Source organism: Pseudomonas sp. CFII64 (assembly GCF_000416235.1).
In the GTDB taxonomy this organism is placed as follows: Bacteria; Pseudomonadota; Gammaproteobacteria; order Pseudomonadales; family Pseudomonadaceae; genus Aquipseudomonas.
The window spans coordinates 56,724-172,066 of record NZ_ATLO01000003.1; the positions used below are offsets into that span (position 1 = coordinate 56,724).

The window sequence follows — 115,343 nt, forward strand, 5'->3', positions numbered from 1 at the left end:
AAATAGGCTTGATCACCCGCAGCAACCAGAGCCTGAGTCCGGCCGCGCAACGCTTCGTGGAATTGGTGGGAAATATTTTGTGATAGAAGGTTTATTGAGTCGCCTTCGCCACACTCAATAGGCTGCGAGCCCGATTACTGGATACGAGGAAACCTGGATGTCCGCGATTTACCCTTCCCGCACCAGGCTGCTGTTTGTGGCATGCAGTCTGATGTTTGGCGGCATGGCCATGGCGACTGCCGCCCCGGCAAACATCGACGTCGCCGTGACCGATGCGGCCAAGGCCGTGATGCAGCAATACAACATCCCCGGCCTCGCCATTGCGCTCACCGTTGATGGCCAACAGCACTTTTACAACTTTGGTGTTGCCGCCAAAGACACCCAGGCCAAGGTCAGCAGTGACACATTGTTCGAACTCGGCTCAATCAGCAAGACGTTCACCGCGACCCTGGCGACCCTCGCTCAGGTCAACGGCCGGCTGTCACTGAACGATCATCCCGGCCAGTATCTGCCGCAGCTCAAAGGCAGCGCGTTCGACAAAGTGACGTTGATGAATCTGGCCACCCACACCGCAGGCGGCTTTCCGTTGCAAGTGCCGGATGCCGTGCAGAACACCGAACAGCTGATAGCGTATTTGCAAGCCTGGCAACCGCAGTACCCGGCAGGCAGCAAACGGACTTACGCCAACCCGAGCATCGGCATGCTCGGCATGATCACCGCCAAAGCCGTCAACAAGCCATTTGCAGAGGCCATGGAGCAGGATCTATTGCCCAAACTGGGGCTCAGCAATACCTGGCTGACGGTGCCCGCAAGCAAAATGCCGCTGTACGCCCAGGGTTATGACAAACAGGACCTGCCGGTTCGACTGCAAGGCGGCGTGCTGGGCACTGAGGCGTATGGCATGAAGTCCAGCGCCACAGACATGCTGCATTTTGTCGAGGCAAATATGGCGACGGCGAAGGTCGATGAGCCGATCAGACAAGCCCTGGCGCAGACCCATGCGGGGTATTTCAAAGTGGGTGCAATGACCCAGGCGCTGATCTGGGAGCATTACGTTTACCCGGCGTCACTGGAGACATTGCTGGAAGGTAACTCCAACAAGATGGCGTATGAAACCCAGCCGGTCACGGCGATCAATCCGCCAATCGCGCCCTTGCAAAACGCCTGGATCAACAAGACCGGCTCAACCAACGGCTTCGGGGGTTATGTGGCGTTTGTGCCTGAGAAGAAGATCGGCATCGTAATTCTGGCCAACAAGAATTATCCCAATGCAGCGCGGGTGAAGTTGGCGTATGGGATTTTGAGCGTTTTATAAACCTCGTGGCAGATCCGGAACCCGCGGGACCGGCTTTAGCCGGGAAGAGGCCGGATCATTCGCTGCATTTGGTCGTCAGAAACACCGCCTTCCCGGATAAATCCGGTCCCAAATGTTCCGGTGTTGCTATGCGACAACGCGGCATCCGGACGACGCGCAATCTCCTACAGGCAACGAGCCTGAACCCTTCCTGAACGAGAATGCGAAACCTGTCTCATTCAAAAAAACAACTATACGCATTCAATAATGAGTATCATTATGTTACGCATTGTTTCAGAGATCAGTGATTTCCTGATCCGCTGAAACGAATCAGCCTACAGCAAAAAACCTTGGTGAAACATGCTCGTTCCTTTTTTGATCATGCTGCGCGAAGGGATTGAAGCCGCGCTTATCGTTGGCATCATCGCCAGTTATCTGAGACAGACCGGTCGCGGGGAGTGGATGCCCGCTGTGTGGATTGGTGTTTTCCTTGCCGCTGCCCTGGCGTTGTTCGTCGGCGGTGGCCTGGAAATGGTCAGCGCCGAATTCCCGCAAAAACAGCAGGAACTGTTCGAAGGCGTCGTCGGCCTGGTCGCCGTGGGCATCCTCAGTTCCATGGTGTTCTGGATGCGCAAGGTCGCGCGCTCGATCAAGCATTCATTGCACATGTCCCTGGATGCCGCCCTCGCCGGTTCGAAGAACCAGACCTACGCGTTGATCGCCATGGTGTTTTTCGCCGTGGCCCGTGAAGGTCTGGAAACCGTGTTCTTCCTGCTCGCCGTCTTTCAGCAGAGCGAAGGCCCCGGCGCGCCATTGGGTGCCCTGCTCGGCCTGATCATTGCGATTGCCGTGGGTTTCGCCATTTACAGCGGCAGCATGCGCCTGAACCTCAGCCTGTTTTTCCGCTGGACCGGTCTGTTCATTCTGGTGGTTGCCGCCGGGATTCTCGCCAATTCGGTACAGGCACTGCATGAAGCCGGGATCTGGAATCACCTGCAAACCGTGGTCTTCGATTTCAGCGCCACGCTGCCGATGGACGGCCCGACCGGCTCGGTGCTGGCAGGCATGTTCGGTTATCAGGATGCGCCAACCATCAGCACCCTCAGCGTGTATGTGATTTACCTGGTCGTCGCGCTGGTGCTGTTCTTCATGCCCAGCGCCCCGGTGGTGAGTCTGCCCACCCGGCCCGCGCATCCGCACCCCTCTTCAGCTACGAACGAATAAGGGCACACATGTCGAATCGTCCCACAGGGCTTTCAGAGAAAGCCAAGCCTCCCCGCGCCTTGCGATTGGCCCTCGCCGGTTCGGTGGTCGTCATGATCGCGGCCGGCGGGTTGTTCTATTACGCCTCGCAGAACGCCATGAAAAAACGCGCCGCCAGTACCAACGCGGAAACCGTGGTCACCATTCATGCTCACGCTTGCGAGCCCAATGACCTCACCGTTGCTGCAGGCAAGAACGCCTTCCGCATCGTCAATCGTTCCGAGCGGGCCGTCGAGTGGGAAATCCTTGATGGCGTGCTGGTGGTCGAGGAACGGGAAAACATTGCGCCGGGCCTGAGCCAGGTGATCAACGCCAACCTGCTGCCCGGCGATTACGCGATCACGTGTGGCCTGCTGAGCAATCCGCGCGGCACGCTGCACGTCACGCCGACGGCTGAATCCGATGCCAACGCCAAGGCTCGCCCATCGATGGTGGCGTTCATTGGTCCGCTGTCTGAATACCGCGTGTACCTGAGCATGCAGGGCTCGGCGCTGATCAAGGCCGTAACCGCGTTGCAACACGCCATTGAAGCCGGTGACCTGAGCGCCGCACAAGCCGCTTACGCCCCGGCCCGCGCCGCTTATCAGCGGATTGCCCCGGCCGCGCAGCGCTTGTCCGAGCTGGACAACGCCATCAATGCCCGCGCCGATTACTACGAAAAACGCGAGCAAGACCCAGGTTTCAGCGGCTTCCACCGGATTGAATACGCGCTGTTCGACAAGAAAACCGTCGACGGCCTGGCGCCGATTGCGCAGCGCCTGCACACCGACGTCACCACCCTCAAACAGCAGCTGCTGGCGCAGAACATGGCGCCCGAGCAGCTGGCGAGCATCATCACCCGCAACATGCGCAGCCTGGCCGAGATCCGCAGCAACGGCGAAGAAGAGCGTTACAGCCATCTGGACCTCAACGGCTTCGCCGCCAACCTGGAAGGCACGCGCAAGGTGGTCGATCTGGTTCGTCCGCTGCTGGCCAAGAACTCCGGCGAACTGCTGCAAAAAATCGATGGTGCAGCGGCGGCACTGGACACCGAACTCAATGGCCTGAAAACCGACAGCGGCTATCGCCCGTACGATCAGGTCAACGCCGACCAGCGCAAGCTGATCGCCGACAAGGCCAAGGCATTGGCGGATGCGCTGGATGGGATTGATCCAGCACTTGGCCTGTCCGGCCTTTGATTGATGCCATTGCGGTGATTTACGAGATGCCATGGTCGCTGCAGGACCAGCTTTAGCCGGGAGAACGTCGGTAAAACTGATACGAATGCGGGATATGGAACACCGCTCTCCCGGCTAAAGCCGGTCCTACAGTCCTGGTTTCGCCTTCAGATAGCGAGCAAAGAAAACAGCCATGAACGATTCAGACAACAGCAACGCCCCCCAATCGGCCCAACGTCGCCGCGTCCTGCTGGGCCTCGGCGCGGCGGGTGCGGCGCTGGCAGGCAGCAGCCTGAGCGGCAACGTGCTGGCCGCCGCCCCGGCGCAAGTGACTGAAGCGCCGAAAAGCGAAAAGACCGAAGACCGCAACCTGTTTTTCGGCGTGCATCAGACCGGCATCGTCAACCCGCGCCCGGCCTCCGGCATGCTGGTGGCGTTTGACGTGCTGGCCGCCGACCGGGAAGACCTGGAGCGTCTGTTCCGCACGCTGAACGAGCGCATCGCCTTCCTGATGACCGGCGGCCCGGTGCCTGAGGTTGATCCGAAATTCCCGCCTGTGGATTCCGGCATCCTCGGCCCGGTCGTCACGCCGGACAACCTGACCATCACCGTTTCGGTGGGCGAGTCGCTGTTCGACGAGCGTTTCGGCCTGGAAGCCGTCAAGCCCAAGCGCCTGAGCCGCATGGTCGGTTTTCCCAATGACGCCCTTGAAGCCGACAGCTGCCATGGCGACCTGAGCATCCAGTTCTGCGCCAACAGCGCTGACAGCAACATTCACGCCCTGCGCGACATCGTGAAAAATCTGCCGGACCTGCTGCTGGTGCGCTGGAAACAGGAAGGCACGGTGCCGCCGCAAGCGCCGAAAAAGCCCGAGCAGCCGCCGGAAAGCGCGCGTAATTTCCTCGGTTTCCGCGACGGTTCCGCCAACCCGGATTCCAACGACCAGAAAGCCATGAACGAGCTGGTCTGGGTTCAGACCGGCAGCGACGAGCCGAGCTGGGCTGCCAATGGCAGCTATCAGGCGGTGCGCATCATTCGCAATTTTGTCGAACGCTGGGACCGCACGCCGCTGCAGGAACAGGAAGCGATTTTCGGCCGGGTCAAGACTACGGGCGCGCCCATGGACGGCAAGGTTGAAACCGATGTGCCGAACTACGTTGCCGACCCGCACGGCAAGAAGACCAAACTCGATTCGCATATTCGCCTGGCCAATCCACGTACCGCCCAAACCCAGCGCAACCTGATTCTGCGTCGGCCGTTCAACTACTCCAACGGCGTCAACAAGAACGGTCAGCTCGACATGGGCCTGCTGTTCATCTGTTACCAGTCCGATCTGGAAAAAGGCTTTATCACCGTGCAGACCCGTCTGAACGGCGAGCCGTTGGAGGAATACCTCAAGCCGGTTGGCGGTGGGTATTTCTTCACCCTGCCCGGCGTTGTCGACACTCAGGATTTCATTGGTCGCTCGCTGCTTCAGGCGTCGGCCACTGCCACTAAAACTGCATGACTTTCAACTCAGACAGCCCTACCACCTCAACAGGAAGAGTCCTATGAAAAAGTTACCTTTTGCTTTGCTGCTCACCGTTGGTTTGTTTCAGACCCCATTGTCGGCTTTCGCCGCGACTGCGCCGCTTGACCTGGTAGGGCCGGTGTCGGACTACAAGATCTACGTCACCGAGCAGATCGGCGAGCTGGTCAGCCACACCCAGAAATTCACTGACGCGGTGAAGAAAGGCGACCTGGCGACGGCCAAGAAGCTGTACGCGCCGACTCGTGTGTTCTACGAAGAAATCGAGCCGATGGCTGAGCTGTTCAGCGACCTGGACGCTTCTATCGACTCACGCGTCGATGACCACGAAAAAGGCGTGAACGCTGAAGACTTCACCGGTTTCCATCGCCTGGAATACGCGCTGTTTTCGCAGAACACCACCAAGGATCAAGGGCCGATTGCTGACAAGCTGATGGCTGATGTGAACGACCTGGAAACCCGCGTTTCCGGCCTGACTTTCCCGCCAGAGAAAGTGGTCGGCGGTGCCGCTGCGCTGCTTGAAGAAGTCGCCGCGACGAAGATTTCCGGTGAAGAAGACCGTTACAGCCACACCGATCTGTATGACTTCCAGGGCAACATCGACGGCGCGAAGAAAATCGTCGACCTGTTCCGCCCACAGATCGAGAAGTCCGACAAAGTCTTCGCGGCCAAGGTCGACAAGAACTTCGCCACCGTGGACAAGATCCTGGCCAAGTACAAGACCAAGGATGGCGGTTTCGAGACTTACGACAAAGTGAAGGAAAACGACCGCAAGGCGCTGGTTGGCCCGGTCAATACACTGGCTGAAGACTTGTCCACTTTGCGTGGCAAGCTGGGTTTGAACTGAGTCAAAGGTTGGACCGGCCCTCCGGGTCGTAGGACCGGCTTCAGCCGGGAGAACGGTCGTGAAGACCATAGAAATGTGTCGAGGTTAACGGTCCTCTCCCGGCTAAAGCCGGTCCTTCGGGACAATCAAGATCCCCGCCTGCAACGCGCTTGTCGTAGGACCGGCTTCAGCCGGGAGAACGGTCGTGAAGACCATAGAAATGTGTCGAGGTTAACGGTCCTCTCCCGGCTAAAGCCGGTCCCACAATCAAAACCTCCGCCTTACACCCCGCTAAACCAGTTATACCCCTGATCCTCCCAATACCCGCCCGGGTTCTCGTTGGTCACGATCAGCTCGACGATGTGCTTGGGGTTCTTGAAGCCCAGTTTGGTCGGCACGCGTACGCGCAATGGATAGCCATAATCCGGCGGCAACGCCACCTCACCGAAATCCAGCGCCAGCAAGGTTTGCGGGTGCAACGCCGTGGGCATGTCCAGGCTTGAGTAGTAGCGGTCTGCGCATTTGAAACCGACGAATTTAGCCGTGGTGTCGGCACCGATGTGTTCAAGGAAGGTGCGCAACGGCACGCCGCCCCATTGGCCAATGGCGCTCCAACCTTCGATACAGATCAAACGAGTGATGTCAGTGCGCTGCGGCAGTTTGCGCAGGCTGTCCAGATTCCATGACTGCTTGTCGCGAACCAGCCCGGACACTTCCAGCTTGTAATCGGAAATATCCAGATCCGGCACGTTGTATTCGGGATAAAACGCGTTGAACGGGAACGGTTGGGTCAACTGCGCCTTGCTGTAGGTCGGCGCGAGTTTCTGGCCGCTGAACAACCAGGCCTGCACCCGGTCATTCCAGCGCGACATGGCCCACAGCACTTTGTCGACCTGATCGCCATCTTGCAGGTTGCAGCCGGTGAGCATCGACATGGCGCCTACAGTCAGCCCGGCGCGCAAAAACGAGCGGCGCTGAATATTGATCAACTGGGTCTGCTGCGCGGGTTCCAGGCGGATGCGTTGAGTCGGGCGTGGCTTGGGGTCACTCATGACCGGTCTCCCCGTTTGCAAGAGGTCGTTTGCCGCCGGTAATCATCGGCAGCAGGGTGCGCGGCACAATCAGCACCAGCGCCAGGTGGACGATGACAAACGCGCCGATGGCCGCCATCGCACCGAAATGCACATAACGTGCGAAGTCGAAGCCGCCAAAAAGGCTGGCCAGTTCCTGAAACTGCACGGGCTTCCAGATCGCCAGTCCGGTCAGTACCACCAGCACGCCCATCAGCAGCACCAGCCAATACATCAGGCGCTGCACCGCGTTATAGCGGCCGTGCTCATGAGCCAGACGCAAACGCAGGGCGTCGACCACGTCGCGCTTCACTGCGCTGGCATGCACCGGCAGCAGGTCGCGTTTGAAGTGACGGCTGAACACGCCGTACAGCACATACGCCAGGCCGTTGATCACCAGCAGCCACATCACCGCAAAATGCCAGGCAATGGAACCGCCGAGCCAACCGCCCAGGGTGAGTTGTTTGGGGAAGGTGAAGCCGAACAGCGGCGACGCGTTGTAAATCGCCCAGCCGCTCATGAACATGCCGACCATGCCCAAGGCATTGATCCAGTGGGTCAGGCGCACGGGCCAGGGATGGATGCTGCGGGTTTTCATTATTTATCTCCCGGGCGTGTTGACGCTGAACCCGTAGGACCGGCTTTAGCCGGGAGGACGCCAATACATTCGCTGCATCTGTTTCTTCAAAGACACAGCCCTCCCGGCTGAAGCCGGTCCTGCGGGATTTAACAAAAGCCGTCTTACATCGGCGGAGTAAAACCATCCTTGCCGACCGCTACGCCACGGGCGGATTTGCCGTCATCAGCGGGGAACAGGACGATCTTCGCACCGGCTTTCAATTCGCTGCGCTGACCCGGTTCAACATAGGCGATGGGTACGTTTTCAGGTACCACCAATTGTTTCTCGCCGCCTTTATACAACACGGTCAGGGTGCGACCGTTGGCTTTGGACAATTTGCCCACCGTGCCGTTGGTCATGGTGCCGGTGCTGCCGTCGGCGTTTTCCCAGCCATAGTGACCTTCGCCGCTGCCTTTGAGGCTGGCTTCGAATACCGTGACTTCCAGCGCTTTCAACGAACCGTCAGCCTGGGGAATCGCGGCGGAACCGACGAAGCTGTCGGCCTTGATCGAGTCCAGATCGGCTTTGGACACCAGGCGGATTCCGGTTTTGTCAGTGAGGGTGATGGTCTGGTGCTGACCGGCGCGCGTGGTGTAGCTCAGGGTGTCGGCCTGGACGCTGTCGACAGTGCCGCGCATGGGTTTGACCACCGGCATGTCGGCGGCCTGGGTCATGACAGCGGCGCTGAGCAACAGCAGGCCGAACGTAGTGGACAGAGCAGTCTTCATGAGTGATTCCTTGGCAGGGTTTAAGTGGTGATGATCATCACCCCGCAACCGGCACTGAACCATGACCGGCGAATGACATTTTTGTCATTCGCCGCAGCGCCTGAATCAATGACAAAAATGTAACCGACAGCCCGCCAGGTCTTGGTTAGACTTGCCTTCCCACCCGGCGTGCAGCGCCTGAACCGGCGGAACCACCATGCACATCCTGCTCATCGAAGACGACACCAAGACCGGCGAGTACCTGAAAAAGGGCCTCGGCGAATCCGGCTATAAAGTCGACTGGACCCAGCACGGCACCGACGGCCTGCACCTGGCCCTGGAAAATCGCTACGACCTGATCGTGCTCGACGTGATGCTGCCAGGCATCGACGGCTGGCAGATTATCGAGGTGTTGCGCGCCAAACAGGACGTACCGGTGCTGTTCCTCACCGCCCGCGACCAGTTGCAGGACCGGATTCGCGGCCTGGAGCTGGGTGCCGACGACTATCTGGTGAAACCGTTTTCCTTCACCGAACTGCTGCTGCGCATCCGCACGATTCTGCGCCGGGGCGTGGTGCGCGAGGCCGATCATTTTCATCTGGCCGATCTGGAACTGGACCTGCTGCGCCGCCGCGTCACCCGCCAGCAACAGGTGATTGTCCTGACCAATAAAGAGTTCGCCTTGCTGCACCTGCTGCTGCGCCGCGAAGGCGATGTGTTGTCCAGGGCGCAGATCGCTTCGGAAGTGTGGGACATGAATTTCGACAGCGACACCAACGTCGTCGACGTGGCGATCAAACGCTTGCGCAGCAAAGTCGACCTGCCCTTCCCGGTCAAGCTCATCCACACCGTGCGCGGCATCGGCTATGTCTGTGAGGTGCGGCCATGCGGTCCCGACGCCAACCATCCCTGATCCTGCGCTCCAGCCTGGCCTTCGCGCTGGTGGCGATGTTTACCGTCAGCGGCGCGGGCTGGTATCTGTACGCGTCCATGAAACAGTCGGTGATGCAGCGCACCGACCACGCCGTGCTGGCGCGCCTTGATCACTTTCGCAAACTGCTGCGCTACGACCTGACTCTGGAAAACCTCAAGGGCAGCCCGCAGTTGTTCGAAAACATGCTCGACAGCGAAGAAGACATTTTTCTGATTGGCGAGCCGGGCAAGGCGCCGGTGATCTCGGTCAATCCGCAACGGGCGCCATTGCCGGAGTTGCCCGTCGTGCCGCAGGACGTGGCATTGCGCGACACGGATCTGCGCAGCGGCACGAGCCTGCAAGGCGTGCCCCTGCGGGCGGCGTCGAGCACGGCAATGTCCGGCGGAGTTGAGGTCCGTCTGACCGCAGCGCATTTGATGGTCAAGGAAATGGCCATGCTGGAGAGCTTTCGTCAGCGTATTTATGCCGCCACGACCCTGGCGTTCCTGATCACCGCGCTGCTCGGCTATGTGCTGTTGCGTCGCGGCCTGCGTCCGCTGCGGCGGATGACCGCCCACGCTGCGGACATTACCCCGGCGCGCCTGCACAGGCGCCTCGACAGTCAGGACACGCCGGTGGAATTGCAGCCGCTGGTGGATGCGTTCAACGCCATGCTGGAACGGCTGGATGACGGTTATCAACGTCTGACGCAGTTTTCCGCTGACCTGGCCCACGAAATCCGCACACCGGTGGGCTCCTTGATGGGCCATTGCCAGGTTGCGCTGCGCCAGACGCGCAGCGTCGATGAATACCAGGCGCTGCTGGCTTCCAATCTTGAGGAGCTGGAGCGCATTTCGCGACTGATCGAAAGCATCCTGTTTCTCGCCCGCGCCGATGAAGCCCAGGCCGTACTCAAACGTCAGCCGTTGGCCCTGCAAGACGAGCTGCAGCGGATTGCCGGGTATTTCGAAGGTCTTGCCGAAGAGCGGCAGATGAGTATTCAGACCTCAGGCGATGGCACCTTGCAGGCTGATCCGATCCTGTTGCGTCGGGCGTTGAGCAATCTGGTGGCCAATGCGATCCGCTATGCCGACCAAGGCAGCGAGATTCTGGTGCGGGTCAAGCAGCACGCAGGGCACTGCTTGATCGAAGTCGACAATCAGGGACCGCCCCTGGCCGAGGCGGCGCTGGCCAAGCTGTTCGACCGCTTCTACCGGGGCGACGCCTCCCGCCATCAAAGCTCGGACTCCAACGGCCTGGGCCTGGCGATTGTCGCGGCGATCATGCATTTGCACGGCGGCCGGGTCGCCGTGGCCCAGCCAGTGGCGGGGAGGATTAGTTTTACCCTGGTTTTTCCGGTAGGACCGGACTTGTCCGGGAAGACGTCGGCGCAAACACCCGATTGGTATCAGGCGAAATGATGTCGACCAATCCGATGCCATCGGGGACAAGTCCCCTCCTACCCAAAACACGCCCCAATCACGCCTTTTTATCGTGATTGATCGTCAGCTTGTAGAACGTCGCCGCGCCGCCTTCGGTGGCGTAGCCGGTGTTGTCCTGGGTATAAACCCCGGCCTTGAAATACAGCAGCTTGGTGCTCCAGGCCGCATCAAGTTTGGCGCTCCAGACAAAATCCGAAGCATTGACCGTCAGGTTGCCGGCCGGAGTCAGGTGGATGCTGTAGCTGAAGCGCTGATTAAGCGGGACGCCTTGGGCAATGGTGATGACCTCGATTTCCGCATCGGGGCTGCGACGGAATTTGGCGACGATGTTGCCGGTCTGGAGTTTTTCCTTGTACTGATATTCAACCTTGAGCAACGGCTCCGTGCTCTGGAAGCAATGGATCTGCCCGATCACGATCTTGCCCGTGGAAGGCACCTGATTGACCATCAGTGCGGCCCTGAGAAAATTGTCCGCTTGCGAGTACGTCCAGTTATTTACGCTGCCATCCGCCTTGGTCTCGCGCAATTCGGTTCTGGGATAAACCGCGTTCTCAGTGCGTGAGCCTGTAACTGGCGCCCAGAAAAACAGGGTGTTGCCCGAACGGAAATAGCCATCCTGATAACCGCCCAGCAGCTTGGGCGTATCAATCGTGACGGCAGGTGTGCCGACCGGTACAGACAGGTTCCACATGGCGAGATCGATCATTGCATACTCACGAGGTGCGCTGGCGCACCGACAAAGTGTCTATATCGGGCTTTTGCTGCCCATTGGCTTCGTCTCGGAGTATCGGCTGGATTGGCGCTTTAAATAGCGCGCACGACAGAGCATTGGCGTCAATAAAACAGCGCTCATTGGCAAAGGCTATTATTTGGCCAGTATTTGAGTCGGAACGTGTACAGCTTCATTTGCATGGCAGTTGTTAGCCAACGAGGCCTCTAGGCCGGGGCCATGCGTCATTTTTTTGCTGCGGTAGCGTCGCGGATACATTTTCTGAGGGGGATTTATTGCGGAGATTACGACGAACGGTCGTATTTTTCAGCTTGAGAGGGGCACTTTTTCAAATTGTCACGGTCAGCCTGCGCACCGATGAGGCGCAGGCTGAAGGTTCAAGCGCTTTTCGCCGGGTTCAGTCAGTGAGGACCGGCGCTTCCAGACGCACGAAAACGGTGTATTTGCTGGCTTCCATGGCCTCGAAAGCAATCAGCTTCTGGATCAATTGCTCGCTGAGCACTTTGCCGGCGTTGAGCAACAACATGCCGTTGTCGGCACTCAGGTTGCGCGCCAGCGCCATCCCGGCCTCCAGCTCGCGGGTGGTGAAGCCCTTGACCAGCGGGTCGCCCAGGGTCACGTCGCTCTGGTAGATCGCGCACACCTTGACGAAATCCTCCAGCAAGCCCGGATCGTACAGACGCCCGCTGTATTTGCGGATGAATGTCAGGGCTTCGTCGCTGTTCATCTGCCGTTCAAGGATCAAGCCATGCTGCAGCTCAATGAAATCCACAGCGAGCTTGAGCAGGCGCGAACCGAACGGAATGGCCTCGCCCTTGAGGTGGTCGGGGAAACCGGTGCCGTCCCAGCGCTCCTGGTGGTGAAGAATGAGCCGCGCCGCATCCTGCATCGGCTCCAGGGTCATCAGCACCGATTCGCTCTTCTTCGGATAGCTGCGATAGCGGTCGCGCTCGGTGTGATTGAGCAAGTCCGCCGGCGCACTCATCATGCTGTCGGTCCAGCTCAACTTGCCGATATTGTGCAAGGCCGCCGCCATGCTCAGGTCGCGCTGGCTGGCCTCATCCATAGGATGGACCTGGGCGTAGGTGCGGACCAGATCGATAATCTGCCGATTGGTCTGCTTGTCGTGCGGCAGGCGCTGGTTGAGCAATACCGAGAATACCTCGGTGCTGGTCGCGTAGCTGCGCTTGAGTTCGTCGTAAGCCAGATCGAGCATGTCGGCAGTCTGTTGCAGCTCGGAGGTGCGCGCCGCAACGCGGTTTTCCAGAGTGATATTCATCGACTGCAGGGCTTCGTTCTGCACCTTGGTGAGCTTTTCAAGGCGCACCCGCTCGCGTTCCGAATGCTGATGCGCAAACAACTGGCGCAAGGTCAGCAGCATTTCTTCATCGTTCCAGGGCTTGCTGATGTAGCTGTGAATACGGCCTTCGTTGATGGCCTTGGCAATCATGTCCACGTCGGCGAAGCCGGTAAGCAGGATACGCATGGTCGAGGGATAACGTTTGTTGATCTCGGCCAGCAACGTCGCGCCATCCATGTTCGGCATGCGCGCATCGCTCATGACCAGATCGATACGCTGCTGCGCCATGATTTCCAGCGCCTTGGCCCCGCTATCGGCAAGGAACAGGTTGTAGCCGTGAGAGCGCAGTAAGCGACGCAGGCTGCTGAGGATCAGTTCCTCGTCGTCTACCAGCAACACATTGGGCTTGAATTCAACCTCGGAAACAGATTGTTCGTCCATGTCGACACCTTGATTAGCATTTATATGTGCGCGTTATGTTCCATCGCTACTGGAGATAATGCGTTAGTCCATGAGCTTGGGGAAGGGCATTTATATTCGCCTGGCTGGCTCACTAAAATCCTGCCGCAGCCGACATACAGTTATCGGTCCGGCGCCCTGCCCTGTCTGCGTCGCTTCCCGGAAGCTCCATTCCATTGGCAAAGGACGCTCCAGATGTATTCATACGGATTGATGGGTTTTTTTGCCCTGGCCCTGGGCGTCTCGAGCGCCAGTGTCGCACAACCCTTGAATGAGCCGCTCCAGCCGCTGCCTGATGTCGTGGCGCAAGACCCGCAGCAGGTCGAACTGGGCCGCCAGCTGTTCAATGAGGTCCGCCTTTCAGCCAATGGCACGCTTTCCTGCGCCAGTTGCCATCGCCTGGACCATGGCGGCGCCGACGACAAGCCGCTGTCGATCGGTTTTCTAGGCGGCACATTGCCGATCAACACGCCGACGGTGTTCAACGCGGCACTGAATTTCAAGCAGTTCTGGAACGGCCGCGCCGATTCCCTGACGGCACAGATCCATGAAGTGGTGCAAAGCCCACTGGAAATGGGCAGTTCCTGGGAACACGTCAGTGCCCAGCTGGCCGGCGACAGTCTCTACCGCAAAGCTTTTGCCGCTGCCTACACCGACGGCGTCACCGTCGCCAACATCCAGCAAGCGCTGCAAAGTTACGAGCGCACCCTGATAACCCCCAACTCGCGCTTCGATCGTTACCTCAAAGGCGACACGGACATCCTTACGCTGCAGGAGAAATACGGCTATCAGCGCTTCAAGCAGTACGGCTGCATTGCCTGCCATCAAGGGATCAACATCGGTGGCAACATGTTTCAGAAATTCGGCGTCATGGGCGATTACTTCAAGGTCAGGGGCAAAGTCACCAACGCTGACCAGGGACGCTTTCTCGTGACCGGCAAGGAGGCAGACCGCAACGTATTCAAGGTGCCCAGCCTGCGTAACATCGCGCTCACCGCGCCTTATTTCCACGACGGGTCCGCCGCTACCCTGGAAGAGGCCGTCGACGTGATGTTCACCTACCAATTGGGCCGCGTGCCGACCGACCAGGATAAATCGCTGATCGTGCAGTTTCTGAAAACCCTGACCGGTGAGCTGGCAGGCAAACCCCTATGAAAATGTCCCGACGCTCGAAAACCACACTGTTGGGCGCAATAACCCTGAGCATCGCCTCGGTTCTGGTGTTCTTGTATTTCAACTCCATCTCCCATGAGAGCTCCACCTACTTCGAATCCCGGGACGTGATACGCCAGCTCAAACAGCTGGATGCCCACTGGGAAACCGAAATCCTCAAATCCCGGATGGGCGTCACCCAGGACTATGACCTGCTGGTTGCGCCGCTGACGGAAATGAAGCGCCTGGGGTCCAGTTTTGAAACGATGCTGCACCTTGAAACCGGCCAACAAACCGACGAATGGACAACCCGTCGCGACGCTTACCTGGAGGCGCTGGAACTCAAGACGGAGCTGGTGGAGCAGTTCAAGTCCCACGATGCAGTGCTGCGTAACTCCCTGGCATTTTTGCCCTCGGCAGCCGACGACATCCAGTTTCAGCTGGCACAGGTCGAAGATCCGGTCCTGCTGCAGAACACCGCAACCAACATTTATGACCTGCTCTTGAGCGGTCTGGAGTTCGCTCAGTCGGCAACGTCTGACAAGTCCGCAGAAATCGAAGTGGGGATCAATCGGGTGCGTGCGGCGAATGATTTGCTGCCGGCGCCGCTCAGCGCCTCGATCAGCATCCTGCTCAATCACATCAACCTGATCCAGCGGGAGCAGCCTTTCGTCAATGATCTGCTGGGGCGCATCGCCGCAGTGCCCGTGGCGGACCGCCTGGATGCCATTAACCAGATGCTCAATGTTCACCAGCAACAAGCGGTGGAAAAAGAGCAGCAGTACCACCTGTATCTGGTCATCCTTTCGGCGGTGATGGCGCTGTTGCTGGTGTATCTGGTGCAGCGTCTGGTGCGCAGTTACAAGGTGATCAACGACGTCAACAAAGCCTTGCAGGAAGCCAATGCGAGCCTGGAGCGACGGGTCGAGGAGCGCACGTGCGAGCTCAGGAATGCGCAGACCGAACTGATGGACACTGCGCGTCAGGCCGGGATGGCGGAGATCGCCACCAATGTTTTGCATAACGTTGGCAACGTGCTCAACAGCGTGAACATTTCCGCAGAACTGGTGACACGCCGGGTGCGCGACAGCAAGGCCCGCGGCCTGGCCAAGGCCGTGGCGATGATGAACGAGCATGCGACAGACCTGGGCAATTTCATGACCCTGGACGACAAAGGCAAACTGCTGCCCGGTTACCTGAATCAATTGGTGATCACCCTGGACATGGAACAACAAAGCATCGCCGAGGAACTGGAACGGCTGACCAAAAGCGTGGACCACATCAAGGAAATCGTGGCCAAACAACAGTCCTATGCCGGAGCCGCCGACCTCATCGAAACCCTGAGCATCACCTCCTTGCTGGAGGACGCCCTGCACATGAACTCCGGCGCCTTGACCCGGCACAGTGTCGCCGTGGTCCGCGAGTACGGCAGCGTGCCGGAAATACTGGGCGATAAACACCGGATCCTGCTGATCATGATCAACCTGATCAGCAACGCCAAATACGCCATGTCCCAGACCGACAATGCCGCGCGCAAGATAACCCTGGCGGTGAACATTGTCGGGGGCACGACGTTGCGCATCTGCGTCAAGGACGAAGGCGAAGGTATTTCGCCGGAAAACCTGCCGCGTCTGTTTGTTCACGGCTTCACCACCCGCAAGGAGGGCCATGGTTTCGGCCTGCACAGCTGTGCGCTGGCTGCAATCGAGATGAACGGGCAATTGACGGCCCAGAGTGACGGTCCCGGCAAAGGCGCCTCATTCACCCTGGATCTTCCATTCAATCCTGCCGCAGGTGCGCAATGAACAGTCTCAGTAACCGACGCATCCTTCTGATCGACGACACCCCGTCCATTCACGAAGATTTCCGCAAAATCCTCACGCCTTCCGAGGTTTCCAATGAGGAACTGGACCTGATCGAGGCGGCGTTGTTCGGCAGCGAGGTTCCGGTGGTCAGCAAGCCGTTCTCACTGGACTCCGCTTACGGCGGCGAGGAAGGACTGGCCAAGGTCAACGAGGTGCTGGCGCAAAATCTGCCCTACGCCCTGGCGTTCGTGGACATGCGTATGCCTCAAGGCTGGGACGGCGCCAAGACCATCGAACATCTGTGGGCGGCGGACCCACGCCTGCAAATCGTCGTGTGTACCGCTTACACGGATTATTCCTGGGACGAACTGCTGGACCGGTTGCAAGGTCACGACCGCCTGCTGATTCTGAAAAAACCTTTCGACAACATCGAAGTCCAGCAACTGGCCAACACCCTGACCAACAAATGGGAAATGGCCCAACGCGCTTCGGTACAGATGGATTCGCTGGAAAACCTGGTCGAACGCCGCACCGCTGAGCTGACCCAGACCAGCGAGGCGCTGCGGCGGGAAATCGACGAGCGAAAACTGCTGGAAAGCCAGCTGGTGCAATCGGAGAAGCTCGCCTCGCTGGGGCAACTGGCGGCCGGTGTCGCCCATGAGATCAACAATCCCATCGGTTTCATTTCCTCCAACCTCGGCACGCTGGAAGGCTACTTCAGCAAACTCCAGGAAATGCTCGATGCTTATCGCGTGGCGGAAAAAGCCATGCCGCCGGGACCGACCGAACAGCAGTTGTCGGCCCTTCGTGAACAGGTGGAACTGGATTACCTGCTGGAAGACATTCCCGTGTTGATCGCCGAGTCCAAGGAGGGCATCAGCCGCGCCGGAAAAATCGTCAAGGACCTTAAAGCGTTCTCACGAGTGGATTCCAGTGAACAATGGCAATGGGCGAACGTGCATGACGGCATCGATTCGACCCTGAACATCGCCGCCAACGAATTGAAATACAAGGCTGATGTCATCAAGGAATACGGCGACCTTCCGGAGATCGAGTGCCTGCCCTCGCAAATCAATCAGGTGATCATGAACCTGGTGGTCAACGCCGCCCAGGCGATGGGCGCGCAACGCGGCAAGATCACGATCCGCAGCGGCGTGGAGGACGACCAGGTGTGGCTGGAAGTGGCCGACAACGGTTCGGGCATTGCACCGGAATCGCTGCAGCGTATTTTCGACCCGTTCTATACGACCAAACCCGTCGGCCAGGGCACCGGTCTCGGCCTGTCGCTGTCGTACGGCATCGTCAACAAACACGGCGGACACATCACCGTGCAGAGCGAAGTGGGCGTGGGGACCGCGTTCAAGATCATGTTGCCGATTCATCAGACCGCAACCGCTTGAAGTGAGCGCCCGCAGACCTGTCAGCTATGTCCCCGGTCTATACATTTCGCAAAGGGGGGAAACCATTATGCGCTGACGTCCGGCCCGACTTCGTCGGGTTCCTTCGCTCCGGTGCCGTGGTGTGGGTACGCGCCGACGCGCCATCCCTGGCGCAACGGCGCTCGACCGGCATCCATGCCGGTCGCCCCACACCACGACACCTGCGCTCAGCCTCCCGACGCGCGTTTGGCGGTGTCTGCCAGATCGCGGCACGAAAAAGCCAGAATCAAAAGCCAGAGCCGATTTTCCAGATTGAGTGGAGCCTCGTTGGAGCGAGGCTTGCCCGCGAATCGGCCACTCAGCCTCCCGACGCGCGTTTGGCGGTGTCTGCCAGATCGCGGCACGAAAAAGCCAGAATCAAAAGCCAGAGCCGATTTTCCAGATTGAGTGGAGCCTCGTTGGAGCGAGGCTTGCCCGCGAATCGGATTGTCGGGCTCCACGGTTGTCGACTGAGATAAGCCTCGGCGGACGCGTTCATTAGAGCGGGGAAAAATATAATTTCGCGAATAAATTCGCGCCCCAACCTACGCCATCCTTCCCAAAAAACTCCCACCACCCGGCACTCCGGGGTTGACTGTAACTCTTTGTTACAGGATATTAATAGTTAGCAAGCTAATAATGTCTCTACGAACAATATCAACCCCAACTATTTAAATCCGGTCCATCTCATGTCCCTTGACTCACTGCAGATGAATATCAGCAGCGCCATGGTCGCTGCGTCCCGCCAGTGGCGGCGCATCTGCCAGAACACGCTGGTCACCTACGGCGTGTCCGAAGCCTGCGCCGGCCCCTTGCTGATGATCCTGCGCCTGGGCGATGGCGTGAACCAGGTCACCGTCGCCCAGGCTGCGGGCATGGAGAGTCCGACGCTGGTGCGCCTGTTGGATCAGCTATGCAGTGCTGGAATCGTCTGCCGCACCGAAGACCCGAATGATCGCCGCGCCAAAGCCTTGAGCCTGACCGAAAGCGGCCGAACCCTGGCCTTGGCCATCGAAGATGAACTGATTCGCCTGCGCCGCGACGTGCTGAAAAACGTCGCCCGCGCAGACCTGGAGGCGACGTTGCGCGTTTTCAAAGCCTTTGCCGACGCGGCGCATCCGGACACAGCGGGGCCAGCTTGAAAGATTTCTTTGCGGGCGTTCCCCCGGCGCGCGACTGGTTTTACGGCGTGCGCACGTTTGGCGCTTCGATGCTGGCGTTGTACATCGCCCTGCTGATGGAAATGCCTCGGCCGTACTGGGCGATGGCCACGGTGTATATCGTCTCCAGCCCCTTCGTCGGCCCGACCAGTTCCAAGGCGTTGTACCGCGCATTGGGCACCTTGGCTGGCGCGGCGGCGGCGGTGTTTCTGGTGCCGATGTTCGTGCAGACGCCGATTCTGCTGGCGGTGGTCATCGCGTTGTGGACCGGCACGTTGCTGTTCCTGTCCCTGCATTTGCGCACCGCCAACAGCTACGCCTTGATGCTGGCCGGGTATACCCTGCCGCTGATTTCCTTTCCGGTGGTGGATAACCCGCAAGCGGTGTTCGAGATCGCCGTATCGCGCACCGAGGAAATTTTCCTTGGCATCGTTTGCGCGGCGGTGGTGGGCAGCATTTTCTGGCCGCGTCGCCTGGCGCCGGTCATGCAGGGCGCGGCGGACAAGTGGTTCAGCGATGCCTCGGCCTACAGCGATCGCTTCCTGGCGCGTACGGTCAACGCGGAAGAAGTCGGCGCCTTGCGCGGTTCAATGGTCGCCACCTTCAACAGTCTGGAGCTGATGATCGGCCAGTTGCCCCACGAAGGCGCGCGCAGCCAGACCGTGCGCAATGCCAAGGAACTGCGTGGCCGGATGATCCACTTGCTGCCGGTGATCGACGCGCTGGACGACGCCTTGTGGGCACTGGACCGGCGCACGCCGGAACTGGTCGCCAATCTTGCACCACTGCTGATCGACACCCGCGCCTGGCTGGATAACACCGCCAGCGGTTTGCAGTTTGAGCAGTGGCAAGCCTTGCACCGGGAACTTGAGCGCCTGCAACCCACCGCTGCGCAACTGGACGACCGGCGTCAGTTGCTGCTGTCCAACGCACTGTATCGCCTGGGCGAATGGATCGACCTGTGGCAGGACTGCCGCACGCTGCAACACGCGATCAAGACCGATGATCAGACCCAATGGCGCGCGGTCTATCGCCATTGGCGGCTGGGGCGGATCACGCCGTTTCTGGATCGCGGGCTGATGTTGTATTCGGTGACGTCGACGGTGCTGGCGATCATCGTCGCCTCGGTGCTGTGGATTCTGCTGGGCTGGCCCGACGGCGCGGCAGCGGTAGCGCTGGCGGCGGTGTCGTGCAGTTTCTTCGCGGCAATGGACGATCCGGCGCCGCAGATCTACCGATTCTTCTTCTGGACCCTGCTTTCGGTGGTATTTGCCAGCCTGTATCTGTTCGTGGTCCTGCCCAATCTGCATGACTTCCCGATGCTGGTGCTAGCGTTTGCGGTGCCGTTCATTTGCGTCGGCACGCTGACCGTGCAGCCGCGCTTCTACCTCGGCACGCTGCTGACCATCGTCAACACCTCATCATTCATCAGCATTCAAAGCGCCTACGACGCGGACTTCCTGAACTTCGTCAATTCCAATCTGGCCGGGCCGGTCGGGCTGCTGTTTGCTTTTGTCTGGACCCTGGTGGTGCGGCCATTCGGTGTCGAACTGGCGGCCAAACGCCTGACCCGCTTCAGTTGGCGCGACATCGTGGCCCTGACCGAACCGGCGACCCTGGCCGAGCACCGCCGCATGGGTGCACAAATGCTGGATCGTCTGATGCAGCATTTGCCGCGCCTGACCCTCACCGCACAGGACACCGGCATTGCCCTGCGTGAACTGCGCGTGGCATTGAATCTGCTGGATCTGCTGGCCTGGCTGCCTCGTGTTCATGCCGCCCAGCAAACGCTGATGCGGCAAGTGGTGGATGAAGTGGGCGGTTATTTTCAGGCCTGCCTGACTGCCCGCGAACGACTGCCTGCGCCCAAAGGCTTGCTGATGACCATGGACCGCGCCCGCCGCGCCTTGAGCGCTGAAAGTCTGAGCGATGAACCGGCCCGCCCTCACCTGCTGCACGCCTTGAGCGGCTTGCGCCTGGCGTTGTTGCCTGGCGTGGAGATCGTCCATCCGGCGGCGGAAACCGAAGAACAACCGCCCTATGGCATTGACGGAGCACCTCTATGATCGGTGATCTGGACATCAGCGGGGTGTTCGTCCCCACGTTTCTGGCGCTGATGGGCATTACGTATTTGCTGTTTCTGGTGGTCCACGCTGGGTTGTCGCGTGTCCACTTTTACCGCCTGGTCTGGCACCGGGCATTGTTCAACGTAGGTCTATACGCTTTGCTCCTCGGCGCCGTGGATACTCTCAGTCGATACCTGATGAAATGAAAAAACCTCTGCTGACATTGGGCCGTGTGGTCCTGACTTTGCTCGTCGTGGTCTTCGCCGCCATCGTGGTCTGGCGCATGGTCATGTATTACATGTACGCCCCGTGGACCCGCGACGGGCATATCCGCGCCGACATCATCCAGATCGCCCCGGACGTTTCCGGCTTGATCCAGAAAGTCGACGTCCGCGATAACCAGTCGGTAACCAAAGGCCAGGTGCTGTTCACCATCGACCAGGACCGCTTCCGGCTGGCCTTGCGCCAGGCTCAGGCAACCGTCGCTGAACGTCAGGAAACGTACGAGCAGGCCCGTCGCGAAAACAAACGCAACCGTGGCCTGGGCAATCTGGTGGCCCGCGAACAACTGGAAGAAAGCCAGTCCCGGGAAGCCCGCGCCTTGTCTGCGCTCAACGAGTCGCAGGTCGCGGTGGACGCCGCGCAACTGAACCTGGATCGCTCGGTAATCCGCAGCCCGGTTGACGGTTACCTCAACGACCGGGCACCCCGCGCCCATGAATTCGTCACCGCAGGCCGCGCCGTGCTGTCGGTGGTGGACGGCACGTCTTTCCATATCGATGGCTATTTCGAAGAAACCAAACTCGACGGCATTCATATCGGCCAGGGCGTGGATATCCGCGTGATCGGTGACAACGCACGGCTGCGCGGCCATGTGGTGAGCATCGTCGCCGGTATCGAAGACCGCGACCGCAGCAGCGGCTCGAACCTGCTGCCTAACGTTAACCCGGCCTTCAGCTGGGTGCGTCTGGCGCAGCGGATTCCGGTGCGCATCGCCTTTGATGAAGTGCCGGCGGACTTCCGCATGATCGCCGGGCGCACCGCCACGGTGTCGATCATCGATGACGCGCAGACGCGTACCCGCAAGGAGCCCGCGCAATGAAACACCTCACGCGCCTGACAACGGTCGGGCTTGGCTTGCTGTTGTCGGCGTGCCAGGTCGTCGGCCCCGATTACACGTTGCCCGAGCAAGCCGCGATCAATCGAGCGGATTTGCAGGGCGAGCTGGCGGGTGAGTCGGTCAATACGATTTCCGCGCCGGTGCCTGCCGACTGGTGGCGCCTGTATCAAGACCCGCGCCTCGATCAATTGGTGCAACAGGCCATGGCCTCCAACACCGACCTGCGCATCGCCGCCGCCAATCTGCAACGCGCCCGCTACCAGACTGCCGAAGCCCAGGCCGCCGGTGGTTTCAGCAGTGGCGTGAAAATAGGTGCCGAACGTCTTCAGGAATCGGGCGAAGCGTTTCTGCTGGCGGATAAAGTGCCAGTGGCCAATGTCGGTAACGTCGGGATTACCACTTCGTATCAATTCGATCTGTTCGGCACCTTGCAGCGCGGCATCGAAGCGGCGAAAGCCAATGTCGACGCTACCCAGGCCGCAGCCGATACCGCGCGCATCACCCTGGTTGCCGATGTGGTGCGCGCCTACACCCAGGTGTGCGCCGCCAATGAAGAACACGGCATCGCGCTGCAATCCCTCGACCTGCAGCAGCAAGGCGTGACTCTGACGCAACGCTTGCGTGATGCGGGCCGAGGCGATGAAACCCAAGTCACCCGTTCGCAAACCCAATTCAAATCCCTGCGCGCCGAGCTACCGCGTTACGAAGCGCTGCGCCAGGCCGGGCTGTTTCGCCTGTCGATGTTGCTCGCCAAGCCGCTGAACCAGTTGCCGACAGGCGTGGCGACCTGCAACGAGTTGCCGCATATCGCGCAAGTGATGCCGGTGGGCGATGGCGCTGCATTGCTCAAGCGTCGGCCCGATGTGCGCCAGGCCGAACGCCGTCTCGCTGCTGCCACGGCGGAAATCGGCGTGGCCACCGGCGAGTTGTACCCGGACATCAGCATCGGTGCGACGGTCGGCACCGTGGGCCTGCTGGAAAACCTCGGTAAACCCGCCGCCAATCGCTGGGGTTTCGGGCCACTATTGAACTGGACCATCCCGTCCAACGGCTCCCGCGCGCGGATTCATCAGGCCGAAGCCTCGACCCAGGCCGCCCTCGCCCGCTTCGACGGCGTGGTGCTCAACGCCATCCGCGAAACCCAGACCGGCCTGGCGCAATACAGCGCCCTGCTGGAGCGCCGCGACGCCCTGGCCGATGCCGAACAATCCGCCAGACAGGCCGCCGACCAGACCCACCGCTTCTTCCAGGCTGGCCGCGAATCCTTCCTCGCCGATCTGCAGGCCACCCGCACCTACACCGACGTCCGCGCCCAGCTGGCCATGGCCAATACTCAAGTTGCGATGGGCCAGATCGATCTGTTCCTGGCCTTGGGCGGCGGTTGGGAGAATGCTGGCAAGGTGGCGGGGAAATAACGCTGCGTCCGGGAACCCTTTGCCTATTTAACTGCCACACTCCTCATCATTCATCCAATTGCAGGGGTTCCCATGCGGACGCTCGAACTCGCGGGGCAGACTGTACCGGTCTTGGGTCAGGGGACTTGGCACATGGGTGAAGACCCGCGTCAGCGCTCCCTGGAAATTTCCGCGTTGTGCCAGGGTATCGAGCTGGGCATGACGTTGATCGACACCGCCGAGATGTATGCCGACGGCACCGCCGAACAAGTGGTGGGCGAGGCCATCGCCGGGCAGCGGCACAAGGTGTTCGTGGTCAGCAAGGTCTACCCGCATAACGCCAGCCGCACCGGCGTGCCCGCCGCCTGCGAGCGCAGCCTGAAAAGACTGAAGACCGATTACATCGATCTGTACCTGCTGCATTGGCCCGGGCAGTATCCGCTGGAAGAAACCGTCGAAGCCTTCGAGCGTCTGCGTGAAGCTGGCAAGATCGGTCGTTGGGGCGTGTCGAATTTCGACGTGCCAGACATGCTGGAGCTGAATAACCCGGACTGCGCGACCAATCAGGTGTTGTACAACCCGGAAGAGCGCGGCATTGAATTCGATTTGTTGCCCTGGGCCAACGCTCAGAGCATGCCGATCATGGCGTACTGCCCGATTGGTCAGGCGGGGAATCTGCTGCATCACCCGGCGCTGCAAGCGGTTGCCGCTCGGCACAACGCAACCCCTGCGCAGATCAGCCTTGCGTGGGTATTGCGTCAGGACAACATGATTGCCATCCCCAAGGCGGTCAATCCCGAGCATCTGCGCCTCAACCTCGCCGCCGCAGAACTGCGGTTGACTGCGGAAGATATCGCCGACCTTGATCGCGCCTGGCCGGCCCCAACCCGCAAGCAGCGCTTGGCAATGGTCTGACACGAAACATTCCGTCACAACCCGCAACAAAACTGCAATAAACGCTTGTCATGCTGCGCCCTTCGTCCCTTTATCCCGGACCGGGCGCATCAAGACCTGCGAGCAGCCATGAGCCAAAGCATCGTGCAGAAAAACCAGGATTCCGATCTGTTCGGCCTGCTCTATGGTTTTCGCTTTCGTCCCGGTGAAATCGGTGAGGAAATCGGCTCGACGGCCGCCTTGAGTTGCCTGCGCACGCCTGAAGACCCGGAAGAATTTCTCTGGCTGCACTTGAATCTGGCCCATGCCGGTTGCGAGCGCTGGATGAAAAGCCATCTCGAACTGCCGGAAGAATTCTTCGAGGCCTTGCATGAAGGTTCGCGCTCGACACGCATCGAGCATGTGGACTCGGCCCTGCTGGCGGTGGTCAACGATGTGGTCTTTGACTTCAATATGGTGTCCACCGACATCTCCACCTTGTGGGTCTGCACCCATCGCCATTTGCTCGTGACTGCGCGCCAGCAGCCATTGCGGTCGGTGGACAAACTGCGTTCGTCGGTCAAACGCGGCGAACAATTCCGCTCGCCAGTGGAGTTGCTCGCACACTTGCTCCGTGACCAGGGCGAAGTGCTGACCCAGTTTCTGCGCAAGACCAGCGTCAGTGTGGACAAGATCGAAGATCAGCTGTTGTCGCAACGCCTGAGCAATAACCGTTCAGAACTGGGCGCCATGCGCCGGGTGCTGGTTCGTTTGCAACGGCTGCTGGCGCTGGAGCCCGGCTCATTGATGCGCCTGCTGCACCGGCCGCCGCACTGGTTGCAGGAAGACGACATACAAGAGCTGCGGCAGTCCACGGAAGAGTCGGCGCTGGTAATCAGCGACCTGACCGCGCTGGGGGAACGCATCAAGCTGTTGCAGGAAGAAATCGCCGCCAACCTCAACGAACAAAGCAGCCGCACCCTGTTCACCCTGACCGTGGTCACGGTGCTGGCGCTGCCGATCAACATCGTCGCCGGTTTCTTCGGCATGAACGTCGGCGGCATTCCACTGGCTTCCGATCCTGAGGGCTTCTGGGTCCTGGTGGCGTTGGTGGCGACCTTTACCTTGATCGCCGGGCGCTGGGCGTTTCGCAAGAATCGGGATCAGGCGTAGAGCGCCAAAATATGTTGCAGGACTCTTAGTTGTGGGAATGCCAAACCCGTGGGAGAGGACTTGTCCTCGATGGCTGTAATGTCAGCACTGGATGCAGGTCAGGCAAACCTGGTTGTCTGGGTTGACGTTCGAGGACGAGTCCTCTTCCACAAAAGCCCCCCATACAGTCAGGCATTTCCACCATAGAACCTCCAGCGATTGGTACCACACATCCGATTAATCATCACAACCTTGATCCATGTCGCACCGCTGTAACATTTTGTAATGAACATGGCTGCCATCCCTTTCCCACAGGATTGCGCACCATGGTTTCCAGCACACTGGCCCCGGACTCAATCAGACACGCCGACGATTCCAGACCGCAGTTTTCCCGCAAGCCCGGCAAACTCACCACGGGCCTGTTCTTCGTCATCCTCGCCATGGGCCTGTTATTCACCGCCTACAGCCTGAAACAAGACGTCGATGACATGGGCACGGTGGTCACCACCTGGACCCCGTTCCTGCTGCTCGGCGTGGCGCTGGTGATTGCCCTTGGGTTTGAGTTCGTCAACGGGTTCCATGACACCGCCAACGCCGTGGCCACAGTGATTTATACCCATTCCCTGCCGCCAAACTTCGCGGTGGCCTGGTCTGGGCTGTTCAACTTTCTGGGTGTGCTGTTTTCCAGCGGGGCAGTGGCGTTCGGCATCATCGCGCTGCTGCCGGTGGAATTGATCCTGCAAGTGGGCTCCAGCGCCGGTTTCGCGATGATCTTCGCCCTGCTGATCGCCGCCATCATCTGGAACCTCGGCACCTGGTGGCTGGGCTTGCCCGCATCTTCATCGCACACGTTGATCGGTTCGATCATCGGCGTCGGTGTCGCCAATGCGCTGATGCACGGCCGCGACGGCACCAGCGGCGTGGATTGGTCCCAGGCGACCAAGATCGGTTACTCCCTGCTGCTCTCGCCGCTGGTCGGCTTCGGCTGCGCGGCATTGTTGCTGCTCGCCATGCGCCTGTTCATCAAGAATCGAGCGCTGTACAAGGCGCCAAAAGGCAATTCGCCACCGCCGTGGTGGATTCGCGGCATGCTGATCGTTACTTGCACTGGTGTTTCATTTGCCCACGGCTCCAACGACGGGCAAAAAGGCATGGGCCTGATCATGCTGATCCTGGTTGGCACCTTGCCGATGGCCTACGCTTTGAACCGCACCATGCCCGCCGACCAGTCGATTCAGTTCGCCGCCGTGGCCGAAGTCACTCAGCAGGCCCTGAGCCGCAGCGTCCCCGCCCCGGCTCCGGCTGATCCGCGCCAGACATTGTCGGCCTACCTGGTCAGCAAACAGGCCACGCCTGATCTGATCCCGGCGCTGGCGGTCATGGCCGGCAAGATTGGCATTCAGGTCAAGAGCTACGGCTCATTGGCCAAAGTCCCCGCCGAGGCCGTGGCCAACGTGCGCAACGACATGTACCTGACCTCGGAAACCATCCGCCTGATGGAGAAAAACAAGGTCGGCAGTTTCGATACCGATACTCAGGACAAGCTCAAGCTGTTCAAGGACCAGATCGACAGCGCCACCCGCTTCATTCCAACCTGGGTGAAGATTGCTGTCGCTATTGCCCTCGGTCTGGGAACACTGGTGGGCTGGCGTCGCATCGTCATTACCGTCGGCGAAAAAATCGGCAAGACCCACATGACCTACGCCCAGGGCGCCTCGGCAGAAATCGTCGCGATGTTCACCATTGGCGCAGCCGACATGTACGGGTTGCCGGTTTCGACGACCCACGTGCTGTCATCCGGCGTGGCAGGTTCCATGGTCGCCAACGGCTCGGGGCTGCAACTGCGCACCTTGCGCAACCTGGCGATGGCTTGGGTGCTGACATTGCCAGCAGCAATCCTGTTGTCGGGGTCGCTGTATTGGGTGTTTATGCAGATTTTCTAAGCAGACGTTTGAGAAAAGAAAAAGCCGGCGCTTATCACGCCGGCTTTTGTTTGCCCGATCAGCTCACGCCTTCAAATTGAACAACGCCACCTGCGGCGCCTCGCTGAGCCATTGTTCACTCACGGTCCAGCCCGCTTGCTCGGCCAGGGCGGTGAACGCCTCGACGGTGAACTTGTGGGAGTTTTCGGTGTGCAGACGCTCGCCGGGGCTGAAGTGGAAAGCCTGGCCAGCGACTGTCGCGGTTTGCTCGACGCGGCTGACCAGATGCATTTCCATGCGCTGCTCTTGATCATTCCAGAGGGCCAGATGATCGAATGCGTCAACCCGGAACGTACCCTCCAGTTCGCGGTTGATACGGGTCAGCAGATTCTTGTTGAAGCGTGCGGTAACACCTTGAGCGTCGTCATAGGCCGCGACCAGCGTGGCGGCATCCTTGACCAGATCGACACCGACGATGAAATGGGCGTTTTCACCCAACAGCGTCCGGGCCGCGCGCAGGAATTTCACCGCTTGCTCCGGGGTAAAGTTGCCGATGGTCGAACCGGGGAAGAAACCGACCCGGGTCAAGCCGTCCGCAGCGCGGGGCAGTTTCATGGCGCGGGTGAAGTCATCGATTTGCGGCGCCACGGTCAGGTGCGGGTATTTCTGTTGAAGCTGCTGCGCCGCCTTATTGAGTGCATTGGCGCTGATATCGATCGGCACGTAGACCGCGATGTGCGGCGCAGCGTCCAGCAATAAACAGGTCTTCTCGCTGGCGCCGCTGCCGAATTCCACCAACGCCGCGCCCTGGGGAATTGACGCCGCCACTTGGGTCGCGACATCGGTCAACAGGCGGGTTTCAGCGCGGGTCGGGTAATACTCGGCGGTATGGCAAATAGCTTCGAACAACTCTGAACCGGCTGCATCGTAGAAATACTTCGGCGAGAGGTTTTTCGCGGGCGAGGACAGCCCGGCGATGACGTCCCGGGCGAATTCGCTGTCATGGGGATTGACCACTCCCGGCTGACGGCTGTCACGGGCCAGGCGCAGGCCGGACACGACCCAGCGCTTTTCCGGATGAAAGAAGTTTCGGTACGTGGCCCGTGAATGGTTGGGCGAAGTGACGCTGGCGCCACCGCGCAGAACCATCTGGCTGATCATGAACTTGCCATTGTATTCCCCCACGGCGCTGGCAGCCGGACGGAATCCGGGATAAGCGCTGTAGGCACTTTGCGTCCACTGCCAGGCAACATCATCGACTTGCTCCAGCAGCCCGGCGATTGCGGCGGCCTCCCATTCGGCTTCGGTGGGCAAGCGCGCGTCGGCCCAATGGGCATAGGCGGCCGCTTCGTAGTAACTGATATGGGTCACCGGCGCATCGCGCTCAATGGCTTCCAGCCCGCGCAAACTCATGCGCCGCCAGCCATGTGTTTCGTCGTGCTGCCAATAGAGCGGCGCGTCCCAGGCGTTTTCCTGCACCACGGTCCAGCCTTCCGACAGCCACAGGCCGGCCTGGCTGTAGCCGCCCGCTTTCATGAACGCCAGCCATTCGCCGTTGGTCACCAGACGATCGCAGATTTCGAAAGACTGCAGGTACGTGGTGTGGCGCGGGCCTTCGTTATCGAAGGCGAACTGGGTACCCTGATGGCCGATTTCGGTCAGGCCGCCCTTGAGCGGCTTGTACTGACCGCGCCGCCCGCCAGCATCCCTGGGCCAGCCGGGATCGTAGGCCGGCTTGAGTGACGAAGTGCTGAACAAATGCAGGATGTCCATCAACAGCAACTCCTGATGCTGTTCTTCATGGGCCAGGCCCAGTTCGATCAGGCTGTTGAGTTCTTCCGGCAAGGCGCTTTGCAGCAGCGTGTTCATGTGCTGATCGACATAATCGCGGTAAGCCAGTACCTGATCGATGCCGGGCCGGGTCATCAACCCCCGCTGCGGGCGCGGGTGGCGCGGGCCGACGGCTTCGTAATAGGAATTGAAGAGATAGCCGAACGTCGGATCGAACGCCGAATACCCTGAAAGGTTCTCGCTGAGCAGAAAGGTCTCGAAAAACCAGGTCGTGTGCGCCATGTGCCATTTTGCCGGGCTGGCGTCTGGCATCGACTGCACCACCATGTCTTCGGCGCTGAGCGGCGCCGCCAGACTTTGGGTGCGGCTGCGTACGCTTTGATAGCGCTTGAGCAGTTCGTTGGCGACCGGGGTCTGGCGTGGCTCGCGTGAGGGGCTGATCATCGGTGTTCATCTCCGGCGTGGCCGCGACCTGTTTGTTCAGGCAAGTGCGGCGTCGAGCGTTTCTGTTCTTATGAGCGGCGGCAGGGAGTTTGAGGTGCGATGCGCGCGGAATGTTCAAACCGTATATCCGAACGGGGAAGTGGCTCAAAGGGAACGTTTATAAGCACTGCGGATCGGAACACACAATCATTTGAATACTTTCCGCTTTAGACGGGCTTAATCTAGGTGCCGACTTGCACACAGGATCCGTAGGACCGGCTTTAGCCGGGAGGGCGCAGGGTCTGACGACGCAATTGCTGAAAATGTACCAGCTTCCTCCCGGCTAAAGCCGGTCCTATGTGCTGCGCTCACCTCCCACAAGGCTGTGCCGATTCATGAGCAATAAGTACGCGCCCCGTGACTGGGCGCCCCACGAGCGCCCTACTCTGCCCGGTTCGCCGTCCACGCCGCTGCATTCGACCGGCAAGCGCTGGGCATTTGCGCTGGTGGGCGTGATCGTCGCGCTGACCGGCGGCTTGGGTAACGCGCTGGTGGTTGCCAACCTGCCCTATCTGCAAGGCTCGCTGGCGGCGACGACCGCCGAGATTGCCTGGCTGCCCGCTGCCTACGTCATGACCAATGTGTCGATGAACCTGCTGCTGGTGAAGTTTCGTCAGCAGTTCGGCCTGCGGGCATTTACTGAAGTGTTTCTGGTGCTGTATGCCTTGGTGACCTTCGGCCATCTGTTCGTCAATGACATCAACTCGGCGATTGCCGTCAGGGCCGCACACGGCATGGTCGGCGCAGCACTTTCCACGCTGGGCCTGTATTACATGATCCAGGCATTTCCGACCCAGTGGAGATTGAAAGCCCTGGTGCTGGGGCTCGGCGTGGCGCAGCTGGCAGTACCGATGGCACGGCTGGTTTCGGAAGATCTGCTGCAAATCGCCGAGTGGCGCGGTTTGTACCTGTTCGAGCTGGGCATGGCCCTGCTGTCACTGGGCTGCGTACTGCTGTTGAAGCTACCGCCGGGTGATCGTTTCAAGGCGTTCGAAAAACTCGACTTCCTCACGTTTGCCCTGCTCTCCACCGGCTTCGCCCTGCTCTGCGCCGTGCTTTCCCTGGGGCGCATCGACTGGTGGCTGGAGCAAACCTGGATCGGCGTTGCATCTGCGGCCTCTATTGCGCTGATCATGGCGGGCCTGGCCATCGAGCATAATCGCCGCAATCCGTTGCTGATCACCCGCTGGCTGGGCAGCGGCAGAATCCTGCGCCTGGCGCTGGCGGTCATTCTGTTTCGCGTGGTGCTGTCAGAGCAATCCATTGGCGCGGTAGGTTTTCTGCAAGCCTTGAACATGGGTTCCGAACAGCTGCACACGCTCTACGCGGTGATGCTGCTCGGCAGCGTCGCCGGCCTGGCGGTCAGCGCCTGGACGATCAACCCGGCGCATCTGTTCACGCCGCTGATCATTTCCCTGGCGATGATGGCGACCGGCGCGTGGATGGACAGCGGCGCCACCAACCTGACCCGTCAATCGAACATGTACGTCAGCCAGTTCCTGCTGGCGTTCGGCGGAACCTTCTTCCTCGGGCCGACGTTGGTGCTGGGCGTCAGCGGGGTGATCGCCAATCCGCGCAACATGGTGAGTTTTTCCGTGCTGTTCGGCATTACCCAGAATGTCGGCGGTCTGATCGGTTCCGCAGCGCTGGGCACGTTCCAGATCGTGCGGGAGAAATTCCACTCAAGCATCCTCGTGGAGCATCTGACCCTGATCAATCCTCAGGTGCAGTCGCGCCTGCAAAGCTCTGCGGCCAGCTATGCTGGCGCTATCGCCGATCCCTCGGCGCGCACCCACCAGGGCATTCGCGCCATGGCGACCGCCGCCACCCGGGAAGCCAACATACTGGCCTATAACGATGTGTTCATGCTCATCGCCGTGGTTGCCGTGTTGACCATGATCTGGATCTCGATACGCGGGATCTGGCTGAAAATGACGACCCAACCGATTACACCTGCGTCGACGACGCCGGTGGCTTCGACTTCCGTAACTTCCAGTGGCGCCACCTCTTCATGACCGAACCGACCTCGCCGACGCCCGCCAACCCGGCCCCCGCGTCGTCCGCACCGCCCCCTCCAGCGCCGGCCCCCGCGACCAGCCAGCCGCGCTCGTTGCGTACCCGCGTTGTCTCCTCGATTATTTTCGGCGGCGTTGCCCTGATCGGCATCCTGATTGTGCTGTACGCCTGGCAACTGCCGCCATTCGGCAGTCCGATAGAAAGCACCGAGAATGCGCTGGTGCGCGGCCAGACCACGATCATCAGCCCGCAGCTGAGCGGCTACGTCTACGAAGTGCCGGTCCAGGATTTCCAGTTCGTCAAGCAAGGTGACTTGCTGGTGCGACTCGATGACCGAATCTATCGTCAGCATCTGGATCAGGCGGTCGCGCAACTGGGCATCCAGAAAGCCGCCCTCGCCAATAACCTGCAACAGCGGCGCAGCGCCGAAGCAACGATCATGCAACGCAAGGCGGCGCTGGAAAGCAGCATCGCGCAAGGTCGCAAGGCCTCGGCGGACCTGCGTCGCAGCCAGGCGCTGGTCACCGATGGGTCGATATCGAAAAGCGAACTGGATGTGGCCCGGGCCGCCGACGCTCAGGCGACCGCCGCCACCGCCGAAGCCCGAGCGGTGCTGGAGATCGCCAAGGAAGACCTGCAAACCGTGATCGTCAATCGCGGTTCGCTGGAGGCTTCGGTGGCCAACGCCGAAGCCGCCATTGAACTGGCACGCATCGACCTGACCAATACGCGCATCCTCGCCCCCCGGGATGGGCAGCTCGGGCAGATCGGCGTGCGCCTGGGCGCTTACGTGAACTCCGGCGCGCAATTGATGGCACTGGTGCCGAACCGGCTGTGGATCATTGCCAACATGAAGGAAACCCAGATGGCCGCTGTCCGTCTCGGTCAGCCGGTGACGTTCAGTGTCGACGCCCTGAATCACCAGAAAATGAACGGTCGCGTGCAACGCATCGCCCCCGCCACCGGTTCGGAGTTCAGCCTGCTGCCGGCGGACAATGCCACGGGTAACTTCGTCAAGATTGCCCAGCGGATTCCAGTGCGCATCATCGTCGAGCCCGATCAGCCACTTGCCGAGCATCTGCGACCGGGCATGTCAGTGGTGGTCAGCATCGACACCAGCCGCGATGGTGAAATACCACCCGATCCGGGCACCGAAGACTGATACCCGCTATGGTCCCATGCATGAATGCCTTGGCGTTTTGCAGGAATGCCGATTGTGCTCTGCAAATTTGCACTGGTAGCATCGGCGGTCGCTGCTCTGACCGCCCGGGCTAAAATCCGGACCCAAAACAACAATGAACAGGGAGTTTGCAGATGACTGTACAGGTTGTAACCGGCGTATCTGACCCGCAGGATTTCCCTCAAGACACCGTGCTGGCCGAGGTCCGCAACCATATCGGGCACCTGACCCTCAATCGCCCGGCCGGCCTCAACGCCATTGACCTGAACATGGTGCGCGGCCTGCAACGTCAGCTTGACAGCTGGGCCGAAGACGATTCGGTGTACGCCGTGGTCCTGCGTGGCGCTGGTGACAAGGCGTTCTGTGCCGGTGGCGACATTCGCTCGCTGTATGACAGTTTCAAAAACGGTCAGACCTTGCATCAGGACTTCTTCGTTGAGGAGTACGCCCTGGACCTGACCCTTCACCATTACCCAAAACCGGTGCTCGCGCTGATGGACGGCTTCGTCCTGGGCGGCGGCATGGGCCTGGTGCAAGGCGCTGATCTGCGGGTGGTGACTGAACGCAGCCGGTTGGGTATGCCGGAAGTGGCAATCGGTTATTTCCCGGACGTGGGCGGCAGTCATTTCCTGTCGCGAATCCCTGGCGCACTGGGTACTTATCTGGGCGTCACGGGCGTTCAAATCGCTGCCGCCGACGCGCTGTATTGCGGCCTGGCCGACTGGTATCTGCACAGCGATGCGCTTGCCGAACTGGATCAACTGCTCGACCAGATGCCATGGCGCACCAGCGCGCTGAAGGATCTGCAGGGCGTCATGGCCGGACTGGCAAGCCAGGTTCTGGCTGATCCGCCGCTGGAGAAGCTGCGGCCGACCATCGACCACTTTTTCGCGCTGCCCGATATCCCGAGCATCATCGAACAACTGCGTGAAGTGACCGTCGCTGACAGCCACTCATGGGCCTTGTCCACGGCAACGCTGATGGAAACGCGCTCGCCGCTGGCCATGGCCGTGACCCTGGAAATGTTGCGCCGTGGCCGGTATCTGTCGCTGGAAAAGTGTTTTGCCATGGAGCTGCACCTGGATCGCCAATGGTTTGAACGGGGCGATCTCATCGAAGGCGTCCGCGCCCTGATTATTGATAAAGACAAGAAGCCACAATGGAATCCGCCCAGCGTGCAGGCCTTGAAGGCCGAGCAGGTACACGGATTCTTCAACGGCCAGGAGAACTGAGTCATGCACGATATTGAACTGAGTGAAGAACAAGTGATGATCCGCGACATGGCGCGCGAATTTGCCCGCAATGAAATCGCGCCCCATGCCCAGGCCTGGGAAAAAGCCGGCTGGATCGACGACGCGCTGGTCACCAAATTGGGCGACCTCGGCCTGCTGGGCATGGTGGTCCCGGAAGAATGGGGCGGCACCTATATCGATTACGTGGCCTACGCCCTGGCCGTGGAGGAAATCTCTGCGGGCGATGCGGCCACCGGCACCCTGATGAGCGTGCACAGTTCGGTGGGCTGCGGCCCGGTTCTCAACTACGGCAGCGAAGAACAGAAACACACCTGGCTGGCGAAGCTGGCCAGTGGTCGCGCCATCGGCTGCTTCTGTTTGACCGAACCTCATGCCGGGTCCGAAGCCCATAACCTGCGCACCCGTGCGGAGTTGCGCGACGGCCAATGGATTCTCAACGGCGCCAAGCAGTTCGTCAGTAACGGCAAGCGCGCACAGCTGGCTATCGTTTTCGCCGTGACCGATCCGGAGCTGGGCAAGAAAGGCTTGTCGGCGTTTCTGGTGCCCACTGACACCCCCGGTTTTGTAGTGGATCGCACTGAGCACAAAATGGGCATCCGTGCTTCCGATACCTGCGCGGTGACCCTGAGTGACTGCCGAATCCCCGCTGCCAACCTGCTTGGCGAGCGCGGCAAGGGCCTGGCCATCGCGTTGTCGAACCTGGAAGGTGGCCGCATCGGTATCGCCGCCCAGGCGTTGGGAATTGCGCGCGCCGCGTTCGAAGCTGCGCTGGAATATGCCCGGGAACGCGTGCAATTCGACAAGCCGATCATCGAGCACCAGAGCGTGTCCAACATGCTCGCCGACATGCACACCCGCATCAACGCCACACGGTTATTGATCCTGCATGCGGCGCGGCTGCGCAGCGCAGGCAAACCCTGCCTGTCGGAAGCGTCCCAGGCCAAGCTGTTCGCCTCGGAAATGGCCGAATGGGTTTGCTCAAAAGCGATCCAGATTCACGGCGGCTACGGTTATCTGGAAGATTACCCGGTAGAGCGTTATTACCGGGATGCGCGGATAACCCAGATTTATGAAGGATCGAGTGAAATCCAGCGCCTGGTGATCGCGCGGGAGCTCAAGCATTATCTGGTTTAAAGCGGATCCGGCATTGTCCCCGAAGGCTACCTCAGCCCCGGTAGGAGGGGACTTGTCCCCGATGGCGGCGGATTGGCCAGCATCATTCAGCTGATCCAGTCCGGCGTCTGCGCCTACGCTTCCCGGACAAGTCCGGTCCTACCCTGGATCTGGTCGCACCGGGCTTACCCCAATGCCTACCGCCGCCCCGGTAGGAGGGGACTTGTCCCCGAAGCGTCAGTTTGGCCAGCATCATTCAGCTGATCCAACCCAGTGTCTGCGCCTACGCTTCCCGGACAAGTCCGGTCCTACCGAGGCTCGTCGCTCCCCGTTGGCAGCATTCAAGTCGTGGGAGCGTTGAACCGCTCGCGGCCCAGCAAGGTAACCAGCAAGGTAATCGAGTCGGCATTGCTCAATATGATGTCGCCACGTCTGTCCGCATCGGCATAAAACACATCCCGAGCCTCTTCCAGCGTTTCTTTCCCGGTAATGGTCAGAATTGTGAGCCTGGCGTCTCCGTCACTGGTCATAAGATCGCGGGGGAGTTCATCGCTGGTGGTGTCCTTGAACAAATCCTCCCGAGCCGTCATGTAGGAAAGACAGTGCTGTTGATAATGCTCATAGCGTCGCTTCAGGCCCCGATAATAATCACCACCGTCGTAAATCAAATCCAGATACGGCGCTGAGGACTCCACATAGGCAATGTCGTGGCTGTTATTGGCGATATGCGACAGCTCGTGAAGCAGTATGGTGGTTCGAAAATGCGCAGCAATGTTGAAGCCGTTCTGGCCGATGACCGGGGGTTTGAGGCGGTAGACAGGGTTGCGAAAAAAACGCTCGGTCAGAAAAATTCGTTTGCGCGCATCCGAACTAAAGGTGAACGCACTGGATTCCTGCACACCCAGCTTGTTGGTCCCCACGACAATTCGCTCGGAGGAGAATGGCGAGAGTGACTGATCCAGCAGTACTTCCTGCAGCTCGGTGATCCGTTTAATGATCGAGGCAATCAATCGTTCGCTGGGCGTTTTAACGCCAAAGAATGCGCTCACCAGTTGACTGGCCCGCACCGAGATCAGCCCGGTAGCCGGCTCTGACTGCAAATTTTCGCGGGCAACGCCGAGAAAATTCCGGGCCCCCAGATGAGCTTCGCCTATCCGCCTTGCTCGATCCGGGAACAAACGACGAATCTCCGACATACCCCGGGCTTCGACAATCAACATCTGATCCACATGATAATCAAAGGTGAAATTGCTCAGGCGGGTCTGAATACTGCCCCCGCCCCTGAGTCCGCCTTCGAGATCAAGCGTCCATCGCTGATTCTCGTCGGACCGGACCGGCGGCCCAAGGATGTCGTCTTTGACGATGCGGTAACCTGCCTGAGTGAATCTGACCTGGTAGACCTTGCCGCCTACAGCAGCAAACTCGTCATGGGTCCGGCTATTGCGATACAGACCAAAAAGGTTTTCCTTCTCCAGTTCGCTCAAGGAAACGTTGTCTGCTTCCAACAACCGGAGCCGGTTACGCAAATCGGGAGTCAGCCCACTGTTGCCCCAGGAAAAATCCAGCCGCAACAAAGCTCGCTCCTCAACGGAGGGTTCCTGGACCGTAGTTGACCTGCTTGCTTCCGGATCCTCTCGCCACGAAATCAATGTGGCGATAGCCGTTGAGAACTCAGACAGCGCCTTGCCCCATTGACGTGCGCCAAGGTCCTGAGCAGTGGCCGTCAGCCAGGAGTGGCTTTGCCAGGCCCGGACCAGCAATCCAAGTCGCCCAGGCAACAAGGCCAGGGTCTGTTCGCCGCCCAGGCTCAACAGAAACCGGTTCCCTTGCTGGTTGAACTGCGCCGTGGTGACGCTCGCCGTCCTCGCAGCCAGCATCAGCACCGACTTCATGCCTTCGAATAAATAGCTCAGGGCGTTGCTGCGCACCGGCTCGATCAGGATATGAGGCGCTGCTGGCGGGAATAATGGCACCTCCATGAATGCCTCGGTACTCCAGGGCAGATGCGGCTCGATGAACCCGCCGTTGTCGTAGATTCGACGCACTCGCGGATCGAGATGCTCAAGGATAATTGACTGCAGGCTTCGAGAGCCCTGGATGGCCGCCCATAACGCAGCCTCGTTGGCGTACTCCACAAACTGCACGCGGTCGGCCAGCATCGAATACAGAATCCAGGGGCCCTTCGTGGAATCCTGGGCAGTGATCAAGTACAGACCTGTCACCACATCCGGTGCGCGGCCCGGTTCGGCGACCAGCTGCAGCGGACTCAATACAACCTGCTCACCGTCCACCGGCAACCGGGCCAGTCCATCGGGCATAAGCAGGATGCTACGGACATAGCCCAGCGCCTTTTCGGAAAACAGCTTTTGCAGCTTGAGCTCAAAAGCCCCAAGCATCAGCCACGGAGGCATGCATTCGCCGAACAACCGGACTCGCCGGGCATGCTCGGGATCATGCACATTCAACTTCTCGGCCAGCAGCACCTGAAAACCGGCCCCGACGTCGAGATCACGCACCAGATCCCTGACGTAATTGGCATCGGGCAAAGACGTCGCAAGATAACCGTCCTGCACGGCAGTGCTTAGCGTTACGTCCTGCGCGCCGCCAAAGCGGTTGATGGCAAATTGCGTGAGCGTTTGCGTGTTTGTCTGGGTCGCTGCCGCCACCGAGGACGGAATTTCTCCGGGCAGTGACGGCGCGCCGACATAATGGGTCAGCCGGACCAGAATTTTGTCCGGGTCAAGCGACTGACCGGCGAAGTCTTTTTTCAGACGAGCAAGTATGAGATCCCGAGCATGCTGCTCCAGACTCGGGATGTCGAACAGGAAGTCGTGTTCAGGGTCCTGGGTGATGTAGGCCCTGAGCAGCAGCTCGCTGAGGGCTTCAAGGTCCTGGGTGCTGGCATCGTTAACCCATTGCGGTACTGATGCCTGGAACAGCGCGACTTCAAGAGTGTACGACAGGAAATCTACGATCTCACGCACGTTGTCTTCGGTATTTGCCGTACTGATGAGTTTCTCCAGCAGTGCAGCATCGACCTTCCAGCGTATGGCATTGTCGCAAGCGGCTTCGACTTCCTCGATTTGGCGTTCCTGCTCGACGCCCTGAAGGTGCTCGATAAAATCTTCATCGACACGTTCCAGACTGACCCTGACTGACTGGGCCTGGCGCAAATAAGCGTCGATGCGTTCAATTGCCGGTGAGCTGAAGCAAGCCAGCCACTGCGGTTTTGTTGCCGGATCGGCCAACTTCCCGTTGATGAACGCCTGCAGGTCAGCGTGTGTCTGACATTCCTGCAGGCCGGTGTTCAGGGAGCACAACAGAAATTTGCCTTCCCGAACCAGGGGCTGGCGCAGGACAAACACACCGCTCATGGGTTCGGCACGAAAGTGCGGCGGATAGACGACATGGAGCGCATACACCTCGGTCACGGAATCGCCAAAATGAGCACGCAGGCTCAAGCTCGGCCGATCCAGCACCTGCCCGAGCATGGCCAGGGATTGGGCATTGAATTTGCCAAATTGCTCTTCCATTCGCCACGCAAGACGTAACAGGCTGCTACGAATGCCCCTGCTCACCTTTGCGGGTAGGGTCTGCGTGTTCAGTTGACGCAGTTGTCGACTGTGCGAGCGCCGGGCCTGCCAGGTAAGTGCCTGGCGGAAACCAGCATCGGCCAGATCAAGGATGTGCTCCAGCATTCTGGCGGCGGGTGTTGCCCGCGCACGCCGGTCTGCTGCTTCAAGGACTTGGCTGAACACCCGTGAGCCGTCCGGAATTGGCGTCGGGACGTGGCCGGTTATTCTTTCCAGCAGCAGATCCACCAGCTTCATTGAAGCTGAACCAGGCATTTCGACCCAAAGCGTACTGGCGTCGATTGTCACCTCATTGAAAATCGACAGATAGTGATTCAGAACTCGTCGTGCACAATCGAAGGCGCCAGGATGAAGGTCAGCGGTACGGTCGACCTCCTGTTTAACCCAACCTAGGTATTGCTGCCAGGTACGCAACGCTGCGTCCTTGCTGTCACCGGCAGGTATGAAGGCGCTGGCGTGCCCGGAGATTTCTGGCCAGGCCTGTTCAAAGGCCAGCGATTGCTCGCGCCAGCGGCCTGATCCACCCAACGAAACGAGGCCTGGGTTGAGCAACGGACGGATATCCAGGGCATCGTCGACGATGACTGCGGCCTGGTTGACTCGGTCGCAAGGCAAGTCGATAGCGTGAGCGAGATTGCGTTTTTGCAAGGCAATGATTGAATCCATCAGCTCGCTGAACAGCGGCCGATCAAGTGCGTCCTGACGCAAGCGTAACTTGCCGGGTGCGGTGAGCAACCGATGATCGTTCAGCGATGAGCATTCAAGTAATTCGGCGCGGCCGGCCGTCGAGGTGAAATGTTCGATGAGCGCAGCGATACCCGCAAAACGGCGCAGCCCATGCTTTGCGCAATACAGCAGCACCCCAGGCAGTTGCATGGCTGCCAGGTCAACGAGGAAGATGCCGGCAAGCTTCACCGGTTCCCCGCCAGCCACCGATACCGATAGCCTTGTCGGCGCAAGGCGTCTTTCACTGGCAACCGCGTTGGACACCGGATGCAATCTGCGTAGCAGACCGCCCTCGTAGCTGGAAACCTCACCAGCCCAGTTGGCAGTCAGCAGCCGGTGGTGAAAGGTATCCGCCAAAAACCGGGCTGCAAGGTCGCGCCGGGTACCGCCGCCGACGACCGCTTCGGACCAGAAACTGTCCAGCAGCTCTTCATAACAACCCTTCGTCGCGGCCCGAACGCCAGCAAGCGCAGTCTCGAAAGGCTGCGCCTGAACAGAGTCAAGCACCCGCCCTGTCTCGCCGAGAAAGCGTCTCTGCAATTCACGGTCAGGCGCCCCCGCGACACGCTCATCCATTGCCGCCTCGGCCAGGGTTTGCGTACCCATCACTACCGGGCTCACGTCAGCCTCAGCCGAGCCCGGTGCCCCAACCCGAACCACCTGCAATAGATGCGTGAATACATTTAACGTCGTCTCAGGCAGCGCCCGCTCCAGTGTTTCCTGAAAAGCGCGGCCCACCGCTGTTTGCAGTGACGGCAAGAGCATCAGGTGATCGGCCATAACAGCCAACCCCTGCCCGTGCTGGCGGAGAATCGAGCGCATGCGCCGCTCGAACGGATCACCTTCGACCCATTCATACTCCCATGCCGACGTGACGGCCGGTGTGATTCTGAAACGAGTGTCGAGCGCTTGCAGCAGATGCTGGCGGCTGGCAAACATCTCCAGTCCGTCGAGCAGGGTATGCAGAAAAACCGGCCCATCAGTGCGCGCGTGATCAGTAAGCAGCGCCGCACCGGCCAGTTCAGCCGTAGGCCAGGCGCCGCTATCAACGACAATCTCGTCGACTCGGGGAGCATCAACGACGTTTTGACCGGCTTGCACTGGATCCGCCAGCCGGCCAAGCCATTGATGTTGCTCTGCGGTGATCTGCGCCCGAGCCAGCGCGTTGTCCAAATCCGCAACATAGCGCGTGCGCAGTGCATCGCTGGAAAAATAGGGGATAGATGCCAGTGGCATGACAGCGTCCTTGTTCAAAGAACCTGCGCGCAGTCAGCGCAAAGTCCTGGAGAAAAAAACAAGGAGCTTATCCGTGGCCTTGGGCAGTCATTCCATACATAAAGCTGCGCGCCGTGGCCCGTTGCCGCCGTTCAGCAAAGTAACGCCCGCAGCGCTCTTTCAAGTGAAACGTCGGCGGCCCAGGGTCATGATCAACAAGGCAACCGAATCAGCGTTATTGAGGATAACCTGGCTGCGCTTCCCGGCATCATTGAGAAATACCGTGCGCGCCTGCTCCAGCGTCGGCTGCCCGGTTACTCGCAGCACGGCCTCTTTCCCCTCGCCGTCCCAGTCATTGAGATCACGCCAAACTGTCTTGTCGTACCTGACAAACAGATGTTCAGGGGCGGCTTTGTGGGACAGGGTACGGGTCTGGATGAACTCAAGATCCGCATTAAACGTATCCTCGGGCGAATCAGGCTCGGCCAGCAAATCGCGAAACGGTGCGCCGGATTCGACATAGGCGATGTCATGGGTATCGTTGACCAGATGGGATAACTCATGGAGAAACGAGGCGGCTCGATAATGCGCCCCAACGTTGAAACCGCCCTGCCCCGGCTGCACAGGCTTGAGTCGAAAGGGCGGCGTTTCAAAGAAGCGCTCGGTCAGGTAGATACGTTTCTGCGGATCATTTTTCAAAACAAACGCCAGAGTGGCCTCGGCGCCAGGCTTATTGGTCCCGGTGATGTAGCGGGTGGACGAGAACGGGGAAAGCGACGGATCACAAATGCCCAGGTAAAGATCCGTCACCATTGTGTGTATCGCTGCGATCAACTCGGGGCTGGGGCTTTGCACGCCAAAGAAATCCAGCAGCACCTGTCGGGCCTCCACCGCCAGGTTGCCGTCAGGACCTACGGGAGCCAGGTTGAAAAGACAATCTTCGGCATACCGGCTAGCCTGTCGGCGACTCTCATCGATCAGCAACGCCCGGTTTCTGTAGAGGCGGCGGATGTCCTTGATCCCCCGGGCTTCGATGGCAATGACTTCTTCTGCAGCGACGTCGGTACGCAGTGTTCTGAAACGTGTCACCAGACCGCCACCGCCGCGCAGGCCCCAGTCAATATCAAGCTCCCACTGCTCGCGAGGGTTTAGCTTGATCCTCGGTCCGACGCCCGTCTTCCCGACAATAAACCACCGGCCCGAGGCGGACTCCACCTGATAAACCTGGCCTGCGACCGCCGCATAACGCTTGCCGCTGACAGGATGCTGGTACAGATTGAACAGCAGGTCTTTTTGCAGATCCCCCAACACGACGTCGTGCGCTTCGAACGCTCGCAAGCGAGCCCGGAGCTCTGGCGTCAGCTGGGAGTTACGCCACGTGAACTCTGGAGCCGCCGGTTGGTTGCTGGTCGGTTCACTTGCAGGGTTGTCCTCGGTCAGGCCCTCCTCCAGCGTGTGCCGCGACGAGACCAGCATGCCCAATGCCGCAGAAAATTCAGAGACCGCCTTGCCCCAATTGCGCGCGTAGACAGCCTCCACTGACTCTTTGAACAGCGATTGGCTCTGCCAGGCGGCGATCATGAAGCCAATCTTGCCAGGCACGAACGACAAAACCTGATCGGCCGCGAGGGACATCAGATGGACAAATGAGCGCCAGTCGGCCTGAGCCGTGGTCACCGACTGCTTCTTGCTGATGTCTTTAATACTCCAGACCGTTTCATCGAACAGGAACCGCAGCACGTTACCTTCGTGCGGCACATCCGCCAGTCCGACCGAACTTCTGCGGTAGAACGGGACATCGTAAAAGCTCTCCGTACTGAACGGAATGTGCGCCTCGATAAAGCCGCCGTTGTCATAACGGCTGCGCAACTGCGGACTGACGCGGCTCAGCACCAGTTCCTGTAGCGTCGATGCTTGCCGTAAATCCGCCAGGAAGGCGGCTTGATCCGCATACTCCTTGATCAGATAAAGCTCGCTGAACAGCGCATGCAGGATAACCGGCCCCTGAGTGATATCTCGAGGGCCGATCAGAAACATTCCGGCCGCAGCATCCGCGTGCATATCCGCTGCCGGGATCAACTGCAGTGGCCGCAAGGTGATGTCCTGCCCGTGGGCGGGCTGTCGGGCGAGGCTGTCCGGCATGTCCAACAGGTTTTCCAGATAGTCATAAGCAGTCTGGCTCAGTTGGTTTTGCAACTTCATCTGGAGCGCGGTCAGAAGCATTCGAGACGGCGCCTGAGCGATGTAGCGCTGACGACGCAGCGGGAAATCCTTATGGCTCTCGTTCAGCGTGTCTTCGAGTAGCGCCTGATAGTGCATGCCGATATCGAGTTCCCGAACCAGCGTCTGAAAATAGCTGGCGGTCAACCGGTCTGAGGGCTGCATATCGTCCGGCAGGACCACAGAAACCGTCGCGTCCTGGATGTCGACGAAATGATTCAGCGCGTATTCGGTAAGGGTTTCGCGGTTGACGATTGTCGCGGCGGGCAGTGAAGACGGCGTTTCACCCAGCGCCACCAGCCCAGGCACATATCGGGTCACCGTGATCAGGATGCGATCCGGGTCGAGTTGATACTCCGGGACTTCCGTTTTCAGCCTTGCAAGCAGCGACTCGCGAGCGAACGCGCGGAGTACGGGTATGCCGGCGAGGAAGTCTTCTGCCGGGTCGATATTGAGAGCATACCGTCGCAGCATTTGACCAAAGGCAAGCCTGTCGGTGTCTTTCGCGTCCCTCAGCCAGGCAGGCAGTTGTGCCAGAAAGCGCACCATCTGCATGTCGATCATCGCCAGATCAAGCGCCGGCAGCCGCCAATGATCCGCCTGTATCCGGCGCAGGAAGCTGATCAGTACCGCAGCGGGCATCCGACATTTCTTCGCAATTTGCCAGCCTTGTCTGACATCGCATTGCTGGCGATAACATCCGCCTCGTTGCAAGGCCGAAAACAAATCCTCCTCAATGGGCCTGAGTGTCAAGCTTAGCCGTGGCTTGGAAGGTCGTTGCAGACAGGTTCGAAGCAGCGCCTGGTCTGGCTCGGCAAATAATCCAAGCCAGTGCTCCCGGGTCGCAGGTCTGGCCAGTCTGGCATTCAGGCCTTTTTCAATGCGCGTGGCGGCAGTTGATTTTTGCAGTCCACCCAGAGCTGACCAGAACACCACGCCATCCTCGGGACGTGACGGCCGTCGCAACAAGAACGCGTCAGACATTGCGAGGGCGGGCAATGCCGGGTCGTACTGCAGAGACACTGCACAGATTTGCGTCTCGAAGTCGCCGAACTGATCACGCAACGCGCGCTCAGGAAAACTCAGGACCTGCCGCACCATTGCCAATAGCTGCTGACTGAAACCGCCTCGACGCTCGACAACCTCGCAACTGAGGCTCAATAGGTGCCAAAGGATCCCGTGCGACATCGCGCCGGTATCAAACTGCCTGTCAGCCTTGCGAACGGGCTGAATATGAGACCGACCGAGTTGCTGTAGATAACCCTCGACAAAGTCTGTCTCGATGCGGCTCAGCATATGGTTGAGGATCGCGGGGCGTAAACGATCCAATGAACCCGACTGGCCTTGGGCCGGCTCGAAAAACGCCACACAGTTGTCGGGCAACGGCGCCAGCCTGTGCCCGCTCAATCGTTCCAGCAACAGGTCGGTCAGCTTGAAACGCTGGGCGGGTTCCCATTGCACCCGGACGTTCGCGGCATCCACAGGCGCCGCGAGCACCACGGCCAGATAATTGTTCAAGGCCTGACGAATGCAGACTTCGATATCAGGATCAAGATCAGCCAGCAACTGCGCCTGGCTCTCCAGCGAACTCAACTGTTCAAACCAGGTAGCGGCTACCGAAACGGGAGAAAGTGTGGCGAGGTTTGGGACTGTATTTGTGGGAAAGATCGACGGCCACTTGTCGAAGAAAGCAGAATCGTCGTCGGACCATCGTCCGCCAGTGTCGGCATGCAGCAATCGACAGTCGATTAAGCGACGTATATCCAGCGCATCGTCGATCATCGCCCCGGCTTCGTTGATATCCCGCAAAGATTTGCTCAGAACAAATTCCAGATTCCGCTGCTGCAAAGCCAGAACTGCGTCGACTCGTTCGTCTGCGAAGGCGTGTTCCAGCGGGTAAGCCTGCAGGCGCAACGGGCCGTTGTCGGGCAGCCAGGCAAGATCGTCCAGCGACAGATAATGCTTGAGCTCATCGCGACCCGCTTCGGTGGAGAAATGATCGTTGACCGCCTGCATCGTGGAGAAACGACGCAGGCCTTTGAGCGGTGAGTAAAGCATGAGCTCCGGCGGACCTTCGGCACTGAAGTCAACCAGCAGCGGGCTGACCAACTTCAGCGATGACTGGTGAACACCGACAACGCAGAGCCTTTGCACCAGAGTGCTATCGTCAGCTTCGGAGCGCTTGGCACTCGGCTGCAGCAGCGCCGCCAGGAACCCAAATTCTTCAAGACTCAGCGAACCGTCCTGGCGTTGTGCCAATAGGTGCTGGCGCAAGGTTTCAGCCAGCGCCGCAGAGACACGCTCCCTGAGGGTCAAACCTTCAAATCGCGTCTCGCGCACAACGTTGTTGAGCAAGCATTCGTAGCTGTCTTTCAGATGAGTCGCGGCATCTGTCAGCGCCTTTTCATAATGCGCGGCGCGGGTCGCATCAACCCGCTGGCCGCTGGAATCAAGAAACGCCCTGCTCTGTCCGGCAGGCAAGGTGTTTGCGGTCAGCGCTTGCGTCATCGCGTCCAGCAGACTGTGCACGTAGACAACAGTGCTGCTTGAGTCATCGTTGGTGCCGTGCGTCCCCGTTTCAATCACCTGCACCCGCGTGCGGGTCATTGCGCTGCTCGACATCCCGCTAAACGCGCTGGCGAGCTGTTGTGCCAACACGTGCCGCATGGCAGTGCGCAAACAGGGCAGCTGCTGCAGGTGGCGAGTCAATGATCCAAGGTGATCCGCCTGTTGCTCAATGATTCTCAACATTCGCTGGTTGAACAACATGTCATCGACCAGCTGATACTCATACGCAGGCCGCGTATTGGCCAGGACGGGACACAATTGAGCCAGGCGACTCTGCAACTGCGTGCGATTGTCGAATCGCTCAAGGCCATACATCAAAGTACTGAGGTACACGCGCTGATCATTGCCGGACCTGTGACTGATCAGCAATGCGCCGGTCATCTCGGCCGTTGTCGGCAAACCGTCATCGGTTGCCAGGTGATCCAGGCGCGGGAAATCCAGGACCGCCGACTCCACCACGGGCCGGCGGAACAACCTCTCCAGCCAGAGGTGCTCCTCAACATCGATATATTCGTTGCCGAAGGCATCCGCAACATCGCGAGCAAGTCGCTCCCTCAGCGGAGCGGGATGGAAATAAGGCGAAGTTGAAGCTGACATGATAAGTCTCCTTGTCTGACGCCAGCCGGTGCCATCCATGACGAGGCACAAGCTGAAACAAAGGAGCTTATCGGCGGGACTCAGGTGGGCTGCGCTATATAAAGCAGTGCTCTATCTCGCAGCCACAACTGGATTTCAGGCTTTTTTATTCTGCTCGACCCACGCCGCATAGGCGTTGATAAAGGTTTGCAGGAAAGGCTTGGTCTGTTCGGAGAGGGTTCCGGCGGCGTCGAAAAACGTGCCCGCGTTGCCCAGGTAGGCTTCCGGCTGTTGCAGGCAAGGAACGTTGAGGAACACCAGGGACTGGCGCAGGTGGTGGTTGGCGCCAAACCCGCCAATGGCTCCTGGCGATGCGCTGATCACCGCGCCCGGTTTGCCGCTCCAGGCGCTCTTGCCGTAAGGCCGGGAGCCCACGTCGATAGCGTTTTTCAAGGCTCCGGGAACCGAGCGGTTGTATTCCGGAGTCACAAACAGGACCGCATCGGCTGCGGCGATCTGCTGGCGAAATGCAGCGTAAGATTCAGGCGTGGACGTCGCGGTATCGATGTCTTCGTTGTACAGCGGCAAATCGCCGATCTCGACAATCTTCAACTGCAGATTCGCCGGAGCCAGCGCAGCGAGCGCCTGCGCCACTTTTCGGTTAATGGAGTCCGCACGCAAACTGCCCACCACAACAGCGACCGAATAAACCTGACTCATGGAGATTTCCTTTTACGAATTCAAAGAGCCAGTAGTTATAGATGAAGTGGCGGATTAAAACCGGCTTTAACTTGTTTGAATGTGCCAATTTTTTTCGCCAACGGCCATTGGGTTCCGGGAGAAAGCCCCTCGAACTATTTTTTTCCGGCCAGAAAACTCCCTGCGAAAACAGCGGTCTACAAGGCTTGAGTGCCAACGCCATAAACCTTTCTTGCGACTCGGCTTACAAGCCGACGCAGATTGTCGGCGCGCGGTGTTAGCATGCAGCAGTAAATGAGCGGTTATCTTCAGAGGTTACAAAGCAAATGGCTTCAGTTCTCGTCGGACAATTTCATGCAAGGGACGCCGAAGGCCGCGTCTACTCCGTGCATGAGTTCCAGGAATCACAGCCCTCGGAGGCTGGTGGCACGGAGCCTGTATCAACGTATCGCCTGGCAATCGGTGATCGGGTAAAACACTTGGGCGGAGATGTTTTTCAGCTGCTTCAGTCCGGTGTGGAAATGACCCGTACCAAGTAATACTCGGCCTGAGGTCGCTTGATCGCCTCGTTTTATCGTGAGCGCAAGCGGCTGTTCAGGTTGATCGCTGGTCGTTGCTGATATCAACATCGGTAACCGCATCATTGAACAGCAAGTACCAGAATATCGCCGCTTCCCGGGTTTGCGGGTCAATGCCGCGATAACGCATGTGATCGACCCCGCCGACAACGAACCCGCAGCGCTCGTACAACTTGCAGGCAGCCAGATTGTTGTTCTGGGTTTCCAGCATGATGCCGGGCAAGTCCTGTTTGCGACTCCAGAACTGCGCGACGTCCAGCAGCGCTCGGGCAACCCCGTTGCGACGCGCTGAAATATCCACCGCCAACTCGTCAACATGGGCAAAACCGTTCCAGTGCTTGCTCAGCACGACGTGTCCCACCGCGCGATCTTCAAGCCACGCGACCAACACGGTGCTGTCCGCTGCGTCGCGATAATCGCAGAACTCCTGGGAATCAATGCCGTAGTTCTTTGAATAAGGCTCGACCGGGCTGATCTCCCAGCGCTCGACGCTTTGCCCCACCTGCGCCAAGGCGAAACCGCTGACAGTGAAGGTAAATTCGCTGTTGAGGATGTAATCCTCGAAACATTCGTCTGCTACCCGAATGCTCAGGGCGGGATTTGCCGCTGTATCAGGCAAGGTCATCACATCGCCACGCTGAATGAATAGATCACGCTGAAGCCTGGTCTCGAGCTTCTTGCAATTGCACCCACAACGCCGGCGCGCCTGCCGATTTGGCAATGGCCGACATACGCACGTCGTGCTCGGCCAGTTCGCTTTCACTGGCGCGGATCACCCGGCAACGCGTGCGATCCGCCGGCAGGCGACGGATTTCGCTGGCGTTATTGCCGGAACCTTCACCGGAACCGTTACCGTCTGTGGCGTTACCGGCCAGCGACAGGCTGGTCTGCCCGCCAGTCATGGTCAGGTAAACGTCGGCCAGAATCTCGGAGTCGAGCAACGCGCCGTGCAATTCACGACCGGAGTTGTCGACGCCATAGCGTTTGCACAAGGCGTCAAGGCTGTTGCGCTGGCCAGGATGGCGCTCACGGGCCATCAGCAAGGTGTCGAGTACCGTGCAATGCTGGGCGATATCGGCCTTGTCGGTCTGACCGATCAGGGCGAACTCATTATTGATGAAACCGATGTCGAACGCGGCGTTATGGATAATCAGCTGCGCGCCCTTGATGAATTCGAAGAACTCATCCGCCACTTCGCCGAAGCGCGGCTTGCCCACCAGAAACTCATTGGTGATGCCGTGAACGCCGATCGCACCTTCGTCGCTTTCGCGGTCCGGTTGCAGGTAAACGTGGAAATGCCGACCGGTCAGACGACGGCCGATCAGCTCGACGCAACCGATCTCGATGACCCGGTGGCCATCGGTGACCGGCATGCCGGTGGTTTCGGTGTCGAGTACAACACTACGCATGTTTGATGCCTCTCACTTCGTCGACACCGCGATTGGCCAGCTGGTCGGCACGCTCATTGCCGTAATGGCCAATGTGTCCGCGCACCCATTGCCAGGTCACAGTGTGTCGATTGACTTGTTCATCGAGCAATTTCCAGAGGTCGGCGTTTTTCACCGGCTCCTTGGCGGCGGTCTTCCAGCCGCGCTTCTTCCAGTTGACCATCCACTCGGTAATGCCTTTCATGACGTATTGCGAGTCGGTCACCAGGGTCACGTCGCAGGAACGCTTGAGTTCTTCAAGGCCGCGAATCGCGCCTGTCAGCTCCATGCGGTTGTTGGTGGTGTTGGCTTCGCCGCCCCACAGCTCCTTTTCGACGCCCTTGCACACCAGCAGTGCGCCCCAGCCGCCTGGGCCAGGATTACCCTTGCAGGCCCCATCGGTGAAGATCTCAACGCTTTCGCTCATTACAACTTTTTCCGGAAAAGAGTGGGCTTCAGCACAGCCTAGGGCTCGCTACTGCAACGATTGACCTTCGCCATGGGCAGCGGAATGAGCTTGCCCAAGGGTTCACGGCGGGTCTGGCGCACGGGCCGCAGCCCCACCACCATCTTGCGCGCCACTAATAAATAGAAGCCGCCGCCGGGGCTTTGCCAACCGCCGCCGAGGCGTTCGAGGCCAGAAAGTCGAGCCTGCCAGGCCGCTGAAGCAAGCGGCGGACGATAGCATCCGAAGCGCCGTTTCTCCAGCGCGAAGCCCAGCAGATTGAGCCAGTCGGCGACCCGCGACGGGGAAATGCAACGCGCCTTGCGCAGTGCATCCTGCGCAAACGCATGGCGCAATCCCCAGGCGCTCCAGGGGTTGATGCCGATAATCAGCAGATGACCGCCGGGGCGCACACTGCTGGCGGCTTCGCGCAACAGACCATGGGGCGACAGACAGAAATCCAGCCCGTGCTGCAAGACAACTACATCAGCGGCATGCTCGCTGAGCGGCCAGGCCTGCTCTTCACACACGATCTCGACACCCGGCAGCGGCGCGCCAAGGCGTACGTTGCGCTGCACTTGCTCGGCAGCGGGCGGCGTCTCGGCAGACGGCCCGTAATGCACAAGATAACCGCCAAAATAACGTCCCAACTCGTCTTCGAGTACGCGACGTTCTTCCTGCAGCAATAATTGGCCCAAAGGCCCGGACAACCACTCACGCGCCGAACTGATCAGCGCCAGCCACTCAGGATCGGCCTGAGCGAAAGCTTCATCGGTCATTTCAGTTCTCCTGAGGGGATGCTCGCCTCGAACGTAATCAGACTCTAAGATGCACCATTGTTTCCCGCTAAGCGAACTGAGCCATGATACAGATCGATGCCCTGCCCGCTTTCACCGACAACTACATCTGGTTGTTACAAGATCCTTCCAGCAAACGCTGTGCCGTGGTCGATCCGGGCGATGCGGCGCCGGTGCTGGAATGGCTTGAACAGCATTCCGATTGGCAACTGACCGACATTCTGGCCACCCACCATCACCACGACCATGTGGGCGGCGTTGCCCAGCTTAAACAGGTCACCGGAGCCCGAGTCCTCGGACCGGCGGCTGAGAACATCCCGGCACGCGACGTGGCACTGGTCGATAACGACCGGATCAACGTCCTCGGGCTGGACTTCGAGGTCTATGCGGTGCCGGGCCACACCCTCGGCCACATTGCTTTCTACCACGAGCAGACTCCAGCGCCGCTACTGTTCTGCGGCGACACGTTGTTCGCCGCCGGCTGCGGACGTTTGTTCGAAGGCACGCCGGAACAGATGCATCACTCCCTTGGCCGCCTGACCCAACTCCCGGACAGCACGCTGGTGTACTGCACTCACGAATACACCTTGAGCAATTTGCGCTTCGCCCAGGCCGTGGAACCGCACAACACCGACATCGCCGAACGTCTTGCCCAAGTCAGCCAATGGCGTAGCGAAAACCGCATCAGCCTGCCATCAAATCTAGCCCTGGAACGCTTGACCAACCCCTTTATCCGCACTAATGAAACATCTGTTAAAGAAAAAGCTGACGAACGGACGGGAACCTCCAATCAGTCGCCGAGCGCGGTTTTTGCTGCATTACGCGCCTGGAAAGATAAGTTCTAAGCAACGCGAAAATCGGTAACAAAATTCTGAATGGTTGACCATTGGCAGGGCTGTTCCTAGAATCGCCCGACATTTTCGCCTGGAACTATCCCCCAGCCAATGTCGTCATCCATAAGCAGAACCCTCAATTCAGACGCATTGACCCGGTTGGCTCAGGCTATCGCTGTTGCCGTGAGCGCTACACTCGCGGGCTGTCAAACCACCAGCCATATCGAGCCCAGCAGCACCCATCGCGCGCCGACCCTGGCCGCGGGGATCAAGCCAAAACCGATATTTCTCAGCCACAAGCCCACGCCACTTGCGCCAGCGCAAGACGTCTGGGAGCGCATGCGTCAAGGCTTTCAGTTGCAACAGGGCAACGACCTGAACCCGCGAATCGATCAACAACGCCTGTGGTTTGCCAACAACCCATCGTTCCTGGAGAACGCCGGTGAGCGTGGCAGCCTTTACATGCACTACATCGTCGAGCGTCTTGAAGAGCGCAACATGCCGCTGGAACTGGCCCTGCTGCCAGTCATCGAAAGCGCTTATAACCCGATGGCCGTTTCCCGCAGCAGCGCGGTCGGCCTGTGGCAGTTCATCCCGTCCACCGGTCGTTATTTCAACCTGCGTCAGACCAGCTTTTACGATGGCCGCCGCGATGTTCAGGCTTCGACCGTTGCCGCACTGGACTATCTGAGCAAGCTGCACGACATGTTCAACGGCGACTGGCTGCTAGCCCTGGCCGCCTACAATGCGGGCGAAGGCACGGTCAGCCGCGCCATTGAACGCAACGACAAGCTCAACCTGCCGACCGATTACTGGAACCTGCCATTGCCGCAGGAAACCAAGGATTACGTGCCCAAGCTGCTCGCGCTGTCCCAGGTGGTCCTGGCGCCCGAAGCCTACGGGGTAAACCTGAACCCGATTGCCAACCGCCCTTACTTTGAAGTCGTCGAGCTGAACCAGCGCATGGACCTGTCCAAGGTCGCCGCCATGGCCAACATCGACGAGGACGAATTGTTTCAGCTGAACCCGGCCTTCAAGAAGCGCATGACCGTTGACGGCCCGCAGCACTTGCTGGTGCCAACGTCCAAGGCTCAGCTGCTGACTGCCAGCCTGTCGACCATGAAGCCTCAGGAACTGGTCGACTGGCAGCAATACCGCGTGCGTCCCGGCGATACCCTTGCCAGTCTCGCCAGCCGTTATCAGGTTTCGGTCAGTTCGTTGAAGAGCAGCAACAAGATCGCCGGCAACAACCTGCGTGTTGGTCAGGCATTGACCATTCCGACGCAGCCAGGCATGAGTCCGGCGCAACCGGTGTTCGAAGAAGTGACCCGCAACGACAAGCCGCTTCGCAGCCGCAGCTACAAAGTCAAACCCGGCGAAAATCTGACCATGATCGCCAAGGCGAACAAGGTCGACGTCAAGGATTTGCAGCACTGGAACAAGCTGTCCGGGCAAGGCCTGAAAGTCGGCCAGACGCTGATCATGGAAGACAAGACCAAAGCCAGAAGCAAGGTCGTCGCCAGTGCCAGCACCAAAGCCAAGCCCGGCGCCAGGGAAGCTGACAAGAAATCCATGCAGTACAAGATCCAGAAAGGCGACTCGATGTACCTGGTCGCCAAGCGCTTCAACGTCGAGATGCAACACCTCAAGCGCTGGAACCCGCGCACGGGCTCAGCACTCAAGCCCGGCCAGACCCTGACGGTTTATCTGCCGCATTGAGCCCACCCGTCCAGACCCCGTTGGAGCGAGGCTTGCCCGCGAATCAAACGCCTCGGTGAGCCAGATACACCGCGTTACGGTTCTTCGCGGGCAAGCCTCGCTCCAACGAATACGGTTTCCACTTCAAATGATTGGTTTTTGTTTGATGGGAGCAAAGGGCGTGGGACTCAACCCTTTGGGCCGTAGTCTTTTTCCTGCCGATACAAGCTGTTACTGTTACCGACCTAAAGCCCAAGCCGTCTGGATCGTGATACGTCCCTTCCTGCTACTTATTAGTCTGGCCTTGAGCTTTCCCGTCTGCGCAGCCATCAGCGAAAGCCACGGCTATGCGCAATTTGGCGTGCTCAAGTATCCGGCCAGCTTCACGCATTTCGACTGGGTTAATCCCGAGGCGCCGAAGGGTGGCACCTTACGAATGATGGCTTTTGGCACATTCGATACGCTCAACCCTTACACCTTCAAGGGCAGCAGCCCGATTTCCACCGGTAACTTCCTGCAATACGGCGTCAACGAGCTGAATGAACCGCTGATGGTCGGCACCGGCCAGTATGACCCTTCGGGGGACGAGCCGACCTCAAGTTACGGTTTGATCGCACAGAGCGTGGAGTTCAGCGAAGATCGCAGCTGGGTAGTGTTCAATCTGCGCCCCCAGGCGCGCTTCCATGACGGCAAGCCGATTACCGCCTATGACGTAGCCTTTTCCTATCGCACGCTGCTCAAAGATGGCCACCCGCAATACCGCACGGCGTTGCAGGAAGTGCAGCGGGTCGACATCCTCAATCGACATCGCATTCGCTTCGTCTTCAAACGCGCCGGGAACCCCCTGCTGATTCTGCGTCTGGGCGAGCTGCCCGTTTTGCCGCAACACTACTGGAAAGACCGCGACTTCAAGGCCACCACTTATGAACCGCCGCTGGGCAGCGGGCCGTACCGCATCACGCGCGTGCAGCCCGGTCGCCAACTGGTGTTCGAACGGGTCAAGGATTACTGGGGCAAGGACTTGCCGGTCAATCGCGGCAAATACAATTTTGACAGGGTCGAAGTCGAGTTCTACCGCGACAGCGATGTGGCCTTCGAAGCCTTCAAGGCGGGCGAGTTCGATATTTATATCGAGCATCAGGCCAAGAATTGGGCCACCGGTTACAACTTCCCGGCCGTGGCCTCCGGCGAGGTGATCAAGGCGCAAATTGCGCACAAGATCCCGACCCAGTCCCAGGGTTTGTTCATGAATACCCGGCGCGCCACCTTCGCCGACGTGAAAACCCGCGAAGCCCTGGGCTTGATGTTCAACTTCGAGTGGACCAATCGCACGCTGTTCAGCGACGCCTACAAGCGCTCGACCAGCTACTACCCCAACAGCGAGTTCTCCGCTACCGGCTTGCCGACGGGCGCGGAATGGCTGCTGCTGTCCCAGTACCGCGAGCAACTGCCGCCGAGCCTGTTCACCCAACCCTTCGCGGTATCGAAAACCGATGGCGGCGGCATTCCCCGGGAAACCTTGCGCAAGGCCCTGGGCTTGTTTGGCGAGGCCGGCTGGAAGCTGGCGGATCAGCGCTTGATGAACCGTGCTGGCCAGCCGTTGCGCTTCGAGATCCTGCTGGTCAACCCGAACCTCGAACGCATTCTGCAACCCTATATCGAAGACCTGCGGCGCATCGGTATCGACGCGCGGCTGCGCACAGTAGATCGCGCCCAGTACAAACAGCGCCTGGATCAGTTTGATTTCGACATGATCCTCATGACCCTGAACCAGACCCTCAGCCCTGGCCTGGAACAATGGCAATACTTCCATTCCAGCCAGGCGGCGATTACCGGCAGCAAGAATTACGCCGGCGTTGCCAATCCGGTGGTCGACAGCCTGCTCAATCAGCTACTCGCCGCGCAGACCCGCGACACCCAGATTGCCGCCGCCCGCGCACTGGACCGGGTTCTGCTGTCGCAGCATTACAGTATTCCGAACTGGTACCTCAACAATCATCGCCTGGCGTACCGCAACCGGTTCGCCATGGTCACCACCCCGCCCTATACGTTGGGGTTGCGCGCGTGGTGGCTCAAGCCCCTGGAGAAGACTCAATGACCGTTTTGCGTTCCCTGCTGATGCAGGCTGGCGGCCTTTTCCTCGCCAGTCTGGCCTGCACGGCTCAAGCAGAGCCTCTGCACGCCGTGACCATGTACGACGAAGCGCCAAAGTACCCGGCCAACTTCACCCACTTCGATTACGTCAACCCCAACGCCCCCAAGGGCGGACTCTTCCGCCAGGCGGGATTCGGCAGCTTCGACAGCCTCAATCCGTTCATCAACAAGGGCACGGCCGCCGATGACGTCGGCATGATCTACGACACACTGGCCCGCTCCAGCCTGGATGAGCCGATGACCGAATACGGTCTGATTGCCGGCAAGATCGAAAAGGCTCCGGATAACAGCTGGGTGCGCTTTTACCTGCGTCCGCAGGCACGCTTCCATGATGGCCACCCGATCCGCGCCGAAGACGTGGAGTTCTCCTTCAATACCTTGATCAAGGACGGCACCCCGATGTACCGGGCTTATTACGCCGGAGTCGACAAGGTGGTCGTCGAGGATCCGCTGCGGGTGCTTTTCAAGTTCAAGGACAATCAGAGCCGGGAGTTGCCGTTGATCCTCGGCCAGTTGCCCGTGCTTCCCAAACATTTCTGGGCGACCCGCGAGTTCACCAAGGGCAACCTCGATTTTCCGCTGGGCAGCGGCCCCTACAAGGTCGCCGAGGTTAACGCCGGCCGCTCGGTGCGTTACGAGCGAGTCAAGGACTACTGGGCCAAAGACCTGCCCATCAACCGCGGGCAGTTCAACTTCGATGTGATGAGCTACGACTATTACCGGGACATGGACGTGGCCCTGCAGGCTGGCAAGGCCGGACAATTTGACTATTGGCTGGAAACCAGCGCGAAGAACTGGGCAACCGCCTATGACACCCCCGCAGTTCGCGAAGGCCGTCTGATCAAGGAAGAACTGCCCAACGGCAATCCGCAAGGCATGCAGGGCTTTGTCATGAACCTGCGTCGCCCGCTGTTTCAGGATCCCAAGGTGCGTGAGGCGCTGACCCTGCTGCTGGACTTCGAATGGACCAACAAACAAATGTTCAATGGTTCGTACAGCCGGACCAAGAGCTATTTCGACAACTCGGAAATGGCCGCCAGCGGCCTGCCTTCCGCCGAGGAACTGAAACTCCTGGAGCCCTTGCGCGGCAAGATCCCCGAGCGAGTGTTCAGCGAACCGTTCGAACTTCCGGTCAACGACGGCAGCGGCATGATTCGTCCTCAATTGCGGCGTGCCTTCCAGTTATTGCAGGAGGCTGGCTGGACCATCAAGAACGACAAGATGAGCGATGCCGAAGGCAACCCGATGAAACTGGAGTTTCTTCTGGCCCAGACCCAATTCGAACGCATCCTGCTGCCCTACAAGCGCAACCTCAGCGATCTGGGCATTGAACTGACCATCCGCAGGGTCGACGCATCGGAATACATCAATCGCCTGCGCTCCCGGGACTACGACATGATTGTCAGCAGCTTTCCCCAGTCCAGCTCGCCGGGCAATGAACAACGCGAGTACTTTCACTCCGTCAGCGCCGACCGGACCGGCAGCCGCAATTTCATGGGCCTCAAAGACCCGGCGGTGGACAGCCTGGTGGACGGCCTGATTAACGCCGACTCCCGCCAGAGCCTGGTGGACCACGCACGCGCCCTGGATCGGGTGCTGCTCTGGGGTTTCTACGTGCTGCCGAACTGGCACATCAAGACCTGGCGGGTCGCGTATTGGGATCACATCGCCCATCCCGGCGTAAAAGCGCTATCGGACATCGGCACCAACACCTGGTGGTACAAACCTGACGCCCGTCCGGCGGTGCCGCAACAATCAGGCGATGCGCCTGCCAGTACGGAGCGCTGAGATGCTGGCTTATATTTTCCGCCGCCTGCTGCTGATCATTCCTACCCTGTTCGGCATCCTGCTCATCAACTTCGTGATCATTCAGGCAGCGCCGGGCGGTCCGGTGGAACAGATGATCGCCAAACTCGAAGGTTTCGAGGGCGCCACCAGCCGCATCGCCGGTGGCGGTGCCGAAGTTTCGGTGGCGGGCTCGACCTATCGCGGCGCCCAAGGCCTGGATCCCGGCCTGGTCAAAGAGATCGAACACATGTATGGCTTCGACAAGTCGGCGCCGGAACGTCTGTGGATCATGGTCAAGAACTACGCGCACCTGGATTTTGGTGACAGCTTCTTTCGGGACGCCAAAGTCATCGATCTGATTGTCGAGAAAATGCCGGTGTCCATTTCCCTGGGGTTATGGAGCACGCTGATCATGTACCTGGTGTCGATCCCGCTGGGCATCGCCAAGGCGACCCGGCACGGCAGTCACTTCGATGTATGGACCAGCTCGCTGATCATCGTGGGTTACGCAATTCCGGCGTTCCTCTTCGCGATTCTGTTGATCGTGGTGTTCGCCGGCGGCAGTTACCTGGACTGGTTCCCGTTACGCGGCCTGACCTCGAACAATTTCGACGCACTGAGCACCGGCGGCAAGATCCTCGATTACTTCTGGCACCTGGTGCTGCCCGTTACCGCCCTGGTAATTGGCAACTTTGCCACCATGACCTTGCTGACCAAAAACAGCTTCCTTGATGAGATCGGCAAGCAGTACGTGATCACTGCCAAGGCCAAGGGCTTGAGTAACCATCGCGTGCTGTACGGCCATGTATTTCGCAACGCCATGTTGCTGGTGATCGCCGGCTTCCCGTCGGCATTCATCGGCATCTTCTTCACCGGCTCGCTGCTGGTGGAAGTGATTTTCTCTCTGGACGGCCTGGGCCTGATGAGTTTCGAGGCGGCCATCAACCGTGATTACCCGGTGGTGTTCGGCACGCTGTTCATCTTCACCCTGCTGGGTTTGGTGGTGAAGCTGATCGGCGATATCACCTACACGCTGGTAGACCCGCGCATCGACTTTGAAAGCAGGAAACATTGATATGAAGTTGTCTCCTCTGAATCGTCGCCGCTTCGAACGTTTCAAGGCCAACAAGCGAGGCTGGTGGTCGCTATGGCTGTTCTTGATTCTGTTCGGCCTGAGCCTTGGCGCGGAACTGATCGCCAACGACAAACCGCTGGCCGTGCGCTACGACGGCAGCTGGTATTTTCCGGTGCTTGAGCGTTACCCGGAAACCACGTTCGGCGGGGAATTCCCCTTGGAAGCCAACTACAAGAGCCCGTACATCAAGGAACTGCTGGCTGCCAAAAACGGCTGGGTGTTGTGGGCGCCGATTCCGTTCAGCTACCAGAGCATCAATTACGACCTGAAAGTGCCGGCACCCGCGCCACCGTCGGCCGAGAATCTGTTCGGCACCGATGACCAGGGTCGCGATGTGCTGGCCCGAGTCATCTACGGCTTTCGGGTGTCAGTGCTGTTTGCCCTGACTCTGACCATCCTGAGTTCGATCATCGGCGTGATAGCCGGTGCCTTACAGGGATTTTACGGCGGCTGGGTCGACCTGCTCGGGCAGCGCTTCCTGGAAATCTGGTCGGGACTGCCGGTGCTGTATCTGCTAATCATTCTCGCCAGCTTCGTCCAGCCCAACTTCTGGTGGCTGCTGGGCATCATGCTGCTGTTTTCCTGGATGAGTCTGGTGGACGTGGTGCGCGCCGAATTCCTCCGTGGGCGCAACCTGGAATACGTGCGCGCCGCCCGGGCGCTGGGCATGGAGAACGGCGCGATCATGTTTCGCCATATCCTGCCCAACGCCATGGTCTCGACCATGACGTTCATGCCCTTCATCCTGACCGGCGCCATCGGCACCCTGACGGCGCTGGATTTCCTTGGCTTCGGCTTGCCAGCTGGCTCGCCATCACTGGGCGAACTGGTGGCACAGGGCAAATCCAACCTGCAGGCCCCGTGGCTCGGCATCAGCGCCTTCGCCGTGCTGGCCTTGATGCTCAGCCTGCTGGTGTTCATCGGTGAATCCGCCCGCGACGCTTTCGACCCAAGGAAATGAGATGAACAATGACAATCTGATCGAGATCCGCGATCTGGCCGTCGAGTTCGTGGCGGGCGAAGGCTGTCAGCGCGTGGTCGAAGGCATCAACTTTGATATCCGCCGTGGCGAAACCCTCGCGCTGGTGGGTGAAAGTGGCTCCGGCAAATCCGTGACGGCGCATTCGATCCTGCGCCTGCTGCCCTACCCGCTCGCCCGTCACCCAAGCGGCACCATTCGTTATGCCGGTCAGGATCTGCTGACCCTGAGCGAGAAAAAACTGCGGGCGATCCGTGGCAATAAAATCGCCATGATCTTTCAAGAGCCGATGACCTCGCTCAACCCACTGCAATCCATCGAAAAGCAGATCAACGAGGTGCTCGGCCTGCACAAAGGCCTGATGGGCAAGGCGGCCACATACCGCACTCTGGAGCTGCTGGAGCTGGTAGGCATACCCGAGCCGCAAAAAAGACTCAAAGCCCTGCCACACGAGCTCTCAGGCGGCCAGCGCCAGCGTGTGATGATTGCCATGGCCCTCGCCAACGAGCCTGAGCTGTTGATCGCCGACGAGCCGACCACCGCGCTGGACGTCACGGTGCAGCTGAAAATCCTCGAATTGCTCAAGGAATTGCAGGCGCGGCTGGGCATGGCGCTGCTGCTGATCAGCCACGACTTGAACGTGGTCAAGCAAATAGCCAATCGCGTATGTGTCATGCAGCGCGGTTGCATCGTCGAACAAGCATCCTGTGAGGAGCTGTTCCGTTCACCTCAGCATCCGTACACGAAAATTTTGCTGAGCGCGGAGCCCAGCGGCGGTCCGGCGGACAATCCGGCCGGCGCGCCATTGCTGGAAGTGGAGGACCTGCGGGTCTGGTTTCCGATCAAGAAAGGTCTGCTCAAACGGACCGTGGATCATGTCAAGGCGGTGGACGGCGTTCAGTTCAGTCTGCCTCAAGGGCAAACGTTGGGGATTGTCGGCGAAAGCGGCTCGGGTAAATCGACCATGGGCCTGGCGATTCTCCGGCTGATCGGTAGCCAGGGCGTCATACGGTTTCAGGGCAAGACGCTAGACTGCCTGTCGCAGCAGGAGATTCGTCCGTTGCGCCGACAGATGCAGGTGGTGTTCCAGGACCCGTTCGGCAGCCTGAGCCCGCGCATGTCAGTGAGTGAAATCGTCGGCGAAGGCTTGCGTATCCATCGCCTGGGCACCGCTGCCGAGCAGGAGATGGCGATCATCGCGGCGCTCAGGGAAGTCGGTCTGGATCCGGAAACCCGGCACCGCTACCCCCACGAGTTTTCCGGTGGGCAGCGGCAGAGAATCGCCATCGCCCGGGCATTAGTGTTAAAACCGGCGCTGATTTTGCTGGACGAGCCCACTTCGGCGCTCGACCGGACAGTCCAGCGTCAAGTAGTGGAGCTGCTGCGGTCACTGCAAACCAAGTACAACCTGACGTATTTGTTTATCAGCCATGACCTGGCGGTCGTCAAAGCGCTTAGCCATCAATTGATGGTGGTCAAGCAGGGCCAAGTGGTCGAACAGGGTGACGCGCAAGCTATCTTTGCCGCACCTCAACATCCTTATACACAGCAGCTGCTGGAAGCCGCCTTTTTGGCGCCGGTAGCTGTCGATTAACCTGAAGAGGAACAACACATGGGTTTTCTCGCCGGTAAGCGCGTCCTGATCGTCGGTGTCGCTAGCAAACTGTCCATCGCATCCGGCATCGCTGCCGCCATGCATCGCGAGGGTGCAGAGCTTGCCTTCACCTATCAGAACGACAAACTCAAAGGTCGTGTCGAAGAATTCGCCGCGGGCTGGGGCTCCAACCCTGAACTGTGCTTCCCTTGCGACGTCGCCAGCGACGAAGAGATCGCCAAGGTCTTCGAAGCACTGAGCAAGAAATGGGACAGCCTGGACGTGATCGTTCACTCCGTAGGCTTCGCACCGGGCGACCAGCTCGACGGCGACTTCACCCAGGCCACCACCCGCGAAGGCTTCCGCATCGCCCACGACATCAGCGCCTACAGCTTCGTGGCCCTGGCCAAGGCCGGCCGCGAAATGATGAAAGGCCGCAATGGCAGCCTGCTGACCCTGTCGTACCTGGGCGCAGAGCGCACCATGCCCAACTACAACGTGATGGGCATGGCCAAGGCCAGCCTGGAAGCGGGTGTACGTTATCTGGCTGGCAGCCTTGGCCCGGAAGGCACGCGCGTTAACGCCGTATCGGCTGGCCCGATCCGCACCCTGGCTGCTTCCGGAATCAAGAACTTCCGCAAAATGCTGGCGGCCAACGAAGCGCAGACCCCACTGCGTCGCAACGTGACCATCGATGAAGTCGGCAATGCCGGCGCGTTCCTGTGCTCGGACCTGGCGTCCGGCATCAGCGGCGAAATCATGTACGTCGACGGCGGCTTCAACACCACCGCGATGGGCAACCTCGAAGAGTAATCTTCGTCGCGTTACCCAAGCCCGCAGCTCGCAAGAGTCGCGGGCTTTTTTGTGCGTGCTGTCCCGTCCTATGCGGGGACTTGTCCTCGATGATTCAGCCCGGCGAACCTCAATCTACCTGATAGCACTTCATTGCCCGCCAATCTCTTCGAGGACAAGTCCTCTCCCACCAAAGCAACGCGTACTTTCTGTGGAAAGGAATTGTCCTCGATAGGCGTTTTGATCCGCAAATAGGTGTAAACCTTATTCAGGACGGGAAAACGCGCAAAAAAAAAGGCCGCTCAATGAGCGGCCTTCTTTCTTATCGTCAGATCAAACCATCAGAAGCGTTCGATCTTCGCCTTGCTTTCCAGTTGCGCGCGGTAAGCAGCAAAATCCTGCTGACCGGCACGGGATGCCAGGAAACGACGGTATTGCGTTTTCTCTTCTTCAGATGGCGCAGCTGCTTGATTGACGCCGTTGAGGCGCACAACCACATAGCTGCCATCAGCCAGCATCAGACTGGTGAAAGCCGGTTTGTCCTTGCCTTCAGGCTTGGGCATGCGGAACAGCGCCTGCAGTACGGCTGGCTCAACGCCTTCCTGACTGCGAGTCACCGCTTCCATGACCTTCCAGCTTTGACCATCCTGTTTGGCGGCCACCGGAACCTTGCCATCGCGCAAGCCGGCCAGTAGCGCATCGCCCTTGGCCTTGACTGCGGAGCTGGCGTGTTCCTTGATCAACTGCGCGCGAATGACACTGGCAACGCTTTCCAGCGGCAGCTGTTCAGGTTGACGGTGCTCCTTGGAGCGCACGACCACCACGGTTTCCGGGTCCAGTTCCAGCGCGTTGCTGTTGGAACCTTCTTCCAGCACTTCCGGGCTGAACGCAGCCTGCAGCACTGCGCGATTAGCCGTCAGCCCTTCGCCGCCTTCACGACCAAACGGAGCGGTAGTCTGGACTTTCAAACCCAGATCCTGCGCTGGCTGCACCAGATCGGAAGACTCGAATGCCGAATCTTCAAGCTGCTTGGTTGCTTCCACGAAACGCTGCTCAACCTGCTGGGATTTCAGGTCGTTGGTGAGCTTGCCCTTCAAGCTGGCAAACGTAGGCACCGACGGTGCTTCCACACCCAGCAACTTGATCAAATGCCAACCGTACGAACTTTGCACCGGCGCCGATACCTGGTCTTTGTTCAAGGCATACAGCGCCTCTTCAAAGGCCGGGTCGTAAACACCTTTGCCTGCGTAACCCAGATCACCACCTTTGGATGCCGAACCCGGATCCTGGGAGAATTCCTTGGCCAGAGCCGCGAAATCTTCGCCTTTGGCCAGACGCTGCTGGATTTCTTCAATCTTCGCCTTGGCCTGTTCTTCGTTCAGCTTGTCGCTGACTTCGATCAGGATATGCGCCGCGCGACGCTGCTCGGCCAGATTGGAGATCTCTTTCTGATAAGCCGCCTGGAGATCTTCGTCCTTGACCTGCACCTTGTCGAAGAAGGAAGACTTCTTCAGCTCGACGTAATCAAGCACGACCTGTTCCGGACTCAAGAACTCTTTGGCGTGCTCATCATAATGCGCCTTGATCTCGTCGTCGGTGACCTTGGCTGCTGTGGCATCGGCCGCCAGCGTCAGCGTTGCGAAATCCCGGGTCTGTTTTTCCAGACGGGCAAAAGCTTCGACTTGAGCGTCGGTCACAAAGGCACTGCCTGCAACACCGGCGCGCACCTGACCGATCAGCATTTCCTGAGCCAGCATCTGGCGGAACTGCATACGGGTGAAGCCCAGCTGACGAATCACCTGATCGAAACGATCTGCGTTGAATTTGCCGTCCACCTGAAACTCGGGCGTCTGCAGGATCTGTTGGTCCAAAGCAGCTTCCGAGAAGGAGAACTTCGCCTTGTCGGCACCTTGCAACAGCAGCTTGCGGTCGACCAAGCCTTTCAAGGCAGCGTCGTGCAGCATTTTCTCGTCGAGCAGAGCAGGATCGAAATCCTTGCCCAACTGCTGCATGAGCTGGCGACGTTGCATGTCGATCGCCTGACTCAGCTCAGTCTTGGTGATTTCATCACCATTGACCTTGGCGGCGTCCTGCTTGGTGCTGGTCGCCGAAAAAAGGGCATCGAATCCAGTCAAAGCCATCAAGGCAATGATGATGCCGATGATGGTCTTGGCAATCCAGCCCTGTGAATTGTCCCTGATGTTCTGCAGCATGCGTCCCCCAAAACGGTTGTACTGACTATCCAACCGCGGAGCGTGGGTAGAAAGCGGATAGAAGAAAGGCGCATCCGAGGATGCGCCTTCTCGTAACGGGCGAAGCGGACGGGGTAGCTACTTGCGACCCCGGTGTGTCAGGCCGGATTCAAACCGACCGCACTACCGCTCCGCTGCCGAGGCAGAATAGTTCTGCTTCGGTTGGGCAAAGGCTTTGAGAACTTAGTTGACAGCTTCTTTCAGGGCTTTACCGGCTTTGAAACCTGGTTTTTTAGCAGCAGCGATTTCCAGTGTCTTACCGGTCTGAGGGTTGCGACCGATGCGTGCTGGACGATCAGTCACGGAGAATGTTCCGAAACCCACCAGTACAACGGAGTCGCCAGCCTTCAGAGCGCCAGTGACGGATTCGATTACTGCATCCAGCGCACGGCCGGCAGCAGCTTTCGGGATATCAGCAGATGCAGCGATAGCATCAATCAGTTCCGACTTGTTCACTCTAAGTCCCCTTATATCTATATTGAGTATGTTTCTAAGTTTTTTTGGTAAAGCAAAACGAACGCTGAACGGCTTGCAGAAGCTTAAAAGAGCCGCTTTATAACAAGGGCTCTAAAAAGCTGTCAAGGAAGGCCGCCCAGACTAATGCGTGCTAATCCTTTCCTTAGAGTCAGACTCGCGCTTTTCATCCTTCGCAACCATCTCCGGAGCCACATCCGGCAAGGGCTCCGGCGCGTATTGCAGCGCAATTTGCAGGACTTCGTCAATCCATTTAACCGGCTTGATCTGCAGGTCACGCTTGATGTTGTCTGGAATCTCTTTCAGGTCACGGACGTTTTCTTCCGGAATGATCACCGTTTTGATACCGCCACGGTGCGCAGCCAGGAGTTTTTCCTTGAGACCGCCAATCGCCAGAACCTGGCCACGAAGGGTGATTTCGCCCGTCATGGCCACGTCTGCGCGCACAGGGATCTGTGTCAGCGCTGAAACAAGGGCCGTGCACATGCCTACGCCTGCGCTAGGACCATCTTTGGGCGTCGCGCCTTCCGGCATATGGATGTGCGTATCGCGCTTCTCGTGGAAGTCCACAGGAATCCCGAGACTTTTCGCGCGACTGCGCACCACGGTCAGAGCCGCCGTGATGGATTCAACCATCACATCGCCCAGCGATCCGGTCTTGATCAGCTGACCTTTGCCCGGCACGACCGCCGCTTCGATGGTCAGCAATTCGCCGCCCACTTGCGTCCACGCCAGACCGGTCACCTGCCCGATCTGGTCCTGCTGCTCAGCCAGGCCGTAGCGGAATTTGCGCACACCGAGGAAATGCTCAAGCATTTCGGCCGTGACACGAATTGCAAAACGTTTTTCCAGCGCGTGCTCTTTGACCGCCTTGCGGCAGACCTTGGCAATCTGGCGCTCAAGGCTACGCACGCCCGCTTCACGGGTGTAGTAACGGATGATGTCGCGAATCGCTTCCTCGTCGAATTCCACTTCGCCTTTTTTCAAGCCATTGGCCTGAATCTGCTTGGGCGAAAGGTATTTGACGGCGATGTTGATCTTCTCGTCTTCGGTGTAGCCAGGCAGACGGATGACTTCCATCCGGTCCAGCAACGCCGCAGGAATGTTCATCGAGTTCGCGGTACACAGGAACATTACGTCGGACAGGTCGTAATCGACTTCCAGGTAATGGTCGTTGAAGTTGTGGTTTTGCTCCGGATCGAGCACCTCAAGCAATGCCGAAGCCGGGTCGCCGCGCATGTCACTGCCCATCTTGTCGATTTCATCGAGCAGGAACAGCGGATTGCGCACCCCAACCTTTGTCATCTTTTGAATCAATCTTCCTGGCATCGAACCGATATAAGTCCGGCGATGACCACGAATTTCGGCTTCGTCACGTACGCCGCCCAAGGCCATGCGCACAAATTTGCGGTTGGTTGCGTGTGCAATGGACTCGGCGAGCGAGGTTTTACCCACACCAGGCGGCCCCACCAGACACAGCACCGGACCACGAATCTTCTTCACGCGCTTTTGCACGGCGAGGTATTCGAGAATGCGTTCCTTGACTTCATCAAGGCCGTAGTGATCGGCGTCGAGAATGTCTTCCGCGCGGGCCAGATCAAGGCGAACCTTGCTCTGGGCCTTCCACGGCACCTGAACCAGCCAGTCGATATACGAGCGAACCACGGTGGCTTCAGCCGACATCGGCGACATCTGCTTGAGCTTGTTCAGCTCCGAAGTTGCCTTGGTCAGTGCGTCTTTTGGCAGGCCAGCGGCATCGATACGCTTTTTCAGGTCTTCGATTTCGTTGTGACCTTCCTCGCTGTCGCCGAGCTCTTTCTGAATGGCCTTCATCTGCTCGTTCAGGTAGTACTCGCGCTGACTGCGCTCCATCTGCTTTTTGACGCGACCGCGGATACGCTTCTCGACCTGCAGCAGGTCAATCTCGGCATCCAGCAGCGCCAGCACGTGCTCGACACGGGCAGCCAGATCGATGATCTCGAGAATTTCCTGCTTCTGCTCGATTTTCAGCGCCATGTGCGCCGCCATGGTATCCACCAGGCGACCCGGCTCATCGATGCTGTTAAGCGAAGAAAGCACTTCAGCCGGGACTTTCTTGCCCAGCTGGACATATTGCTCGAACTGCGCCAGCAGGCTGCGTACAAAGACTTCGGACTCACGATCAGGGGCGTCTGTTTCTTCGATCAGCGCGACTTCTGCGCGGCAGTGACCATCGACTTCCATGAAGCGTTCGACCGAGCCGCGCTGCTCGCCTTCCACCAGCACCTTGACGGTGCCATCGGGCAATTTGAGCAGCTGCAATACGGTTGCAATGGTGCCGACGCTATAAAGAGCGTCTTCACCAGGATCATCATCAGCAGGATTTCTTTGCGCGAGCAACAGGATCTGTTTGTCGCCGGTCATCGCGGCCTCAAGGGCTTCGATAGACTTCTCGCGCCCCACGAACAGCGGGATAACCATGTGCGGATAAACCACAACATCACGCAATGGCAAGAGAGGCAATTCAATGGTCGTTTTCATGATTTCGCCTCTACGGCGGCCAAGCGGCCGTGACAGGTTGAATGAGCTTGAATTCAAGATGGGGGTAGATCCTGAAAAAAACAAGCTCTGAAGCAGGAAATGCAAAAGGGGCCCGAAGGCCCCTTCTTTATTCATGCAGCAGTGTCAATCACGCGTCCGGAGCAACCTTGGCAGGCGGCTCGCTGTTTTCATAGATCAACAGCGGCTTGGACGTGCCATCGATGACGCTTTCGTCGATCACCACCTTGCTCACCTCGGATTGCGAGGGGATCTCGTACATGGTGTCGAGCAGAACGCCTTCGAGAATGGAGCGCAGACCACGGGCGCCGGTTTTGCGCTCAAGCGCGCGACGGGCAACCGATTTCAACGCATCGGCACGGAACTCGAGGTCCACACCTTCCATTTCGAACAACTTGGCATACTGCTTGGTCAAGGCGTTTTTCGGCTCGGTGAGAATCTGCATCAGCGCAGCCTCATCCAGCTCGTCCAACGTTGCCAGGACTGGCAGACGACCCACGAACTCTGGAATCAGACCGAACTTTACCAGATCGTCAGGTTCGACTTCACGCAGGGACTCGCCAACCTTCTTGCCTTCTTCCTTGCTGCGCACTTCGGCGTTGAAACCGATGCCACCCTTGGTGGAGCGGGCTTGAATGACCTTTTCCAGCCCCGAGAACGCACCACCGCAGATAAACAGGATGTTGCGCGTGTCCACTTGCAGGAATTCCTGCTGCGGATGCTTGCGACCACCTTGCGGAGGAACGGAAGCCACAGTGCCTTCGATCAGTTTCAGCAGGGCTTGCTGCACGCCTTCGCCGGAAACGTCACGCGTAATAGAAGGGTTGTCGGATTTGCGGGAAATCTTGTCGATTTCATCGATGTAGACAATACCCATCTGGGCTTTCTCTACGTCGTAATCGCATTTCTGCAACAGCTTCTGAATGATGTTTTCCACATCCTCACCGACGTATCCAGCTTCGGTCAGGGTAGTCGCATCAGCGATGGTGAACGGAACATTGAGCAGACGCGCCAACGTTTCAGCGAGCAATGTCTTGCCGGAGCCCGTAGGGCCGATCAGCAGGATGTTGCTTTTGCCGAGTTCAACATCATCGTTTTTCTTGTCACGCTGATTCAGACGCTTGTAGTGGTTATACACCGCTACTGCGAGAACCTTCTTGGCACGTTCCTGACCGATAACGTATTGGTCAAGGATGCCGCTGATTTCTTTTGGCGATGGCAATTTATGCGCACTGCTTTCGGCCTGGGCTTCCTGCACCTCCTCGCGGATGATGTCATTGCACAGGTCGACGCACTCGTCGCATATAAAGACCGAGGGGCCGGCAATCAATTTGCGCACTTCATGCTGGCTTTTGCCACAGAAGGAGCAATAGAGCAATTTGCCGTTGTCCTCGCCGTTGCGGGTGTCAGTCATTCGTTCGATCCAAATCCGATAGGCTTGCAACACAAGATGAAGGCTATTGCGGGCTTTTTCAAGCCCGCTGGTGATCAGAACAGCCGACCAACCCTATTTTGAGCTGCTTATTTAGGCAGGGCGTTGAGTGATCACTTCGTCGATCAACCCATACTCACGCGCAGCTTCTGCGCTCATGAAGTTATCGCGGTTGGTATCACGCTCGATCTCTTCAAGCGTGTGGCCACTATGCTTGGCCATCAGCGTATTGAGACGCTCACGAATGAAGAGGATTTCCTTGGCGTGAATTTCGATATCCGACGCCTGCCCCTGAAAACCGCCCAGTGGCTGGTGAATCATGACGCGCGAGTTCGGCAGGCAGAAACGCTTGCCCGCGGCGCCAGCAGTCAGCAGAAACGCACCCATGCTGCACGCCTGACCAATACAGGTGGTCGATACGTTGGGCTTGATGAACTGCATGGTGTCGTAGATCGACATGCCAGCTGTCACCGAACCGCCTGGAGAGTTGATATAGAGATGGATGTCCTTGTCCGGATTTTCGGCCTCAAGGAACAGCAGTTGCGCGCAAATCAGGTTGGCCATGTAGTCTTCTACCGGACCCACCAGAAAGATCACGCGCTCCTTGAGCAGACGCGAGTAGATGTCATAGGCACGTTCGCCACGGGCGGACTGCTCGATAACCATCGGGACCAGGCCGCCAGCGGCCTGGATGTCAGAGTTCTGCTGAATATAAGAATTGCGGGACATGTCTCGCATTCACTCCCAAATAGTCATTTCTTGAATACGCACAAGCCAGCGCGAAGGCTGGCTTGTAGGTGTTTTCGAACGAGAGAAAAAAATCAGTCGGCTTGTGGAGCTTCTACCGGCTTGACTGCTTCTTCGTAGGAGACCGACTTGTCGGTCACGCTAGCTTTCTGCAAAACAGTATCCACAACTTGTTCTTCGAGCACAACCGAACGCACTTCGTTCATTTGCTGCTCGTTTTTGTAGTACCAGGCCACAACCTGCTCTGGCTCCTGGTAAGCGGATGCCATTTCCTGAATCAGCTCGCGAACACGAGTATCGTCAGGCTTGAGGTCGAACTGCTTGACGACTTCAGCAACGATCAGGCCCAGCTCCACACGACGCTTGGCTTGCTCTTCGAACAGTTCTGCCGGCAGTTGATCAGGCTTGATGTTGCCGCCGAACTGCTGAACAGCCTGCACGCGCAGACGGTTTACTTCGTTTTCCAGCAACGATTTAGGCACTTCAATCGGGTTGGCGGCCAGCAAGCCGTCCATTACCTGATTCTTGACCTTGGATTTGATCGCCTGACGCAGCTCGCGCTCCATGTTCTTGCGAACTTCGGTGCGGAAGCCGTCGATGCCGGTTTCCTTGATGCCGAACTGCTTGAAGAACTCTTCGTTCAGCTCAGGCAGCTTAGGCTCGGAAACCGTGTTGACGGTCACGGTGAACTCGGCAGCTTTACCAGCCAGTTCCAGGTTCTGATAGTCTTCCGGGAAAGTCAGGTTCAGAACACGCTCTTCGCCGGCTTTAGCGCCGACCAGACCGTCTTCGAAGCCCGGGATCATGCGACCGGAGCCCAATACCAGCTGGGTGCCAGTGGCCGAGCCGCCAGCGAACACTTCGCCGTCAACCTTGCCAACGAAATCGATATTCAGCTGATCTTCGTTCTGGGCAGCACGATCGGCCACTTCGAAACGAACGTTTTGCTTGCGCAGGATTTCCAGCATGTTGTCGAGATCGGCATCAGCCACGTCGGCAGCCAGACGCTCAACAGCGATGGATTCGAAACCTGCAACAGTGAACTCAGGGAACACTTCGAACGTCGCGACGTATTCCAGATCCTTGCCCTTTTCGAAGGACTTGGGCTCTACAGAAGGAGCGCCCGCCGGGTTCAGCTTCTGCTCAACCACTGCTTCGTAAAAGGTCGCCTGGATCAAGTCGCCCAGCGCTTCCTGACGCGCGCCATCTTCATAACGCTGGCGGATCACGCTCATAGGCACTTTGCCTGGGCGGAAGCCCGGGATCTTGGCTTTACGTGCGGTCTGCTGCAGACGCTTGTTGACTTCAGTCTCGATGCGTTCGGCAGGCACGCCAATGGTCATGCGGCGCTCAAGAGCGGAAGTATTTTCAACAGAAACTTGCATGGATATTCCTCGTTGCACAGACGTTAGCCGGCCGTTTCCGACCCCAGAATCAAGGGCATGCATTCTAGTGGGTCAAACTCAAGAAGTCACCCTACTGAAAAAGGGCAAATGAAGAGGACGGATCCAGCGAGCCCGCAAGTGACAACCATGATGGGTTCCCACCGACCGAAACGCGTCTGGCACGGCCTTATAGAAGGCATCGCATGCACATGCTCGTCGCCGATTCCATCCCCGAAACACGCTTTGCGCGACCGACGGCAGCCGGGCTGAGCGATCGGGCAAAACGACAAAACCATAATCCTGAAACAAAAAAAGCCGCACTAGGCGGCTTTCTTCAGTCGTCAGTGCTGAACCAGCAACAACGCTTGTATCCTGGTGCGGACGGAGAGACTCGAACTCTCACACCTTGCGGCGCTGGAACCTAAATCCAGTGTGTCTACCAATTCCACCACATCCGCATTCAATCTTTAAAGCAAAGGCGCCAGATTATAAGTCTGGCGCCTCTCTGAATATGGGGTGGACGAAGGGGATCGAACCCTCGACAACGGGAGTCACAATCCCGTGCTCTACCAACTGAGCTACGCCCACCATATTGCGTTGTAACCGTGACATCTTACTTGTGCCAAAGCTGCCTTTAATGGCGCACCCGGCAGGACTCGAACCTGCGACCATCCGCTTAGAAGGCGGATGCTCTATCCAGCTGAGCTACGGGCACTTATATAATCTGTATTCTTTAACGATCACAAATTAAAAGGCTTTCAATCACACCGAGCCAATCTGCAACTCTGCCTGACCAAATCAACCAGTGCTAGCTTAACCAGTGCTGGGCTGTGCCCGACAAGTGCGACGAATCTTATAGACGCCCCCCAGGGTCGTCAACTCTTTTTTCGAAAAAATTCAGTTAGATAAAGGAGTTAGCTGAATTCGCGGACCAAGCGCCTTTGCCCATGCGCCATGACATGCGAGAATGCGCGCTCTTTTCCAATCCCTCTCGATGGTTAATCACGCGTAATGACTGCAAAACTTATCGACGGCAAAGCGATCGCAGCCAGCCTGCGCCAGCAGATCGCCAAACGTGTCGCCGAACGTCGCGATCAAGGCCTGCGCACACCGGGCCTCGCGGTGATTCTGGTGGGCAGCGACCCCGCCTCTCAGGTTTATGTCTCGCACAAGCGCAAAGACTGCGAGGAAGTTGGCTTCATCTCGCAAGCTTATGATCTTCCGGCCGAAACCACCCAGACCGCGCTGACCGAGTTGATCGATCGCCTGAACGACGACGCGACCATCGACGGCGTGCTGCTGCAATTGCCGCTGCCCGCGCATCTGGATGCATCGTTGCTGCTGGAGCGTATTCGCCCGGACAAGGACGTGGATGGCTTCCATCCTTATAACGTCGGTCGCCTGGCCCAGCGGATTCCGCTGCTGCGTCCCTGCACCCCGAAAGGCATCATGACGCTGCTGGAAAGCACGGGCGTCGATCTCTACGGGATGGACGCGGTCGTGGTTGGCGCCTCGAACATCGTCGGGCGTCCGATGGCAATGGAGTTGCTGCTGGCCGGTTGCACCGTGACCGTCACGCACCGCTTCACGCAGGATCTGGCCGGTCACGTAGGCCGCGCTGATCTGGTGGTGGTCGCGGCGGGCAAGCCGGGGCTGGTCAAGGGCGAATGGATCAAGCCGGGCGCGATCGTGATCGACGTCGGCATCAATCGCCAGGAAGACGGCAAGCTGGTCGGCGACGTAGTTTACGAAACCGCCCTGCCCCGGGCTGGCTGGATCACGCCGGTACCTGGCGGCGTCGGCCCGATGACCCGTGCCTGCCTGCTGGAAAACACCTTGTACGCGGCCGAATCCCTGCACGACTAAGGATTGCGCCACGAAAAAAAACGGCACCTTCGCGGTGCCGTTTTTTTGTGCCCGGCAATCAGTTATTTGCGCGCAGCCTCCCAGGTTTTCAGCAGATCGTTGTAGTTGACCGTCTCACCTTTAGGCTTTTCATTAGCCAGTTTGCGCTGCGGAGCGGCCCAGCCGTCCGGCGATGCCTCGCCTTTCTTGTACCAGGCTTCGGCAGTGGTTTCCGGATTCAACTTCGGCGCACAGCCGCTGGCATCCTGAGCTTTTGAGCGCTCCAGACGCATCAGGATTGCGTCCTGATCCTTGGCCAGGCCATCCAGCGCCTGCTGGGCGGTTTTTTCGCCAGTCACGGCTTCTGCCACATGGCTCCACCACAATTGCGCCAGTTTCGGATAGTCAGGCACGTTGGTGCCGGTCGGCGACCATTGCACCCGCGCCGGGCTGCGATAGAACTCCACCAGGCCACCCAGTTTCGGCGCAAGGTCAGTCATGGCTTGCGAGTTGATATCCGACTCACGAATCGGCGTCAGACCGACGATGGTTTTCTTCAGGGACACGGTTTTCGAGGTGACGAACTGCGCGTACAGCCAAGCGGCCATGCGCTGCTTTTCCGGCGTCGACTTGAGGAAAGTCCACGAACCCACGTCCTGATAGCCGAGCTTCATGCCGTCTTTCCAATACGGCCCTTTTGGCGAAGGCGCCATCCGCCATTTCGGGGTGCCATCGGCGTTCATTACCGGCAGGCCTGGTTTGGTCATGTCGGCTGTAAACGCCGTGTACCAGAATATTTGCTGGGCGACGTTACCTTGCGAAGGCACCGGACCGGATTCGGAGAAGGTCATGCCCGCTGCCTGCGGCGGCGCATAGGCCTTGAGCCAGTCGATGTATTTCTGGGTGGCGAACACGGCCGCCGGACCGTTGGTATCGCCACCGCGGGTGATGCTTGAACCCGCAGGATGGCAGCCTTCGACGCGAATGCCCCACTCGTCGACAGGCAAGCCGTTAGGTAAACCCTTGTCGCCGCTGCCGGCCATGGAGAACCAGGCGTCAGTGAAGCGCCAGCCCAGCGACGGGTCTTTTTTGCCATAGTCCATGTGGCCATAAACCCGCTTGCCGTCGATTTCCTTGACGTCTTCGCTGAAGAACTTAGCGATGTCTTCATAGGCGGACCAGTTGACCGGCACGCCTAGCTCGTAGCCATATTTGGCCTTGAATTTTTCGCGCAGATCCGGCCGTTCAAACCAGTCGGCACGGAACCAGTACAGGTTGGCAAACTGCTGATCCGGCAACTGATAGATTTTCTTGTCCGGCGCGGTAGTGAAAGAGATCCCAATGAAATCCTTGATATCCAGCGTAGGAGAAGTAACTTTTTTACCCGCCTCACTTTCCATCAAGTCGGTAATCGATTGCGCCTTGCCGTAGCGGAAATGGGTACCGATCAAGTCAGAATCGTTAACCCAGCCGTCATAGATGTTTTTATCCGACTGCATTTGCGTCTGGATTTTTTCGATAACGTCGCCTTCCTGCACCAGATCATGGGTCAGCTTGATGCCGGTGATCTCGGTAAACGCTTTGGCCAGGGTTTTCGACTCATATTCATGGGTGGTCAGGGTTTCGGAAACGACCTTGATCTCCATGCCACGAAACGGCTCGGCCGCCTTGATGAACCACTCAAGCTCGGACAGTTGCTGTTCCGGGGTCAGAGTAGAAGGCTTGAACTCCGAACCAATCCACTTCTTTGCCGCGTCTTCATAGGCATCAGCCCATGCAGTCACGCTCAATCCACTGAGCGCCAGCATTGAAGCCAGCGTAACGCTATGTCGCAGTTTGTTGTTTTTGTAGAACATAGACACCTCCAGATGATTCGTACGTAGCCATTTCATGAAAACCTGCCGAGCATTGCGCCTTGATAAGCGGCTGCAAGCGCGGCTACCCCCAACGCATCACCACCAAAAGCCAGACCAGAGAGATCAGCGAAGCAACCCAGATGCTCCAGTCCGTGACGCCAATTACCAGCAAATGAAGATAAGCGCTGCCCAGCAAACCGATGAAAAGCCGATCACCGCGACTGGTGGAAATCGGTAAAAAGCCGCGACGCTCGACACAGGGTGAACGCAACTCCCATACCGTCATCCCAGCCAGAATCAAGGCGATGCCGGCGAAGAATGCGGCGGTGGGTACTGTCCAGGCCATCCATTCCATTTTTCGACTCCTCAGACCCGGCCGAGGGCAAAGCCCTTGACCACGTGATTACGAACGAACCAGATCACCAGCATGCCCGGCAGGATAGTCAGTACTCCCGCCGCCGCCAGTACGCCCCAGTCAATCCCCGACGCCGAGACGGTTCGGGTCATGACCGCCGCAATCGGCTTGGCGTTGACGGAGGTCAAGGTGCGCGCCAGCAACAGTTCGACCCACGAAAACATGAAGCAAAAGAACGCCGTCACGCCGATGCCCGAGCCAATCAGCGGGACGAATATCTTCACGAAGAACTTGGGGAAGCTATAACCGTCGATGTAAGCCGTTTCATCGATTTCCTTGGGCACGCCCGACATGAAGCCTTCGAGAATCCACACCGCCAGCGGCACGTTGAACAGGCAATGCGCCAGCGCTACGGCGATGTGCGTGTCAAACAGCCCGATGGACGAGTACAGCTGGAAAAACGGCAGCAGAAACACTGCCGGTGGCGCCATGCGGTTGGTCAGCAGCCAGAAGAACAGGTGCTTGTCGCCGAGGAAACGATAGCGTGAAAAAGCGTAGGCCGCAGGCAGCGCGACACTCAGCGATATCACGGTATTCAGACAAACGTAGTACAGCGAATTGATATAACCGCTGTACCAGCTCTCGTCGGTGAAAATCACCTTGTAATTGGCCAGGGTGAAATCCTGTGGGAACAGCGTAAGGCCGCCGAGAATTTCCGTGTTGGTCTTGAACGACATATTGACCAGCCAGTAGATCGGCACCAGCAGAAACAGCAGGTAAATCCACAACGGCACTATCTTGCGCAGGTTCATGGCCGCTCCTCAGTTCTTTTCGCCGTGGGTCATGGCGGTGTAGAACACCCACGACACCAACAGAATGATCAGGAAATACACCAGCGAGAACGCAGCCGCCGGCCCCAGGTCGAATTGGCCCAAGGCCATGGTGGTCAGTGTCTGGCTGAGGAAGGTTGTGGAGTTACCCGGCCCGCCGCCGGTCAACACGAAGGGTTCGGTGTAAATCATGAAGCTGTCCATGAAGCGCAGCATTACCGCGATCAGCAGCACACTCTTCATTTTCGGCAGCTGGATGTGTCGGAATACGGCCCAGCCAGAGGCCCGATCAATGCGCGCGGCCTGGTAGTAAACGTCCGGGATGGCACGCAGCCCCGAGTAGCACAGCAGCGCCACCAGCGACGTCCAGTGCCAGACATCAATGACCAACACCGTCACCCAGGCATCCGACGCGTTAGCCGCATAGTTGTAGCTGATACCGACCTTGTTCAGCGCGTAGCCCATCAGCCCGATATCGGCACGGCCGAAAATCTGCCAGATGGTGCCGACCACGTTGAACGGGATCAGCAGCGGGATGGTCATGACGATCAGGCACAACGAAGACCAGCGGCCCTTGGTCGGCATGGTCAGCGCGATGGCGATGCCCAGGGGAATTTCGATCAGCAACACGCAGCCCGAATAGATGAACTGGCGCAGCAGCGAATCATGCAGACGAGGATCCTGCAGCACCTGCCTGAACCAGTCAGTACCGACAAAATAGCGATTTGACTGATCGAAGATGTCCTGCAGCGAATAGTTGACCACGGTCATCATAGGAATGATCGCGCTGAATGCCACCAGCAGGAACACTGGCAGCACCAGCCACCAGGCCTTGTTGTTTTGCACCTTACGCATGGGGCACCTCACTTTCGGAGTCGGCCTGGAGCAGATATTCGTCGGCGTACAGCATCAGCCATTGCCCCGGAAAACTGATCCATGCCTGGCCTTGTGGCACCGGCTTGTCTTCCTGCAAGCGCACTTTCAGCGACTGGCCAGCCAGATTCAGGGTCAGGATCTTGTAGGTGCCGAGATCTTCGACGTAGGTCACATCAGCACACATCGCGTCGTCATACGGCCCGTCCCACACATGGACGAATTCCGGACGAATGCCGACTTTAAGGCTGCTCCACTCAGTACCGGCCAACTTGCGCTGCAAGCCTTTGGACAGTGGCAGATGAATGTCACCGAAGCCGACCCCACCGTCTTGCGGGGTGACTTCAATCAGGTTCATTCCAGGACTGCCTATGAAATAGCCGACAAAGGTGTGAGAAGGTTTTTCGAACAACTCGCGCGGCGTGCCGAACTGCACGATCTGTCCGCCATACATCACCGCAATCTTGTCGGCGAAGGTCGAAGCCTCCAGCTGATCGTGGGTGACGTAGACCATGGTGATGTTGAATTGCTCGTGAATCTGCTTGAGCTTGCGCCGCAGCTTCCATTTCAGATGCGGGTCGATAACCGTCAGCGGCTCATCGAAGAGGATTGCCGACACGTCATCACGCACCAGGCCGCGGCCCATGGAGACTTTCTGTTTTTCATCGGCTGAAAGGTTCTTGGCTTTGTTCTTCAATACGGCCTGCAGGTCCAGTACCTCGGCGATTTCCTGGACCTTGGCCTGGATGCGTTTTTCGTCCATGCCTTGATTGCGCAGCGGGAACGCCAGATTGTCGTACACCGTCATGGTGTCGTAGACCACCGGGAACTGGAAAACCTGAGCGATGTTACGCTTCTCGGGAGTGAGGTCGTTGACCACCTTGGAATCAAACATCACCTGACCTTCCGAAGGACTGAGCAGGCCGGAAATAATATTGAGCAAGGTCGATTTGCCACAGCCCGAAGGCCCCAACAACGCGTAGGCACCACCCTGCTCCCAGATATGGCTCATCTCGCGGATCGCGTAGTCGTCCGGCCCCGAAGGTGCGCTGCTGTAACTGTGGGCGAGGTTCTGCAAACGAATTTCAGCCATCAGGCAACCCTCGCCATACGCAAGCCCGGCGCCTGGATCAGGCGGCCTTGCTCGTCGAAGACAAACAGTTTGTGGGTCGGGATATACACCCGAATCGCGGCGTCGACGTCATAGGCGTGCACGCCGGGCAAATGCAGGACCAGCGAGAAGTGCTCGTTGCGCACGTGGAGAAAGGTTTCCGAGCCGCTGATTTCCGCCAGTTCGACGGTAACTGCCAGCTCAAGATCGTCATCGTTGGAGGGCACCAGGCTCAAATGGCTGGGCCGCACGCCAAAACGGAACTGACCATCGCCGACCTTGCGCAGGTCGACATTGAGCGGGAAATGCACGAAGTTGGCGAAGCTGACTTCGTTGCCGTCGATGCGCCCGGGCATCAGGTTGATGGGCGGCTCGGAAAACAATTCAGCGGCCAGCACGGTCTTGGGCTGGTGGTACACCTCAGGCGTCTTGCCGCTCTGCACAATCCGCCCTTCGTGCAGGATCGTCGTGGTGCCGCCCAGCGCCAGGGCTTCATTGGGCTCGGTGGTGGCATAAATGGCGATGGTATGCCGCGCTTCGAACAGTTCGCGCATTTCCTGGCGCAGCTCTTCCCGGAGTTTGTAGTCGAGGTTGACCAAAGGCTCGTCAAACAGGATCAGCTCGGCATCCTTGACCAGCGCCCGGGCCATGGCCGTGCGCTGCTGCTGCCCGCCGGACAACTCCAGCGGGTAACGTTGCAGAAAACGCTCGATGCGCAGCATCTTCGCGGTTTCATGCACCCTGCTGTGAATGACTTCCCTGGATTCCCCGGCCTGACGCAGCGGCGAGGCGATGTTTTCGAACACCGTCATGCTCGGGTAATTGATGAACTGCTGATAGACCATCGACACGTTGCGGTGCCGCACTGCGGTCTGTGTGACATCTTTGCCGTTCATCAGGATTCTTCCGCTGTCGGGCTTGTCCAGCCCCGCCATCAAGCGCATCAGGCTGGTTTTGCCTGACAGGGTGCGGCCCAGCAGTACGTTGAAAGATCCAGGTTCGAAGCTCAAGGATGCGTCGTCGATCCATGTTTGGCCGTCGACAGCGCGGCTGACGTGCTCCAGCGTGAGTGACATGGCGTGCCCTTTATTGTTGGTTCTTATCAGGGGTGTTGCATGCAGTCGAAATCTGCAGCGAAATCTTTTCGAATGTTTGCGTCTATTTCCAGGAGCATTGCGACAAGCGTGCCAAGTGAGCGCCGCCCAAATCGATGCAAGCAAAGCTTTGATCTAGAGCCTTCGCGAGAAATCAGCTTAAGGAACAGGTTTCAGTGCTGAACAAAAATGAACAGCAAACGCTGAACACTTGAACAATTCAAAGGTTGACTTTGAACAATATTGAACAACACTGGAGAAACGCTTCGAGCCAAGGCTCGTGCAGGTCGCATAACAAAAACAATAAAAGTACTCGCAGGATTCCCTCTCATGTCCACACCCAGTGCGTCCCTCGCTCACGACATCATCGTTCAGGATTCATGGGCCCGTTGTCGGGAGTTCGGCCTCAGCCATCAGTCCAGCCCCTCGTTCGGTCAGTTGCCGGGCGCGCAAGTGACTGAGCTGCTGCAACGGCATGACTCGCTGGTGCAGACCACCCATCAGGAAGTGCTGCCGTTCTACGAGAACATCCTCGCCAATTCCAATTGCCTGATTCTGCTGGCCGACAATCAGGGCCAGCTGCTCAAATCCTGGGGCGCACAACGCTTCATCGAACCCTCGCGTACGCAAGGCTTCATGGCTGGCGCCAGCTGGGTTGAGCGCGGCACCGGCACCAATGCCATTGGCACCGCACTGGCCTGTGAACAGGCCGTGCACATCGAACATGACGAGCATTTCCTCAAGGCCAACCGTTTCATGACCGGTTCGGCCGCGCCGATCTTTGATGCTGCCCGGCGCATCATCGGTGTGCTCGATGTGTCCAGCGACAGCTTTCTGCCGCCCTCCCACACGCTGGGCATGGTGAAAATGATGAGCCAGTCGGTGGAGAACCGGCTGATCCTCGACCAGTTTCAGGACACGCATTTCCAGCTGACCTTCAACACCGGACTGAACAACCTGGACAGCCAATGGGCCGGTTTGCTGATCTTTGATGAATCCGGACAAATCGTCAGCGCCAATCGCCGCGCCGATAATCTGCTGGGCGTCAGCCTGTTGCGGGCCAATATCGAAAACCTGTTCAAAACCCCGGTTGCGCGCTTGCTGGACGAGCCCGAGGGGCAGCCTTTTGCGCTGCAGGCGTCAGGGCATAACCGATTCCACGGTTTGCTCAGACGCCCGAAACGCAAACCGATACACCTGCACGCAGTCCCGCCGCCTGTCAAAACCCTGCCGAACGATGTATTGCCGCTGGCAGCCGTGGGCCTGGGCGACGCAAAAGTCGAGAAAGCCGTGCGCCAGGCCGAACGGCTTCTGGAAAAGGACATCCCGCTGCTGATCCACGGCGAAACCGGGGTTGGCAAAGAGGTGTTTGTCAAAGCCCTGCACCACGCCAGTTCACGCGCCGCCCGGCCGCTGATCGCGGTGAATTGCGCGGCGATACCCGCCGAACTGGTGGAGTCCGAACTGTTTGGTTACGAAAAAGGCGCGTTCACCGGCGCCCACCACAAAGGCAGCATCGGCCTGATCCGCAAGGCGGATAAAGGCACACTGTTTCTCGACGAAATAGGCGACATGCCCTTGGCGGTTCAGGCGCGTCTGTTGCGGGTCTTGCAAGAACGTTGCGTGCAGCCGCTGGGCAGCAGCGAGCAGTATCCGGTGGACATTCGGCTGATATCCGCCACTAACCGCAACTTGCGTGAACAAGTGCAAGCGGGGCATTTCCGCCAGGATTTGTATTACCGGATCAGCGGACTGAATCTGGAGTTGCCGCCGCTGCGCCAGCGCACGGACAAAGCCGCACTCATCCACCGGCTCTGGGAACAGCATCGCGACGCCGAACAACACGCGGGGTTCGAATCGAAAGTCCTGGCGTTGTTCGAGGAGCATCCATGGCCCGGCAACCTGCGCCAGCTCAGCAACGTGATTCAGGTCGCGCTGGCCCTTGCCGACGAACAGCCCATAGGCGTTGAGCATTTGCCGGATGATTTTTTTGCCGACCTGGAATGGCCAAACCCCGTTGGAGCGAGGCTTGATCGCGAATCGGCTGTAGAAGCGACCGTAGGAGCGACTTTAGTCGCGAGAGCATCAATTGCCCTCCCGGCTGAAGCCGGTCCTACAGCAAGCCTCGCTTCACCCGATTTGAATGACTTGTTGCAGGCCACTGGCGGCAACATTTCACAGTTGGCAAAACGGCTCGGGGTGAGCCGCAATACGCTGTACAAGCGGTTGCGGGAAAAGGGAGTTTGATGGCAAGTCACCGTTGGCGCGACCATTGGAGCGACCATTGGAGCGACTTTAGTCGCGAGAGCATCAATTGCCCTCCCAGCCAAAGCCGGTCCTACAGCAAGCCTCGCTCCAACGGGATAATCATGGCTCAGCAGCCAATCAATCCGCCAATCGCCAGGTCGTTGCGCCTTTGCCGTCTTCCAGTACCACGCCCATGGCGGTGAGCTGGTCGCGGATGCGGTCGGATTCACCCCAGTTTTTGGCGGCTCGTGCTGCCAGCCGGGCTTCGATCAAGGCCTCGACTTCAGCCGCATCAACCCGACCTTCAGCGCCAGCGCGCAAAAAGTCGTCCGCTTCCAGTTGCAGCACGCCCAGCACGCTGGCCAACGCCTTCAAACGTGCCGCCAAACCGGCCGCAGCGGGCAGATCGGTGTCACGCAGGCGGTTGATCTCGCGCACCATTTCGAACAGCACGGCGCACGCTTCCGGCGTACCGAAATCATCGTTCATCGCCGCCGAGAATCGCTCGACAAATGCCTCGCCACCGACCGGCTCGGAAACCGGCAAGCCACGCAACGCGTGATAGAAACGTTCCAGCGCGCTCTTGGACTCTTTCAGACTGTCTTCGGAGTAGTTGATGGCGCTGCGGTAATGGCTGGAAACCAGCAGATAACGCACCACTTCCGGATGATATTTCTCCAGCACGTCACGAATGGTGAAGAAGTTGTTCAAGGACTTGGACATCTTCTCGCCATTGATGCGAATCATGCCGCAGTGCATCCAGGCATTGGCGTAGGTCTTGCCGGTCGCGGCTTCGCTCTGGGCAATTTCGTTTTCGTGGTGCGGAAACTCAAGATCGCTGCCGCCGCCATGAATATCGAACGTCTCGCCCAGGCAGCAGGTGGACATCACCGAGCATTCAATATGCCAGCCCGGACGCCCGGCGCCCCAAGGCGATTCCCAGCTGGGTTCGCCCGGCTTGACGCCTTTCCAGAGCACGAAATCCAGCGGATCGTCCTTGGATTCATCCACTTCGATACGCGCGCCGATGCGCAGGTCTTCGATTTTCTTGCGCGACAGCTTGCCGTAACCAAGGAACTTGCCAACGCGGTAATACACGTCGCCATTACCCGGTGCGTAAGCGTAACCCTTGTCGATCAAGGTCTGGATCATGGCGTGCATGCCGGCGATATGATCGGTGGCACGCGGCTCCATGTCTGGCGGCAGAATATTCAGCCGCGCCTCGTCTTCATGCATCGCATCGATCATGCGCGCGGTCAGGGCATCGAACGTTTCACCGTTGTCACGGGCACGATTGATGATCTTGTCGTCAATATCGGTGATGTTGCGCACGTACGTCAGGTCATAGCCGCTGAAACGCAGCCAGCGCGTGACGAGGTCGAACGCCACCATGCTGCGGCCATGGCCAAGGTGGCAGTAGTCGTAAACGGTCATCCCGCAGACGTACATGCGCACCTTGTTGCCATCCAGCGGTTTGAAGACTTCTTTGCTCTTGGTGAGCGTGTTGTAAATAGAGAGCACTTGCTTGCCTCAGGTCCAGGAATCCCGCAACGTCACCGTGCGGTTAAAGACTGGTTGACCAGGTTTGGAGTCCTTGATGTCCGCGCAGAAATAACCTTCGCGTTCGAACTGGAAACGGTCTTCCGGTTGTGCGTTTGCCAGAGAAGGTTCGGCACGACAACCGGTGAGCACTTGCAGGGAATCGGGGTTGATGTTGTCCAGGAAGCTGGCGCCGTCTTCGGCTTTTTCCGGGTTCGGGGAGCGGAACAGGCGATCATACAGACGCACTTCGCATTCAAGGCTGGCCGCAGCCGGCACCCAGTGCACAACGCCTTTGACCTTGCGGCCTTCAGGGTTCTTGCCCAGGGTCTCCGGGTCGTACGAGCAACGCAACTCGACGATATTGCCGTCGGCATCCTTGATCGCCTCATCGGCACGGATCACATAGCTGCCGCGCAGACGCACTTCGCCGTTGGGCTCCAGGCGCTTGTAGCCTTTTGGCGGTTCTTCCATGTAATCGTCGCGATCGATGTAGATCTCGCGGGCGAATGGCAACTCGCGCACGCCGAGGTCTTCTTTCGGGTGACGCGGCAATTCCAGCTTCTCGACCTGGCCTTCCGGGTAGTTGGTGATCACGACTTTCAGCGGACGCAGCACGCACATGGCGCGCGGCGCGCTGTGGTCCAGATCGTCGCGGATGCTGAATTCGAGCATGCCGAAGTCAACGACGCCGTCGGAACGGTTGGTGCCGATCATCTCGCAGAAGTTGCGGATCGAAGCGGGCGTGTAGCCGCGACGACGGAAACCCGAAATGGTCGACATGCGCGGGTCATCCCAGCCAGAGACGTGCTGCTCGTCCACCAATTGCTTGAGTTTGCGCTTGCTGGTGACGGTGTAGCTCAGGTTCAGACGCGAAAACTCGTACTGACGCGGATGGCATGGTACTGGCAGATTGTCCAGGAACCAGTCATACAGCGGACGATGGCTTTCGAACTCCAGTGTGCAGATCGAATGCGTGATGCCTTCAATGGCATCGGACTGACCGTGGGTAAAGTCGTAGATCGGGTAAATGCACCACTTGTCACCGGTCTGGTGGTGGTGGGCATGACGAATGCGATACAGGATCGGGTCGCGCAGGTTCATGTTCGGCGAGGCCATGTCGATCCTGGCACGCAGCACGCGCGCGCCGTCCGGGAACTCACCGGCCTTCATGCGGGCGAACAGGTCGAGGTTTTCCTCGACGCTACGCTCCCGGAACGGGCTGTTCTTGCCCGGCTCGGTCAGGGTGCCGCGATATTCGCGGGCCTGCTCGGGGGTCAGATCATCGACGTAGGCCTTGCCCGACTTGATCAGCTCGACTGCCCAGTCGTGCAATTGGTCGAAATATTGCGAGGCATAACGCACTTCCCCGGACCATTCGAAGCCCAGCCACTTGACGTCATTCTGGATGGAATCAATGTATTCCTGATCTTCCTTGGCCGGGTTCGTATCGTCGAAGCGCAGATGCGTTTCGCCGCCGAACTCCTTGGCCAGCCCGAAATTCACGCAAATCGACTTGGCATGGCCGATATGCAGATAGCCGTTGGGCTCAGGCGGAAAGCGCGTGACGATCTTCGTGTGCTTGCCGGCATCCAGGTCAGCCTGGACGATGGGGCGCAGGAAATTGGTCGGGACAGCAGGGCCTGCCTTGGAATTCGCAACGGGGTCTTGAGTGGGCTTGCTCATAGGATCCTTGGACAATACAAGTGCGCGGCCAGGGTAGGCCGACTAAATCAAAGCGCCTATCATAGCCGATGCCGTCAAGAGGCTGACAGCACACTCTGCGAAAACACGCGAGTTAAAAACTCGACCGAATTATGTAACCACCTCTGTAAACTGCGCGTCAGGGTTATATCGCGCCCCATCCATGAATCAAAAAGAGCGACTTTTCCATGTCCAAAGTAAAATTGACCACCAATCACGGCGACATCGTATTGGAACTCAACGCTGAAAAAGCGCCACTGACCGTTGCCAACTTCATCGAATACGTCAACGCCGGCCACTACGAAAACACCGTTTTCCACCGTGTCATCGGCAACTTCATGATCCAGGGCGGCGGTTTTGAGCCAGGCATGAAAGAAAAGAAAGACAAGCGCCCAAGCATCCAGAACGAAGCTGACAACGGCCTGCCGAACGAGAAGTACACCGTTGCCATGGCTCGCACCATGGAGCCGCATTCGGCTTCCGCGCAGTTCTTCATCAACGTCGCCGATAACACCTTCTTGAACCACAGCGCCAAGACCACTCAGGGCTGGGGCTATGCGGTATTCGCCAAAGTCGTTGAAGGCACCGACATCGTCGACAGGATCAAAGGCGTCGCCACCACCAGCAAAGCCGGCCATCAAGACGTTCCAGCCGAAGACGTGATCATCGAGAAAGCCGAGATCACTGAGTGATATTGCTGATCTCCGATCTGCATCTTGAGGAGGAGCGCCCGGACATTACCCGGGCGTTTCTGGATCTGCTCGCCGGCCGCGCCCGCGCAGCCGAGTCGCTGTATATCCTCGGGGATTTTTTCGAAGCCTGGATCGGCGATGACGCCATGTCGCCGTTCCAGCGCTCGATCTGCGAAGCCCTGCGCCAATTGAGCGACAGCGGCACGCACATTTTCCTGATGCACGGCAATCGCGACTTCATGATCGGCCGTGCGTTTTGCAAGGCAGCGGGCTGCACACTGCTGCGCGACCCCAGCGTCGTACAAATGAATGGTGAGCCCGTGCTGCTGATGCACGGCGACAGCCTGTGTACCCGGGATGAATCCTACATCCGCATGCGTCGCATCCTGCGCAACCCGTTGACGTTATGGGTGTTGCGCAATCTGCCGAAAAGCACGCGTTACAAGCTGGCGCGCAAGCTGCGCAATGAAAGCCAGGTGCATACCCGCATGAAAACCAACGACATCGTTGACGTCACGCCCGAGGAAGTCCCGAAGGTCATGACCCAATACGGTGTACGCACCTTGATCCACGGCCATACCCATCGGCCGGCGATCCACAAGCTGCAAATCGGCGCTGACGCCGCCCGGCGCATCGTACTCGGTGATTGGGACAAGCAGGGCTGGGCGTTGCAGGTCGACGAACAGGGCTTTGCCTTGAGTGCGTTTGAGTTTGTGCCTTTAGATGCTAGCTTGCCCGCGACAGCATCAGACGCGTCGAAATCGGCTGGCTGATTCCGCAGGACCGGCTTTAGCCAGGAGGGCGTTCGTTTGAGCAACGAAGTCCAGTGACTGATCCGGCCCTCTCCCGGCTAAAGCCAGTCCTACAGATATCATTCGGCCATCCCGCTCGCCTCGGGCGTCAATGCCCGCCCCCCGCCGCAGGCCCGGCCTTGGCGGCAAACGGCGGCTTGGCCAGCCACACCAGCAAGATCAGCCCCATGAATATCCAGCCCAGCAAGTAGAAATAATCCACCGTGGACATCATGTACGCCTGACTGTTGAGCGTTTGCTCCAGCTGCGCGTAGGCCTGTGGACTGGCGCCGCCCAGGCTGTTCAGTGCATCGCGTGTCGCGGGATCATAAGTGCTGAGGTTTTCGCTCAGATACGCATGATGCTGATCCGCCCGGCGAATCCAGATCCACGTCGTCAATGACGCGGCAAAGCTGCCGCCCAACGTGCGCAGGAACGTCGCCAGCCCGGACCCGTCGGCGATCTGGCTCGGTGGCAGGTCAGACAACAGAATGCTCAGGGTCGGCATGAAGAACAATGCCACTCCCGCGCCCATGAACAGCTGCACGAGGGCGATGTGTTCGAAGTCCACCTCATTGGTGAACCCGGCGCGCATGAAGCAACTGGCACCGATGGCCAGGAACGCCAGCCCTGCGAGCAAGCGCAGGTCGAACTTGTGCGCGTACTTGCCGACAAAAGGCGACATCAGCACCGGCAGGATACCGATGGGGGCCACCGCCAGCCCCGCATAGGTCGCGGTGTAGCCCATTTGCGTCTGCAGCCATTGCGGCAATAGCAGATTGATGCCGAAGAAACCTGCGTAGCCACCCACCAGCACCATGGTGCCGATCCGGAAATTGCGAAACGCGAACAAGCGCAGATTGACGATGGGATGCTTGTCGGTCATTTCCCAGATGATGAACACCGACAAGGCAATCGCCGAAATCACGGTGCCAATCACAATGAAATTCGATTCGAACCAGTCCAGGTCGTTGCCCTTGTCGAGCACGATCTGCAACGCGCCGACGCCAATGATCAACGTCAGCAGGCCCACATAATCCATGGGCTGATAACTGGTCACCACCGGACGCTTGGCCATCTGCATGCGTACTACCAGCACCGCGAACAGACCAATCGGGATATTGATGAAGAAAATCCACGGCCAGCTGTAGCTGTCGGTGATCCAGCCGCCGAGGATCGGCCCGGCAATGGGCGCGACCACCGTGACCATCGCCAGCAATGCCAGGGCCATCCCCCGTTTGGCCGGAGGATAGACGGCAATCAGCAAGGTCTGCGTCATCGGGTACAACGGCCCGGCGACCACGCCTTGCAACACGCGAAAGCCCACCAATTCAGGCATCGACTGGGAAATCCCGCACAGGAACGAGGCGACCACGAACAGAATCGTCGCCCACAAAAACAGTTTCACTTCGCCAAAGCGGCGGCTCAGCCAGCCGGTCAGCGGCAAGGCAATGGCGTTGCTGACGGCGAACGAGGTGATGACCCAGGTGCCCTGCTCCGAACTGACCCCGAGGTTACCCGAGATGGTCGGCAAAGCGACGTTGGCGATGGTGGTGTCCAGCACCTGCATGAACGTCGCCAGAGACAGGCCGATGGTGCATAACAGAAGGCTGGGCGGCGTAAATGAAGCGGGGGCGTTGGCGCTCATCGGCAATCCCTGAAAACTCTGGAAACGCCTCGGCCAGATCGGCCGAGGCTACGGATTGGCGGTTCAGCGCTGGGCAGTCTTGCCGGTCGCGGCGCTGTTTTCGTGGATCAGGCGCGCGATCAAGGCATCGGCCTCAGCCAATTGCTGCTCATACACCTTGGTGGTGAACGAGGCCTTCTTCGGCGGCTGCTGAGCCAGGACCGGGCCGCTTTGGTCATGCAGATTGACATCGACCACTGTCGACAGACCGATGCGCAGCGGATGTTGCGCCAACTCGTCTGGGTTGATGTGAATCCGCACCGGCACACGCTGAACGATCTTGATCCAGTTGCCGGTGGCGTTCTGGGCAGGCAACAACGCAAACGCGCTGCCCGTACCCGCGCCCAGGCTGTCGATGGTGCCGCTGTATTTCACGTCGCTGCCGTACAGGTCAGACTCGATTTCCACCGGCTGGCCGATACGCATCTTGCCCAGTTGGGTTTCCTTGAAATTGGCGTCGATCCACAACTGATCCAGGGGAATCACCGCCATCATCGCCGTGCCCGGTTGCACGCGCTGACCCAGCTGCACGGTGCGTTTTGCCACATAGCCGGTTACCGGCGCGATCAAAGTGCTGCGGGCATCGGCCAGGTAGGCCTGACGCAATTGCGCGGCGGCGGCTTTGACGTCGGGATGCGACGAGACTTCGGTGTCATCCACCAGGGCCACGCTGCTGGCCAATTGTTGTTGCAGATTATTCAAGGCACTTTGTGCGCTGGTCAGATCGTCCTGCGCGTGGGAAAGCTCTTCCTGGGAAATCGCCCCGCCAGCCGCGAGATTCTTCCGGCGGCTGTAATTGTCCTGCGCCCGCTTCACTTCAGCGCGCTGCGCCGCCAACTGAGCTTTCATGCCGTCGACATTGCTGTACAAACCGCGCACCTGACGCACGGTCTTGGCCAGATTGGCTTCGGCGCTTTGCAGGCCGACTTCGGCGTCGCTCGGGTCGAACCTGAGCAACACCTGACCTTCGCGAACCAGATCGCCATCGTCAGCGCCGATACTGATCACCGTGCCAGTGACCAGCGGCGTGATTTCCACCACGTTGCCGTTCACATAGGCGTCGTCGGTGCTCTCGCTCCAACGCCCATAAAGTTCGTGCCAGGCCCAGATGCCCAGTGCGCCCAGAATCACGATCAACAACAAACCCAGCAGGAGGAATTTACGCTTGCGTGGATTGCTGTCTTTTTTGCCATCCTGAGCCTTGGCAGTGTCAGCCTGGTCTTTGGGCGCGGATGTGTTTTCGCTAGCGGCAGTGGCCATGACGATTACCTTGAGTTAGTCAGCGAAGCAGTTGAAGAAGTGGCCGGCTTGGTTGATTGCTCAGGGCCGTGCCCCTCGAAACCGCCGCCCAGGGCCTGCATCAACTGGATCGACAAATCGATTCGTTCGGCGTTGAGATCAGCCAGTTGGCGTTGGGATTGCAGCAATTGCTGTTCGATGGTCAGCACATCCAGGTAATTGCCGATGCCCGAGCCGTAACGCTGGGTCACGGTGTCGAACGACTGCTGGATGACATCGGTGGCGTGCTGCCGCGCCTGGATCTGGCCGTCCATGGCGCGCAGCTGACCAATGTTGTCGCTGACGTCACCCAAGGCCCGAATCAGGCTTTTGTTGTATTGCGCCACGGCCAGGTCGTAATCGGCATCCCGCGCGTCGAGGTCGGCGCGCAATCGGCCGCCATCGAACAGCGGCAAGGAAATGGTCGGGGCGATATTAAAGAAGCGGCTGGCCGAGCCAAACAGCGCATCGCCCAGCAACGACTCAGTGCCCGCAGCGGCGCTGAGATTGAGGTTCGGATAGAAGTTGGTCTTGCCGGCCACAATGTTCTTGCTCGCCGCCTCGACCCGCCAACGCGCAGCGACGATATCCGGACGACGACCCAACAGTTCGGCCGGCAGCGAAGAAGGCAACGCCACGACCGCAGGCTTGAGCACGTTGGGCCGGGAAATGTCTTCGCCACGGTCCGGGCCTTTGCCGAGCAATACCGCCAGGGCGATTTTTGCACTGCGCAGACGCTTGTCGGCGTCGATCAGTTGTTCCTGGGAGTTCGCCTCCAGGCTTTCGGTCTGCTGGTATTGATACTGGCTGTCGATCCCGGATTGCAGGCGACGACCGCCCAGATCCAGCAGTTGCCGGGTGCGTTTGAGATCTTCAGTCGCCAGGTCGTGAACCACATACGCCTGACCCAAATCGCTGTAGGCGCGCGCCACATCGGCGGCCAACGTCAGCTGCGCAGCCTGCTGATCGACTTCAGCGGCACGGGCCTGGCCCAACGCTGCTTCCCAGGCGGCACGCTGACCGCCCCAAAGGTCAAAGTTGTAATTGAAATTGACCGCCATGCTGCGCAACGTGCTGTAACGCCCGCCCTCACCGCTCGGGTCCTGATCCTTGGCCAGGCGCGAACGGCTGATGCTGGCGTCGGCGTCAACGGTCGGCATGCGCGCGGCATCGGCAGCATACGCAGTGGCCATTGCCTGATGAGTACGCGCGCTGGCGACCTGCATGTCCGGGCTGTCGCGCAGGGCTTCGCTGATCAAACCATCAAGCTGCGGATCGCCGAGGTTTTTCCACCAGTCACGTTTGGGCCATGCGGCGGGTGAAAGCGTGATGCCTTGCAGATTGCGTTCGCTGTGCAGGGTCTTGGCATCGAGGCTTTGGCCCTCGGTGACCAGGCCGCTGTAATTGGCGCAACCGGCAAGGCTCAGGGCAAGCAACAACAGGCTGTGGCGCGCCTGCAAAATCGCGCGGTTCATGTTGCACCTGTGTCTTTGAAGCTCAAGCGAGTAATGGTGATGTGGTCGTTGGCATTGACCAGCACCTTGGTCAGGATCCGCTCCAGGCTGGCGACTTCTTCTTCATCGAGAACACCGAGCAGCTCATTCATTGCGTCGGCACCGATCTGCGGCAAACGATCAGTGATTGCCCTGCCCTCTGCCGTCAGTTCCAGTTGCACCTGACGCCGGTCGGCGGCTGAACGCGTGCGCGTGATCAGCTGTTTTTGCTCAAGTCGATCCAGCATGCGGGTCATCGAGCCGCTGTCCAGAGACAGGTGACGACACAACTCCGCAGGCGTGTCCGCCCCGAACTGGGCCGCGATGATCAGCACCTTGAACTGCGCTGACGTGACGCAATAGGGCACCAATTGCTGGTCAAGAATTCGATCCTTGAGCGAATTGGTGCGACCGATGAGCATGGCCATGATGGTCGACTGAGAGTCCGCAGGACTGAAATGTGTCATGGATACACCAAAGTAGCTGCCTAGGCAGAGAATTACATGATGTTACTGCTTAGGCAGCAAATGGCCAAGCTTTTATTAGCTTGCTTACTATTCGGACGTAAAAAAGGCGTCCAAGGACGCCTTCTATAAAGAGAGGAGAATCAAGTCAGCGCAGGCACGCCGCTATGGAAGCGAAACTCTTCATCCGGACTTTCGATCAGCTCACGCTCGGCGAGCAGGATTTCCTGGATCTTGGCCTCGACATCGGCCTTGTCGCCGTAGGTATGAGCCAGTTTCAGATAATCCTGAAAATGCCGCGCCTCGGACTTCAGCAAGCTGGAATAGAACTTGGCCAGATCCTCATCCAGATGCGGGACCAGCGCGGCAAAGCGCTCGCAGGAACGCGCTTCGACGATCGCGCCGACAATCAGCGCATCCGTCAGGCGATACGGATTGTGATTGCGCACCAGCTTGCGCAATGCGCCGGCGTAACGGGCGGAGCTGATATTGACCAGCGGGATCGCGCGCTTCCTGATGATGGCGATGACTTGCTCGAAATGACGCAGTTCTTCGCGCGCCAGCCGAGACATCTTGCTCAGCAGGTCGAACTTGTCGTTGTACTGGAACATGAACTGAAACGCCGCCCCGGCAGCCTTCTTTTCATTGTTCGCATGATCGATCAACAGGATGTCCAGATTGCGCAAAGCGGCCTGGACCCAGCTGTCGGGGGTGCGGCAAAGCAGGAAGGCTTCTATTTCAGGGATCGGGTACATGAATTCACGGATGGCTGGATGGACAAAGCCCGGCATTATACGAGGCCGCTCGAACTCCCGCGATATAAATGAAATTGACTTGAATCAACGTCCGATTCCGGGCAGCACAACTATAGTTACCGGGTGCTTATGCAGCCGGGAGATCCAATTCATGCAAGCCATCCGCAGCATCCTCGTGGTCATCGAACCCGATCACCCTGACAGCCTGGCGCTTAGGCGAGCGCGGTTGATCGCGGGCGTCACCCAGGCGCATCTGCATCTGCTGATCTGCGACCGCAAAAACCATCCCAACAACGCCCTGCTGGTCGAACTCAAACGACGCTTGCATGACGAGGGCTTTAGCGCCACGGCCGAGCAGGCGTGGAATGAAACCCAGCACAAAACCATCATCCAGGTGCAGCAGGCTGAAGGCTGCGGGCTGGTGATCAAACAGCACTTACCCGACAACCCGTTGAAGAAAGCGCTGCTCACGCCTGAGGACTGGAAGCTGCTGCGTCGATGCCCAAGCCCGGTGTTGATGGTCAAGACCGACAGGTCATGGGTGAACGGCGTGATCCTGGCGGCGGTTGATGTGGGTAACGCCGACGGCGAGCACCGTGCGCTGCACTTCGACATCATTGATCGCGGTTACGACATCGCCGCCTTGGCCAAGGCTCAACTGCACGTGATTGCAGCGCATCCGTCGCCGATGCTGTCGGCGGCCGATCCGGTGTTTCAGCTCAAGGAAACCATCGAAGCGCGCTATCGCGAGCAATGTCAGGCATTCCAGACCGAGTTCGACATTGACGACAGTCATCTGCACATTGCCGAAGGGCCGGCCGACGTGCTGATCCCGTTCACCGCCCGTCAGTTGGGTGCAGTGGTGACCATCATCGGCACCGTGGCGCGCAGCGGGATATCCGGCGCACTGATCGGCAACACCGCCGAAGTGGTACTGGATTCGCTGGAAAGCGACGTACTGGTGCTCAAGACCGAAGAAATCGTCAGGCATCTGGAAGAGGTCTGGGTGAAGGGTTGAAGCACCGGTTTTTCGCAGGCGCCGCTCACCCGCCAAACGCATCCTTGAGAAACCCCGGCGCGATGTAGCGCTCGTAATGCGCCTCGGACAGCAGAAAAAACTCCCGATCAATGGCATCGCGCAGATCCGGCAGCGGCCAATCGCGAAATTCCGGCAATAGCGCCAGACCATAGGCTTCTATGTTGGAGATCACCCGCGCGCCCCGGGCGATCAGCTGATAGGCCCAACAATATTCGGATTGGTTGGGCACGAAGCGGATTTTGCGCTGCACCAGTTGCAGGCGCAGTTTTTCGGCGTCGAACACTTCGAGTTTGGCGGTCATGACCTGCACCAGCAACTGCTCAAGACGCAGCCACACTGCACGTTTTTCAGCTTCGTTATAGCCGTTCCAATTGATCACTTCATGATGAAAACGCTTGCAGCCACGACAGACCAAGTCCCCGTAAACAGTGGAACACAGGCCGACGCAGGGCGTTTTGATGATTTGATTGGGCATGGCGGACAGGGCAACGAAAGGCGTGACAAGCCCACATGTTAGCCCTTTGTCTAACAGTGTTCACCCCCGAAGGTGTAGGGCTTAACTTACCTTTGGCGGAGTTTTGCCGTAGAATCAGCGAGCCTTTTAAGGCGCCAATGTCCGTTGGAAGCTGTTTTCAAAGCGTCACGAGCACAGTCAAGTTAACCCCGCAGTCGGTGTTGACGCAGGTTTCGCGCCTTCGTCAACACTCATCAGCCGTCCTGCAGGCGTAAAACTTTGAAAACAGCTTCTGTAAGGAATTGCCGATTTACCCTGGCCAAGGAACTCAAAAAGTTTCGTCGTGCAGGTATCGGGTAATTCCTGGATGAGCGTCCCGGACACCCATTTGGGACCACTGATGAGGGTAATACTGTGCTTGAAGCCTACCGTAAACACATCGAAGAGCGTGCCGCCCAGGGTATCGTGCCCCAGCCGCTTAACGCCGAACAAACTGCAGGCCTGATCGAGCTGCTGAAGAATCCCCCGGCTGGCGAAGAAGCTTTCCTTGTCGACCTGATCACCAATCGCGTTCCACCTGGCGTTGACGAAGCTGCCTACGTCAAAGCCGGTTTCCTGTCTGCCCTGGCCAAGGGTGAAGCCACTTCGCCGTTGATCGATAAAAAGCGCGCTGTCGAATTGCTCGGCACCATGCAGGGCGGCTACAACATCGTCACGCTGGTCGACTTGCTGGATGACGCTACCCTCGCACCGGTTGCCGCCAAAGAACTCAAGCACACGCTGCTGATGTTCGATGCGTTCCACGACGTCGCTGAAAAAGCCAAGAACGGCAACGTTCAAGCCAAGGAAGTGCTGCAATCCTGGGCTGACGGCGAGTGGTTCCAGAAGCGTCCGACCCTGGCCGACAAGATCAGCCTGCGCGTCTTCAAGGTGACTGGCGAAACCAACACCGACGACCTGTCTCCGGCACCGGATGCATGGTCCCGTCCTGACATCCCGCTGCACGCCCTCGCCATGTTGAAAATGGCTCGCGACGGCATCGTGCCTGACGTTCAAGGCTCCATCGGTCCGATGAAGCAGATCGAAGAAATGCGCGCCCAGGGCTTCCCTATTGCCTATGTCGGCGACGTGGTCGGCACCGGTTCTTCGCGTAAATCCGCGACCAACTCGGTGTTGTGGTTCTTCGGCGACGACGTTCCTTACGTGCCGAACAAGCGTGCTGGCGGTTTCTGCTTCGGCAGCAAGATCGCTCCGATCTTCTACAACACCATGGAAGATGCTGGCGCACTGCCAATCGAATTCGACGTTACCAACATGAACATGGGCGACGTGATCGACCTGTATCCGCATGCTGGCAAAGTCTGCAAACACGGTACTGATGAAGTCCTGACCACCTTCGAAATGAAGACGCCGGTCCTGTTGGACGAAGTTCGTGCCGGCGGTCGTATCCCGCTGATCATCGGCCGTGGCCTGACCGAAAAAGCCCGTACCGAACTGGGTCTGCCAGCTTCGACATTGTTCAAGCTGCCTGAGCCTCCGGCTGAAAGCGACAAGGGTTACACCCTGGCGCAGAAAATGGTCGGCAAGGCATGCGGCCTGCCGGAAGGCAAAGGCGTTCGTCCAGGCACGTACTGCGAACCGAAGATGACCACCGTCGGTTCCCAGGACACCACTGGCCCGATGACCCGCGACGAACTGAAAGACCTGGCATGCCTGGGTTTCTCTACCGATCTGGTCATGCAGTCGTTCTGCCACACCGCAGCCTATCCAAAACCGATCGACGTCACCACGCACCACACGCTGCCTGACTTCATCATGACCCGCGGCGGCGTTTCCCTGCGTCCGGGCGACGGCATCATCCACAGCTGGCTGAACCGCATGCTGCTGCCGGACACCGTCGGCACCGGTGGTGACTCCCACACCCGTTTCCCGATGGGCATTTCGTTCCCGGCCGGTTCCGGTCTGGTTGCGTTCGCCGCTGCCACTGGCGTTATGCCGCTGGACATGCCGGAATCGATCCTGGTGCGCTTCAAAGGCAAGATGCAACCTGGCATCACCTTGCGCGACCTGGTTCACGCCATTCCTTACTTCGCGATTCAGGCTGGCCTGTTGACCGTCGAGAAGAAAGGCAAGAAGAACGCCTTCTCCGGCCGCATCCTGGAAATCGAAGGTCTGGACGACCTGAGCATCGAGCAGGCCTTTGAACTGTCCGACGCCTCGGCCGAACGTTCCGCTGCCGGTTGCACCATCAAGCTGTCGAAAGAGTCCATCAGCGAATACCTGAAATCCAACATCACCCTGCTGCGCTGGATGATCGGCGAAGGCTACGGCGATGCACGGACTCTGGAACGTCGCGCGCAAGCGATGGAAGCCTGGGTTGCCAATCCGGAACTGATGGTTGCCGATGCCGACGCTGAATACGCCGAAATCATCGAAATCGACCTGGCCGACGTCAAAGAGCCTGTGCTCTGCGCGCCGAACGACCCGGACGACGCCCGTCTGCTGTCCAGCGTTGCTGGCGAGAAGATCGACGAAGTGTTCATCGGTTCCTGCATGACCAACATCGGCCACTTCCGCGCTGCGGGCAAGTTGCTGGATCAGGTCAAAGGGCAACTGCCGACACGTCTGTGGCTGTCGCCGCCGACCAAGATGGACGCCCATCAGCTGACCGAAGAAGGCTACTACGGCATCTACGGCAAGGCTGGCGCGCGTATGGAAATGCCGGGCTGCTCGCTGTGCATGGGTAACCAGGCACGGGTTGAGCCGAATTCGACCGTCGTGTCGACGTCGACCCGTAACTTCCCGAACCGTCTGGGCGACGGCGCGAACGTCTTCCTGGCCTCGGCCGAGCTGGCGTCCGTTGCTTCGATCCTGGGTCGCCTGCCGACCGTCGAAGAGTACATGGGCTACGCAAACCAGATCGACACCATGGCAGCGGACGTATACCGCTACCTGAGCTTCGATCAGATCGCCGAGTTCCGCGAAGCCGCAGCGAATGCCAAGATTCCGGTTATTCAATCGTAAAAGCGAAATCCAGCGTTAAAAGAACCCCGTCCTTGTGACGGGGTTTTTTTATTGCTTTTGTACAGTCGCTGCGAAACCTGTGGGACCGGCTTTAGCCGGGAAGGGGCCAGTGATGTTGAACAAGATTGAGTACATATCCGTTGCTGCGGTAACGGCGGCTTAGGGTTGCGCCCTTACGGCGCGTCACTTTCGAAAAGCGCGAAAGTAACCAAAGCGCTCTTGCCCCACCACTCGGTCCCTCGCTTTGGCTCGGCATGCCCGTAATCCGACATTGATTTGGAGGGCCGCCGCAAAGGGCCATCCCTGGCCCAGTGCGGCTAAACCGGCGTCCTGCCGGTTTACCCTCCAAATCAACATCGAATTTCGGCCAGCGTGGTTTGACGGGGCGCTTAAGATCAAAAGCAGATCAAAAGCATCCGCACAAACTGCAGGAGTCAACGCGTGGGGTCCAACAGAATAGCGGTCACTCTGGGCATCCATTCGCTAATGCAATGTCGCAAGCAACGAAAACCGCGAGGCAAGTTCACTCAATCAGGTCGGCTCTCAGGCCGCCGCGATTTTGATTTTGATCTTGGGCGCCCCGTTAAACCACGCTGGCCGAACGAAGGCCTTGAGCCGTGGGCAACCCGGCAGGACGCCGGGTTAGCCGCACTGGGCCAGGGATGGCCCTTTGCGGCGGCCCACGATAGCGTTCGACCCACTTATAGCCAGTCTTTCGGCTGATCTGATAGTCCTGACACAGCTGGCTAAAGCTGTGCTCTTCAGACAGATACGCCGCGATGAACATCACTTTGAGGTCCATAGGTTTCAGCTCTTTCCAGGGCATGGTCAGATCCTCGCGAAATCGACCATGCCAGTTAATAACTGTTACCTATGTGCTTGAACTGATTTGTAACCCATGTGGGTGAGTCATACCGGCAAGAGCCTTTTGCTTACTTTTGGGCTTTTCAAAAGTGAGGCGCTGTAAAAGCGCAACCCTAAGTAGCCGTTACCGCAGCACCGGATATGCCCCCCCCTATCTCCACTAATAAAAAACCCCACATCTCACGATGCAGGGTTTTGGTTACTGCTGAATCAACCCATCAAGCAGCCAAAGGCTGTCCGCTCATGGCCAGGTCCAGCAACTCACGGTTTGCCACCGCATACATGGCGTAATCCGTGCCGCTTGCCGCACGAATATCCACCAGCATCGCGCGCCAGCGGTCGACCATGGTGCTGTGCTGCTCCAGCCACAGGTTCAGGCGCTCTTCAATGTCGGCAGGACCATCGACCATTTGCAGGACGGAGATGGTGATCGCCCGTTGCTGCCAGTCGATATCATCACGGAACGCTTCGCGGGCCAGGGCTTGCCAGTTGTTTTCCACCGGCAGGCTGCTGATCTGTTGCAGGTACCAGGTCACGTCCAGCGCACTGCCCACGGCGAAGTAAGCCTTGGCCACATCGGCAGCGTTCTGACCGGTGACGTCGGAGGCTTCGATGATCGGCAGCAAGGTGTACAAGTGGCTAGTACCAGCCACCATCCGCGCCAACAGCTCCGGCACGCCCGCTTCGACGTAAGCCTGATATCGGGTCTGCCAGATTTCCCGAGTCGGGCCTTCCAGCAGTTCGTCGAGTTTCAGACCCAGCGTCGCGATATGCGGACCGAAGTGCGCCACGTCGCGACCGGCATCCAGTTCATTGCGCCGGCTGCGCAGGAACCAGCGGGTAGCTCGGCGACCCAGACGCATCAGTTCGTCCATCAACGCCAGCTGGATTTCAGCAGGAACCTTGTAGTCCAGCGCTTCGATCTGACGGAACCAGTGCGGCAGGTGGAAGATGTCCCGCACGATCACGTAAGCGCCCGCCACGTTGGCCGCACTCATGCCGGTGGACTCTTTGAGTCGCTGCACGAAGGTGATGCCCATGTGGTTGACCAGATCGTTGGCGATCTGGGTGCTGACGATCTCGCGCTTCAGGCGATGCTGACGCATGGAATCCCCAAACTTCGCCGCCAGGGACGGCGGGAACGCGGTTTCCATGTCGCGCGCCAGGTAATCGTCGTCCGGAACACGGGATTCCAGCAACGCCTCCTTGAGATCGATCTTGCTGTAGGAAATCAGCACCGACAGCTCCGGACGGGTCAGACCCTTGCCATCCGCGACGCGTTCGGCAATCTGATCCTCGGCAGGCAGGAACTCGATGGCGCGATCCAGCTTGCCACGGGCTTCCAGATCACTCATCAGGCGTTTGTATTCGGCGATGCGCTCGTAGGCGCGACGTGTCGCCAGGGACAATGCCTGAGTCTGTTTGTAGTTGTTGCCCAACACCAGATGGCCGACTTCATCGGTCATGCTTTCCAGCAACTGGTTGCGCTGCTTCTCGGTCATGTCACCGGCCTGCACCACTTCGTTGAGCAGGATCTTGATGTTCACTTCGTGGTCGGAGCAGTCAACGCCACCGGCGTTATCAATGAAGTCGGTGTTGGAACCGCCGCCATTGAGGCCGAACTCGACACGACCCAGCTGCGTCATGCCCAGGTTACCGCCCTCGCCCACGACCTTGCAGCGCAGCTCGTTGCCGTTGACCCGCAGCGCGTCATTGGCCTTGTCGCCCACATCGGCATGGGTTTCCAGGCTGGACTTGACGTAAGTACCGATGCCACCGTTCCACAGCAGATCCACCGGGGCCTTGAGCAAGGCGTTGAGCAGCTCGGTTGGCGTCAGCTTGTCAGCCTTGATGTCGAAACGCTCTTTCATCTCGGCGCTGATGGCGATGCTTTTCAGGCTACGCGGGAAGATTCCGCCGCCAGCGGACATGATGCTGGTGTCGTAATCGGTCCAGGCCGAACGCGGCAAGTCGAACAGACGCTGACGCTCGGCGAAGCTGCTCGTCGGTTCCGGGTTTGGATCGATGAAGATATGCAAATGGTTGAACGCGGCGACCAGCTGCAGTTTGTCCGACATCAGCAGGCCGTTGCCGAACACGTCGCCGGCCATGTCGCCGATACCGATCACGCTGATATTGTCTTGCTGGACGTTGATGCCGCGTTCGCGGAAGTGGCGCTGCACGCCGACCCACGCACCTTTGGCGGTAATACCCATTTTCTTGTGGTCGTAACCGGCCGAGCCGCCGGAAGCAAACGCATCGCCCAGCCAGAAGCCGTAATCGATGGCGATGCCGTTGGCGATATCGGAGAACGTCGCCGTGCCTTTGTCGGCCGCAACCACGAGGTACGGGTCATCATCGTCATGACGCACGACGTTGACCGGCGGCACCAATGTGCCTTCCTTGAGGTTGTCGGTGATGTCGAGCAAACCGGAGATGAAGATGCGATAGCAGGCGATACCTTCGGCCTGGATTTCATCGCGACCGCCGCCCAATGGCAGACGACGCGGCAGGAAACCGCCCTTGGCGCCGACCGGCACGATCACCGAGTTCTTCACTTGCTGGGCTTTTACCAGGCCCAGCACTTCGGTGCGGTAATCTTCTTCACGGTCGGACCAGCGCAGGCCGCCACGGGCAACGTTACCGAAGCGCAGATGCACGCCTTCGACACGCGGCGAATAGACGAAAATCTCGAACTTGGGCACCGGTTTCGGCAGTTCGGGAATCTGCCGTGGGTTGAACTTGAAGCTGAAGTAGCTCTTGTTCTGACCGTTGGCATCGGTCTGATAGAAGTTGGTGCGCTGGGTCGCCTTGATCAAGTCCAGGTAACGACGCAGGATGCGGTCTTCGTTGAGCACCTGAACGTCGTCCAGTGCGGCCAGAATCGCTTGTTCCAGACGTTGCTGCTTGTCGTCCAGATCGTCGGCGGCCAGCTTGCGCGCCAGATAGAAGCGGGTCTTGAACAGCCGCGTCAGCTCACGGGCGATATCCGTGTGATTGTTCAGGGTCGCCGCGATATAACCCAGGTCGAAGCCCAGGCGAATCTGTTTCAGATAACGGGCATAAGCGCGCAGCAACGCCACGTCACGCCATGGCAAACCAGCGGTCAGCACCAGGCGGTTGAACGCATCGTTCTCGGCTTCGCCACGCACGATGTGGACGAACGCGTCCTGCAAGGTGTCGTTGAGCTGCTGGATGTCCAGGTTCAGCCCTTCGCCATAGGTAAAGGCGAAATCATGAATCCAGAACTCGCGACCATTGCTGTGGTGCAGGCGATACGGGAACTCACCCAGCACGCGCAGGCCGAGGTTTTCCAGAATCGGTAGCACGTCGGACAGCGCCAGCGGCGTATCGGCGTGATACAGCTTGCAGTGCAGCTGCTGCTTGCCACCGGTCAGCGGCTGATAAAAGCTCATCACCAGCGGATTGGTTTCGTTCAGGCTCAACAGATGCTGCATGTCGACCACAGCCGAATGCGCCGCGAAACGCTCGCGATAACCGGCCGGGAAGCCTTTCGGAAAATCGGCCAGAACGTTGGTGCCGTGGGCTTCGCCGAAGCTTTCCACCACCAGACTGGCGTAATCGTCTTTCCACGAACGGCAGGCCTGGATGACTTCGTTTTCCAGTTGCAGCGGATCGATGTTCAGGTTGACCTTCGGATCGACGCGCAGGATCAGCTGCACACGCGCCAGCACGGATTCGGAGAAGAACGTCCAGAACTCGCAGTCGCTCGCCTTCAGGCGGTCCATCAACACTTGCTGGATTTTCTGGCGTACTTCAGTGGAATACACGTCACGCGGTACGTAAGCCAGGCAATAGCAGAAGCGGCCGTACGGGTCTTTGCGCAGGAACACACGAATCTTGTTGCGCTCCTGGATCTGCACGATGGACATCACGGTGCTGAACAATTCGTCCACGGGCGTCTGGAACAGATCGTCACGGGGCAATACTTCGACCACCTGAGCCAGTTCCTTGCCCAGGTGCGCCTTGGCATCGAAGCCGGAACGGCGTTCAACTTCTGCGACCTTGCGGCGGATGTACGGGATTTCCCGAACGCTCTCGCCATACACCGATGAGGTGTAGAGGCCCATGAAGCGGCATTCCTTGATGACCTTGCCGGACGCGTCAATCTGGCGGATCGACACGTAGTCCGGATAAGCAGGACGATGCACACGGCTCGGATGGGCCGCCTTGGCGAACGACAGCAGCGTCGGCTCATGCAGGTAGTTCACTGCGTAGCCTTCGATGTGCAGATCGTCTTCGGTCAACCCGGCGCGCAGGCGTTTGGTCAGGCCCAGGAACGAGGATTCGTCATAGATCAGCTGGCCGCCATCGGCCTCGCCCCGCACCTGGAATTCTTCGTAGCCCAGGAACGTGAAGTGGTTGTTCACCAGCCACTGCAGAAACGCCTTGATCTCAGACTTTTCACCTTCATCAACGCCGTACTGCACGTCATCGATGCCAGCCAGCAGCTCGTGGAGCTTGGCTTTCATCGGTTCGAAATCTTCTACCGCAACCCGCACTTCACCCAGCACCTGCTCCAGCTCGCGAGCCAGCACATTCAGCTCGCTGGTGTTGGCGCAGCGATCGATCTCCAGATACATCAGCGATTCTTGCAGCACGTCTTCGCCAGTCGTGCCCTTGGGCAGCAACTCCAGCAATTCACCTTTGCTGCCACGACGCACACTCAGGACCGTGGTCTGCAAGGTGTGAATGCTGTAGCCGCGACGGTTCAGCTCGGTGCGCACCGAATCCACCAGGAATGGCAGGTCGTGATGCAGCACTTCGACGGCGGTGTGTGTCGATTGCCAGCCATGCCGTTCGTAATCGGGGTTGTAGACCCGCACCAGCGGCTGGGCGTGCTCGAAGCGCTCCAGCAGACGCCATGCCGACAAGGTACAACCGACGAGGTCGGACAACCGACGCTGGGTCAGTTCATCCAGGGAAATGATGCCGAAGAATTGCTCGGCAAACAGCGCCACTTGTGGCAGTGCCTGTTCGCTGATGTGCTGCGCCAGTGCCGCTTGCAGTTGATGCTGGAAGTCGGGCTTGCTGGCTGCGGTGAAGAACGCCATCTGTGGTACTCCGCTTTGGCTTTTATAAGGAGGAAGCTGGATGGTTAGGTCGCGGACCATGCTGTGCCGAGGGTAACGGGCAGGACAGCAAAGCATGGCTGAGTGTAAAGCTAAAGAACTAACGCTTGCGGTGTGCGACTCGTCACATCGAAATGCCGAAAATCGCTGTCAGAAAAGTCCACCCGTAACGCAGGGCCTTTTCTCCTCCGTTCAGATGACCTCAAGCTTAACGACAGCGGGCGGGCGACTGCTTGCGAGGCTGCGACATATTCAGTCATCGGCTCGTAGCCTGATGATGCCGCGATGACCTCAAAAAGGGAGCAGGTGCGTCACCATTGTCGACGGGCGCAGAAGCGAAAAACCGACCACGCACTGCTGCGTGGCCGGACGGGGATTTTCCGCCAGTCAAGTAAACGTCATTATTTCAAGAGCCAGGCTTCCTGCCAGTTGCTGCCAATTCCTGGCTCAAACTGAATATTGCCGGGGCTCCACTGGGTGCAATAACCGCTGTAGGGGAAGGGTTTACATTCGTAGATGTTTTGATCTTTGGACTGGAACACTTTAGTTCCTGCCCTGTAACTTTCGAATCCTTGCGGAAAAACATGGTCATACGTGGCAGCGTCTTTCAGCTGAATAGTTTGGACCTTCATAAAGCTTTTCTCGGGTTTGCTCCAGACATTGACGGTAGCAATCATGGTTAACGGACCGGTCCAATTATCGGCGACGTGCAAGTCGAAACGCGGTGCGTAAGTCGCACTGACCTGCGGTTGATTAAAGGCTACTCGCTCACCGGTCGCGTTATCAAAGACACCTACAAGCACTGTTCGGGTCTCTGTACCGCCGCCGCCACCCACCTGATAACTAAAACTTTCGTCTTTCTTAACGATGGACGGCGCGTCAAAAATCATAGATCCGGCGTCATCTTCAGGTTGAGTGGTCACCCCGCCCTTCACAGGATGGACCTCACTGATTGCACGGGAATACATACCCGGCGTGACGGCGTAGAAATACCGTGTCGCCACACCCCATCCATCATTTTCCAACCCTCCATGGTTTGCGTTGGGATTGCCGGACACCACCCCGACATTTGCCTTTTTTATTTGGTCTAACAATCGCATTGCCCAGGCACGACTACCTTTGTCGCCCTCAACTACCGTGATTGAGAAGGCATACAACTCTTCATTGGTGGGTGAAAGAAAACGGACTTTAACGACGTCACCGGGTTGCAGCGGCGCATCAATATTGAGCCCGCCCAAGAACTTCCAATCCTTCCACACTGAAAGAGGTATGACACTCTCGTTGGCCTGAACCGTGGGCAAGGCGACAGTAAACTGCCCCAACATACCGGCGATGACAATGGCCCACATCATTGAGGCTTTGCTGATTCTTCTTCCTTGATTGTTGTATTTCATAGAAGACCTCCCTGGTCTTACAAGTTTCTTAATAACTCGATGCAGCCCGATACTTGACGCTCAGGTCGCATGCCTAATCCAAGATAGACGCGATATCAAATTATGAATTAATGAAGGTTTTCCAAAGGTTACGGCCACGTCGAGTGCAGGCCGTAATTACCCAGCAAAAATCGGGCAACACTGGCAAAATTGGCCACCCCCGGCCAGATCAGGAACGCCCAAATGCAAATCACCACCGCCAGCCTCATCGTTAACCCGTGCGACGACGAATATGACGATATGGCGCTGCTCTGCTGCCACAGTGAAGACGGCGAGCTGTTTTCCCTGACCCGTTTCCCGGATGAAAACGAGGTGGAAATCACTATTCGCGACGACAAGACGCACACCGTTTCCAGCCTGAAGGTGACCTTGAGTGCCGAGCGCCTGCTGGTGGAAATCGATGCGGCGGACGGCAGCGAACTGGATGGCCACCAGGTATTTGAAATCCACCACTCCACTTCAGCCGATGAGCTGCGGGACGTGGAAGAGACATTGCAGATAATTCTGGAAAATGTCGGTACATATGTCAGCGAGATCGCTTAAGCCAATGTGAGTAAATTGGGCGCTCTCAGTACACGGACCGGAGCCGTCATGACCCAGCCGATTTTCGACGCCCATTGCCACATCATTGACCCGCGTTTCCCCCTCAAAGCCAACGATGGCTTTATGCCGAAACCTTTTCGCGTCGCCAACTATCAGGCATTGACCGCTCCTCTGGGGGTGGTCGGCGGCGCGGTTGTGTCGGGCTCGTTTCAGGGCTTTGATCAGGGGTATCTGCTTGAAGCGCTGCGCCGACTGGGTTCCGGCTTCGTTGGCGTGACCCAGGTGCCCGCCAACATCACCAACGCCGAACTGGAAACCCTCAACGGCTTCGGCGTGCGCGCAGTGCGCTTCAACCTCAGGCGCGGCGGCTCGGAGCAACTGGATCAGTTGGAAACCCTGGCCAGGCGCGTATTTGAACGGGTGGGCTGGCATACCGAGCTGTATGTGGATTCCAAAGAATTGCCCGATATTGAAAGCCGCCTGCTGCAACTGCCAAAAGTCAGCATCGACCACCTGGGCCTGAGCGCGGAGGGCCTGCCCAGCGTGCTCCGGCTGGCCGAAGGTGGCGTACACATCAAGGCCAGCGGTTTCGGCCGGGTGGATTTTCCGGTGGCGGCTGTCCTCAAGGATATCTTCGCCGCCAATCCCCACGCGCTGATGTTCGGCACCGACCTGCCATGCACCCGCGCGCCTCGACCGTTTCGAACCAGCGATATCGACATGATCAAGGACGCCATTGGCGAGCGCGATGCGCAAATGGTGCTCTGGGAGAACGCATCGATGTTTTATCGGGCGCGATTTGTGTAAAGCGCAGCCAAAAACCGGGGGCAGATCAACAGACTCCCGCTAACGGCCTCAATTCCTACAAGCCGTCAACGCGTAAAGTAGGACAATTCTGAGTAGCTTGTAATCTTATGCCCGGAATACCAGAAAAAACCTGTCGCCGTTAGTCGGAACGCCCCTCTATGGATTAAAGTAACGCCCCCAGCTTCGGTGTCACCTGACGCCGCTGATTACCTGCCAGGAACAGTCATCGATGGAACATCGTGAAGCGCTGATTGCGCTGCGAACCTTTCTTTCTACGCAGATTCTCGGCCAGGAAAAACTGATCGAACGCTTGTTGATCGCCCTGCTCGCCGACGGCCACATGTTGGTCGAAGGCGCGCCCGGTCTGGCCAAGACCAAAGCGATCAAGGAACTGGCGGAAGGCATCGAAGCGCAATTTCATCGCATCCAGTTCACCCCTGACCTGCTGCCTGCCGACATCACCGGGACGGAGATCTATCGCCCGGAAACCGGCAGCTTCGTCTTCCAACAGGGGCCGATCTTCCACAATCTGGTACTGGCCGACGAAATCAACCGCGCTCCGGCCAAGGTGCAGTCAGCCTTGCTGGAAGCCATGGCCGAACGGCAAGTCAGCGTCGGGCGCAGCACTTACGAGCTGTCTCCGCTGTTTCTGGTGATGGCCACCCAGAACCCGATTGAGCAGGAAGGCACTTACCCTTTGCCGGAAGCACAGCTCGACCGCTTCCTGATGCACGTCAAGATCGGCTTCCCGGACGCCGCCGTCGAACGCAAGATTCTGCAACAGGCCCGTGGCGAAGCGCTCAATGGCGAAACCAAACCCGAACGTCGGGTCAGCCAACAAGCGATTTTTGCTGCCCGCAAGGAAATTCTTAACCTCTACATGGCCGACGCGGTAGAAGAATATCTGGTGCAACTGGTCATGGCCACGCGCACGCCGGGCAAATTCGATCCGGAAATGGCCGAGTGGATTTCCTATGGCGCCAGCCCGCGCGGTTCCATTGCCCTGGATCGCTGCTCACGGGCTCACGCGTGGCTGGCCGGACGCGACTTTGTCAGCCCCGAAGATATTCAGGCTGTGCTGTTCGACGTCCTGCGTCACCGGATCATCCTGTCGTTCGAAGCGGAAGCGGCCGGTATCGATCAGGACCGGGTTATCCAGCGCATCCTTGATGTCGTGGCAGTCGCGTGACGCCATGCAACCCTATCTGATCCCGCAGCCAGGCATTCGCGTCAGCCTCGCCGAACTGATCGAAATGCGTCACCGCGTCCGTGAAGTGCAACTGTTCTCCACGCCCAGCCGGCGCAGCCCGTTGATCGGCCTGCATCACTCCAAACTGCGCGGCCGTGGCGTCGATTTTGATCAAGTCAGGGTGTATCAGGCCGGCGATGACGTGCGCAGCATTGACTGGCGCGTAACGGCCCGCACTCAGGAACCGCACACCAAGCTGTTCCATGAAGAACGCGAGCGGCCGATTTTCATTCTGGTCGAGCAAAGCCGCCGATTGTTCTTCGGTTCTGGCCTGATGTTCAAATCGGTGCTGGCGGCCCAGGCTGCAGCGCTGATTGGCTGGGCTGCGCTGATCCACAACGATCGGGTGGGCGGGCTGGTGTTCGGTGATAACGAGCACTACGAAATCAAACCCCGGCGCAGCAAGCAAAGCCTGTTGCAGCTGCTCAACCGTCTGGTGCGGATCAATCAATCGCTGCACACCGAAATCGCCGCCGACCGGGACGCGTTCGGTATCGCTCTGCGTCGGGCCCGGGAAGTCTTGCGTCCGGGCAGTCTGGCCGTGGTGCTGTGCGATGAACGCGCGCTTTCTGACGCGGCAGAACAACAGCTGAGTTTGTTGTCGCGCCATTGTGATCTGCTGCTGCTGCCGTTATCCGACCCACTGGACCACGCGCTACCCGCAGCGGGCCTGCTGCGTTTTGCCGAACGGGGCGCGCAACTGGAACTGGACACCCTCGATCCACAGCTGCGCCAGACCTACCGCGCCCAAGGCGAAGAGCGTGCCGCGCGCTGGGAATTGCTCGCGCAAAAACTCCGGGTGCCGCTGATGCCTCTGAGCACACAGCGCGAGATGGTCGAACAGCTGCGCGAATACCTGAACGCCCAGCGCCCGGTAAAACAAAAATGAATCCTCTGGATCACCTTCAGCCGCTGATCGCGCCGCAAGCCATCGGCTTCTGGCCGCCTGCGCCAGGGTGGTGGCTGCTGCTGTTGTTGATCCCGCTTGCGGGTTGGGGATTATGGCGTGTGCGCCACGTGATTCCGGTCAAGGCGCGCATTCGTCGCGCTGAGCAGCCACTGGACCCGGTGCGGGTCGCCGCGCTGCTGGAATTGGCACAGATGCCCAAACCCTATGACGGCGCGCCGGCCGGGGCCTGGTTGCAGCAAATCAACGGGCTGCTCAAACGTCTTTGCCGCAATCACTACCCGTACAGCCAGAGCCACACGCTCAACGGCCGTAAATGGCTGGCCTTCCTGGATAACCGTTGCCCGGCTGCGGGCCTGACACGCTGGATGGTGCTGGTCGAAGGCGCCTACAAACCCGAATGCAAACTGGACGACAAGGCTATTTCCGGCTTGACCCAGGCGGTTGAAACCTGGATTCGCAAACATGTTTGAGTTCGCCTGGCAGTGGGTGTTCGCCCTGCTGCCCCTGCCCTGGGTGATGCGCATCCTGTTGCCTGCGGCCGACAGCGGCGAGGCGGCACTGAAAGTCAGTTTCCTCAGTGACCTGGAAGGGCTGGTGGGGCGCCGCGCCAAAGCCAACCTGCCAGCATGGCGGCAACAATTGCCGCTCATTCTGTTATGGCTGCTGCTGTTGGTCGCCGCCGCTCGCCCGCAATGGTTGGGCGAACCGCTGCCGGTTGCCTCCAGCGGCCGGGATTTGCTGGTGGCGGTGGATGTGTCCGGCTCCATGGATTATCCCGACATGCAGTGGAAAGCCGACGAGGTCAGCCGACTGGTGTTAGTCCAGCATCTGTTGGGGGATTTTCTTGAAGGCCGTCAGGGCGATCGCGTCGGGCTGATCCTGTTCGGCAGTCAGGCGTTCGTTCAGGCGCCGCTGACCTTTGATCGCCACACCGTGCGCGTCTGGCTGGATGAAGCGCGAATCGGCATTGCCGGAAAAAATACCGCCATCGGCGACGCCATCGGCCTGGCCCTCAAGCGTTTGCGTCTGCGCCCGGCACAAAGCCGGATTCTGGTGCTGGTCACCGATGGAGCCAACAATGGCGGCCAGATCGACCCAGTGACCGCCGCCCGACTGGCCGCTGACGAGGGCGTGAAGATTTACCCCATCGGCATCGGTGCGGACCCGGAAAAAGCCGGTTCGCTGGGCATGCTCGGGCTTAATCCAAGCCTGGATCTGGACGAACCCACTCTCAAGCAAATCGCCGAAATCAGCGGCGGTCAGTATTTCCGGGCCCGGGACGGCGATCAGCTGGAGAATATCCGCAAAAGTCTCGACGCGCTGGAACCGGTCGCCCAACAACCAACCCAGGCGCGCCCTGCGCTGGCGCTTTATCAGTGGCCGCTGGCGGGTGCCATGCTGCTGAGCCTGATCCTGGTAATCCATGAGCGCTGGCCGAACAATCCGCTGCAACGCTTGCTGAACCGGCAACGCTTCATGCGCGACGGTCGACAATGGCGCGAGCGCATCAAACGACTGCGGAGGCGCGCATGATCAGCCTCTGGCCGCACTGGTTTCGTCCCTGGTGGCTGCTTTTATTGCCGCTGCTGGTCTGGCTGCTCTGGCGGCTCTGGCACCGTCAGAAACGCGCCGGGCGCTGGCAGATGATCTTGCCGGTGGCGTTCCATGCGGTGCTGCTCAACGGCGGCAAGGGTCGCGACAATAAAACCCCGTGGATTTTCCTGGGAGTGGCCTGGATGCTGGCCCTGCTTGCCCTGCTCGGTCCCGGCTGGCAGCGCGTGGAACAATTCAGCCAGAAACCGGTAGACCCGCTGGTGATATTGCTGGAAGTCACGCCGGAAATGCTCGCCACTGACAGCCCACCGACGCGGCTGGAGCAAGCCAAACGCAAACTGCAGGATCTGTTGCAGGCCCGCAGCGATTCGCAAACCGCCATCATTGTCTATGCGGGCAGCGCCCACACGCTGGTGCCGCTGTCGGACGATCTGGCCACCATTCGCAACCTTCTGGATGCCGTCAAACCTTCGATCATGCCCCAGGCCGGGCACCGCGCGGATCTCGCCATGCATCAGGCGCTGGGCTTGCTCAAGCAAGCGGCGCTGGGCCGTGGCCGAATCCTGCTGATCGGATCGTCATTGAGCGAACAGGAACGCCAGGGCATTCGTCAGGCGTTGGTGGGTCAGAGTCCGCCGCTGCTGATTCTGGGCGTCGGCACGGCCGATGGCGCGCCGGTACTTCAGGAAAAAGGCGGGTTACTCAAAGACAGTCAGGGGGCGATTCTGCTGCCGCGTCTGGACAGCGCCAGCCTGACGGACTTCGCCGGGCAGCTCGGCGGCCAATACCGACAAGTGCGCATGGATGACGACGACCTGCGCGAGCTTGGCTTGCTTGATGCGCCAAAAGCCCTGCGCAGCGACGGCCAACTGATTCAGCTGGACAGCTGGGCTGACCAGGGACACTGGTTTCTGCTGCCGCTGCTACTGCTCGCGGCTTGCGCCGGTCGTCGCGGCTGGTTGCTGTGCCTGCCGCTGCTGTTGATGCTGCCGCAGAACAGCTATGCCTTCGACTTTCAGGACTTGTGGTTGCGTCCCGATCAACAAGGCCAGCAGTTGCTGGAGCAGCATCGCCCCGCGGAAGCGGCCCGGCATTTCGAAAACCCGCAATGGAAAGGTATCGCCCTCTACGAAGCCGGTGACTATGCCAGTGCCGCCCAGCGCTTCGCTGAAGGTAACAGTGCTGCGGACCACTACAATCGCGGCAACGCGCTGGCACGCAGCGGCGAACTGGAGGCAGCGCTGGACGCCTACGAACAGGCGCTGGAACGGCAACCGGATCTGCAAGCAGCCGTGAAGAACAAGGCGCTGGTCGAGCAGATCCTTGAGCAGAGCAAGCAACCCAAAGCGGCGGAACCCGGCGAGACCAAACCCAGCGACGGTGACGACGACGGCGACAATGCCCAAAGCCAGACGGCGACCGAGCAACAGCCTCAAGACCAGAAAGACAAGGAACCCACTGAGCCCGGCGAGGAAAACAGTCCTGGCACTGAGCCCCCACCGCGTAATGGCGGCAATCCGGCGCCCGGTTCGCCACTGGACGATAACGAAACCACGCAGCCGCCGATCCGGCCTCCCGACCGTCCGATGGATGGCGAACGTCGGCAAGCGCTGGAGCAATGGCTGCGGCAGATTCCGGATGATCCAGGGGAATTGCTGCGCCGCAAATTCTGGTACCAACAGCAACAGCGTCAGGAAAAAACCCGATGAGTCGCGTGTACACCTTATTGATCAGCCTGCTGTTCTGTCTGGTTGCCCTGCCCAACCAGGCGGCGGAACTGACCGCGAGCGTGGATCGCGCCCGGCTCAACTCTGGGGAAACCGTCGAGCTGACCCTGGAAACCAGCGACGTCACTCAGTTCGGCAAACCTGACCTCAGCGCCCTGGAGCGCGACTTCGACGTGCGCGGCACGCGGCAGGTCAACCGCCTCAATACGCTGGATGGCGGCAATCAGGCGACGACGCGCTGGATCATCACCCTGCTGCCGAGGCAGACCGGATCGGTGATCATTCCGGCGCTGGAATTGGGGGAGCTGAAGAGCGAGCCGATCACCCTGCAAGTCATCCAGAGCAACGAACAGGATCAGCCCGGCAAACTCGCGCCGGTATTCTTCGACGCCAGCCTCGATCAGGACAGCGTTTACGTACAGGCGCAGGCGGTGCTGAACCTGCGCATCTATCACTCGGTTGCGCTGTTCGATGACAGCAACCTCACGCCCCTTGAAGTGCCCGATGCGCGCATCGAAAAACTCGGTGAATCGAAGACCTACGAGAAACTTATCAACGGCATCCGCCATGGCGTGATCGAGATGCGTTATGCCATTTATCCACAGCACAGCGGCACTCTGGTGATTCCGCCGCAAGTGTTCAGCGCCACGCTGGTCCAGCCCGCCGCTGAAAACGCCCAAAGCAATGATCCGGCCAACCCCTTCGGCCCGCAGCCGGGCAAGGTGGTGCGGGTCAGTTCGGCACCGCTGCCGCTGACCGTCAAGGCCAAGCCTGCCGACTACCCGGCCGATGCGCCCTGGCTGCCGGCCCGCAGCGTGAATCTGAGCGAAAGCTGGAGCCCGGAACCGGGACACAGCCAGGTGGGCGAATCCTTGACCCGAATCCTGACCCTCAAGGTCGAGGGCCTTTCCAGCGCCCAGTTGCCGCCATTGCCGGCCACCGACCTCAGCAGCCTGCGGCGCTATCCAGACCAGCCGCAACTGGCCAATCTGGCCAGCGAGCGCGGCATCATCGGAACGCGTGAAGAACGCGAAGCACTGGTGCCGAACCGGGTCGGCCCCATCGACTTGCCCGCTGTCGATGTCGTCTGGTGGAACACCCGGGAAGACCACCTGGAACATACCGCGCTGGCCGCACGCACCTTACAGATCAGCAGCAATCCAAGCCTGGAAGTGGACACTCCGGTGAATAACGACCTGGGCGGCGTCACAGTGATCGGTCCGCCGGTCTGGCCGTGGCAGATGAGCACCTTGTTTTTTGCCTTTACCACGCTGATCGGGGTGATTCTCTGGTGGCGCGCGCGCTGGCAACCGGCGGTGGCGCGGGTGGCCCAGGCCGGGCCGAGTCCGCGCACCGTGCTGGATGATCTCAAACGCGCCAGTCTGGCCAACGACCCCCATGCGACCCGACAGGCGCTGGACGCCTGGGCCCGTCAGCAACCGGAAACCCTGGCCGACATGGCGGCACGTTTTGTCCCGCTGTCCGACGCCCTCGATGGCCTGAACGGCGCGCTGTACAGTGAAACCGGCCAACTGTGGCTGGGCGAAGACCTGTGGCGCGCGATCCGTACCCTGCCCGCCTCGGAACATATTCCGGATGCAGCGACCGACCAGAGCCTGCCGCCGTTGTATCCAAAGTAGCAACGCTGTTGGAGCGACTACTTGCGCGGCGCCACGCCTCACGACACAATTTTGAATTGAGAAAAACACATGCGACTGTTCCACACCTCCGACTGGCACCTCGGCCAGAACCTTCATGGCCAGGAGCGGGACTTTGAACACGCCAGCTTCCTGACCTGGCTGCTGGCCCGTCTGGCCGAGCGTCAGCCGGATGTGCTGCTGATAGCCGGGGACATCTTCGACACGGTCAATCCGCCAGTCAAAGCCCAGGAGCGGCTCTACGATTTCATCGTCAATGCTCACGAACAGCAGCCCAAACTGACCATCGTGATGATCGCTGGCAACCACGACTCGGGGTCACGCATCGAATTGCCCGCACCGCTCATGCGCCGCCTGCGCACCCATGCGCTGGGCCGAGTGTTGTGGCTCGATGACGGCACCCTGGATGTCGAACGCCTGCTGTTGCCGCTGCCCGATGCCGAAGGCGAAATCGGCGCCTGGTGTCTGGCCCTGCCCTTTCTGCGGCCGGCCGAAGTCACCGGTGCGACCTTGGGCGACAACTATTTGCGCGGCATCGGCCGGGTCCACGAACTGCTGATCGAAGCCGCCAATCTCAAACGCCAGCCGGGGCAAGCGCTGATTGCCATCAGCCACGCGCACATGGCCGGTGGTTCAGTCTCGGAAGACTCCGAGCGCAGCCTGATCATCGGCAACGCCGAAGCACTGCCTGCCAGCCTGTTCGGCCCGAGCATCACCTATGTCGCCCTCGGCCACTTGCACAAACCCCAGCGCGTCAATGGCGAAGAACGTATTCGCTACAGTGGATCGCCTATTCCGCTGTCATTTTCAGAAATCGGCTACGCACATCAAATCCTGGAAATCACCTGCGAAGGCGACCAGCTGCGCAGCGTCGAAACCCTGCTGATTCCTCGCGCAGTCAATCTGCAACGGATCGGCCCCGCGCCGCTCGCCGAATTGCTGCTGCAGCTCAAGGACTTGCCGGACATCGATCTGCTGGCGGATACCGAACGCCAACCCTGGCTGGAAGTCCGCGTACGCCTGGACGAGCCGCAACCGGATTTGCGCAACCAGATCGAAGGCGCGCTGCAAGGCAAGGCCGTGCGGCTGGTGCGCATTGCCGCCGAATATGCTGGCAACGGCCGGGGCGACGGCAGCGATGATGGCGAAGGCCTGATCGAACTCGATCAGCTCAACCCGCTGGAACTGTTCAGCCGCGCCTGGCAGGAAAACTACGGCAACGAGGTCGACGAACAAACCCTGACCGACTTCGCCACGCTGTTGCAGGAAGTCCAGCTGGAGAGCGAACAACCATGAAAATTCTCGCCATCCGCCTGAAAAACCTTGCCTCCCTGGCTGGCCCCTTTGAACTGGATTTCACCGCTGAACCCTTGGCCAGCGCCGGGCTGTTCGCCATCACAGGGCCGACCGGCGCGGGTAAAAGCACCCTGCTCGATGCCTTGTGCCTGGCGCTGTTCGGGGCCATTCCGCGCCTGAGCAACATCGGCCAATCCAAAGTGCCGGAAATCGACGGCGACATCAGCACCAACGATCCGCGCACCCTGCTGCGACGCGGCACCGGCAGCGGCTTTGCCGAAGTGGACTTTGTCGGCATCGACAACCGTCGCTATCGCGCCCGCTGGGAAACCAATCGCGCACGGGACAACGCCAGCAAGAAACTTCAGGCCAGTCGCCAGACACTTACCGATCTGGACAGCGAACAAATCCTCAGCAGCCAGAACAAGACCGAATACAAAACCCTGCTCGAAGCGCGTCTGGGCCTGAACTTCGAGCAGTTCACCCGGGCGGTCATGCTGGCCCAGAGCGAATTCAGCGCCTTTCTCAAGGCCGACGACCGGGAACGCAGCGAGCTGCTGGAAAAACTGACCGACACGGCGATCTACAGCCAGTTGGGACGCCGGGCCTTCAGCAAGAGCCAGGAAGCGAAAAAGGCTCACGATGACCTGCAAGCCTTGGCTACTGGGGTCACGCCCATGGCGGCGGAAGATCGCGTCGAACTCGACCAGCGCGTGGAAGCCGCGCAACTGACGCTCAAGACCCGGCAAAGCGAACTGCGCCAGCTTGAACTGCAACAGCAATGGCACAAGACGCTGCTGCAACTCCAGCAAGAACAGCAAAGCGCCGCCGCACAATTGCAACAGGCGCAATTGCAGTGGGACGCACAGAGCGGCGAACGGCTGAATCTGGCGCGTCTGGAACAGCTGGCCCCGCAGCGTCACCAGTTCCTGCGCCAGACCGAATTGACCGCACAACTGACCCCGCTGGCGAATCAGATCGAGCAACACATCAGGCAGCAGAGCGAGCTGCACACTCGCCAGACACAACTGCAACAGACGTGCGTCGAAGCACAGGCCGCGTCGCTCAAGGCGCAACAGCAGCACAGCGACGCCGCGCCATTACTGCGTCAGGCCTTCGATATTCAGAGCAACGTGGCCCGATTGGCGGACGAATTGCGCCAGGCCGATGAGCACAAGCAACAGGCCGAGCACAGCTACACCCAAGGGCAAAGCGCTTTGCAAAGCCTGCTTGCGCAACAGGCCCAGGTTACCGAGCGGCTGCAACGGATTGCCGGGCAGCTGGAACTCAGTCAGGCGCTGGCGCCTCTCGGCGAAGCCTGGAACGCGTATCGCGATCGCTTGAAACAACTGATGCAGATCGGCGCGCGCCTCAAACAGGGCCAGAGCGAACTGCCGAGCCTGGAACAGCGCGCCGCCACTGCCAGCCAGCAAACAACCGAACTGCGCAACGCGCTCGACCTGCTGTATCGCGAAGCGGGCGCTGAAGCCGAAGCGGTGGGCGAGCAGATTCAGATTCTCGGCAGCCTGCTGCAAGACAATCGCAAGCAGCAGCGAGCCTTTGAAGAACTGGCGCGGCTTTGGGCCAGCCAGCAGGAACTCGACAGCCGCGCGCTGGAGCTGACGGAAAAACAGCAACAGGTCCAGCAACAGCGCGATCAGCTCAACAGCCAGGGCCTGCAAGCGAAAAACCAACTGCAAGTCGCCGAGCAAACCCTGACCGTGACCCGCCAACTGCTGGAACGCCAGCGTCTGGCCCGCAGCGCCAGCGTCGAAGAACTGCGCCTGCAATTGCAGGATGAGCAGCCATGCCCGGTGTGCGGCAGCAACGAGCACCCGTGGCATGAGCCGCAAGTCTTGCTGCAAAGCCTCACCCGGCATGACGAAAACGAAGAACACAACGCGCAAAAAGCCGTGGATACTTTGAAGGAAACGCTGGCCGAGTTACGCACCACAGTGGGCGGACTGATTGCCCAGCAAAAGGAATTCCTGCAACAGCAGGAGCAACTTGCCACCCGACAACAGGCATTGGCCCCCGCGTTTGATGCGCATCCGCTGGGCAAGCGCTTGCTGGAACAGGACGCCGCCAAACGCGATGCCTGGTTGAACCAGCAACTGACGCAATTGACGCAAAACATCACACAGGACGAACAGCGCCAGGATGCCCTGCTCACCCTGCAAAAAGAGGCTGCGCGCCTGCAACAGCAACTCTTGAGCGCCAACGAAGCCGGTCAGGCCGCCTCGCAACAACTGGCCGAACAGCAGCGAGCACTGAACAGCGACCGCGAGCGTCTTGAGGAAGAACTGACCGCCTTCGCGCCGCTGTTAAGCGCCGAGCAGCTGGACGGCCTGCGCCATGACGCCGCGACCACAGTCATGCAGCTGGACCAGCAGGTCACCCAACGTCTCGATCAGCTGGAACAACAACGCGACGAACTACTGGAACAACGGGAACGTCAGCAGAAAATCGAGCTGGAGCAGTCCCAACAGCAGACGCGTGCCCGGCAACTGAGCGAACTGCAGCAACGTAGCACCGTGCTGGGCGACCAACAGATCGCCGGCCAGCAGGCCTTGGCGCAATTGCTGGGCGAGCACGCCAATGCCGAGCAATGGCAGCAGCAACTGGAATCCGCCGTGGAACAGTCGCGCCACGCCGAAAGCGCGGCGAATCAAGCGTTGCAGGAAGTCAGCAGCCAGCTGATCCAGCTGGCCGCCGAGCTTCAGGCCCGTCAGGAACGCTTGCACGGCATGCAGCAGGAAAGTACCGAACTGGGTACGCGGATTGCCGAGTGGCGCAGCCGTCACCACGAACTGGATGACAGCGGCCTGCAACAGTTACTCAGCGTCGATGACGAGCAGGTCAGTGAACTGCGTCGTCAATTGCAAGCCAGCGAAAAAGCCGTCGAGCAGTTCAAGGTGTTGCTGCAGGAGCGCGAACAACGCTTGAGCAGTCATCAAGCGCAGCAAGTCGGCAGCATCGACGCCGAACATCTGGAAAGCGCATTGGCTGAACTGAACGGTTTGATCGCCGCCAGTGAACAACTGTGCGCCGAGTTGCGCGCCCAGCAAGCCGACGACCAGCGTCGTCAGGACGCCAATCAAGCGTTGGCGCAGCGCATCAGCCAGGCCTATGACGAATGGCAACGCTGGGCGCGGCTCAATGCGCTGATCGGCTCGGCCACCGGCGACACCTTCCGCAAGATTGCCCAGGCCTACAACCTCGACCTG

Annotated in this window: 82 protein-coding genes, 3 tRNA genes and 2 pseudogenes (2 of these 87 cut by a window edge); 48 read left to right on the plus strand and 39 right to left on the minus strand. The window is 59.1% G+C overall.

Annotated features, from left to right (window positions below):
• From CFII64_RS00275 to efeO (CFII64_RS00300), 6 genes are all read left to right on the plus strand, one after another.
• A protein-coding gene (locus tag CFII64_RS00275) for a LysR family transcriptional regulator (RefSeq protein ID WP_020288731.1) crosses the window boundary here: on the plus strand, window positions 1-83 show its end. Its footprint begins 796 nt before the window's first position; only the last 83 of its 879 coding nucleotides appear in the window; the start codon falls outside the window, past its left edge; it ends in the stop codon at window positions 81-83.
• A gap of 74 nt (window positions 84-157) precedes the next feature.
• A complete protein-coding gene (ampC, locus tag CFII64_RS00280) occupies window positions 158-1,315 on the plus strand; it encodes a class C beta-lactamase (protein ID WP_020288732.1) in 1,158 nt (385 codons plus the stop codon).
• A 339-nt stretch (window positions 1,316-1,654) separates the two neighbouring features.
• Window positions 1,655-2,518: an iron uptake transporter permease EfeU gene (gene efeU / locus CFII64_RS00285; RefSeq protein WP_020288733.1), complete on the plus strand. Its 864-nt coding sequence runs from the start codon at window positions 1,655-1,657 to the stop codon at window positions 2,516-2,518.
• Window positions 2,519-2,526: 8 nt separating this feature from the next.
• Window positions 2,527-3,735, plus strand: coding sequence for an iron uptake system protein EfeO (efeO, locus tag CFII64_RS00290; protein WP_020288734.1), 1,209 nt, complete (start codon window positions 2,527-2,529; stop codon window positions 3,733-3,735).
• 172 nt (window positions 3,736-3,907) lie between these two features.
• Window positions 3,908-5,221, plus strand: a complete 1,314-nt coding sequence (gene efeB / locus CFII64_RS00295) for an iron uptake transporter deferrochelatase/peroxidase subunit (protein ID WP_020288735.1) — start codon at window positions 3,908-3,910, stop codon at window positions 5,219-5,221.
• Window positions 5,222-5,264: 43 nt separating this feature from the next.
• Window positions 5,265-6,089 (plus strand): iron uptake system protein EfeO, encoded by an 825-nt coding sequence (gene efeO, locus CFII64_RS00300; protein ID WP_020288736.1) that lies wholly within the window; start codon window positions 5,265-5,267, stop codon window positions 6,087-6,089.
• Between the two features lie 260 nt (window positions 6,090-6,349).
• On the opposite strand, the gene CFII64_RS00305 is transcribed toward efeO (CFII64_RS00300), so the two are convergent.
• The 3 genes from CFII64_RS00305 to CFII64_RS00315 all read right to left on the minus strand — a co-directional run bounded on the left by CFII64_RS00305 (window position 6,350) and on the right by CFII64_RS00315 (window position 8,485).
• Window positions 6,350-7,120: a molybdopterin-dependent oxidoreductase gene (locus tag CFII64_RS00305; RefSeq protein ID WP_020288737.1), complete on the minus strand. Its 771-nt coding sequence runs from the start codon at window positions 7,118-7,120 to the stop codon at window positions 6,350-6,352.
• Window positions 7,113-7,736, minus strand: coding sequence for a cytochrome b/b6 domain-containing protein (locus tag CFII64_RS00310; protein ID WP_020288738.1), 624 nt, complete (start codon window positions 7,734-7,736; stop codon window positions 7,113-7,115). The genes CFII64_RS00305 and CFII64_RS00310 overlap by 8 nt, the downstream gene beginning before the upstream one ends.
• 143 nt (window positions 7,737-7,879) lie before the next feature.
• Window positions 7,880-8,485 (minus strand): hypothetical protein, encoded by a 606-nt coding sequence (locus tag CFII64_RS00315; RefSeq protein WP_020288739.1) that lies wholly within the window; start codon window positions 8,483-8,485, stop codon window positions 7,880-7,882.
• Window positions 8,486-8,681: 196 nt separating this feature from the next.
• Here CFII64_RS00315 and CFII64_RS00320 point away from each other — a divergent pair, with 196 nt between their 5' ends.
• Together CFII64_RS00320 and CFII64_RS00325 are read left to right on the plus strand one after the other, a co-directional pair.
• Window positions 8,682-9,377, plus strand: a complete 696-nt coding sequence (locus CFII64_RS00320; RefSeq protein ID WP_020288740.1) for a heavy metal response regulator transcription factor — start codon at window positions 8,682-8,684, stop codon at window positions 9,375-9,377.
• A complete protein-coding gene (locus CFII64_RS00325; protein WP_020288741.1) occupies window positions 9,350-10,798 on the plus strand; it encodes a heavy metal sensor histidine kinase in 1,449 nt (482 codons plus the stop codon). The genes CFII64_RS00320 and CFII64_RS00325 overlap by 28 nt, the downstream gene beginning before the upstream one ends.
• 58 nt (window positions 10,799-10,856) lie before the next feature.
• Here the strand turns inward: CFII64_RS00325 and CFII64_RS00330 are convergent, their stop codons facing one another.
• On the minus strand, window positions 10,857-11,525 hold the full coding sequence (locus CFII64_RS00330) for a polysaccharide lyase family 7 protein (RefSeq protein ID WP_020288742.1): 669 nt from the start codon (window positions 11,523-11,525) through the stop codon (window positions 10,857-10,859).
• A 421-nt stretch (window positions 11,526-11,946) separates the two neighbouring features.
• Window positions 11,947-13,290, minus strand: coding sequence for an HD domain-containing phosphohydrolase (locus tag CFII64_RS00335; RefSeq protein ID WP_020288743.1), 1,344 nt, complete (start codon window positions 13,288-13,290; stop codon window positions 11,947-11,949).
• Window positions 13,291-13,521: 231 nt separating this feature from the next.
• Here CFII64_RS00335 and CFII64_RS00340 point away from each other — a divergent pair, with 231 nt between their 5' ends.
• The 11 genes from CFII64_RS00340 to CFII64_RS00390 all read left to right on the plus strand — a co-directional run bounded on the left by CFII64_RS00340 (window position 13,522) and on the right by CFII64_RS00390 (window position 27,391).
• A complete protein-coding gene (locus CFII64_RS00340; protein WP_052026549.1) occupies window positions 13,522-14,463 on the plus strand; it encodes a cytochrome-c peroxidase in 942 nt (313 codons plus the stop codon).
• Window positions 14,460-16,265, plus strand: coding sequence for a DAHL domain-containing protein (locus tag CFII64_RS00345; protein WP_020288745.1), 1,806 nt, complete (start codon window positions 14,460-14,462; stop codon window positions 16,263-16,265). Before CFII64_RS00340 ends, CFII64_RS00345 begins: the two co-directional genes overlap by 4 nt.
• Window positions 16,262-17,665: an ATP-binding protein gene (locus CFII64_RS00350; protein WP_020288746.1), complete on the plus strand. Its 1,404-nt coding sequence runs from the start codon at window positions 16,262-16,264 to the stop codon at window positions 17,663-17,665. Before CFII64_RS00345 ends, CFII64_RS00350 begins: the two co-directional genes overlap by 4 nt.
• A gap of 707 nt (window positions 17,666-18,372) precedes the next feature.
• On the plus strand, window positions 18,373-18,825 hold the full coding sequence (locus CFII64_RS00355; protein ID WP_044901057.1) for a MarR family winged helix-turn-helix transcriptional regulator: 453 nt from the start codon (window positions 18,373-18,375) through the stop codon (window positions 18,823-18,825).
• Window positions 18,822-20,909, plus strand: a complete 2,088-nt coding sequence (locus CFII64_RS00360; RefSeq protein ID WP_020288748.1) for an FUSC family protein — start codon at window positions 18,822-18,824, stop codon at window positions 20,907-20,909. Before CFII64_RS00355 ends, CFII64_RS00360 begins: the two co-directional genes overlap by 4 nt.
• The gene (locus CFII64_RS00365; RefSeq protein WP_020288749.1) at window positions 20,906-21,115 is read left to right on the plus strand and encodes a DUF1656 domain-containing protein; all 210 of its coding nucleotides are present in this window, start codon (window positions 20,906-20,908) and stop codon (window positions 21,113-21,115) included. Before CFII64_RS00360 ends, CFII64_RS00365 begins: the two co-directional genes overlap by 4 nt.
• On the plus strand, window positions 21,112-22,011 hold the full coding sequence (locus CFII64_RS00370) for an HlyD family secretion protein (protein ID WP_020288750.1): 900 nt from the start codon (window positions 21,112-21,114) through the stop codon (window positions 22,009-22,011). Before CFII64_RS00365 ends, CFII64_RS00370 begins: the two co-directional genes overlap by 4 nt.
• A complete protein-coding gene (locus CFII64_RS00375) occupies window positions 22,008-23,444 on the plus strand; it encodes an efflux transporter outer membrane subunit (RefSeq protein WP_020288751.1) in 1,437 nt (478 codons plus the stop codon). Before CFII64_RS00370 ends, CFII64_RS00375 begins: the two co-directional genes overlap by 4 nt.
• A 72-nt stretch (window positions 23,445-23,516) precedes the next feature.
• A complete protein-coding gene (locus CFII64_RS00380) occupies window positions 23,517-24,338 on the plus strand; it encodes an aldo/keto reductase (protein WP_020288752.1) in 822 nt (273 codons plus the stop codon).
• A gap of 108 nt (window positions 24,339-24,446) precedes the next feature.
• Window positions 24,447-25,469, plus strand: a complete 1,023-nt coding sequence (locus CFII64_RS00385) for a transporter (RefSeq protein WP_020288753.1) — start codon at window positions 24,447-24,449, stop codon at window positions 25,467-25,469.
• Window positions 25,470-25,888: 419 nt separating this feature from the next.
• A complete protein-coding gene (locus tag CFII64_RS00390) occupies window positions 25,889-27,391 on the plus strand; it encodes an inorganic phosphate transporter (protein WP_371106414.1) in 1,503 nt (500 codons plus the stop codon).
• 63 nt (window positions 27,392-27,454) lie between these two features.
• Here the strand turns inward: CFII64_RS00390 and egtB are convergent, their stop codons facing one another.
• Complete coding sequence (gene egtB / locus CFII64_RS00395) at window positions 27,455-29,605, minus strand: ergothioneine biosynthesis protein EgtB (protein WP_020288755.1); 2,151 nt, start codon at window positions 29,603-29,605, stop codon at window positions 27,455-27,457.
• A 374-nt stretch (window positions 29,606-29,979) separates the two neighbouring features.
• Between egtB and CFII64_RS00400 the strand changes: the two genes are divergently transcribed.
• From CFII64_RS00400 to CFII64_RS00415, 4 genes are all read left to right on the plus strand, one after another.
• Window positions 29,980-31,659, plus strand: coding sequence for an MFS transporter (locus CFII64_RS00400; RefSeq protein ID WP_020288756.1), 1,680 nt, complete (start codon window positions 29,980-29,982; stop codon window positions 31,657-31,659).
• A complete protein-coding gene (locus tag CFII64_RS00405; RefSeq protein WP_020288757.1) occupies window positions 31,656-32,822 on the plus strand; it encodes an HlyD family secretion protein in 1,167 nt (388 codons plus the stop codon). The genes CFII64_RS00400 and CFII64_RS00405 overlap by 4 nt, the downstream gene beginning before the upstream one ends.
• A gap of 152 nt (window positions 32,823-32,974) precedes the next feature.
• Window positions 32,975-34,072 (plus strand): enoyl-CoA hydratase/isomerase family protein, encoded by a 1,098-nt coding sequence (locus tag CFII64_RS00410; protein ID WP_020288758.1) that lies wholly within the window; start codon window positions 32,975-32,977, stop codon window positions 34,070-34,072.
• A 3-nt stretch (window positions 34,073-34,075) separates the two neighbouring features.
• Window positions 34,076-35,227, plus strand: a complete 1,152-nt coding sequence (locus CFII64_RS00415; RefSeq protein WP_020288759.1) for an acyl-CoA dehydrogenase family protein — start codon at window positions 34,076-34,078, stop codon at window positions 35,225-35,227.
• Window positions 35,228-35,547: 320 nt separating this feature from the next.
• Here CFII64_RS00415 and CFII64_RS00420 read toward each other — a convergent pair whose 3' ends face one another.
• From CFII64_RS00420 to CFII64_RS00430, 3 genes are all read right to left on the minus strand, one after another.
• A complete protein-coding gene (locus CFII64_RS00420; RefSeq protein ID WP_020288760.1) occupies window positions 35,548-40,761 on the minus strand; it encodes a dermonecrotic toxin domain-containing protein in 5,214 nt (1,737 codons plus the stop codon).
• Window positions 40,762-40,920: 159 nt separating this feature from the next.
• Window positions 40,921-46,125 carry a dermonecrotic toxin domain-containing protein gene (locus CFII64_RS00425; protein WP_020288761.1) on the minus strand — a complete coding sequence of 1,735 codons (5,205 nt, stop codon included), beginning with the start codon at window positions 46,123-46,125 and terminating at the stop codon, window positions 40,921-40,923.
• Window positions 46,126-46,260: 135 nt separating this feature from the next.
• A complete protein-coding gene (locus CFII64_RS00430) occupies window positions 46,261-46,824 on the minus strand; it encodes an NADPH-dependent FMN reductase (RefSeq protein ID WP_020288762.1) in 564 nt (187 codons plus the stop codon).
• A 305-nt stretch (window positions 46,825-47,129) separates the two neighbouring features.
• Between CFII64_RS00430 and CFII64_RS00435 the strand changes: the two genes are divergently transcribed.
• Complete coding sequence (locus CFII64_RS00435; RefSeq protein ID WP_020288763.1) at window positions 47,130-47,342, plus strand: hypothetical protein; 213 nt, start codon at window positions 47,130-47,132, stop codon at window positions 47,340-47,342.
• Window positions 47,343-47,397: 55 nt separating this feature from the next.
• Here the strand turns inward: CFII64_RS00435 and CFII64_RS00440 are convergent, their stop codons facing one another.
• Genes CFII64_RS00440 through CFII64_RS00455 form a run of 4 tightly spaced genes read right to left on the minus strand, consistent with a single transcriptional unit; the run spans window position 47,398 to window position 50,032 of the window.
• Window positions 47,398-48,006, minus strand: a complete 609-nt coding sequence (locus CFII64_RS00440) for a GNAT family N-acetyltransferase (RefSeq protein WP_020288764.1) — start codon at window positions 48,004-48,006, stop codon at window positions 47,398-47,400.
• Between the two features lie 25 nt (window positions 48,007-48,031).
• Window positions 48,032-48,790, minus strand: coding sequence for a DNA polymerase III subunit epsilon (gene dnaQ / locus CFII64_RS00445; RefSeq protein ID WP_020288765.1), 759 nt, complete (start codon window positions 48,788-48,790; stop codon window positions 48,032-48,034).
• Complete coding sequence (gene rnhA / locus CFII64_RS00450; protein WP_020288766.1) at window positions 48,783-49,235, minus strand: ribonuclease HI; 453 nt, start codon at window positions 49,233-49,235, stop codon at window positions 48,783-48,785. Before rnhA ends, dnaQ begins: the two co-directional genes overlap by 8 nt.
• 38 nt (window positions 49,236-49,273) lie before the next feature.
• Window positions 49,274-50,032 carry a methyltransferase domain-containing protein gene (locus tag CFII64_RS00455; RefSeq protein ID WP_020288767.1) on the minus strand — a complete coding sequence of 253 codons (759 nt, stop codon included), beginning with the start codon at window positions 50,030-50,032 and terminating at the stop codon, window positions 49,274-49,276.
• 83 nt (window positions 50,033-50,115) lie between these two features.
• On the opposite strand from CFII64_RS00455, the gene gloB reads away from it, so the two are divergent.
• The 8 genes from gloB to fabI all read left to right on the plus strand — a co-directional run bounded on the left by gloB (window position 50,116) and on the right by fabI (window position 61,044).
• Entirely contained in the window at window positions 50,116-50,895 is a 780-nt protein-coding gene (gene gloB / locus CFII64_RS00460; RefSeq protein WP_020288768.1) for a hydroxyacylglutathione hydrolase, read from the plus strand.
• Window positions 50,896-50,994: 99 nt separating this feature from the next.
• A complete protein-coding gene (locus CFII64_RS00465; RefSeq protein ID WP_044901058.1) occupies window positions 50,995-52,602 on the plus strand; it encodes a lytic transglycosylase domain-containing protein in 1,608 nt (535 codons plus the stop codon).
• A 247-nt stretch (window positions 52,603-52,849) separates the two neighbouring features.
• A complete protein-coding gene (locus CFII64_RS00470) occupies window positions 52,850-54,679 on the plus strand; it encodes an extracellular solute-binding protein (RefSeq protein WP_020288770.1) in 1,830 nt (609 codons plus the stop codon).
• Window positions 54,676-56,523: an extracellular solute-binding protein gene (locus tag CFII64_RS00475; protein WP_020288771.1), complete on the plus strand. Its 1,848-nt coding sequence runs from the start codon at window positions 54,676-54,678 to the stop codon at window positions 56,521-56,523. Before CFII64_RS00470 ends, CFII64_RS00475 begins: the two co-directional genes overlap by 4 nt.
• Window position 56,524: 1 nt before the next feature.
• Window positions 56,525-57,598, plus strand: a complete 1,074-nt coding sequence (locus CFII64_RS00480; protein ID WP_020288772.1) for a microcin C ABC transporter permease YejB — start codon at window positions 56,525-56,527, stop codon at window positions 57,596-57,598.
• A gap of 1 nt (window position 57,599) precedes the next feature.
• Window positions 57,600-58,619, plus strand: a complete 1,020-nt coding sequence (locus CFII64_RS00485) for an ABC transporter permease (RefSeq protein ID WP_020288773.1) — start codon at window positions 57,600-57,602, stop codon at window positions 58,617-58,619.
• A gap of 1 nt (window position 58,620) precedes the next feature.
• On the plus strand, window positions 58,621-60,231 hold the full coding sequence (locus tag CFII64_RS00490; RefSeq protein WP_020288774.1) for an ABC transporter ATP-binding protein: 1,611 nt from the start codon (window positions 58,621-58,623) through the stop codon (window positions 60,229-60,231).
• 18 nt (window positions 60,232-60,249) lie between these two features.
• The gene (gene fabI / locus CFII64_RS00495) at window positions 60,250-61,044 is read left to right on the plus strand and encodes an enoyl-ACP reductase FabI (protein ID WP_020288775.1); all 795 of its coding nucleotides are present in this window, start codon (window positions 60,250-60,252) and stop codon (window positions 61,042-61,044) included.
• A gap of 320 nt (window positions 61,045-61,364) precedes the next feature.
• On the opposite strand, the gene CFII64_RS00500 is transcribed toward fabI, so the two are convergent.
• From CFII64_RS00500 to CFII64_RS00540, 9 genes are all read right to left on the minus strand, one after another.
• Complete coding sequence (locus CFII64_RS00500; RefSeq protein WP_020288776.1) at window positions 61,365-63,236, minus strand: SurA N-terminal domain-containing protein; 1,872 nt, start codon at window positions 63,234-63,236, stop codon at window positions 61,365-61,367.
• A 222-nt stretch (window positions 63,237-63,458) separates the two neighbouring features.
• Complete coding sequence (locus CFII64_RS00505) at window positions 63,459-63,731, minus strand: HU family DNA-binding protein (protein ID WP_002552737.1); 273 nt, start codon at window positions 63,729-63,731, stop codon at window positions 63,459-63,461.
• A 141-nt stretch (window positions 63,732-63,872) separates the two neighbouring features.
• Window positions 63,873-66,269 (minus strand): endopeptidase La, encoded by a 2,397-nt coding sequence (gene lon / locus CFII64_RS00510; RefSeq protein WP_020288777.1) that lies wholly within the window; start codon window positions 66,267-66,269, stop codon window positions 63,873-63,875.
• Window positions 66,270-66,417: 148 nt separating this feature from the next.
• Window positions 66,418-67,701 carry an ATP-dependent Clp protease ATP-binding subunit ClpX gene (gene clpX / locus CFII64_RS00515; RefSeq protein WP_020288778.1) on the minus strand — a complete coding sequence of 428 codons (1,284 nt, stop codon included), beginning with the start codon at window positions 67,699-67,701 and terminating at the stop codon, window positions 66,418-66,420.
• Between the two features lie 111 nt (window positions 67,702-67,812).
• Window positions 67,813-68,448 carry an ATP-dependent Clp endopeptidase proteolytic subunit ClpP gene (gene clpP / locus CFII64_RS00520; RefSeq protein WP_020288779.1) on the minus strand — a complete coding sequence of 212 codons (636 nt, stop codon included), beginning with the start codon at window positions 68,446-68,448 and terminating at the stop codon, window positions 67,813-67,815.
• Between the two features lie 92 nt (window positions 68,449-68,540).
• Window positions 68,541-69,851: a trigger factor gene (gene tig / locus CFII64_RS00525; protein ID WP_020288780.1), complete on the minus strand. Its 1,311-nt coding sequence runs from the start codon at window positions 69,849-69,851 to the stop codon at window positions 68,541-68,543.
• A gap of 373 nt (window positions 69,852-70,224) precedes the next feature.
• Window positions 70,225-70,309, minus strand: a tRNA-Leu gene (locus CFII64_RS00530).
• 54 nt (window positions 70,310-70,363) lie between these two features.
• Window positions 70,364-70,439 (minus strand) — tRNA-His (locus tag CFII64_RS00535).
• Window positions 70,440-70,489: 50 nt separating this feature from the next.
• Window positions 70,490-70,566, minus strand: a tRNA-Arg gene (locus CFII64_RS00540).
• Window positions 70,567-70,862: 296 nt separating this feature from the next.
• On the opposite strand from CFII64_RS00540, the gene folD reads away from it, so the two are divergent.
• Window positions 70,863-71,717, plus strand: a complete 855-nt coding sequence (gene folD / locus CFII64_RS00545) for a bifunctional methylenetetrahydrofolate dehydrogenase/methenyltetrahydrofolate cyclohydrolase FolD (protein WP_020288781.1) — start codon at window positions 70,863-70,865, stop codon at window positions 71,715-71,717.
• 62 nt (window positions 71,718-71,779) lie between these two features.
• On the opposite strand, the gene CFII64_RS00550 is transcribed toward folD, so the two are convergent.
• The 6 genes from CFII64_RS00550 to CFII64_RS00575 all read right to left on the minus strand — a co-directional run bounded on the left by CFII64_RS00550 (window position 71,780) and on the right by CFII64_RS00575 (window position 77,797).
• Window positions 71,780-73,552: an ABC transporter substrate-binding protein gene (locus tag CFII64_RS00550; protein WP_020288782.1), complete on the minus strand. Its 1,773-nt coding sequence runs from the start codon at window positions 73,550-73,552 to the stop codon at window positions 71,780-71,782.
• 82 nt (window positions 73,553-73,634) lie between these two features.
• Window positions 73,635-73,907, minus strand: a complete 273-nt coding sequence (locus CFII64_RS00555) for a DUF2160 domain-containing protein (protein ID WP_020288783.1) — start codon at window positions 73,905-73,907, stop codon at window positions 73,635-73,637.
• A gap of 11 nt (window positions 73,908-73,918) precedes the next feature.
• On the minus strand, window positions 73,919-74,719 hold the full coding sequence (locus CFII64_RS00560; RefSeq protein WP_020288784.1) for a carbohydrate ABC transporter permease: 801 nt from the start codon (window positions 74,717-74,719) through the stop codon (window positions 73,919-73,921).
• Between the two features lie 9 nt (window positions 74,720-74,728).
• Window positions 74,729-75,592, minus strand: coding sequence for a carbohydrate ABC transporter permease (locus CFII64_RS00565; RefSeq protein ID WP_020288785.1), 864 nt, complete (start codon window positions 75,590-75,592; stop codon window positions 74,729-74,731).
• Window positions 75,585-76,703, minus strand: a complete 1,119-nt coding sequence (locus CFII64_RS00570; protein ID WP_020288786.1) for an ABC transporter ATP-binding protein — start codon at window positions 76,701-76,703, stop codon at window positions 75,585-75,587. The genes CFII64_RS00565 and CFII64_RS00570 overlap by 8 nt, the downstream gene beginning before the upstream one ends.
• On the minus strand, window positions 76,703-77,797 hold the full coding sequence (locus CFII64_RS00575; RefSeq protein ID WP_020288787.1) for an ABC transporter ATP-binding protein: 1,095 nt from the start codon (window positions 77,795-77,797) through the stop codon (window positions 76,703-76,705). Before CFII64_RS00575 ends, CFII64_RS00570 begins: the two co-directional genes overlap by 1 nt.
• Before the next feature lie 1,284 nt (window positions 77,798-79,081).
• Between CFII64_RS00575 and CFII64_RS30450 the strand changes: the two are divergent.
• A pseudogene (locus CFII64_RS30450) lies at window positions 79,082-80,062 on the plus strand (sigma-54-dependent Fis family transcriptional regulator); the annotation flags it as partial.
• A gap of 138 nt (window positions 80,063-80,200) precedes the next feature.
• Here CFII64_RS30450 and cysS read toward each other — a convergent pair.
• Window positions 80,201-81,583: a cysteine--tRNA ligase gene (cysS, locus tag CFII64_RS29650; RefSeq protein WP_020288789.1), complete on the minus strand. Its 1,383-nt coding sequence runs from the start codon at window positions 81,581-81,583 to the stop codon at window positions 80,201-80,203.
• Window positions 81,584-81,592: 9 nt separating this feature from the next.
• Window positions 81,593-83,287: a glutamine--tRNA ligase/YqeY domain fusion protein gene (locus CFII64_RS29655; RefSeq protein WP_020288790.1), complete on the minus strand. Its 1,695-nt coding sequence runs from the start codon at window positions 83,285-83,287 to the stop codon at window positions 81,593-81,595.
• Window positions 83,288-83,493: 206 nt separating this feature from the next.
• Between CFII64_RS29655 and CFII64_RS00595 the strand changes: the two genes are divergently transcribed.
• A complete protein-coding gene (locus CFII64_RS00595) occupies window positions 83,494-83,997 on the plus strand; it encodes a peptidylprolyl isomerase (RefSeq protein ID WP_020288791.1) in 504 nt (167 codons plus the stop codon).
• A complete protein-coding gene (locus CFII64_RS00600) occupies window positions 83,994-84,770 on the plus strand; it encodes a UDP-2,3-diacylglucosamine diphosphatase (RefSeq protein ID WP_020288792.1) in 777 nt (258 codons plus the stop codon). The genes CFII64_RS00595 and CFII64_RS00600 overlap by 4 nt, the downstream gene beginning before the upstream one ends.
• A 127-nt stretch (window positions 84,771-84,897) precedes the next feature.
• Here CFII64_RS00600 and CFII64_RS00605 read toward each other — a convergent pair whose 3' ends face one another.
• The 5 genes from CFII64_RS00605 to CFII64_RS00625 all read right to left on the minus strand — a co-directional run bounded on the left by CFII64_RS00605 (window position 84,898) and on the right by CFII64_RS00625 (window position 90,465).
• On the minus strand, window positions 84,898-86,436 hold the full coding sequence (locus CFII64_RS00605) for a DHA2 family efflux MFS transporter permease subunit (RefSeq protein WP_020288793.1): 1,539 nt from the start codon (window positions 86,434-86,436) through the stop codon (window positions 84,898-84,900).
• Window positions 86,437-86,499: 63 nt separating this feature from the next.
• Window positions 86,500-87,735 (minus strand): efflux RND transporter periplasmic adaptor subunit, encoded by a 1,236-nt coding sequence (locus tag CFII64_RS00610; protein WP_020288794.1) that lies wholly within the window; start codon window positions 87,733-87,735, stop codon window positions 86,500-86,502.
• A 5-nt stretch (window positions 87,736-87,740) separates the two neighbouring features.
• Complete coding sequence (locus CFII64_RS00615; RefSeq protein ID WP_020288795.1) at window positions 87,741-89,228, minus strand: efflux transporter outer membrane subunit; 1,488 nt, start codon at window positions 89,226-89,228, stop codon at window positions 87,741-87,743.
• Window positions 89,225-89,713 carry a MarR family winged helix-turn-helix transcriptional regulator gene (locus CFII64_RS00620; RefSeq protein WP_020288796.1) on the minus strand — a complete coding sequence of 163 codons (489 nt, stop codon included), beginning with the start codon at window positions 89,711-89,713 and terminating at the stop codon, window positions 89,225-89,227. Before CFII64_RS00620 ends, CFII64_RS00615 begins: the two co-directional genes overlap by 4 nt.
• 140 nt (window positions 89,714-89,853) lie before the next feature.
• Window positions 89,854-90,465, minus strand: a complete 612-nt coding sequence (locus CFII64_RS00625) for a tRNA-(ms[2]io[6]A)-hydroxylase (protein ID WP_044901070.1) — start codon at window positions 90,463-90,465, stop codon at window positions 89,854-89,856.
• Window positions 90,466-90,616: 151 nt separating this feature from the next.
• Here CFII64_RS00625 and CFII64_RS00630 point away from each other — a divergent pair, with 151 nt between their 5' ends.
• Window positions 90,617-91,483, plus strand: coding sequence for a universal stress protein (locus tag CFII64_RS00630; RefSeq protein ID WP_020288798.1), 867 nt, complete (start codon window positions 90,617-90,619; stop codon window positions 91,481-91,483).
• A gap of 25 nt (window positions 91,484-91,508) precedes the next feature.
• Here CFII64_RS00630 and CFII64_RS00635 read toward each other — a convergent pair whose 3' ends face one another.
• A complete protein-coding gene (locus CFII64_RS00635; RefSeq protein WP_020288799.1) occupies window positions 91,509-91,979 on the minus strand; it encodes a DUF1289 domain-containing protein in 471 nt (156 codons plus the stop codon).
• A gap of 393 nt (window positions 91,980-92,372) precedes the next feature.
• Between CFII64_RS00635 and acnB the strand changes: the two genes are divergently transcribed.
• Window positions 92,373-94,982: a bifunctional aconitate hydratase 2/2-methylisocitrate dehydratase gene (gene acnB, locus CFII64_RS00640; RefSeq protein WP_020288800.1), complete on the plus strand. Its 2,610-nt coding sequence runs from the start codon at window positions 92,373-92,375 to the stop codon at window positions 94,980-94,982.
• Window positions 94,983-95,667: 685 nt separating this feature from the next.
• On the opposite strand, the pseudogene CFII64_RS29660 reads toward acnB, so the two are convergent.
• From CFII64_RS29660 to CFII64_RS00655, 3 genes and pseudogenes are all read right to left on the minus strand, one after another.
• Window positions 95,668-95,808: pseudogene (locus CFII64_RS29660) on the minus strand (IS481 family transposase); the annotation flags it as partial.
• 256 nt (window positions 95,809-96,064) lie between these two features.
• Window positions 96,065-100,921: an NAD-glutamate dehydrogenase gene (locus CFII64_RS00650; RefSeq protein ID WP_020288802.1), complete on the minus strand. Its 4,857-nt coding sequence runs from the start codon at window positions 100,919-100,921 to the stop codon at window positions 96,065-96,067.
• A gap of 419 nt (window positions 100,922-101,340) precedes the next feature.
• Complete coding sequence (locus tag CFII64_RS00655; protein ID WP_020288803.1) at window positions 101,341-102,333, minus strand: hypothetical protein; 993 nt, start codon at window positions 102,331-102,333, stop codon at window positions 101,341-101,343.
• A gap of 222 nt (window positions 102,334-102,555) precedes the next feature.
• On the opposite strand from CFII64_RS00655, the gene CFII64_RS00660 reads away from it, so the two are divergent.
• From CFII64_RS00660 to CFII64_RS00705, 10 genes are all read left to right on the plus strand, one after another.
• On the plus strand, window positions 102,556-102,915 hold the full coding sequence (locus CFII64_RS00660; RefSeq protein ID WP_020288804.1) for a hypothetical protein: 360 nt from the start codon (window positions 102,556-102,558) through the stop codon (window positions 102,913-102,915).
• A gap of 48 nt (window positions 102,916-102,963) precedes the next feature.
• The gene (locus CFII64_RS00665) at window positions 102,964-103,722 is read left to right on the plus strand and encodes an amidohydrolase family protein (RefSeq protein ID WP_020288805.1); all 759 of its coding nucleotides are present in this window, start codon (window positions 102,964-102,966) and stop codon (window positions 103,720-103,722) included.
• 229 nt (window positions 103,723-103,951) lie between these two features.
• Window positions 103,952-104,911: a MoxR family ATPase gene (locus tag CFII64_RS00670; RefSeq protein ID WP_020288806.1), complete on the plus strand. Its 960-nt coding sequence runs from the start codon at window positions 103,952-103,954 to the stop codon at window positions 104,909-104,911.
• A gap of 4 nt (window positions 104,912-104,915) precedes the next feature.
• Complete coding sequence (locus CFII64_RS00675; RefSeq protein ID WP_044901071.1) at window positions 104,916-105,860, plus strand: DUF58 domain-containing protein; 945 nt, start codon at window positions 104,916-104,918, stop codon at window positions 105,858-105,860.
• Window positions 105,857-106,351: a DUF4381 domain-containing protein gene (locus CFII64_RS00680; protein ID WP_020288808.1), complete on the plus strand. Its 495-nt coding sequence runs from the start codon at window positions 105,857-105,859 to the stop codon at window positions 106,349-106,351. The genes CFII64_RS00675 and CFII64_RS00680 overlap by 4 nt, the downstream gene beginning before the upstream one ends.
• A complete protein-coding gene (locus CFII64_RS00685; protein ID WP_020288809.1) occupies window positions 106,344-107,414 on the plus strand; it encodes a VWA domain-containing protein in 1,071 nt (356 codons plus the stop codon). Before CFII64_RS00680 ends, CFII64_RS00685 begins: the two co-directional genes overlap by 8 nt.
• Window positions 107,411-109,144 carry a VWA domain-containing protein gene (locus CFII64_RS00690; protein ID WP_020288810.1) on the plus strand — a complete coding sequence of 578 codons (1,734 nt, stop codon included), beginning with the start codon at window positions 107,411-107,413 and terminating at the stop codon, window positions 109,142-109,144. The genes CFII64_RS00685 and CFII64_RS00690 overlap by 4 nt, the downstream gene beginning before the upstream one ends.
• Complete coding sequence (locus CFII64_RS00695) at window positions 109,141-110,802, plus strand: BatD family protein (protein ID WP_020288811.1); 1,662 nt, start codon at window positions 109,141-109,143, stop codon at window positions 110,800-110,802. The genes CFII64_RS00690 and CFII64_RS00695 overlap by 4 nt, the downstream gene beginning before the upstream one ends.
• Window positions 110,803-110,871: 69 nt before the next feature.
• Window positions 110,872-112,116 (plus strand): exonuclease SbcCD subunit D C-terminal domain-containing protein, encoded by a 1,245-nt coding sequence (locus CFII64_RS00700; RefSeq protein WP_020288812.1) that lies wholly within the window; start codon window positions 110,872-110,874, stop codon window positions 112,114-112,116.
• Window positions 112,113-115,343, plus strand: partial view of an AAA family ATPase gene (locus CFII64_RS00705; RefSeq protein ID WP_020288813.1) — the 5' portion only. Its footprint extends 414 nt past the window's final position; 3,231 of the gene's 3,645 nt are visible here — the first part of the coding sequence; it begins with the start codon at window positions 112,113-112,115; its stop codon lies off the right edge, out of view. Before CFII64_RS00700 ends, CFII64_RS00705 begins: the two co-directional genes overlap by 4 nt.

What these genes read in the sequence shown, in the direction of transcription:
- ampC (WP_020288732.1), top strand. Translation starts at nt 158, where the DNA reads ATGTCCGCGATTTACCCTTCCCGCACCAGGCTGCTGTTTGTGGCATGC.
- efeU (WP_020288733.1), top strand. Translation starts at nt 1,655, where the DNA reads ATGCTCGTTCCTTTTTTGATCATGCTGCGCGAAGGGATTGAAGCCGCG.
- efeO (WP_020288734.1), top strand. Translation starts at nt 2,527, where the DNA reads ATGTCGAATCGTCCCACAGGGCTTTCAGAGAAAGCCAAGCCTCCCCGC.
- efeB (WP_020288735.1), top strand. Translation starts at nt 3,908, where the DNA reads ATGAACGATTCAGACAACAGCAACGCCCCCCAATCGGCCCAACGTCGC.
- efeO (WP_020288736.1), top strand. Translation starts at nt 5,265, where the DNA reads ATGAAAAAGTTACCTTTTGCTTTGCTGCTCACCGTTGGTTTGTTTCAG.
- CFII64_RS00305 (WP_020288737.1), bottom strand. Translation starts at nt 7,120, where the DNA reads ATGAGTGACCCCAAGCCACGCCCGACTCAACGCATCCGCCTGGAACCC.
- CFII64_RS00310 (WP_020288738.1), bottom strand. Translation starts at nt 7,736, where the DNA reads ATGAAAACCCGCAGCATCCATCCCTGGCCCGTGCGCCTGACCCACTGG.
- CFII64_RS00315 (WP_020288739.1), bottom strand. Translation starts at nt 8,485, where the DNA reads ATGAAGACTGCTCTGTCCACTACGTTCGGCCTGCTGTTGCTCAGCGCC.
- CFII64_RS00320 (WP_020288740.1), top strand. Translation starts at nt 8,682, where the DNA reads ATGCACATCCTGCTCATCGAAGACGACACCAAGACCGGCGAGTACCTG.
- CFII64_RS00325 (WP_020288741.1), top strand. Translation starts at nt 9,350, where the DNA reads ATGCGGTCCCGACGCCAACCATCCCTGATCCTGCGCTCCAGCCTGGCC.
- CFII64_RS00330 (WP_020288742.1), bottom strand. Translation starts at nt 11,525, where the DNA reads ATGATCGATCTCGCCATGTGGAACCTGTCTGTACCGGTCGGCACACCT.
- CFII64_RS00335 (WP_020288743.1), bottom strand. Translation starts at nt 13,290, where the DNA reads ATGGACGAACAATCTGTTTCCGAGGTTGAATTCAAGCCCAATGTGTTG.
- CFII64_RS00340 (WP_052026549.1), top strand. Translation starts at nt 13,522, where the DNA reads ATGGGTTTTTTTGCCCTGGCCCTGGGCGTCTCGAGCGCCAGTGTCGCA.
- CFII64_RS00345 (WP_020288745.1), top strand. Translation starts at nt 14,460, where the DNA reads ATGAAAATGTCCCGACGCTCGAAAACCACACTGTTGGGCGCAATAACC.
- CFII64_RS00350 (WP_020288746.1), top strand. Translation starts at nt 16,262, where the DNA reads ATGAACAGTCTCAGTAACCGACGCATCCTTCTGATCGACGACACCCCG.
- CFII64_RS00355 (WP_044901057.1), top strand. Translation starts at nt 18,373, where the DNA reads ATGTCCCTTGACTCACTGCAGATGAATATCAGCAGCGCCATGGTCGCT.
- CFII64_RS00365 (WP_020288749.1), top strand. Translation starts at nt 20,906, where the DNA reads ATGATCGGTGATCTGGACATCAGCGGGGTGTTCGTCCCCACGTTTCTG.
- CFII64_RS00370 (WP_020288750.1), top strand. Translation starts at nt 21,112, where the DNA reads ATGAAAAAACCTCTGCTGACATTGGGCCGTGTGGTCCTGACTTTGCTC.
- CFII64_RS00375 (WP_020288751.1), top strand. Translation starts at nt 22,008, where the DNA reads ATGAAACACCTCACGCGCCTGACAACGGTCGGGCTTGGCTTGCTGTTG.
- CFII64_RS00380 (WP_020288752.1), top strand. Translation starts at nt 23,517, where the DNA reads ATGCGGACGCTCGAACTCGCGGGGCAGACTGTACCGGTCTTGGGTCAG.
- CFII64_RS00385 (WP_020288753.1), top strand. Translation starts at nt 24,447, where the DNA reads ATGAGCCAAAGCATCGTGCAGAAAAACCAGGATTCCGATCTGTTCGGC.
- CFII64_RS00390 (WP_371106414.1), top strand. Translation starts at nt 25,889, where the DNA reads ATGGGCCTGTTATTCACCGCCTACAGCCTGAAACAAGACGTCGATGAC.
- egtB (WP_020288755.1), bottom strand. Translation starts at nt 29,605, where the DNA reads ATGATCAGCCCCTCACGCGAGCCACGCCAGACCCCGGTCGCCAACGAA.
- CFII64_RS00400 (WP_020288756.1), top strand. Translation starts at nt 29,980, where the DNA reads ATGAGCAATAAGTACGCGCCCCGTGACTGGGCGCCCCACGAGCGCCCT.
- CFII64_RS00405 (WP_020288757.1), top strand. Translation starts at nt 31,656, where the DNA reads ATGACCGAACCGACCTCGCCGACGCCCGCCAACCCGGCCCCCGCGTCG.
- CFII64_RS00410 (WP_020288758.1), top strand. Translation starts at nt 32,975, where the DNA reads ATGACTGTACAGGTTGTAACCGGCGTATCTGACCCGCAGGATTTCCCT.
- CFII64_RS00415 (WP_020288759.1), top strand. Translation starts at nt 34,076, where the DNA reads ATGCACGATATTGAACTGAGTGAAGAACAAGTGATGATCCGCGACATG.
- CFII64_RS00420 (WP_020288760.1), bottom strand. Translation starts at nt 40,761, where the DNA reads ATGCCACTGGCATCTATCCCCTATTTTTCCAGCGATGCACTGCGCACG.
- CFII64_RS00425 (WP_020288761.1), bottom strand. Translation starts at nt 46,125, where the DNA reads ATGTCAGCTTCAACTTCGCCTTATTTCCATCCCGCTCCGCTGAGGGAG.
- CFII64_RS00430 (WP_020288762.1), bottom strand. Translation starts at nt 46,824, where the DNA reads ATGAGTCAGGTTTATTCGGTCGCTGTTGTGGTGGGCAGTTTGCGTGCG.
- CFII64_RS00435 (WP_020288763.1), top strand. Translation starts at nt 47,130, where the DNA reads ATGGCTTCAGTTCTCGTCGGACAATTTCATGCAAGGGACGCCGAAGGC.
- CFII64_RS00440 (WP_020288764.1), bottom strand. Translation starts at nt 48,006, where the DNA reads ATGACCTTGCCTGATACAGCGGCAAATCCCGCCCTGAGCATTCGGGTA.
- dnaQ (WP_020288765.1), bottom strand. Translation starts at nt 48,790, where the DNA reads ATGCGTAGTGTTGTACTCGACACCGAAACCACCGGCATGCCGGTCACC.
- rnhA (WP_020288766.1), bottom strand. Translation starts at nt 49,235, where the DNA reads ATGAGCGAAAGCGTTGAGATCTTCACCGATGGGGCCTGCAAGGGTAAT.
- CFII64_RS00455 (WP_020288767.1), bottom strand. Translation starts at nt 50,032, where the DNA reads ATGACCGATGAAGCTTTCGCTCAGGCCGATCCTGAGTGGCTGGCGCTG.
- gloB (WP_020288768.1), top strand. Translation starts at nt 50,116, where the DNA reads ATGATACAGATCGATGCCCTGCCCGCTTTCACCGACAACTACATCTGG.
- CFII64_RS00465 (WP_044901058.1), top strand. Translation starts at nt 50,995, where the DNA reads ATGTCGTCATCCATAAGCAGAACCCTCAATTCAGACGCATTGACCCGG.
- CFII64_RS00475 (WP_020288771.1), top strand. Translation starts at nt 54,676, where the DNA reads ATGACCGTTTTGCGTTCCCTGCTGATGCAGGCTGGCGGCCTTTTCCTC.
- CFII64_RS00480 (WP_020288772.1), top strand. Translation starts at nt 56,525, where the DNA reads ATGCTGGCTTATATTTTCCGCCGCCTGCTGCTGATCATTCCTACCCTG.
- CFII64_RS00485 (WP_020288773.1), top strand. Translation starts at nt 57,600, where the DNA reads ATGAAGTTGTCTCCTCTGAATCGTCGCCGCTTCGAACGTTTCAAGGCC.
- CFII64_RS00490 (WP_020288774.1), top strand. Translation starts at nt 58,621, where the DNA reads ATGAACAATGACAATCTGATCGAGATCCGCGATCTGGCCGTCGAGTTC.
- fabI (WP_020288775.1), top strand. Translation starts at nt 60,250, where the DNA reads ATGGGTTTTCTCGCCGGTAAGCGCGTCCTGATCGTCGGTGTCGCTAGC.
- CFII64_RS00500 (WP_020288776.1), bottom strand. Translation starts at nt 63,236, where the DNA reads ATGCTGCAGAACATCAGGGACAATTCACAGGGCTGGATTGCCAAGACC.
- lon (WP_020288777.1), bottom strand. Translation starts at nt 66,269, where the DNA reads ATGAAAACGACCATTGAATTGCCTCTCTTGCCATTGCGTGATGTTGTG.
- clpX (WP_020288778.1), bottom strand. Translation starts at nt 67,701, where the DNA reads ATGACTGACACCCGCAACGGCGAGGACAACGGCAAATTGCTCTATTGC.
- clpP (WP_020288779.1), bottom strand. Translation starts at nt 68,448, where the DNA reads ATGTCCCGCAATTCTTATATTCAGCAGAACTCTGACATCCAGGCCGCT.
- tig (WP_020288780.1), bottom strand. Translation starts at nt 69,851, where the DNA reads ATGCAAGTTTCTGTTGAAAATACTTCCGCTCTTGAGCGCCGCATGACC.
- folD (WP_020288781.1), top strand. Translation starts at nt 70,863, where the DNA reads ATGACTGCAAAACTTATCGACGGCAAAGCGATCGCAGCCAGCCTGCGC.
- CFII64_RS00550 (WP_020288782.1), bottom strand. Translation starts at nt 73,552, where the DNA reads ATGTTCTACAAAAACAACAAACTGCGACATAGCGTTACGCTGGCTTCA.
- CFII64_RS00555 (WP_020288783.1), bottom strand. Translation starts at nt 73,907, where the DNA reads ATGGAATGGATGGCCTGGACAGTACCCACCGCCGCATTCTTCGCCGGC.
- CFII64_RS00560 (WP_020288784.1), bottom strand. Translation starts at nt 74,719, where the DNA reads ATGAACCTGCGCAAGATAGTGCCGTTGTGGATTTACCTGCTGTTTCTG.
- CFII64_RS00565 (WP_020288785.1), bottom strand. Translation starts at nt 75,592, where the DNA reads ATGCGTAAGGTGCAAAACAACAAGGCCTGGTGGCTGGTGCTGCCAGTG.
- CFII64_RS00570 (WP_020288786.1), bottom strand. Translation starts at nt 76,703, where the DNA reads ATGGCTGAAATTCGTTTGCAGAACCTCGCCCACAGTTACAGCAGCGCA.
- CFII64_RS00575 (WP_020288787.1), bottom strand. Translation starts at nt 77,797, where the DNA reads ATGTCACTCACGCTGGAGCACGTCAGCCGCGCTGTCGACGGCCAAACA.
- CFII64_RS29655 (WP_020288790.1), bottom strand. Translation starts at nt 83,287, where the DNA reads ATGAGCAAGCCCACTCAAGACCCCGTTGCGAATTCCAAGGCAGGCCCT.
- CFII64_RS00595 (WP_020288791.1), top strand. Translation starts at nt 83,494, where the DNA reads ATGTCCAAAGTAAAATTGACCACCAATCACGGCGACATCGTATTGGAA.
- CFII64_RS00605 (WP_020288793.1), bottom strand. Translation starts at nt 86,436, where the DNA reads ATGAGCGCCAACGCCCCCGCTTCATTTACGCCGCCCAGCCTTCTGTTA.
- CFII64_RS00610 (WP_020288794.1), bottom strand. Translation starts at nt 87,735, where the DNA reads ATGGCCACTGCCGCTAGCGAAAACACATCCGCGCCCAAAGACCAGGCT.
- CFII64_RS00615 (WP_020288795.1), bottom strand. Translation starts at nt 89,228, where the DNA reads ATGAACCGCGCGATTTTGCAGGCGCGCCACAGCCTGTTGTTGCTTGCC.
- CFII64_RS00620 (WP_020288796.1), bottom strand. Translation starts at nt 89,713, where the DNA reads ATGACACATTTCAGTCCTGCGGACTCTCAGTCGACCATCATGGCCATG.
- CFII64_RS00625 (WP_044901070.1), bottom strand. Translation starts at nt 90,465, where the DNA reads ATGTACCCGATCCCTGAAATAGAAGCCTTCCTGCTTTGCCGCACCCCC.
- CFII64_RS00630 (WP_020288798.1), top strand. Translation starts at nt 90,617, where the DNA reads ATGCAAGCCATCCGCAGCATCCTCGTGGTCATCGAACCCGATCACCCT.
- CFII64_RS00635 (WP_020288799.1), bottom strand. Translation starts at nt 91,979, where the DNA reads ATGCCCAATCAAATCATCAAAACGCCCTGCGTCGGCCTGTGTTCCACT.
- CFII64_RS00650 (WP_020288802.1), bottom strand. Translation starts at nt 100,921, where the DNA reads ATGGCGTTCTTCACCGCAGCCAGCAAGCCCGACTTCCAGCATCAACTG.
- CFII64_RS00655 (WP_020288803.1), bottom strand. Translation starts at nt 102,333, where the DNA reads ATGAAATACAACAATCAAGGAAGAAGAATCAGCAAAGCCTCAATGATG.
- CFII64_RS00660 (WP_020288804.1), top strand. Translation starts at nt 102,556, where the DNA reads ATGCAAATCACCACCGCCAGCCTCATCGTTAACCCGTGCGACGACGAA.
- CFII64_RS00665 (WP_020288805.1), top strand. Translation starts at nt 102,964, where the DNA reads ATGACCCAGCCGATTTTCGACGCCCATTGCCACATCATTGACCCGCGT.
- CFII64_RS00670 (WP_020288806.1), top strand. Translation starts at nt 103,952, where the DNA reads ATGGAACATCGTGAAGCGCTGATTGCGCTGCGAACCTTTCTTTCTACG.
- CFII64_RS00675 (WP_044901071.1), top strand. Translation starts at nt 104,916, where the DNA reads ATGCAACCCTATCTGATCCCGCAGCCAGGCATTCGCGTCAGCCTCGCC.
- CFII64_RS00680 (WP_020288808.1), top strand. Translation starts at nt 105,857, where the DNA reads ATGAATCCTCTGGATCACCTTCAGCCGCTGATCGCGCCGCAAGCCATC.
- CFII64_RS00685 (WP_020288809.1), top strand. Translation starts at nt 106,344, where the DNA reads ATGTTTGAGTTCGCCTGGCAGTGGGTGTTCGCCCTGCTGCCCCTGCCC.
- CFII64_RS00690 (WP_020288810.1), top strand. Translation starts at nt 107,411, where the DNA reads ATGATCAGCCTCTGGCCGCACTGGTTTCGTCCCTGGTGGCTGCTTTTA.
- CFII64_RS00695 (WP_020288811.1), top strand. Translation starts at nt 109,141, where the DNA reads ATGAGTCGCGTGTACACCTTATTGATCAGCCTGCTGTTCTGTCTGGTT.
- CFII64_RS00700 (WP_020288812.1), top strand. Translation starts at nt 110,872, where the DNA reads ATGCGACTGTTCCACACCTCCGACTGGCACCTCGGCCAGAACCTTCAT.